General features: G+C 72.4%; 101 protein-coding genes, 1 tRNA gene and 1 riboswitch (1 of these 103 running past the window's edge). Of the genes, 66 read left to right on the top strand and 36 right to left on the bottom strand.

All coding sequences use genetic code 11. The features are described 5' to 3' along the window. Positions 1-830 carry the 3' portion of a transcription-repair coupling factor gene (gene mfd / locus ACP4IX_RS18045; protein WP_426556085.1) on the top strand. 2,704 nt of this gene lie to the left of the window's left edge, so the window shows 830 of its 3,534 coding nt (coding positions 2,705-3,534); its start codon lies beyond the left edge, outside the window; the stop codon is at positions 828-830. A 97-nt stretch (positions 831-927) separates the two neighbouring features. Here mfd and ACP4IX_RS18040 read toward each other — a convergent pair whose 3' ends face one another. Then, positions 928-1,125 carry an antitoxin gene (locus ACP4IX_RS18040; RefSeq protein WP_426521257.1) on the bottom strand — a complete coding sequence of 66 codons (198 nt, stop codon included), beginning with the start codon at positions 1,123-1,125 and terminating at the stop codon, positions 928-930. Positions 1,126-1,258: 133 nt separating this feature from the next. On the opposite strand from ACP4IX_RS18040, the gene ACP4IX_RS18035 reads away from it, so the two are divergent. Both ACP4IX_RS18035 and ACP4IX_RS18030 read left to right on the top strand, forming a co-directional pair. Continuing rightward, positions 1,259-2,038, top strand: coding sequence for an HNH endonuclease family protein (locus ACP4IX_RS18035; protein WP_426521259.1), 780 nt, complete (start codon positions 1,259-1,261; stop codon positions 2,036-2,038). A gap of 152 nt (positions 2,039-2,190) precedes the next feature. Then, complete coding sequence (locus ACP4IX_RS18030) at positions 2,191-2,934, top strand: N-acetyltransferase (protein ID WP_426521261.1); 744 nt, start codon at positions 2,191-2,193, stop codon at positions 2,932-2,934. 222 nt (positions 2,935-3,156) lie between these two features. On the opposite strand, the gene ACP4IX_RS18025 is transcribed toward ACP4IX_RS18030, so the two are convergent. Then, the gene (locus ACP4IX_RS18025) at positions 3,157-3,657 is read right to left on the bottom strand and encodes a hypothetical protein (RefSeq protein WP_426521263.1); all 501 of its coding nucleotides are present in this window, start codon (positions 3,655-3,657) and stop codon (positions 3,157-3,159) included. Positions 3,658-3,846: 189 nt separating this feature from the next. On the opposite strand from ACP4IX_RS18025, the gene ACP4IX_RS18020 reads away from it, so the two are divergent. The 12 genes from ACP4IX_RS18020 (at position 3,847) to ACP4IX_RS17965 (ending at position 18,164) form a co-directional block, all read left to right on the top strand. Next, positions 3,847-6,204 (top strand): N-6 DNA methylase, encoded by a 2,358-nt coding sequence (locus ACP4IX_RS18020; protein WP_426556120.1) that lies wholly within the window; start codon positions 3,847-3,849, stop codon positions 6,202-6,204. Between the two features lie 135 nt (positions 6,205-6,339). Further along, on the top strand, positions 6,340-7,056 hold the full coding sequence (locus tag ACP4IX_RS18015) for a hypothetical protein (RefSeq protein WP_426556084.1): 717 nt from the start codon (positions 6,340-6,342) through the stop codon (positions 7,054-7,056). Further along, entirely contained in the window at positions 7,053-8,585 is a 1,533-nt protein-coding gene (pkaE, locus tag ACP4IX_RS18010) for a serine/threonine protein kinase PkaE (RefSeq protein ID WP_426521267.1), read from the top strand. The genes ACP4IX_RS18015 and pkaE overlap by 4 nt, the downstream gene beginning before the upstream one ends. Before the next feature lie 199 nt (positions 8,586-8,784). Then, positions 8,785-9,432: a SurA N-terminal domain-containing protein gene (locus ACP4IX_RS18005; RefSeq protein ID WP_426521269.1), complete on the top strand. Its 648-nt coding sequence runs from the start codon at positions 8,785-8,787 to the stop codon at positions 9,430-9,432. A 228-nt stretch (positions 9,433-9,660) separates the two neighbouring features. Beyond that, positions 9,661-10,656 (top strand): nucleoside triphosphate pyrophosphohydrolase, encoded by a 996-nt coding sequence (locus ACP4IX_RS18000; RefSeq protein ID WP_426521271.1) that lies wholly within the window; start codon positions 9,661-9,663, stop codon positions 10,654-10,656. 83 nt (positions 10,657-10,739) lie between these two features. After that, positions 10,740-12,140, top strand: coding sequence for a cytochrome P450 family protein (locus ACP4IX_RS17995; protein ID WP_426556083.1), 1,401 nt, complete (start codon positions 10,740-10,742; stop codon positions 12,138-12,140). A gap of 145 nt (positions 12,141-12,285) precedes the next feature. Further along, entirely contained in the window at positions 12,286-13,359 is a 1,074-nt protein-coding gene (locus ACP4IX_RS17990) for a transglycosylase family protein (RefSeq protein WP_426556082.1), read from the top strand. Between the two features lie 183 nt (positions 13,360-13,542). Next, a riboswitch (cyclic di-AMP (ydaO/yuaA leader) is annotated at positions 13,543-13,709 on the top strand. 3 nt (positions 13,710-13,712) lie between these two features. Further along, on the top strand, positions 13,713-14,456 hold the full coding sequence (locus ACP4IX_RS17985) for a transglycosylase family protein (RefSeq protein ID WP_426556081.1): 744 nt from the start codon (positions 13,713-13,715) through the stop codon (positions 14,454-14,456). A gap of 305 nt (positions 14,457-14,761) precedes the next feature. Continuing rightward, complete coding sequence (gene eno, locus ACP4IX_RS17980) at positions 14,762-16,042, top strand: phosphopyruvate hydratase (RefSeq protein WP_426521279.1); 1,281 nt, start codon at positions 14,762-14,764, stop codon at positions 16,040-16,042. A gap of 97 nt (positions 16,043-16,139) precedes the next feature. Beyond that, positions 16,140-16,622 carry an FtsB family cell division protein gene (locus ACP4IX_RS17975; RefSeq protein ID WP_426521281.1) on the top strand — a complete coding sequence of 161 codons (483 nt, stop codon included), beginning with the start codon at positions 16,140-16,142 and terminating at the stop codon, positions 16,620-16,622. Between the two features lie 49 nt (positions 16,623-16,671). Beyond that, a complete protein-coding gene (locus ACP4IX_RS17970; protein ID WP_426521283.1) occupies positions 16,672-17,214 on the top strand; it encodes a DUF501 domain-containing protein in 543 nt (180 codons plus the stop codon). Then, on the top strand, positions 17,211-18,164 hold the full coding sequence (locus tag ACP4IX_RS17965) for an exopolyphosphatase (protein ID WP_426556080.1): 954 nt from the start codon (positions 17,211-17,213) through the stop codon (positions 18,162-18,164). Before ACP4IX_RS17970 ends, ACP4IX_RS17965 begins: the two co-directional genes overlap by 4 nt. A gap of 37 nt (positions 18,165-18,201) precedes the next feature. Here ACP4IX_RS17965 and ACP4IX_RS17960 read toward each other — a convergent pair whose 3' ends face one another. Then, positions 18,202-18,471 carry a type II toxin-antitoxin system RelE family toxin gene (locus ACP4IX_RS17960; protein ID WP_426521287.1) on the bottom strand — a complete coding sequence of 90 codons (270 nt, stop codon included), beginning with the start codon at positions 18,469-18,471 and terminating at the stop codon, positions 18,202-18,204. Further along, a complete protein-coding gene (locus ACP4IX_RS17955) occupies positions 18,468-18,740 on the bottom strand; it encodes a type II toxin-antitoxin system Phd/YefM family antitoxin (RefSeq protein WP_426521289.1) in 273 nt (90 codons plus the stop codon). Before ACP4IX_RS17955 ends, ACP4IX_RS17960 begins: the two co-directional genes overlap by 4 nt. Positions 18,741-19,253: 513 nt before the next feature. Here ACP4IX_RS17955 and ACP4IX_RS17950 point away from each other — a divergent pair. Both ACP4IX_RS17950 and ACP4IX_RS17945 read left to right on the top strand, forming a co-directional pair. After that, positions 19,254-20,672, top strand: coding sequence for an NAD(P)/FAD-dependent oxidoreductase (locus ACP4IX_RS17950; RefSeq protein WP_426521291.1), 1,419 nt, complete (start codon positions 19,254-19,256; stop codon positions 20,670-20,672). Positions 20,673-20,986: 314 nt separating this feature from the next. Continuing rightward, positions 20,987-22,288, top strand: coding sequence for a class I SAM-dependent methyltransferase (locus ACP4IX_RS17945; protein WP_426556079.1), 1,302 nt, complete (start codon positions 20,987-20,989; stop codon positions 22,286-22,288). Between the two features lie 69 nt (positions 22,289-22,357). On the opposite strand, the gene ACP4IX_RS17940 is transcribed toward ACP4IX_RS17945, so the two are convergent. Together ACP4IX_RS17940 and ACP4IX_RS17935 are read right to left on the bottom strand one after the other, a co-directional pair. Beyond that, the gene (locus tag ACP4IX_RS17940; protein WP_426556078.1) at positions 22,358-24,886 is read right to left on the bottom strand and encodes an ABC transporter permease; all 2,529 of its coding nucleotides are present in this window, start codon (positions 24,884-24,886) and stop codon (positions 22,358-22,360) included. Positions 24,887-25,086: 200 nt separating this feature from the next. Further along, positions 25,087-25,857 (bottom strand): ABC transporter ATP-binding protein, encoded by a 771-nt coding sequence (locus ACP4IX_RS17935; RefSeq protein WP_426521297.1) that lies wholly within the window; start codon positions 25,855-25,857, stop codon positions 25,087-25,089. A 455-nt stretch (positions 25,858-26,312) separates the two neighbouring features. On the opposite strand from ACP4IX_RS17935, the gene ACP4IX_RS17930 reads away from it, so the two are divergent. Further along, positions 26,313-26,396: transfer RNA gene (locus ACP4IX_RS17930), tRNA-Leu, on the top strand. Positions 26,397-26,589: 193 nt separating this feature from the next. On the opposite strand, the gene ACP4IX_RS17925 is transcribed toward ACP4IX_RS17930, so the two are convergent. The 3 genes from ACP4IX_RS17925 to crcB form a co-directional block, all read right to left on the bottom strand. Continuing rightward, on the bottom strand, positions 26,590-28,686 hold the full coding sequence (locus ACP4IX_RS17925; protein WP_426556077.1) for an FUSC family protein: 2,097 nt from the start codon (positions 28,684-28,686) through the stop codon (positions 26,590-26,592). Positions 28,687-28,763: 77 nt separating this feature from the next. Then, positions 28,764-29,138, bottom strand: a complete 375-nt coding sequence (locus tag ACP4IX_RS17920; protein WP_426521301.1) for a fluoride efflux transporter FluC — start codon at positions 29,136-29,138, stop codon at positions 28,764-28,766. Next, positions 29,138-29,629 carry a fluoride efflux transporter CrcB gene (crcB, locus tag ACP4IX_RS17915; RefSeq protein ID WP_426521303.1) on the bottom strand — a complete coding sequence of 164 codons (492 nt, stop codon included), beginning with the start codon at positions 29,627-29,629 and terminating at the stop codon, positions 29,138-29,140. The genes ACP4IX_RS17920 and crcB overlap by 1 nt, the downstream gene beginning before the upstream one ends. A 122-nt stretch (positions 29,630-29,751) precedes the next feature. Here crcB and ACP4IX_RS17910 point away from each other — a divergent pair, with 122 nt between their 5' ends. The 11 genes from ACP4IX_RS17910 (at position 29,752) to ACP4IX_RS17860 (ending at position 40,784) form a co-directional block, all read left to right on the top strand. Then, on the top strand, positions 29,752-30,726 hold the full coding sequence (locus ACP4IX_RS17910) for an urea transporter (RefSeq protein ID WP_426521304.1): 975 nt from the start codon (positions 29,752-29,754) through the stop codon (positions 30,724-30,726). Positions 30,727-30,785: 59 nt separating this feature from the next. Continuing rightward, complete coding sequence (locus tag ACP4IX_RS17905; protein WP_426521306.1) at positions 30,786-31,091, top strand: urease subunit gamma; 306 nt, start codon at positions 30,786-30,788, stop codon at positions 31,089-31,091. Positions 31,092-31,094: 3 nt separating this feature from the next. Next, entirely contained in the window at positions 31,095-32,036 is a 942-nt protein-coding gene (locus tag ACP4IX_RS17900) for a sirohydrochlorin chelatase (RefSeq protein ID WP_426556076.1), read from the top strand. Further along, complete coding sequence (locus ACP4IX_RS17895; protein ID WP_426556075.1) at positions 32,033-32,482, top strand: urease subunit beta; 450 nt, start codon at positions 32,033-32,035, stop codon at positions 32,480-32,482. Before ACP4IX_RS17900 ends, ACP4IX_RS17895 begins: the two co-directional genes overlap by 4 nt. A gap of 1 nt (position 32,483) precedes the next feature. After that, entirely contained in the window at positions 32,484-34,208 is a 1,725-nt protein-coding gene (ureC, locus tag ACP4IX_RS17890) for an urease subunit alpha (RefSeq protein WP_426521312.1), read from the top strand. Between the two features lie 7 nt (positions 34,209-34,215). Then, a complete protein-coding gene (locus tag ACP4IX_RS17885; protein WP_426556074.1) occupies positions 34,216-35,007 on the top strand; it encodes an urease accessory protein UreF in 792 nt (263 codons plus the stop codon). Between the two features lie 52 nt (positions 35,008-35,059). Beyond that, a complete protein-coding gene (ureG, locus tag ACP4IX_RS17880) occupies positions 35,060-35,680 on the top strand; it encodes an urease accessory protein UreG (protein ID WP_426521316.1) in 621 nt (206 codons plus the stop codon). A 1-nt stretch (position 35,681) separates the two neighbouring features. Next, positions 35,682-36,623, top strand: coding sequence for an urease accessory protein UreD (locus tag ACP4IX_RS17875; RefSeq protein WP_426556073.1), 942 nt, complete (start codon positions 35,682-35,684; stop codon positions 36,621-36,623). A gap of 116 nt (positions 36,624-36,739) precedes the next feature. Continuing rightward, on the top strand, positions 36,740-38,086 hold the full coding sequence (locus ACP4IX_RS17870; protein WP_426521428.1) for an ammonium transporter: 1,347 nt from the start codon (positions 36,740-36,742) through the stop codon (positions 38,084-38,086). A 442-nt stretch (positions 38,087-38,528) separates the two neighbouring features. Continuing rightward, the gene (locus ACP4IX_RS17865; protein ID WP_426556072.1) at positions 38,529-39,704 is read left to right on the top strand and encodes a 4-hydroxybenzoate 3-monooxygenase; all 1,176 of its coding nucleotides are present in this window, start codon (positions 38,529-38,531) and stop codon (positions 39,702-39,704) included. A gap of 168 nt (positions 39,705-39,872) precedes the next feature. Beyond that, a complete protein-coding gene (locus ACP4IX_RS17860) occupies positions 39,873-40,784 on the top strand; it encodes a Bax inhibitor-1/YccA family protein (RefSeq protein ID WP_426521322.1) in 912 nt (303 codons plus the stop codon). Between the two features lie 112 nt (positions 40,785-40,896). Here the strand turns inward: ACP4IX_RS17860 and ACP4IX_RS17855 are convergent, their stop codons facing one another. After that, positions 40,897-41,127, bottom strand: a complete 231-nt coding sequence (locus ACP4IX_RS17855) for a DUF4287 domain-containing protein (protein WP_426521324.1) — start codon at positions 41,125-41,127, stop codon at positions 40,897-40,899. Positions 41,128-41,230: 103 nt separating this feature from the next. Here ACP4IX_RS17855 and ACP4IX_RS17850 point away from each other — a divergent pair, with 103 nt between their 5' ends. Further along, positions 41,231-41,542 (top strand): hypothetical protein, encoded by a 312-nt coding sequence (locus ACP4IX_RS17850; RefSeq protein ID WP_426521326.1) that lies wholly within the window; start codon positions 41,231-41,233, stop codon positions 41,540-41,542. 126 nt (positions 41,543-41,668) lie between these two features. Here the strand turns inward: ACP4IX_RS17850 and ACP4IX_RS17845 are convergent, their stop codons facing one another. From ACP4IX_RS17845 to ACP4IX_RS17835, 3 genes are all read right to left on the bottom strand, one after another. Further along, complete coding sequence (locus ACP4IX_RS17845) at positions 41,669-42,469, bottom strand: hypothetical protein (protein ID WP_426556071.1); 801 nt, start codon at positions 42,467-42,469, stop codon at positions 41,669-41,671. A 301-nt stretch (positions 42,470-42,770) separates the two neighbouring features. After that, positions 42,771-43,991, bottom strand: coding sequence for an acetyl-CoA C-acetyltransferase (locus ACP4IX_RS17840; RefSeq protein WP_426521330.1), 1,221 nt, complete (start codon positions 43,989-43,991; stop codon positions 42,771-42,773). A gap of 349 nt (positions 43,992-44,340) precedes the next feature. Continuing rightward, the gene (locus ACP4IX_RS17835; RefSeq protein WP_426521332.1) at positions 44,341-45,363 is read right to left on the bottom strand and encodes an SGNH/GDSL hydrolase family protein; all 1,023 of its coding nucleotides are present in this window, start codon (positions 45,361-45,363) and stop codon (positions 44,341-44,343) included. Positions 45,364-45,531: 168 nt separating this feature from the next. Between ACP4IX_RS17835 and ACP4IX_RS17830 the strand changes: the two genes are divergently transcribed. Then, positions 45,532-46,911 (top strand): cystathionine beta-synthase, encoded by a 1,380-nt coding sequence (locus tag ACP4IX_RS17830; protein ID WP_426521334.1) that lies wholly within the window; start codon positions 45,532-45,534, stop codon positions 46,909-46,911. A 560-nt stretch (positions 46,912-47,471) separates the two neighbouring features. On the opposite strand, the gene ACP4IX_RS17825 is transcribed toward ACP4IX_RS17830, so the two are convergent. Then, positions 47,472-47,903 (bottom strand): hypothetical protein, encoded by a 432-nt coding sequence (locus tag ACP4IX_RS17825; RefSeq protein WP_426521336.1) that lies wholly within the window; start codon positions 47,901-47,903, stop codon positions 47,472-47,474. Positions 47,904-48,066: 163 nt separating this feature from the next. Here ACP4IX_RS17825 and ACP4IX_RS17820 point away from each other — a divergent pair, with 163 nt between their 5' ends. Together ACP4IX_RS17820 and ACP4IX_RS17815 are read left to right on the top strand one after the other, a co-directional pair. Next, complete coding sequence (locus ACP4IX_RS17820; protein ID WP_426556070.1) at positions 48,067-48,918, top strand: MurR/RpiR family transcriptional regulator; 852 nt, start codon at positions 48,067-48,069, stop codon at positions 48,916-48,918. Positions 48,919-49,038: 120 nt separating this feature from the next. Then, complete coding sequence (locus ACP4IX_RS17815) at positions 49,039-49,623, top strand: hypothetical protein (RefSeq protein ID WP_426521340.1); 585 nt, start codon at positions 49,039-49,041, stop codon at positions 49,621-49,623. Positions 49,624-49,866: 243 nt separating this feature from the next. Here ACP4IX_RS17815 and ACP4IX_RS17810 read toward each other — a convergent pair whose 3' ends face one another. Then, a complete protein-coding gene (locus tag ACP4IX_RS17810) occupies positions 49,867-51,291 on the bottom strand; it encodes a diaminopimelate decarboxylase (RefSeq protein WP_426556069.1) in 1,425 nt (474 codons plus the stop codon). Between the two features lie 181 nt (positions 51,292-51,472). On the opposite strand from ACP4IX_RS17810, the gene hutU reads away from it, so the two are divergent. From hutU to hutI, 4 genes are read left to right on the top strand one after another with little or no spacing between them, the layout of a single operon-like run. Further along, positions 51,473-53,191 (top strand): urocanate hydratase, encoded by a 1,719-nt coding sequence (hutU, locus tag ACP4IX_RS17805; RefSeq protein WP_426556068.1) that lies wholly within the window; start codon positions 51,473-51,475, stop codon positions 53,189-53,191. Next, positions 53,188-54,405, top strand: coding sequence for an allantoate amidohydrolase (locus tag ACP4IX_RS17800; RefSeq protein ID WP_426556067.1), 1,218 nt, complete (start codon positions 53,188-53,190; stop codon positions 54,403-54,405). Before hutU ends, ACP4IX_RS17800 begins: the two co-directional genes overlap by 4 nt. Then, positions 54,402-55,751, top strand: coding sequence for a formimidoylglutamate deiminase (locus ACP4IX_RS17795; RefSeq protein WP_426556066.1), 1,350 nt, complete (start codon positions 54,402-54,404; stop codon positions 55,749-55,751). The genes ACP4IX_RS17800 and ACP4IX_RS17795 overlap by 4 nt, the downstream gene beginning before the upstream one ends. Positions 55,752-55,789: 38 nt before the next feature. Continuing rightward, positions 55,790-56,965 carry an imidazolonepropionase gene (gene hutI, locus ACP4IX_RS17790; RefSeq protein WP_426556065.1) on the top strand — a complete coding sequence of 392 codons (1,176 nt, stop codon included), beginning with the start codon at positions 55,790-55,792 and terminating at the stop codon, positions 56,963-56,965. Between the two features lie 156 nt (positions 56,966-57,121). Here hutI and ACP4IX_RS17785 read toward each other — a convergent pair whose 3' ends face one another. Continuing rightward, on the bottom strand, positions 57,122-58,048 hold the full coding sequence (locus ACP4IX_RS17785) for an RNA polymerase sigma factor SigF (protein ID WP_426556064.1): 927 nt from the start codon (positions 58,046-58,048) through the stop codon (positions 57,122-57,124). Positions 58,049-58,287: 239 nt separating this feature from the next. Between ACP4IX_RS17785 and ACP4IX_RS17780 the strand changes: the two genes are divergently transcribed. Beyond that, positions 58,288-58,665 (top strand): STAS domain-containing protein, encoded by a 378-nt coding sequence (locus tag ACP4IX_RS17780; RefSeq protein WP_426521354.1) that lies wholly within the window; start codon positions 58,288-58,290, stop codon positions 58,663-58,665. Between the two features lie 189 nt (positions 58,666-58,854). Further along, positions 58,855-59,463 (top strand): ATP-binding protein, encoded by a 609-nt coding sequence (locus tag ACP4IX_RS17775; protein ID WP_426521356.1) that lies wholly within the window; start codon positions 58,855-58,857, stop codon positions 59,461-59,463. A 117-nt stretch (positions 59,464-59,580) separates the two neighbouring features. On the opposite strand, the gene ACP4IX_RS17770 is transcribed toward ACP4IX_RS17775, so the two are convergent. Next, positions 59,581-59,889, bottom strand: coding sequence for an ATP-binding protein (locus ACP4IX_RS17770; protein ID WP_426556063.1), 309 nt, complete (start codon positions 59,887-59,889; stop codon positions 59,581-59,583). 24 nt (positions 59,890-59,913) lie between these two features. Here ACP4IX_RS17770 and ACP4IX_RS17765 point away from each other — a divergent pair, with 24 nt between their 5' ends. Both ACP4IX_RS17765 and ACP4IX_RS17760 read left to right on the top strand, forming a co-directional pair. Beyond that, positions 59,914-60,162, top strand: coding sequence for a Scr1 family TA system antitoxin-like transcriptional regulator (locus ACP4IX_RS17765; protein WP_426556062.1), 249 nt, complete (start codon positions 59,914-59,916; stop codon positions 60,160-60,162). An 11-nt stretch (positions 60,163-60,173) separates the two neighbouring features. Next, positions 60,174-60,368, top strand: a complete 195-nt coding sequence (locus ACP4IX_RS17760; RefSeq protein ID WP_426521362.1) for a DUF397 domain-containing protein — start codon at positions 60,174-60,176, stop codon at positions 60,366-60,368. Positions 60,369-60,506: 138 nt separating this feature from the next. Here ACP4IX_RS17760 and ACP4IX_RS17755 read toward each other — a convergent pair whose 3' ends face one another. Beyond that, complete coding sequence (locus ACP4IX_RS17755; protein ID WP_426521364.1) at positions 60,507-62,003, bottom strand: MFS transporter; 1,497 nt, start codon at positions 62,001-62,003, stop codon at positions 60,507-60,509. A 540-nt stretch (positions 62,004-62,543) separates the two neighbouring features. Here ACP4IX_RS17755 and ACP4IX_RS17750 point away from each other — a divergent pair. Both ACP4IX_RS17750 and ACP4IX_RS17745 read left to right on the top strand, forming a co-directional pair. Next, positions 62,544-63,221, top strand: coding sequence for a response regulator transcription factor (locus ACP4IX_RS17750; protein ID WP_345596614.1), 678 nt, complete (start codon positions 62,544-62,546; stop codon positions 63,219-63,221). Between the two features lie 103 nt (positions 63,222-63,324). After that, positions 63,325-64,599, top strand: coding sequence for an ATP-binding protein (locus ACP4IX_RS17745; protein WP_426521366.1), 1,275 nt, complete (start codon positions 63,325-63,327; stop codon positions 64,597-64,599). An 18-nt stretch (positions 64,600-64,617) separates the two neighbouring features. Here the strand turns inward: ACP4IX_RS17745 and ACP4IX_RS17740 are convergent, their stop codons facing one another. Further along, positions 64,618-65,190 (bottom strand): GtrA family protein, encoded by a 573-nt coding sequence (locus ACP4IX_RS17740; RefSeq protein WP_426521368.1) that lies wholly within the window; start codon positions 65,188-65,190, stop codon positions 64,618-64,620. Positions 65,191-65,355: 165 nt separating this feature from the next. On the opposite strand from ACP4IX_RS17740, the gene ACP4IX_RS17735 reads away from it, so the two are divergent. From ACP4IX_RS17735 to ACP4IX_RS17720, 4 genes are all read left to right on the top strand, one after another. After that, positions 65,356-66,495 carry a 5-(carboxyamino)imidazole ribonucleotide synthase gene (locus ACP4IX_RS17735; RefSeq protein ID WP_426521370.1) on the top strand — a complete coding sequence of 380 codons (1,140 nt, stop codon included), beginning with the start codon at positions 65,356-65,358 and terminating at the stop codon, positions 66,493-66,495. Beyond that, the gene (purE, locus tag ACP4IX_RS17730; protein WP_426521372.1) at positions 66,492-67,031 is read left to right on the top strand and encodes a 5-(carboxyamino)imidazole ribonucleotide mutase; all 540 of its coding nucleotides are present in this window, start codon (positions 66,492-66,494) and stop codon (positions 67,029-67,031) included. The genes ACP4IX_RS17735 and purE overlap by 4 nt, the downstream gene beginning before the upstream one ends. Positions 67,032-67,037: 6 nt before the next feature. Next, positions 67,038-68,261 (top strand): dipeptidase, encoded by a 1,224-nt coding sequence (locus ACP4IX_RS17725; protein WP_426556061.1) that lies wholly within the window; start codon positions 67,038-67,040, stop codon positions 68,259-68,261. 299 nt (positions 68,262-68,560) lie between these two features. Continuing rightward, positions 68,561-69,691 carry a dipeptidase gene (locus ACP4IX_RS17720; RefSeq protein ID WP_426556060.1) on the top strand — a complete coding sequence of 377 codons (1,131 nt, stop codon included), beginning with the start codon at positions 68,561-68,563 and terminating at the stop codon, positions 69,689-69,691. Between the two features lie 45 nt (positions 69,692-69,736). On the opposite strand, the gene ACP4IX_RS17715 is transcribed toward ACP4IX_RS17720, so the two are convergent. Together ACP4IX_RS17715 and ACP4IX_RS17710 are read right to left on the bottom strand one after the other, a co-directional pair. Then, entirely contained in the window at positions 69,737-70,129 is a 393-nt protein-coding gene (locus tag ACP4IX_RS17715) for a VOC family protein (protein WP_426556119.1), read from the bottom strand. 44 nt (positions 70,130-70,173) lie between these two features. Continuing rightward, complete coding sequence (locus ACP4IX_RS17710; protein ID WP_426521380.1) at positions 70,174-70,545, bottom strand: VOC family protein; 372 nt, start codon at positions 70,543-70,545, stop codon at positions 70,174-70,176. Between the two features lie 97 nt (positions 70,546-70,642). Here ACP4IX_RS17710 and ACP4IX_RS17705 point away from each other — a divergent pair, with 97 nt between their 5' ends. Then, positions 70,643-71,149, top strand: a complete 507-nt coding sequence (locus ACP4IX_RS17705) for a CGNR zinc finger domain-containing protein (protein WP_426556059.1) — start codon at positions 70,643-70,645, stop codon at positions 71,147-71,149. A 112-nt stretch (positions 71,150-71,261) separates the two neighbouring features. Here ACP4IX_RS17705 and ACP4IX_RS17700 read toward each other — a convergent pair whose 3' ends face one another. Next, positions 71,262-72,605 carry a UDP-glucose dehydrogenase family protein gene (locus ACP4IX_RS17700; RefSeq protein WP_426521384.1) on the bottom strand — a complete coding sequence of 448 codons (1,344 nt, stop codon included), beginning with the start codon at positions 72,603-72,605 and terminating at the stop codon, positions 71,262-71,264. Between the two features lie 188 nt (positions 72,606-72,793). On the opposite strand from ACP4IX_RS17700, the gene ACP4IX_RS17695 reads away from it, so the two are divergent. Further along, positions 72,794-73,951, top strand: a complete 1,158-nt coding sequence (locus ACP4IX_RS17695) for an acyl-CoA dehydrogenase (RefSeq protein WP_426521386.1) — start codon at positions 72,794-72,796, stop codon at positions 73,949-73,951. Between the two features lie 176 nt (positions 73,952-74,127). Here ACP4IX_RS17695 and ACP4IX_RS17690 read toward each other — a convergent pair whose 3' ends face one another. Continuing rightward, positions 74,128-74,694 carry an acyl-CoA thioesterase gene (locus ACP4IX_RS17690; protein WP_426521388.1) on the bottom strand — a complete coding sequence of 189 codons (567 nt, stop codon included), beginning with the start codon at positions 74,692-74,694 and terminating at the stop codon, positions 74,128-74,130. A gap of 117 nt (positions 74,695-74,811) precedes the next feature. On the opposite strand from ACP4IX_RS17690, the gene ACP4IX_RS17685 reads away from it, so the two are divergent. After that, on the top strand, positions 74,812-76,104 hold the full coding sequence (locus ACP4IX_RS17685; protein ID WP_426521390.1) for an LCP family protein: 1,293 nt from the start codon (positions 74,812-74,814) through the stop codon (positions 76,102-76,104). Positions 76,105-76,116: 12 nt separating this feature from the next. Here the strand turns inward: ACP4IX_RS17685 and ACP4IX_RS17680 are convergent, their stop codons facing one another. Then, positions 76,117-77,493, bottom strand: coding sequence for an LCP family protein (locus tag ACP4IX_RS17680; protein ID WP_426521429.1), 1,377 nt, complete (start codon positions 77,491-77,493; stop codon positions 76,117-76,119). A gap of 273 nt (positions 77,494-77,766) precedes the next feature. Here ACP4IX_RS17680 and ACP4IX_RS17675 point away from each other — a divergent pair, with 273 nt between their 5' ends. Then, positions 77,767-78,813 carry a glycosyltransferase family 2 protein gene (locus ACP4IX_RS17675; protein WP_426521392.1) on the top strand — a complete coding sequence of 349 codons (1,047 nt, stop codon included), beginning with the start codon at positions 77,767-77,769 and terminating at the stop codon, positions 78,811-78,813. Positions 78,814-78,887: 74 nt separating this feature from the next. Here the strand turns inward: ACP4IX_RS17675 and ACP4IX_RS17670 are convergent, their stop codons facing one another. The 6 genes from ACP4IX_RS17670 to ACP4IX_RS17645 form a co-directional block, all read right to left on the bottom strand. Next, positions 78,888-80,510 (bottom strand): LCP family protein, encoded by a 1,623-nt coding sequence (locus ACP4IX_RS17670; RefSeq protein ID WP_426521394.1) that lies wholly within the window; start codon positions 80,508-80,510, stop codon positions 78,888-78,890. A 77-nt stretch (positions 80,511-80,587) separates the two neighbouring features. After that, positions 80,588-82,339, bottom strand: coding sequence for an LCP family protein (locus ACP4IX_RS17665; protein WP_426521396.1), 1,752 nt, complete (start codon positions 82,337-82,339; stop codon positions 80,588-80,590). A 204-nt stretch (positions 82,340-82,543) separates the two neighbouring features. Then, a complete protein-coding gene (locus ACP4IX_RS17660) occupies positions 82,544-84,265 on the bottom strand; it encodes an LCP family protein (RefSeq protein WP_426556058.1) in 1,722 nt (573 codons plus the stop codon). A 258-nt stretch (positions 84,266-84,523) separates the two neighbouring features. Then, positions 84,524-86,332: an LCP family protein gene (locus ACP4IX_RS17655; RefSeq protein WP_426521400.1), complete on the bottom strand. Its 1,809-nt coding sequence runs from the start codon at positions 86,330-86,332 to the stop codon at positions 84,524-84,526. Positions 86,333-86,600: 268 nt separating this feature from the next. Continuing rightward, positions 86,601-87,836: an LCP family protein gene (locus ACP4IX_RS17650; RefSeq protein ID WP_426521402.1), complete on the bottom strand. Its 1,236-nt coding sequence runs from the start codon at positions 87,834-87,836 to the stop codon at positions 86,601-86,603. A 185-nt stretch (positions 87,837-88,021) separates the two neighbouring features. Then, positions 88,022-88,786 (bottom strand): TIGR03089 family protein, encoded by a 765-nt coding sequence (locus ACP4IX_RS17645; RefSeq protein WP_426521404.1) that lies wholly within the window; start codon positions 88,784-88,786, stop codon positions 88,022-88,024. A 139-nt stretch (positions 88,787-88,925) separates the two neighbouring features. Here ACP4IX_RS17645 and ACP4IX_RS17640 point away from each other — a divergent pair, with 139 nt between their 5' ends. Continuing rightward, positions 88,926-90,392, top strand: coding sequence for a peptidoglycan recognition protein family protein (locus ACP4IX_RS17640; RefSeq protein ID WP_426521406.1), 1,467 nt, complete (start codon positions 88,926-88,928; stop codon positions 90,390-90,392). Between the two features lie 103 nt (positions 90,393-90,495). Next, positions 90,496-91,578: a sugar phosphate nucleotidyltransferase gene (locus ACP4IX_RS17635; RefSeq protein ID WP_426521408.1), complete on the top strand. Its 1,083-nt coding sequence runs from the start codon at positions 90,496-90,498 to the stop codon at positions 91,576-91,578. A gap of 238 nt (positions 91,579-91,816) precedes the next feature. Here ACP4IX_RS17635 and ACP4IX_RS17630 read toward each other — a convergent pair whose 3' ends face one another. From ACP4IX_RS17630 to ACP4IX_RS17615, 4 genes are all read right to left on the bottom strand, one after another. After that, positions 91,817-92,821: a DNA-3-methyladenine glycosylase family protein gene (locus ACP4IX_RS17630; RefSeq protein WP_426521410.1), complete on the bottom strand. Its 1,005-nt coding sequence runs from the start codon at positions 92,819-92,821 to the stop codon at positions 91,817-91,819. 64 nt (positions 92,822-92,885) lie between these two features. Then, a complete protein-coding gene (locus ACP4IX_RS17625; RefSeq protein ID WP_426521430.1) occupies positions 92,886-94,205 on the bottom strand; it encodes a coenzyme F420-0:L-glutamate ligase in 1,320 nt (439 codons plus the stop codon). An 8-nt stretch (positions 94,206-94,213) separates the two neighbouring features. Beyond that, on the bottom strand, positions 94,214-95,197 hold the full coding sequence (gene cofD / locus ACP4IX_RS17620; protein WP_426556057.1) for a 2-phospho-L-lactate transferase: 984 nt from the start codon (positions 95,195-95,197) through the stop codon (positions 94,214-94,216). Between the two features lie 33 nt (positions 95,198-95,230). Beyond that, complete coding sequence (locus ACP4IX_RS17615) at positions 95,231-95,800, bottom strand: cysteine dioxygenase (protein ID WP_426556056.1); 570 nt, start codon at positions 95,798-95,800, stop codon at positions 95,231-95,233. Positions 95,801-96,482: 682 nt separating this feature from the next. Between ACP4IX_RS17615 and ACP4IX_RS17610 the strand changes: the two genes are divergently transcribed. The 3 genes from ACP4IX_RS17610 (at position 96,483) to ACP4IX_RS17600 (ending at position 102,147) form a co-directional block, all read left to right on the top strand. After that, complete coding sequence (locus tag ACP4IX_RS17610) at positions 96,483-96,746, top strand: WhiB family transcriptional regulator (protein ID WP_006134669.1); 264 nt, start codon at positions 96,483-96,485, stop codon at positions 96,744-96,746. A gap of 179 nt (positions 96,747-96,925) precedes the next feature. Then, complete coding sequence (locus tag ACP4IX_RS17605) at positions 96,926-100,681, top strand: glycosyltransferase (RefSeq protein ID WP_426556055.1); 3,756 nt, start codon at positions 96,926-96,928, stop codon at positions 100,679-100,681. Further along, positions 100,678-102,147 (top strand): DUF5719 family protein, encoded by a 1,470-nt coding sequence (locus ACP4IX_RS17600; protein ID WP_426556054.1) that lies wholly within the window; start codon positions 100,678-100,680, stop codon positions 102,145-102,147. Before ACP4IX_RS17605 ends, ACP4IX_RS17600 begins: the two co-directional genes overlap by 4 nt. Positions 102,148-102,451: 304 nt before the next feature. Here ACP4IX_RS17600 and ACP4IX_RS17595 read toward each other — a convergent pair whose 3' ends face one another. Then, positions 102,452-102,913 carry a metallopeptidase family protein gene (locus ACP4IX_RS17595; protein ID WP_426521431.1) on the bottom strand — a complete coding sequence of 154 codons (462 nt, stop codon included), beginning with the start codon at positions 102,911-102,913 and terminating at the stop codon, positions 102,452-102,454. Between the two features lie 293 nt (positions 102,914-103,206). Between ACP4IX_RS17595 and ACP4IX_RS17590 the strand changes: the two genes are divergently transcribed. The 9 genes from ACP4IX_RS17590 (at position 103,207) to ACP4IX_RS17550 (ending at position 112,057) form a co-directional block, all read left to right on the top strand. Next, positions 103,207-103,629, top strand: coding sequence for a DUF3499 domain-containing protein (locus ACP4IX_RS17590; RefSeq protein ID WP_426521416.1), 423 nt, complete (start codon positions 103,207-103,209; stop codon positions 103,627-103,629). Between the two features lie 50 nt (positions 103,630-103,679). Further along, positions 103,680-103,850: a hypothetical protein gene (locus ACP4IX_RS17585; RefSeq protein WP_426556123.1), complete on the top strand. Its 171-nt coding sequence runs from the start codon at positions 103,680-103,682 to the stop codon at positions 103,848-103,850. A gap of 182 nt (positions 103,851-104,032) precedes the next feature. Next, positions 104,033-105,397: a phosphomannomutase/phosphoglucomutase gene (locus tag ACP4IX_RS17580; RefSeq protein WP_426556053.1), complete on the top strand. Its 1,365-nt coding sequence runs from the start codon at positions 104,033-104,035 to the stop codon at positions 105,395-105,397. Positions 105,398-105,639: 242 nt separating this feature from the next. Next, positions 105,640-105,810, top strand: coding sequence for a Trm112 family protein (locus ACP4IX_RS17575; RefSeq protein ID WP_007450268.1), 171 nt, complete (start codon positions 105,640-105,642; stop codon positions 105,808-105,810). Positions 105,811-105,933: 123 nt separating this feature from the next. Further along, a complete protein-coding gene (locus ACP4IX_RS17570; RefSeq protein WP_426521418.1) occupies positions 105,934-107,061 on the top strand; it encodes an SIS domain-containing protein in 1,128 nt (375 codons plus the stop codon). A 111-nt stretch (positions 107,062-107,172) separates the two neighbouring features. Then, positions 107,173-108,324 carry a mannose-6-phosphate isomerase, class I gene (gene manA / locus ACP4IX_RS17565; RefSeq protein WP_426556052.1) on the top strand — a complete coding sequence of 384 codons (1,152 nt, stop codon included), beginning with the start codon at positions 107,173-107,175 and terminating at the stop codon, positions 108,322-108,324. Between the two features lie 180 nt (positions 108,325-108,504). Then, complete coding sequence (locus ACP4IX_RS17560; protein ID WP_426521420.1) at positions 108,505-109,485, top strand: cation diffusion facilitator family transporter; 981 nt, start codon at positions 108,505-108,507, stop codon at positions 109,483-109,485. A 339-nt stretch (positions 109,486-109,824) separates the two neighbouring features. Beyond that, entirely contained in the window at positions 109,825-111,282 is a 1,458-nt protein-coding gene (gene ahcY / locus ACP4IX_RS17555; RefSeq protein WP_426521421.1) for an adenosylhomocysteinase, read from the top strand. Between the two features lie 160 nt (positions 111,283-111,442). Then, positions 111,443-112,057, top strand: coding sequence for a hypothetical protein (locus ACP4IX_RS17550; protein ID WP_426556051.1), 615 nt, complete (start codon positions 111,443-111,445; stop codon positions 112,055-112,057). Between the two features lie 22 nt (positions 112,058-112,079). Here ACP4IX_RS17550 and ACP4IX_RS17545 read toward each other — a convergent pair whose 3' ends face one another. Then, positions 112,080-113,027 (bottom strand): RDD family protein, encoded by a 948-nt coding sequence (locus ACP4IX_RS17545; protein ID WP_426556050.1) that lies wholly within the window; start codon positions 113,025-113,027, stop codon positions 112,080-112,082. 126 nt (positions 113,028-113,153) lie between these two features. On the opposite strand from ACP4IX_RS17545, the gene ACP4IX_RS17540 reads away from it, so the two are divergent. Then, positions 113,154-114,161, top strand: a complete 1,008-nt coding sequence (locus ACP4IX_RS17540) for a stage II sporulation protein M (RefSeq protein WP_426556049.1) — start codon at positions 113,154-113,156, stop codon at positions 114,159-114,161. The last annotated feature ends 402 nt before the right edge of the window (positions 114,162-114,563 follow it).

Raw genomic sequence — 114,563 nt, 5'->3', positions numbered from 1 at the left:
TCGACATCTCCAACGCCAACACCCTCATCGTCGAGCGGGGCGACAACTTCGGCCTCAGCCAGCTCCACCAGCTGCGCGGCCGCGTCGGCCGGGGCCGGGAGCGCGGCTACGCGTACTTCCTCTACCCGCCGGAGAAGCCGCTGACGGAGACGGCGCACGAGCGGCTCGCCACCATCGCCCAGCACACCGAGATGGGCGCGGGCATGTACGTGGCGATGAAGGACCTGGAGATCCGCGGCGCGGGCAACCTGCTCGGCGGCGAGCAGTCCGGCCACATCGCGGGCGTCGGCTTCGACCTGTACGTGCGGATGGTCGGCGAGGCGGTCGCCGACTACCGGGCCTCCCTGGAGGGCGGCGTCGAGGAGGAGCCGCCGCTCGAGGTCAAGATCGAGCTGCCCGTCGACGCGCACGTCCCGCACGACTACGCGCCGGGCGAGCGGCTGCGGCTCCAGGCGTACCGGTCCATCGCCTCCGCCAACAGCGAGGAGGACGTCAAGGCCGTACGCGAGGAACTCGTCGACCGCTACGGCAAGTTGCCGGAACCGGTGGAGAACCTGCTGCTGGTTGCGGGCCTGCGGATGCTCGCGCGGGCGTGCGCCGTCGGCGAGATCGTGCTCCAAGGCAACAACATCCGCTTCGCGCCCGTGGAGTTGCGCGAGTCCCAGGAACTGAGGCTCAAGCGGCTCTACCCCGGAAGCGTCATCAAGGCGGGCGCCCACCAGATCCTCGTGCCGCGCCCGAAGACCGCGAAGGTGGGCGGCAAGCCGCTGGTCGGGCGGGAACTGCTCGGCTGGGTGGGGGAGTTCCTGACCTCGATCCTGGGGTCGTAGCCGCACACGTACGCCGAGAGCATGGAAGCCGTCCACGGGGCCAAGCCCGTGGACGGCTTCCGATGTGTTCGAGGTGTGGGCGCGCTGTCGCGCCCTACTACCGTTCCGGCCGGTGGCCGCCCCGCCCGCGCCCGAAGCCGAGCTTGCCCTCGGCCCGCTGCTGTGCGGCGTCGACCTGCTTCTGGTACTTGCCGCCGGTCCTCTGGTTGACCTGGCGTTCGGCGGCGTCGGACACCTTTCTTGACCTGTCCTTGTCCTTGCCGGCCATGTGCTTCATCTTGTCGAGGATGCCCATGCAGAGCTCCTTCCGAGGCGTGACTCACTTCCGACGGTACGGCACGTATGTCCTGCATGCCCAATAAAGCCCACTATGGTCTGGACCTCTCCGTCGCTACGGTGGTACGGCGAACAGCAAGGGGAGGACACGCATGAGGCGGCGCAGCAGGATCCGTACCGGGTGGGCCGCGGGTGCGGCCCTCGCTCTGGCCCTGGTCACCGGATGCGAGGGACAGCACGACGGGACCTCGTCCTCGGCCGACGGAGCCGAGGGACAGGCCGAGGGGCAGGCGGCGGGACGGGCCGTCAGCCCGATGAACAACCCGGACGGCACCGAACCCGGCCTCGCCCCGGTCGAGGGCGATACCGACGAGTCGAAGGCCCGGGATCTCATCGACGGACTGAAGACCAAGGGGCGCGGCCCCAGGACCGGGTACGACCGTGACGAGTTCGGCTACGCCTGGATGGACTCGGCCGACGGCGTGCCGCTCGCCCGGAACGGCTGTGACACGCGGAACGACCTGCTGAGACGCGACGGCCAGAAGCTGCGCTTCCGCTCCGGATCCGACTGTGTGGTCGTCGCCATGACGCTGGACGATCCGTACACCGGCACGACCATCGAGTGGCGCAAGCAGCAGGCGAGCGAGGTCCAGATCGACCACGTCGTGCCGCTGTCGTACAGCTGGCAGATGGGCTCCTCGCGGTGGCCGCAGAGCAAGCGCGAACAACTGGCGAACGACCCGCTCAACCTGCTCCCCGTCCAGGGCCGCGCCAACTCCGCCAAAAGCGACTCCGGACCGGCCTCCTGGCTGCCGCCGGACAAGCAGATCCGGTGCGCGTACGCCGTCCGCTTCGCCCAGGTCGCCGTCAAGTACGAACTGGCGGTCACCGCACCGGACCGGCAGGCGATGCTGCGGCAGTGCGGCGGCTGAGGAGCGCCCCGCCCGGCACGCCGCACCACCGCCGGAGAGGAGCAGGAGCAGCCCCGCGCACGGCCGGTCCGGCGACCTGCTGTTCGGCGGGGCGGGGCGGGGCGGTCGCAAAACCGCTGTCCGGCCGTCGGCTTCCTGCCTACCGTGGCCCCATGGAATGCAAGATATCGAGCCTCGCCGAGCGCCCGGAGATGGCGGACCGGATCCGGGAGATGGCCGACAGCTGGCCCGCGTTCGCGGTCGAGGACCTCTCGGGCAACGCCCACTATCCGCGCATCGCCGCCGAACTGCCGGAGTACGTGCAGTTCGCCGAGGACGAGGACGGTGAGGTCGTCGCGCACGGCCACAGCGTGCCGTTCGCCCTCCACAGGGAGGGGCGCGGCACGCTGCCCGCGCGGGGTTGGGGCGAGGTGCTCGTCTGGGCCTTCGGAGACCTGCGACGCGGTGTGCGTCCCGACACCGTCAGCGCCATCTCCGTCACCGTCGCACCCCGGGCCCAGGGGCTCGGCCTGTCCGGCCGGATGCTCGCCGCGATGCGCGACAACGCCCGCGCCCGCGGTTTCCGCGAGGTCGTCGCCCCCGTCCGCCCCAGCGCCAAGCACCTCGAACCGCACGCCCCCATCGAGGAGTACGCCCGCCGGCTGCGCCCCGACGGCCTGCCTCACGACCCCTGGCTGCGGGTGCACGCCCGTGCCGGCGCCACCCTCGACTCGGTGGCCCCGGCCTCCATGACCGTCTCCGGCTCGCTGGACGAGTGGCGGCAGTGGACGGGACTGCCCTTCGACACCGCCGGGGACATCGAGGTCCCCGGCGCCCTGGTGCCGGTGCGCTGCGAACCGGAGCGCGGGTACGCGGTGTACGTCGAGCCCAACGTGTGGATGCGGCACGCGCTCTGAGGCCGGCAGCGTGCCGATGTACGTGGCGCACCAGGCCAGGCTTTCCAGCGGTGGTGCGGTGGTGCGGTGACCCTGGCCGAGCTGAGCTCGGCCGTGAGCGGTGCGTGGTGCACCGTGCGCCGCGAGCGGTGGCGTGTGCGTGCCCGCCGGGAGGCGTGAGCCGTGACGTGCGAGTGCGGTGACGTGCGAGTGCCGTGAGCGCTCGCGGACGGGGCGGCGGCGTCAGAAGTTGCCGTTGCCGAGCAGCTCGCCGTCGGCATCGTAGATCGTGACGAGGCCGTTCTCGCTCTGCTTCCAGTCGGCGAATGCGGAGGCGATAAGTTTGGCGGGACCGGTGGCCTCGCCCATGATGCCGCCGGTGAAGTCGGTGTAGACGTCTGCGGCGTCGAGGATATCGTTCTGCTCGTCGGCGCCCTGCACCTTGGTGACGTGGGAGACGGCGTCCTTCTCCGCCGCCGTCCCGTTCTTCTGCACGAACGCCTTGAACTGCTCGGCCTGGGACGCCTTCTCGACGGCCTTGTCCTCGGCGGGCTTCGCGTCGGACGCGCCGTCCGTGCCCCCCGTGCCGTCCGACGCGGAGCCACCGGACTTCTCGCCCGAGCTCGCGGAGGTCCGGTTGTCACTCGTGCCGCCGCCGCTCCCGTCACCGGAGTTCGCCGACACCGCGCCGATGACGACGAGGCCCACGACAGCACCCAGCGCGACCTTGGTCTTCATGCCCATGACTCTGTTCCCTCCCCATGCGGCAACCGCCACCTCTCGGCGGTTGCTCGTTCGCGGTGTCAATGAGACCAGAGCTTGTGAACTGAGTCAACCAGGTTCACAGTGCCATGTGTGTACACGTGCGTGTATCGATGTGAACGCCTGTGTCGGTATGCTCGGCGTCACACCATCGACGAGGGGGCCGTGCGGGTGCAGGACAACGCGACAGAAGTGACCGCCGCCGGAATCGCGCGGCTCGCCGGCGTCGGCCGCGCGGCCGTCAGCAACTGGCGCCGTCGGCACGCCGACTTCCCCAAGCCGGTCGGGGGCACCGAGACCAGCCCCTCCTTCGCCCTCGCCGAGGTGGAGGGCTGGCTGCGCGAGCACGGCAAACTCGCCGAGGTCCCTTTGCGGGAACGGGTCTGGCAGCAGCTCGTCGGCCATCCCGAAGGCCCGGGCACCGCGCTCACGCACGCCGGCTGCGTCCTGCTGCTGATCCACGACCGCCCCACGCTCTGGCTGGAGCTGAGCGCCGGCTCCGACGAACGGCTCGCCGCGATGCTGCCCGAGGCGCTGGACGGGGTACTGGCGCCGCGCTTCGGGGTGGCGCGCGGGGGGCGCGGCGGTCGCGGTGGGAGCGCGCCGAGCGCTGCCGCCGGTTCCCCCGCGGGGGCGGGGGCGCCGGTGGTGGCGCCGGTGGTGGCGTCGCCGTCGGCGTCGGGTGCCGTGAATACGTCCACCGGGGGCCACACGGTCACCCCGGTTCACACGGAACGCTCCGTGAAGGCACCGGACTCTGTGAACACCTCATCGACGATTCACACCCCCGTCCCCGCTCCCGCTCCCGCCCCCGCCCCGGTTCCCGCTCCCGCCCCGACCCCGCCCCCCGCCCCCGTCCTCCGGACCCCCACAGGCCCCGCCGTCCTCGTCTCCGCCCCTCTCCTCCGAGGCGCCGCCGAACTGGCCGCCGAGCTCGGAGCCCGGCAGGCCTTCGAGTTCCTGCTCGGCCGGCACCTCGACGCCAACCCCCGCCAGTACACGCTCACCCCCGCCGACCTCGCCCGCCTCATGGCGGACCTCGCCGGCCCCGCCCGCACCGTCCTCGACCCCGCCTGCGGCACCGGCGCCCTCCTGCGCGCCGCCGCGCCCCACGGCCCCGCCCCCCGCCCCGAGCAGACCGATCAGCGGCTGTACGCCCAGGACAGCGCCCCCGACCTCGCCGCGCTCACCGCACTCCGGCTCGCCCTGAACACGCGGGCCACCGTGCGCGGCGCCGCCGGCGACACCCTGCGCGCGGACGGCTTCCCCGGGCTGCGCGCCGACGCCGTCCTCTGCCACCCGCCGTTCAACGAACGCAACTGGGGCCACGACGAACTCGCCTACGACGCCCGCTGGGAGTACGGCTTCCCGGCCCGCACCGAGTCCGAGCTGGCCTGGGTACAGCACGCGCTCGCCCGCCTGAGGGACGGCGGCACGGCCGTCCTCCTCATGCCGCCCGCCGCCGCCTCCCGCCGCTCCGGCCGACGCGTCCGCGCCGGTCTGCTGCGCCGGGGCGCGCTGCGAGCCGTGGTCGCGCTGCCCGTCGGCGCGGCCCCGCCGTACAACATCCCGCTCCACCTGTGGGTGCTGCGCAGGCCGGAGAAGGCGTCCGCGCAGCCCGAGGTGCTCCTCGCCGACGTGGGACGGTTCACCGGAGAGGGGCGCGGCGGACCGGACTGGCGGGCGGTGCGGGGTGCCGTGCTCGACGCCTGGCGGGACTTCGACCGGGACGGCGGCATCGGCGACCGGCCCGGCCTGGCCCGCTCCCTGCCCGTCATCGAGCTCCTCGACGACGAGGTCGACCTGGCCCCCGCCCGCCACCTGCCGCCCCCCACGGCCACCGACGGTGCCGGACGGCTCGCGGACGTACGAGAGCGCCTCGGCGAGACCCTGCGCCTGACCACCGATCTCACCCCCGCGGCCGCAGGCCTCCGGCCGGGGGCCGCCGACACCGCGCAGCCCGTGCCCCGCTGGCCGCTCACCACCGTCGGTGAACTCGCCCGCGGCGGCGCTCTGCTCCTGCGCACCGGCGGAAACGGCGGCCACGCGCGCGTGCCGGTGCTCACCGACCACGACGTGCTCGCCGGCACCGGCCCCTCCGGCACGCTCCCCGAGAGCGAGGAGGAGGCCGTACTGACCGAACCCGGCGACGTCGTCGTCCCGGTCCTCGGCGGCGGCTCCGTCGCGCGTGTGATCGACGACGACACCGCCGGTGCCGCCCTGGGCCGCAACCTCGTCCTCCTGCGTCCCGACCCCGCCGCGCTCGATCCCTGGTTCCTCGCCGGGTTCCTGCGCGGCACCGCCAACAACCGGCAGGCCAGCAGCTACGCCTCCACCGCCACCCGCCTCGACGTCCGCCGCCTCCAGCTCCCCCGGCTCCCGCTGGACGCCCAGCACCGCTACGGTGCCCGCTTCCGTGCCCTCGACGAGTTCGAACGGGCGCTCCGGCTCGCGGGCCGCCTCGGCGAGCAGCTCGTACGCGGGCTGTACGACGGGCTCACGGACGGCACGGTGGCACCCGGCCGGTGACCTCGCGGTGATCGGTACGGCAACGGTTCGGCACAACGAGGGACCACTGTCGGCCCCGGCCTATACGCTCGGACTTCCACACTGAACGGCCCGTCCGTCCGTTCGGCACGTCGGCACCATCGTCCAGGAGCAGTCATGTACGGCAACAGCGCCGCCGGGCCGCCGCCCCCACGCGGCGCGGCCACCGTCATCACCCTGCGCGTGCTGTTCGCCGCCGCCGGTTTCCTGACGTGCGGTCTGCTCGCCTGCGTCCCGCTGTTCCGGATCGCCGTACTGCGCGGCCGCGGGCTCGACTGGGCCGTGGCCTGGCTGAGCATGCCGGTGTCCATCGGCTGCCTCGCCGTGGTCGGTGAGCTGCCGGAGAGCGACCCCCGCACGGACGCCGCCATGGCCGCCCTGCTGCTGATCGGAGCGGCGGCCAGCGCGTACTTCCTCGTCGTCGACATACGCCTGCACGCCGCACCGCGGCAGTTCAGCGGCTACGCGCCACCGCGTCACCCCTCCGCCGCGCCCTACGGCCAGACGCACCCCGCGGGACCGTACGCGCCCACGCTCGTACCGCAGCCCCCGGCCAACCGCCCCGCGCACCCCGGGTTCCAGGCACCCCATACGCCGGTGCCCCACGCGCCGGCACCCCACGCGCCGATGCCCCATACGCCGATGCCTCAGGCGCCGATGCCCGAGGCTCAGGTGTTCCAGACGTCCGTGCCCCAGCACCCCGCCCCCACCCCGCCGCCCCCGCACCCCGCCCCCGCCCCGGCCCGCATCGACCAGGTCCGCGCCGAGCTCGACGAGCTCAGCGACTACCTGCGCAAGCACGACGGCAACGGCGACAGCCAGGGCGGACGGTGACCATGGCGGCCGGACGTGTCGTCGGCGACCGGTACGAGCTGTCCACGCTCATCGGGCAGGGCGGCATGGGCCAGGTCTGGACGGCGTACGACCGGCGGCTCGACCGGCGCGTGGCGGTGAAGCTGCTGCGCCCCGACAAGGTGGCCGGCCAGGAGGCCGACGAACTGCGCCGCCGGTTCGTGCGCGAGTGCCGGGTGACCGCACAGGTCGACCACCCCGGCCTGGTCACGGTGCACGACGCGGGCAGCGAGGGCGAGGAGCTGTTCCTCGTCATGCAGTTCGTCGACGGCGCGGACCTCTCCGACCACCTCGCCGAGCACGACCCGTACCCCTGGCAGTGGGCGGTCGCCGTCGCGGCCCAGTTGTGCGCCGTCCTCAGCGCGGTGCACGCCGTGCCGATCGTCCACCGCGACCTCAAGCCACGCAACGTGATGGTGAAGCAGGACGGCACCATCACCGTCCTCGACCTCGGCGTCGCCTCCGTCATGGACGCCGACACCACCCGCCTCACCCACACCGGCACCCCCATCGGCTCGCCCGCCTACATGGCGCCCGAGCAGGCCATGGGCGGCGCGGTCGGCCCGTACACCGACCTCTACGCCGTCGGCGTACTCATGCACGAACTGCTCAGCGGCGATGTCCCGTTCGCCGGCTCGACGGCCCTCGGTGTCCTCCACCGGCACCTGTACGAACCGCCGCTGCCCGTGCGCCGCATCCGCCCCGAGGTCCCCGAGGCACTCGAAGCCCTGGTCCTGCGCCTGCTCGCCAAGGACCCGCAGCACCGGCCCGCCTCCGCCCAGGAGGTCTACGAACACCTGGCGCTGCTGCTGCCCGCGCGCGGCATGCCCACCGGCGGCCCCCTCGACCCCACCCGCCCCTTCGTACGCCCGCACGCCCCCTGGCCGGACCGTGCCCGCACCCCCGCGTCCCGGCCGGCCCCCGTGCCGCCCGCCGGTGAAGCCGCGACATCGGACGTCGCCCGCGCCGTCGACGACGTCAAACGCCTCCTCGGCGAGGGCCGCATCACCCAGGCCGTCGACATCCTCGGCGCGATCCTGCCCGCCGCCGCCGAACAACACGGCGAGCGCTCCCCGGTCGTGCGGACCCTGCGCAAGCAGTACGCGGCCACCCTCATGGACGACGGCCAGTACCGGCGCGCCCTGCCCGAACTGCGCCGCCTCGCCGACGAACGCGCCGCCGAGGCCGGCCAGTCCGACCCGCAGTCCCTGCGCCACCGCCACGACGCCGCCCAGTGCCTGGAGCAGCTCGGCGAACCGGCGGCGGCCCTCGCCGAGTACCGGGCGCTGCTGCCGTACTACGAGAACCAGTACGTGGCCGGTGACCCCGACCTCGCCCACGACGTCCGCCGCCGCATCGGCCACCTGCTCCTCGCCCTCGGCGACCGCGCCGCCGCCCACGAGACGCTGGCCCGGCTGCTGCACGACGTGGAGCGCGTCCAGGGACCCGGCCACCCGCTCGCGGCCGACATCCGGCGCACGCTCCAGTGGCTCGGCCAGGTACGCGGCTGACGACCGCCCCCCCCCGGGGGACGGCGCGGCGGTGCCCGAAGTCCTCGTGAATCGTTGGTCGAATGGGTTGGCCGGAGCCCGGCCACTGCCTACCATCGATCACCGCAAGACTTTGTGCGCCCGCCCGTCGCCCGACCACCGCCCTGGTGGAGGCGCCGCGCGCCGTACCTGTTGTTGCAATCTCCAACGGGAGGTTTCCTTGCACCGCCGCCGTCGCACCGCGCTCCTCCTCACCACGGCGATCGCCGCCGCAGCGCCCCTGCTCACCGCCTGCGGCAACGACGCGCATCAGGGCGCGGCGGCCGTCGTCGGCGACCAGCGGATCACCGTCGCCCAGCTGGAGAACCGCGTCGACGAGGTGCGCGAGGCCCAGCGGGCCGCCGTCCCGGACGACGCCCAGTACCAGCAGGTCCTCGCCCGCACCGGCGGCCTCGCCCGCGACACCCTGCACAGCATGGTCCTCGACCAGGTCCTGCACCGCGCCGCCCAGGACGCGGGCGTGACCGTCACACGCAAGGACGTCCAGCAGATGCGCGGCGGCCTCGAGGCGCAGGCCGGCGGCGCCAAGCAGCTGGAGACCGCCTGGCTGCAGCAGTACGGCGTCGCCCCCGGGCGCCTCGACGACAACCTGCGCCTCCAGCTGGAGGCGCAGAAGCTCGCCGAGAGCCTCGGAACCGACACCAGCCGGCCCGAGTTCTGGCAGGCCCTGTCCGAGGCGTCCAAGAAGCTCGACGTCGACCTCAACCCGCGCTACGGCGCCTGGGACGTCCAGAAGAGCAGCCGCGTCGACACCGAGGTGCCGTGGGTGCGGGAGATCACGGCGGCGCAGCCGCGGCAGACGGCGTAACGGCCCCGCGGCCCCGCGGCCCCGCGGCCCCGCGGCCCTGCCGGACGGCACGGGCCTCGCGGGGCCGGGCCTGCCCGACGGCGCGGGTCCTGCGGGCGCCCGACCGGGCAAGCTGTGGAAACTGTGGACTCCGGTCCGTGGACTCCGGTGCTGTGCTCTCCGGTGCTGTGGACGACGGTGCTGTGGACAACTCATGGGGCCGTCGGTCGCGTGCGTTACGTTCTGAGGGTGAACGCAACCGCCGCCGACGCCGCCCCCGGCGCCTCCCCCGACCCGGGCCGCGTCGTCCTCCTCACCACCAGCCATCGCGTCGCCCCCGGCCTGCTCTCCTGGCCCGCCTGGCAGGCCCTGCGGACCGCCGACCGCGTGCTGTGCGCCGATGCGACGCACCCGCAGCTGCCGTACCTGCGCGAGGCGGGCATACGGGTCGACGAGGCGGCCCCGACCGCCGAGGAACTGGTCGCCGCCTGCGCCGGCGGTCGCACGGTGGTGGTCGTGGCGACCGGTGAGGGCGACCCCGCCCTCACCGACGGACTGGCCCGCCTCGCCGGATCGGGCCGCGTCCGCATGCCGGACCTCGAACTGCTCCCCGCCTCCTACGACCTCCCGGGTGCGCGCCTGCTCGACCTCGTCCAGGTCATGGACCGCATCCGCCTCGCATGCCCCTGGTCGTCCGAACGCACCCACAAGGGTCTGGCCAAGTACGCCATCGAGGAGGCGTACGAACTCGTCGAGGCGATCGAGGACGGTGACCGCGAGGAACTCCGCGAGGAACTGGGCGACGTACTCCTCCAGGTCGTCTTCCACGCCCGCATCGCCGAGGACGACCCCGACGCCCCGTTCTCCATCGACGACGTGGCCGGCACCATCGTCGCCAAACTGATCCACCGCCACCCGCACGTCTTCGGTGACGAGACGGCCTCCACCCCCGAGGAGGTCAGGGAGCACTGGCTGCGCACCAAGGCGGCCGAGAAGCAGCGCACCTCGGTCACCGAGGGCGTCCCGCTCGGCCAGCCCGGCCTCGCCCTCGCGGCCAAGCTCGCCTCCCGCGTCCGCACCGCGGGCCTCCCGGTCCCCCTCCCCTCCGGCGAGGGCATCGGCTACGAACTCCTCGCCCTGGCCGCACGCGCCGAGGCCGGCGGCACGGACCCCGAGGCGGCACTGAGAGCCGCGGCACGGGTGTACCGGGACGCGATCCGGGCGGCGGAGGCCGCCGGGGACTGAGACCGAGGCCGGGTCCCCAGGGCCCGCGGCCGAAGGCACACCGGCGCCCGGAGGACCTCCGGCCCCCCGGATACGGTCAAGGGGTGACCGACCACCCCACGCCCGACCACCCCACGCCCGACCACCCCACGCCCGACCACCCCACGCCCGACCGCCCCACGTCGGGCCACTCCACGCCGGGCCGTCCCACGCCCGACGGCCCCACCCCCGAGCTCTTCACCTGGGAGTTCGCCGGCAACCCCTACCCCGCCTACGCCTGGCTGCGCGAGCACGCCCCCGTGCACCGCACCCGGCTGCCCAGCGGAGTGGAGGCCTGGCTGGTCACCCGGTACGCCGACGCCAAGCAGGCCCTCGCCGACCCGCGGCTGTCCAAGAACCCGGCGCACCACGACGAGCCCGCGCACGCCAAGGGCAAGACCGGCATTCCGGGGGAGCGGAAAGCCGAGCTCATGACCCATCTGCTGAACATCGACCCGCCGGACCACACCCGGCTGCGGCGGCTGGTCAGCAAGGCGTTCACGCCCCGCAGGGTCGCCGAGTTCGCGCCCCGGGTGCAGGAGCTCGCCGACGGCCTCATCGACCGGTTCGCCGGCACGGGGTCCGCCGACCTGATCCACGAGTTCGCCTTCCCGCTGCCCATCTACGCCATCTGCGACCTGCTCGGCGTACCCCGCGAGGACCAGGACGACTTCCGGGAGTGGGCGGGCATGATGATCCGCCACGGTGGTGGGCCACGGGGCGGGGTCGCCCGGTCGGTGAAGAAGATGCGGGGCTATCTCGCCGACCTCATCCACCGCAAGCGCGCGGCGCTGCCGGCCGAGCCCGGCCCCGGCGAGGACCTCATCTCCGGGCTCATCCGCGCCTCCGACCACGGCGAGCACCTCACCGAGAACGAGGCCGCGGCGATGGCCTTCATCCTGCTCTTCGCCGGTTTCGAGACCACCGTCAACCTGGTGGGCAACGGAGTGCACGCCCTGCTCACCCACCCCGAACAGCGGGCCCGCCTGCAGACGTCCCTCGCCGCGGGCGAGCGCGCCCTGCTGGAGACGGGTGTCGAGGAACTCCTGCGGTACGACGGCCCCGTGGAGCTGGCCACCTGGCGCTTCGCCACCCGGGCGCTGACCATCGGCGGGCAGGAGATCGCGGCCGGCGACCCCGTCCTCGTGGTCCTCGCCGCCGCCGACCGGGACCCGGAGCGGTTCACGGACCCGGACACCCTGGACCTCTCCCGCCGGGACAGCCAGCACCTCGGGTACGGCCACGGCATCCACTACTGCCTCGGCGCCCCGCTCGCCCGGCTGGAGGGGCAGACCGCGATCGGCACGCTCCTCACCCGCCTCCCGGACCTGCGCCTCGCCGCCGACCCGGCCGAACTGCGCTGGCGCGGCGGACTCATCATGCGGGGTTTGCGTACCTTGCCCGTCTCGTTCACGCCGGTCGCGTCGTCGTCGGCCGACGACGGTCCGCCGTCGACGCAAAGGTGACACGCGCTCAAATCTGTGATCTTCACGTGATCTGCGCGGCATGAACTTGTGACAAGCGATCATCTGCCTATACGTTCACGAATCAGCGTGGCGCCCCGAGCATCACCCGTCGCGCGGTCCCCGTCGTCTCGTGAAAGGTCGTCGCATGCTCTCCGGGAACGGTCGTCACCGCCGCCCCCGCCAGGCTCCCGCCCTGGTCGTCGCCGCCGGAGTGACCGGCTCCGCCATCGCGATCCCGCTCCTCGGCGCCACCGGCGCCCACGCGGCCGACGGGGCGAGCTGGGACCGGGTCGCCGAGTGCGAGACCGGCGGCGCCTGGAGCCAGAACAGCGGCAACGGGTACTACGGCGGCCTGCAGCTGTCCCAGGACGCCTGGGAGCAGTACGGCGGCCTGGAGTACGCGCCGAGCGCCGACCAGGCCAGTCGCTCCCAGCAGGTGAGAGTCGCCGAGAAGATACACGCGGACCAGGGCATCGCCGCCTGGCCGACGTGCGGTCTGCTCGCGGGCCTGGGCGACGACTCGGCGTCCGCCGGCGGTGGTTCGGGCGCGGCGGGTGACGGCTCGTCGGAGGGATCGGTCGCCTCGGAAGAGCCGTCGGGCCTCCCCGGTCTCTCCGGGGCGTCCGGCTCGACCGGATCGTCGGGCACGTCCGGCTCGACGGAGCCGGCGGAGCCCACGTCCGAGGCGTCCCCTTCGTCTCCTTCCTCTCCCTCCTCCCCTTCCTCGTCCTCCTCGCCCTCCGCTGACCCCTCGTCGGACAGCGGGGACGATTCGACCAAGTCCGACACGTCCTCCGGATCCGAGTCCACGGAGAGCGGTGAACCGCAGAACACCGGCGTTTCCCCCACGACCTCCCCGGAGGGTGGCGAAGCGGACAGGCCGGGGCAGAGTGAAGGCTCTTCGGCCCTCACCGACACGGAGGAGTCCGGCGCGGGCCGGCACCGGGGCGGCAGCGCCGACGAGGGGGCGGTGGACGGCCGTACGGCCGAGTCGTCGGGGCGTCACGCCTCGCGCGGTGAGGGCGAGGCGCGCCAGGCCGTGGACGGCTCGTACACCGTGCGTTCCGGCGACAGCCTCTGGGGCATCGCCGACTCCCTCGACCTGGACGGCGGCTGGCATTCGCTCTACGCCGGCAACAAGGAGGTCGTCGGTGCCGACCCCGACCACATCCTGCCCGGTCAGACGCTCACGGTCACGGGCGAATCGGGCGAAAAGTAGGGGGAGTTCGCGTCACGGTTAGAGGCTGTATGCCCGTTTTGGATCTCGTGAGAGATAGGTCTCAGAAGCCGTGATCGTCTTTGTAAATCCGCGGAGCGCGTGACTACGGTCATGACCGCCCGTCATCGCGGGCCCCGGCTGCCGCAACGCCGAATCCTGCCAGCGGCCGTCCGGGAACAGTCGTCGCGTCGAGCGCCGAAGGCAGGAGCGGGGGACCCAAGGTAAGTGCCGCACCGGGCAGTTGAGCCGGAGCGGCTAGGGGTGGAGCCGAGTTCCGCGAGGAACCCGGCCGGGCAACTCAACCGGCCCGAACCCGACAGCTCACCTCGCAGGCGTCGGTGAGGGGATCAACCATGCTGTTTTCCGGCAAGGGCAAGCACCGTCGCCCGTCCAAGGCCACCCGTGTCATCGCCGTCGCCGGCGTCACCGGTGCCGCCGTCGCCGCCCCGCTGATGGCGGCCGGCAACGCCTCCGCCGCCACCGCGTCCGAGTGGGACGCCGTCGCCCAGTGCGAGTCCGGCGGCAACTGGTCCATCAACACCGGCAACGGCTACTACGGCGGTCTGCAGTTCTCCGCCTCCACCTGGGCCGGCTACGGCGGTACGCAGTACGCCGCGACCGCGGACCAGGCCAGCAAGGCGCAGCAGATCGAGATCGCCGAGAAGGTGCTCGCGGGCCAGGGCAAGGGCGCCTGGCCGGTCTGCGGCACCGGCCTGTCGAGCGCCGCGTACACCGGCGGCGGCTCCGGTGAGAGCCAGGACAGCGGCTCCTCCCAGAACTCCGGCTCCTCCGAGAGCTCCGGCAGCTCCGGGAGCGCGCAGAGCCAGGGCAGCGGCTCCGGTGCCGACCGCTCCTCCGAGCAGAAGGCCTCCCGCTCCGCCGAGCGTCCGGCCGCCGAGAAGACCGTCACCACCCCGACCGGCAAGAAGGTCGAGAAGGGCGACGGCGAGTACAAGGTGGTCAAGGGCGACACCCTCAGCTCGATCGCCGAGGAGCACGACGTCGAGGGCGGCTGGGCGAAGCTGTTCGAGCGGAACGACGACATCGTCGACGACGCCGACCTGATCTACCCGGGCCAGCAGCTGCACCTGAAGTAGGCAGCGGCCCCCTTGCTCCCGCTCCGGCGCGTGTTCCCCCGTACGCGCCGGGGCGGGATTTTCACGCCCTCACCCCGTACCCCGTTCCTGCCCTGGTCCCGGCTCCGTTCCCGCCCCCGAATCGGGCCGGGTTTCCGGAAACGTCTTTGTTCCGTTCGGAAACAATTTACTCTCGGTTCTGTCCAGCGGGTGGGCGATCGGCTGGCCGATCGCCCGGAGCCGGTTAGGCTCGGTCCCGCAGAGCCGCTGCGGTCCTGTGGACCCGCGCGTCACACCGAAGCGTCACATTGAAGAAGGAGATGCTCGTGCCGTCCATCGACGTCGTCGTAGCCCGGGAAATCCTGGACTCCCGAGGCAACCCCACGGTCGAGGTCGAGGTCGGCCTCGACGACGGCAGCACGGGTCGTGCCGCCGTTCCGTCCGGCGCCTCCACCGGCGCCTTCGAGGCCATCGAACTCCGTGACGGCGACTCCAACCGTTACCTGGGCAAGGGCGTCGAGAAGGCCGTCCTGGCCGTCATCGAGCAGATCGGCCCGGAGCTCGTCGGCTACGACGCCACCGAGCAGCGCCTGATCGACCAGGCGATGTTCGACCTGGACGCCACCGACAACAAGGGCTCGCTCGGCGCCAACGCCATCCTCGGCGTCTCGCTCGCCGTCGCCCACGCCGCCTCCGAGGCCAGCGACCTGCCGCTCTTCCGCTACCTGGGCGGCCCCAACGCGCACCTGCTGCCGGTGCCGATGATGAACATCCTGAACGGCGGCTCGCACGCCGACTCCAACGTGGACATCCAGGAGTTCATGATCGCCCCGATCGGCGCGGAGTCCTTCTCCGAGGCCCTGCGCTGGGGCGCCGAGGTCTACCACACCCTGAAGAAGGTCCTGAAGAGCAAGGGCCTGGCCACCGGCCTCGGCGACGAGGGCGGCTTCGCCCCCAACCTCGGCTCCAACCGCGAGGCCCTCGACCTCATCCTCGAGGCCATCAAGGAAGCCGGCTACACCCCCGGCGAGCAGATCGCCCTCGCCCTCGACGTCGCCGCGTCCGAGTTCTACAAGGACGGCTCCTACACCTTCGAGGGCAAGGAGCGCACGGCCGCCGAGATGACCGAGTACTACGCCGAGCTGGTCGAGGCGTACCCGCTGGTCTCCATCGAGGACCCGCTGTTCGAGGACGACTGGGACGGCTGGAAGATCCTCACCGGCAAGCTCGGCGACAAGGTCCAGATCGTCGGCGACGACCTGTTCGTCACCAACCCGGAGCGCCTCGCCCGCGGCATCGAGGAGAGCGCCGCCAACGCCCTGCTGGTCAAGGTCAACCAGATCGGTTCGCTGACCGAGACCCTGGACGCCGTCGAGCTGGCCCAGCGCAACGGCTTCAAGTGCATGATGTCCCACCGCTCCGGCGAGACCGAGGACGTCACCATCGCCGACCTGGCCGTCGCCACCAACTGCGGCCAGATCAAGACCGGCGCCCCGGCCCGCTCCGAGCGCGTCGCCAAGTACAACCAGCTGCTGCGCATCGAGGAGATCCTCGACGACGCCGCGGTGTACGCCGGCCGCAGCGCGTTCCCGCGCTTCAAGGGCTGACCGCGGCCCCGAGAGGCAGCGTCGTACGTACGTCCCCGTACCCGGTCCCGTACCGTGTGCGGGGACGTACGCGTGTGCACGGGAGGCGGAGACCAGGATGGCCGTGAAGGACCGGGACCGTTTCTCCACCGCGACCAGGATCCGGATCATCGGGGAACAGACCGCGGCCCGGGTCTACCGCTCGCAGACCAAGCGCCAGGCCCGTCGCTCCCGGCTGACCGGCCGGGCCGCGCTGCTCGCGATGGTGCTCTGCTCGCTCGTCGTGGCGCTCGCCTACCCGATACGGCAGTACGTCGCCCAGCGCGCCGAGATCGCCGATCTGCGGCGGGAGCAGCAGGAGACCCGGGACCGGGTCGAGGACCTGCGCGACCTCAAGGCACGCTGGGAGGACGACGCCTACGCCGAGCAGCAGATCCGGCTTCGGCTGCACTACGTGATGCCGGGGGAGACCGGATTCGTCGTCATCGACCCGGACGCGGCCAGGAAGGCCCGCGCCGAGGCCGGTGCCGCCGACCGCCCCTGGTACCGGAACGTATGGGACGGGGTCGACAAGGCCGACACCGCCGCCCGCCGGCAGTGAACCGACAGCGCCGGCAGTGACTCAACAGGAAGACCAGCAGAAGACAGCCATGCAGACTCCCCCGCCGACCACCCCGCGCACCGAGCCCACCGACGCGGACGTCGAGGCCTTCGAGCAGCAGCTCGGACGCCCCCCGCGCGGCCTGCGCGCCATCGCGCACCGCTGCCCCTGCGGACAGCCGGACGTCGTGGAGACGGCGCCGCGGCTGCCCGACGGCACTCCCTTCCCCACGCTGTACTACCTGACGTGCCCCAAGGCGGCCTCCGCCATCGGCACGCTGGAGGCGAACGGCGTGATGAAGGAGATGACCGAGCGCCTCGCCGCCGACCCGGAGCTGGCCGGCGCCTACCGGGCCGCGCACGAGGACTACATCCGGCGCCGCGACGAGATCGAGGAGCTGACCGGCTTCCCGAGCGCGGGCGGCATGCCGGACCGGGTCAAGTGCCTGCACGTGCTGGTCGCCCACTCGCTGGCGGCCGGCCCCGGCGTCAACCCGCTGGGCGACGAGGCGATCGCGATGCTGCCCGAGTGGTGGCGCAAGGGGCCGTGCGTGTCCCTTCCGGCTCTCACGGACGAGGAGGACGGCAAGTGACCCGTGTCGCCGCCATCGACTGCGGTACGAACTCCATCCGGCTGCTGGTCGCCGACGCCGACCCCGGGACCGGTGAGCTGACCGACCTGGACCGCCGCATGACCATCGTGCGGCTCGGCCAGGGCGTCGACCGCACCGGGCGGCTGGCCCCCGAGGCGCTGGAGCGGACCTTCGCCGCCTGCCGCGAGTACGCCGGGATCATCGAGGCGCACGCCGTGGAGCGGTTGCGCTTCGTGGCCACCTCGGCCTCCCGGGACGCGGAGAACCGGGACGACTTCGTGCACGGGGTGCTGGACATCCTCGGCGTGGAGCCCGAGGTCATCTCGGGCGACCAGGAGGCCGAGTTCTCCTTCACCGGCGCCACCAAGGAGCTGGCGGGCCGCGACCACCTCGAAAAGCCCTACCTGGTCGTCGACATCGGCGGCGGCTCGACCGAGTTCGTGGTCGGCGACGACCACGTGCGCGCGGCCCGCTCCGTGGACGTCGGCTGCGTGCGGATGACCGAGCGGCACCTGGTGCGCGACGGGGCCGTGACCGACCCGCCCACCGCCGAGCAGGTCGCGGCGATGCGGGCCGACATCGAAGCCGCCCTGGACCTCGCCGAGGAGACGGTGCCGCTGCGCGAGGCGCGCACGCTGGTGGGGCTGGCCGGTTCGGTGACGACCGTCTCCGCGATCGCCCAGGAGCTGCCCGCGTACGACTCGGCCGCCATCCACCACTCCCGGATCTCCCGCGCGCGCGTCCGGGAGATCACCGACTGGCTGCTGCGCTCCACGCACGCCGAGCGCGCGGCCGTCCCCTCCATGCACCCCGGCCGCGTGGACGTGATCGGAGCGGGCGCTCTCGTACTGCTGTCGATCATGGAGCGGACGGGCGCGGAGGAGGTCGTCGTGAGCGAGCACGACATTCTCGACGGCATCGCTCATTACGCGGCGAGCGAGGCCTGTTGAGGGGCGGTGCCCGGCGACATGGGTGCCGGGCGGGGCATCACAGGTTGCGGTAGACGTCCCGCCGGTCGCCCACCTTGACGACCAGGACCACGAGTTCGCCGTCGTTGATCTGATAAGCGATCCGGTAGCTTCCGACCCGCAGCCGGTAGAGCCCGGACGGGCCGGTGAGCTTCTTGACGTCGGCGTCCTGGCGGTACGGGTCGTCACCGAGTGCGGTCAGCGCGGTCAGGATGCGCATGGCGTCGGGTCGGCTGAGGGCCCGGAGCTGCCGCTGCGCCGCCGTGGTGAACCGGAAGGCGTACTTCACGCCGCCTCGCCGTCCCGCTCGGTGAACAGGTCCGCCAGCAGTTCCGCCATGGTCACGGTGGTGCCGCCCTCGGCCAGCACCGCTTCGGCCTCGCGCGCCAGCATCACATCGGCCGCTTCCTCCAGCGCTTCGAAGTCCGAGATCGGAACCACGGCCGCCACCGGGGCTCCCTTGCGCGTGATGACGGTCGGGACGCCTTCCTCGGCCCGGTTGATGTGGTCGGCCAGGTGGGCTCGGGCTTCCCGTACGGTCACGGTGTTCTCGGTCATGAGCCCAGTGTACGCGTGTGCGTGTACACACGGAGATCTGTCGGGAGTCGCGTTCCTGAGCGATCCTCGACGGCATCGCGTGGTCGGTGGCGTAGGTGTCCCCGGTCGCGGTCCGAGCGGGACGGGCTGCGGATGAGCGTGCTGCGAGGGCCCTCCGGGGCCCTTCGGCGACATCCCGTCGGGAAACTTCGTGAAGTTCTTCACAAGGAATTTGGTCCTGCCGGACGACAGGAGCGCGCCGGTTGACCCTTTTGGGGGTTCAGCCGCCCTTTGAACGCGTTCAGGGCGGTGTTCCGCAAGGGGTCCGGAAAGAGGTCGCGGGATGGTGGTTCACTGCCCTCGGAGGTGCGGAGGAGCAGCTCACGCGGCATTGACAACGGAGCGCACTACACGCTGGTTCCTTCCCCCGCCATGATCTCCGTCACGTGGGCGGCGGATAGTAGCACAGCCTTCACCGAAGCTTGTGAAGGGGCGCACGAACCACCCCCCTCAGGCGGGTGGATACTCGATGGCATGAGCACCACGGAGCGTCCCAGGATCCTCGTAGTAGGCGGTGGGTACGTAGGCCTGTACGCAGCTCGACGCATCCAGAAGAAGATGCGTTACGGCGAGGCGACCGTCACCGTCGTCGACCCGCGGTCGTACATGACCTACCAGCCCTTCCTCCCCGAAGCCGCCGCCGGCAACATCTCCCCGCGGCACGTCGTCGTCCCCTTGCGGCGCGTGCTTCCGAAGGCGGAGGTTCTCACCGGCCGGGTCACCACCATCGATCAGGACCGCAAGGTCGCGCGCATCGCCCCCCTGGTGGGCGAGGCGTACGAGCTGCCGTTCGACTACCTGGTCATCGCCATGGGCGCGGTCTCCCGCACCTTCCCGATCCCCGGCCTCGCCGAACAAGGCATCGGCATGAAGGGCATCGAGGAGTCCATCGGCCTGCGCAACCACGTTCTGGAGCAGCTCGACAAGGCCGACTCCACCACCGACGAGGAGATCCGCCGCAAGGCGCTCACCTTCGTCTTCATCGGCGGCGGTTTCGCCGGCGCGGAGACCATCGGTGAGGTCGAGGACATGGCCCGCGACGCGGCCAAGTACTACCGGAACGTCTCCCGCGAGGACATGCGTTTCGTCCTCGTGGACGCCGCCGACAAGATCCTTCCCGAGGTCGGCCCCAAGCTCGGCCAGTACGGCAAGGAGCACCTCGAGGGCCGCGGCGTCGAGGTCTACCTGTCCACGTCCATGGACTCCTGCGTCGACGGCCACGTGGTGCTGAAGAACGGCCTGGAGGTCGACTCCAACACCATCGTGTGGACGGCCGGCGTCAAGCCGAACCCGGCGCTCTCCCGCTTCGGTCTCCCGCTCGGCCCCCGCGGTCACGTCGACTGCCAGCCGACCCTCCAGGTCACCGGCACCGACTACATCTGGGCCGCGGGCGACAACGCCCAGGTGCCCGACCTCGTCGGCCGCAAGGCGGGCAACGAGAACGCCTGGTGCCCGCCGAACGCCCAGCACGCGCTGCGCCAGGCCAAGGTCCTCGGCGACAACGTCGTCTCCGGCATGCGGGGCTTCCCGCAGAAGGAGTACAGCCACGCCAACAAGGGCGCGGTGGCGGGCCTCGGCCTGCACAAGGGCGTGGCGATGATCGTCATGGGCAAGATGAAGATCAAGCTCAAGGGACGTCTCGCCTGGTACATGCACCGCGGCTACCACGGTCTCGCCATGCCGACCTGGAACCGCAAGATCCGCGTCTTCGCGGACTGGACGCTCGGCATGTTCCTCAAGCGCGAGGTCGTCTCCCTCGGCGCGATGGAGACCCCGCGCGAGGAGTTCTACGAGGCCGCCAAGCCGGCGCCGGCCGCCGCGCCGAAGGCCGCCGACAAGGGCGAGCAGGCCGCGAAGGCGGAGAAGACCGAGGAGAAGGCCAAGGCCTCCTGACCTTCTGACCTCCGGCCGTCCGTACCGCTGCGGTACCGGCGGGACGTGCAGTACCGGCAGGACCTTGCAGTACCGGCAGAACCTTGCAGTACCCGCAGCACACGCAGTACCAGCAGTACCCGTAGTGCCCTCGAAGGGGCCGCCCGCCATCCGTGGTGCGGGCGGCCCCTTCGCGCTGTGCCGACCGGGCGAAAGACCTCTTGGTGTGTACAGGTGTTTTGCTCGGCCGTCACGCGCGCCGGGACTGTACGGCGGGCTCCCAGGTGTTTACGTGGTGTGGGACATTCCGGGATCGCTCGTCACGGAGGTATGCCATGGCTGACGCCGCGCTGCGGCTGCAGAACCTCTTCGAACAGTTGCTGGGAACACCGCTCCCGGTGCGCATCCGTGCCTGGGACGGTTCGCAGGCGGGTCCGCCGGGCACGCCGACCCTCGTCGTCCGCAACCGCAGGGCCCTGCGCCGCCTGCTGTTCAAGCCGGGTGAACTGGGCCTGGTCCGCGCCTGGGTGGCGGGCGACCTCGACATCGACGGTGACCTCTACACCGCCCTCGGGCTGCTCGCGGGTCTCGTCTGGGAGCGCGGTGACGACGCCCGCGGTGTCGTCGAGGCGCTCCGCGACCCGGAGGTCCGGGCCGCCGTACGCGGTCTGGCCAGGCTCGCCGGGCCGCCGCTGCCGCCGGCCCCGCCACCGGAGGAGGTCCGCCGGGCCCGCCGCCACCTGCACACCAAGCGCAGCGACAGGCGGGCTGTCAGCCACCACTACGACGTCGGCAACGACTTCTACGAGCTCGTCCTCGGCCCCTCCATGGTCTACTCCTGCGCCTACTGGCAGGCCCCCGAGGCTGAGGGCGGCACCCTGGAGGACGCCCAGCGCGACAAGCTCGAACTGGTCAGCCGCAAGCTCGGCCTGAGCCCCGGTCAGCGCCTGCTCGACGTGGGCTGCGGCTGGGGTTCCATGGCGATCCACGCGGCCCGCGAGCACGGCGTGAGCGTCGTCGGCGTCACCCTCTCCCAGGAGCAGGCCGCCTACGCCCGCAAGCGCGTCGCCGGTGAGGGCCTCACCGACCGGGTGGAGATCCGCGTCCAGGACTACCGGGACGTCGCCGACGGGCCGTACGACGCCATCTCCTCCATCGGTATGGCCGAGCACGTCGGCGCCGAGCGCTACCTGGAGTACGCCGTCGACCTGTTCGGGCTGCTGGTGCCCGGCGGACGGCTGCTCAACCACCAGATCGCCCGCCGTCCCCAGCGGGACGAGTCCGCCTACACCGTGGACGCGTTCATCGACGCGTACGTCTTCCCCGACGGCGAACTGGCCCCGGTCGGCAGCACCGTCGCCCAGCTGGAACGCGCCGGGTTCGAGGTGCGCGACGTGGAGTCGCTCCGTGAGCACTACGCGCTCACCCTGCGCCGCTGGGTGGCCAACCTGGAGTCCGGCTGGGCGGCGGCCACCCGGCTCGTCAGCCCCGGCCGGGCCCGCGTCTGGCAGCTGTACATGGCCGCCTCCGCGCTCGCCTTCGAGCGCAACCGCATCGGCGTCAACCAGGTCCTCGCCGTGAAGACCCCCGAGCCGGGCGGCTCCGGGATGCCGCTGCGCGCCCGCACCTGGAACTGATCCCGCGCCCGTCGCACGCGAGAGGGCCCCGCTCCCACCCGGGAACGGGGCCCTCCTCGTGCGTACCGGTTACTCCGCCTTGATGGCCTGGAGCATGTTCAGGCGCGCCGCCCTGCGGGCCGGCCACAGCGCCGCCAGGACGCCCACGGCGGCGGCCAGCAGAAGGAAGACACCCATCCGGGCCCAGGGCAGGACCAGTTCGTACGTCGGGATCGTCGTGCCCATCAGCTGTCCGGCCGCCCAGCCGAAGAACACGCCGAGACCGATGCCGAGCACACCGCCGAAGAGGGAGATCACCAGGGACTCCAGGCGGACCATCCGCTTGATGCCCTTGCGGTCCAGGCCGATCGCCCGCAGCATGCCGATCTCCTGGGAGCGTTCGAAGACCGACATGGCCAGGGTGTTGATGACACCGAGGACGGCCACGATCACCGCCATGGCCAGCAGGCCGTAGAGCATGTTCAGCATCAGCGTGAACATCTTCGCGACCTCGTTGGAGATGTCCTGCTTGTCCTGGACCTGGATCGCCGGGTTGGTGTCGAGCGCCTTCACCAGGCTGTCCTTCGAGGCCGCGGAGGCCCCGTCGGACATCTTCACCATCACCTGCATGTCGACCGGGTCCGACTGGTGCGGGGCGACGTTGGCGAGGTCGACCATGATGCCGCGGATCATGTCGTTGCCCTCGTAGACCCCGGCGACCTTCAGCTGCTGCTTCTCGCCGTCCTCGTAGGCGACGGTGAACGCGGAGCCGGCCTTCCAGCCGTGGTCCTCGGCGGTGCCGGTGTCCACGACGACGTCGGTGCCGCCGATCCGGAAGGCGCCCTGCTCGACCTTCACGTCGGCCAGCTCGCCGATCGTGGAGCCGTCGACGCCGGTGAGGTACTCGGTCTGTCCGCCGATGCGGGACTCCGCGTTGCGCAGGGGGCTGATGGCGGTGACCCCGTCGGCCTCGCGCAGCTTCTCGGCGACGTCGGGGCTGAGGTAGTTGCCGTTGGCCATGGAGACCACGTAGTCGGCCTCGATCGCCGCCGCCGCCATCTTGTCGATCGACTTCTGCAGGCTGCCCGCCATCACCGTCATGCCGGTGATCAGGGTGAGGCCGATCATCAGCGCGGAGGCGGTGGCGGCGGTGCGGCGCGGGTTGCGCACCGAGTTCTGCCGGGCGAGCTTGCCCGAGACGCCGAACACGCGCAGCACCGGCGCCGCGGCGGCGATCAGCGGACGGGACAGCAGCGGCGTCAGGATGAACACGCCGATGATCAGCAGCACCGCGCCCATGCCCATCGGGGCCTGCCCGTCGGAGCCCTCCATCGTCGTCGCCGCGAGGACGACCGCGACACCGGCGGCCGAGACCAGCGCGCCCAGCGTGTTGCGCAGCACCAGCGACTTCGTCGTGGCCGTGGCGTGGACGCTGCTCATCGCCGCGACCGGCGGGATCTTCGCCGCCCGGCGACCCGGCAGCCACGCCGCCAGCATGGTGACCAGGACACCGACCGCGAGCGCCGCGACGACCGTGCCCGGGGAGACGACCAGCGGTCCGTCGGGCACGACCGCGCCCAGCGAACCCATCAGGGAGCGCATTCCGGCCCCGATGCCGATGCCCGCGAGCAGGCCGGTCACCGCGGCGACGACACCGACCACGAACGCCTCGATCAGCACCGACCGCGTGACCTGCCGGCGGGAGGCGCCGACCGCCCGCATCAGCGCCAGCTCCTTGGTGCGCTGGGCGACCAGCATCGTGAAGGTGTTGGCGATGATGAACGTGCCGACGAACAGCGCGATGCCGGCGAAGACCAGCAGACCCTGCTTCATGCCGCTCATCGACGAGGCGATCATCTCCGCCTGGTCGTCGGCCAGCTTCTCACCGGTGGTGGTCTCGACGAGGTCCTTCGGCAGCGCCTGGTCGAGCTGCGCCTTCAGCGCGGCCTGCGTGACACCGGCCTTCGCCTTGACGGCGATCTCGTCGTACGTGCCCGTCTTGCCGAAGACCTTCTGCGCGGTCGCGGTGTCGAACAGGGTGAGGGTGCCGCCGGCCGCGACGTTGCCGTCGTCGGTGGTGAAGACGCCGGTGACCTTCGGGGTCAGCACCGGACCGTCGATGGACATCCGCACGGTGTCGCCGACGCCGTAGCCGGTGCGCTCGGCGGTCTTGGAGTCGATGAGGATCTCGCCCGTGCCCTTCGGGGCGCGCCCGTCGACCAGCGGGTACCGGGGGTCCTTCTCCCCCCAGTAGTTGCCGCCCTGCGTGCTCCAGCCGTCACCGATCAGGTCGCCGTCCTTGTCGGCGACGGCGGTGAAGCCGGTCACCACGCCGATGGCGGAGGCCGCCCCGGGCACCTTCGCACTGTCGTCGAGGAGGGCCTCGGTCAGCTCGGGGACTTCGCCGACCTTGTCGCCCTCGGCGTCCTGGTACTCGGTCGTCACGGCGACGTCGACCTGGTCGAAGCCCTTGGCGGAGCTGTTCTGCAGGGCGTCGGTGATGGTGTTGGTGAAGACCAGGGTGCCCGACACGAACGCCACGCCGAGCATCACGGCGAGTACGGTCATCAAGAGCCTGGCCTTGTGCGCGAGAACGTTGCGCAAGGCGGTACGGAACATGGGTCTTCTCTGTCGGAGGTACGGAGTCACGGACGTACTGACGTACTGACGTACGGAGTCACGGACGTACTGACGTACTGACGTACTGACGTACGGAGTCACGGACGTACGGAGGCACGTACGTACGGGGTACGGACGTACGGAGGCACGTACGCGTCAGGGGCGGGGACGGGCCGGTGGACGGGCCGGTGGACGACGGGTCAGCTGGTGCGGCCCTTGGCGTCGAACTGCTTCATGCGGTCCAGCACCGAGTCGGCCGTCGGCCCGTACACCTCGTCGACGATGCGTCCGTCCGCGAGGAAGACCACCCGGTCCGCGTAGGCGGCGGCCACCGGATCGTGGGTCACCATCACCACGGTCTGCCCCAGCTCCCGCACCGAGTTGCGCAGGAAGCCCAGCACCTCGGCGCCCGAGCGGGAGTCCAGGTTCCCGGTCGGCTCGTCACCGAAGATGATCTCCGGGCGGGAGGCCAGCGCCCGGGCCACGGCCACCCGCTGCTGCTGGCCGCCGGAGAGCTGGGAGGGACGGTGGCCGAGCCGGTCGGACAGCCCGATCATCCCGATCACGGAGTCCAGCCACTGCTTGTCCGGCTTGCGGCCCGCGATGTCCATCGGAAGGGTGATGTTCTCCAGCGCGCTCAGCGTCGGCAGCAGGTTGAACGCCTGGAAGATGAAACCGATCTTGTCCCGGCGCAGCTTGGTCAGCTGCTTGTCCTTCAGCGAGCCCAGTTCGGTGTCGCCGATGCGCACCGAGCCGGAGGAGAAGGTGTCCAGCCCGGCGACGCAGTGCATCAGTGTGGACTTGCCGGAGCCGGAGGGGCCCATGATCGCGGTGAACTGGGCCTGTCGGAAGTCGACGGAGACCCGGTCCAGGGCGACCACCTGGGTCTCGCCCTGGCCGTAGATCTTGGAAACCTCCGTGGCACGTGCGGCCACGGTGGTGGACCGGTCGGCGATGGGTGCGGTGGTCACGGGAAGGGCGCTCCTGTCGGTACGGCGTGTGCTCGGGGACGTTCTCCATCCTCCCGGCCGTGAGGTGCCGTGTCGTCAACCGCTGTTCCGGTTCCGAGGGGGGACTTCGGTCGCATCCGGGACGCCGGCGTCATACCTGGGGATGAGGGACGCCCCTGACGCGCCCGCCCGTGACGCCCCTGACGTGTCCGCCCGCGATGTGCCCCCGACGGCGCCCCCGTGGCAGCCCTGGAGCGAGAACGGGGCGGGCGCCCTTGTAGAGACGGTGAAATTCCGTCATTCCGCATGCGTGGCCGACCGCCGCACGCAAGGGTGTTGGCACGTGTGGATGGCCCGCACCCGGAGCTGATGACCCCTCAGGCGCCAATAAAATAAGACAACATCGCTCCGCCCGCCCGCTGTGCGGGGGTCGCGCCCCGATAGGCTCGGGACACTCGAAGCGGAGCCCATGGCCTGCCCGGATGGTGGAATGCAGACACGGCGAGCTTAAACCTCGCTGCCCCTTCGCGGGCGTGCCGGTTCAAGTCCGGCTCCGGGCACTCTTCTCGCGACCGGTGCCGCCCGGCCCGGGCGACCGGTCGGCACCGTGCCCTTTCACGACGGGGGACACGGAGGCGGCATCGCGGGGGAGCACATCGCCCCGCGTCCCGTCGCCCCGTCCATGGCATGCGCCCCGGCCCTTGCGAGGAGACCGGCCACCTGTCCGACGGCGGGCGGCCAGGCGTGGTTCGTTCATCTCCCCCCGGTGCCGTCGTCGGCCGGGGCCGCGGGAGCGGGACGTAGCAGCGCGTCTCCCAAGGCGGTCAGCCTCCGGTGCAGTTCCGGATCCGGCACGTGGGTCGCTCCGGCGAGCGCCGCCCGGAGGCCGGGCGAGCCGGGCAGGCCCGTGCGTGCCGCCCGGGCCAGGGCGTCCGCGTAGCTCCCGGCCCGGGCGCCGTCGTCGGGGGCGGGGGGCACGGGGCCGCCGAGCACGGTCCAGGACAGCAGGCGGCGTACCGCCAGGACGGCCGGCCACAGCCGGTCCGCCGTGCCGGTCGTGCGGATCTCCTCGGCGGGCACCGCGGCATGCATGTCCCACAGTTCCGCCATCCGCTGCCAGGAGGCCCCCGCGGCGGCGGCCCGGACCGTCCCCGTGCGCAGGCGGTCCTGTACGGCGGCCCCCGCCGCCGACACGGCGTTCGCCACCGCCGCGCACACCCTGCGCCGTGGCACACCGCGCACCAGCAGGGCGACGGCCACCCCGAGCGCGAGGCCGAGGGTCAGGTCGAGGAACCGGAAGGCGGCGAGCGTGCCCAGGCCGGTCGAGGAAGCGGCGGCGACCAGCAGCAACGCGACCGGTGTGTTCAGCAGGGTGCGTACGAAGAGGGCGCCCGGGGGCACGCCGCGCGAGACCGCGTGCGCGACGGTGGCCACGGCGACGGTCACCCACGTGCCCGGCTGGTAGGAGTGGAAGACGAGAGCCGTGACCGCCACCCCGGCCACGGTCCCGACGAGCCGCGCCTGCGCGCGCTGCGCGGGCTGTCGACCCGGCCCGCCCTGGAGGGCGGCGGCCGCGCCCACGGCCACCCACGCCGGGTGCAGGAGCGGAAGTACGGAGCCCAGTACGGTGCCCACCGCGACGGCGAGCCCGACCCGGAGGGCGATCGGGAGGGCGGGGGAGGAGCGGGACAGCAGACGGCGCAGCTCCGCGCCCACGCTCTTGCGTGGGGGGAGCGGTACGGGCCAGCGTTCCCGCGCGGTCTCCAGGAGCCCCGGGGGCGTCTCCCGGCCGCGGGGGCCGGACGGGGCCGCACCGGTGCCCGCACCGAGAGGGCCATCGGATCCGTCGGGTCCAGCGGGACCGTCGGGTCGAGCGGGACCGTCGGGACCGCCGGGTCCAGCGGGACCGTCGGGTCCGTCGGGTCGAGCGGGACCGTCGGGTCCGTCGGGTCGAGCGGGACCGTCGGGTCCGTCGGGTCGAGCGGGACCGTCGGGTCCAGCAGGTCCAGAGGGTCCGTCGGGCCCAGCGGGGCCGGCGGGGCCGTCGGCTCCGTCGGGACAGGGCCCCGGCACCCGGCCCGCCGTGATCTCCGCGGCCGTGGCGCGGAGCCACGCGACCCGGTCGGCGGGTACCGGAGCACCGCCCCGCTCCGCCCTGTTCTGCACCGTGTCGAGCAGGGGTTCCAGCGTGGTCATGAGGGCGTAGAGCAGCATCCGCCGTGGGGCGGGCGCTGCCCGTCCGCCTCCCCGGGCGTCGTCGAGCGCCGCCCACGCTCCGTGCACGGCCACGTAGGCGCTCCGCCCGGCGGCGGCGACGTCGTCCGGCGGGCTCCCCGCCCCGGACCTGGCCCGGGCCCCGGCCTGCGCGTCCGCGAACGCCGCGACCGACCGGAAGGCGGCCGACACCGCCCGCTCCTCGGGTCCGTACGGCCGGGACAGCCGGCCCGACATGCCGAAGACCCAGGACAGGGCGGCCCCCAGGGCGAGGTAGCCGGCCCGGACCGCCGTGTCCGCGAGGTCCGCCGGCGGCAGGAAGGCCGCCAGGGCGGCGACCAGGATGACGAAGTAACTGCCCGGCCCGCTCAGATGCAGGGTGCGGACGAACAGGGTGGCGACGACGGCGACGACGGAGAGCACCGCCGCCATCGCCCACACGTCGCCCGCGGCCGCGGACCCCGCGGCGAAGGCCACGACGAAGGCCGCCGAAAGACTGGCGAGCAGCGGGCCCCGCCGGGGGTAGGGGTCGCGGGTGCCGTAGGCGTCGACGTAGCAGCCCATCGCGGCGAAGATCCCGCTGTGGACCCCGGCGACCGCCGTGACCGCGCCGAAGGAGAGTCCGAAGGCCGCCATCGACCGTGCCGTGCGCCCCCGGTCGAGGCGGGGCGGTCCGGTGCGCCACCCGTGCGCCGTCCGGGTGACGGCCGTGATCACCACAGGGCCTGGGCGACCGCCATACCCGCGAACGACAACCCGAGACCGAGGGCGACCGTCACGAACACGTAGCCGGCGGCGCCGACGACGTGCCGGGCGGTGGCCATGGAGTGGACCTCGTTGGAGAACGTCGACCAGGTGGACAGGGCACCGCAGAAGCCCGTGGACAGCAGGGCCTGCCCGGAATCGCCGAGCGCTCCCTCGGTGCCGGCCTCGACGAGGAAGCCCAGGAGCAGCGCCGCGGCCATGTTGGCGAGGAACGTGCCCCAGTGGAAGGCGGACCGCAGGTGCTCCCGGGCCGCCGCGCCGATCAGATGGCGGACCGGCGCGCCGACCGCTCCGCCGGCCAGGACCAGCAGCCACTCACCCATCAGGCCCCACCGCCCCGTCCGGCCCGCGCGCCTCGGGGGCGTGTCAGCAGCAGGCGCGCCAGGAGCACTCCCAGGACCACCGCGGTCAGGGCTCCCGCCGCCGTCAGCAGGAGGTTGCCGACGGCGGCGCCCGGCTGGTCGTTCTCGAACAGCCGCCGGGTGTCGTCGGTGTAGGAGGAGAACGTGGTGAAGCCGCCGAGGACGCCGGTGCCGAGCAGGGGGTTCAGCAGGCGGGGCGCACGGGTGAACCGTTCCTTGAGCGCGACGGTGAGCACTCCCATCAGGAAGCACCCGACCACGTTGATCAGCAGGGTCGTCCAGGGGAAGGCGGCCTCGCCGGTCCGCCACAGCAGCGCGGCGTCGCTGCCGTTGGGCCACAGGCGGGAAGCCGCGTAGCGCAGGAGGGCGCCCACCGCTCCACCGACCGCCACCGCGGCGACCACGGGCCCCTGTGAACCGCCCGTGTGATCCGGGTGACGATGAAGGTGCATATCGCCAATAAGGTGCATATCGTCACCTTAGCTGGCGATCGATCAAACAGCTCCACGCCGAACGACGACAGCCCCGCACCCAGCCGACGGCCCGTCAGAGGCCTCGCCCTGTAGGAGGCAGCGTGGCCACTCAGCCACCCGGGCGCCGCGCCGATGCGCCGTCGCACCCGTGGAAGGGAACGGCGCTCGGCGCGCTGCGCGGTGTGGGCCAGGTGGACTTCCAGGCGAGCGTGTGGACGTCGCTGGTGATCCTCGTCGCCCTCTGGGTGGCGGGCTGGGAGATCGGCCTCTTCGCCACCATCGGAGCGGTGGTCTCCACGCTGACCGCACGGCTTCTCGCCGTACCGCGCGACTCCGTGGTCCAGGGGCTGATGACCTACTGCGGCGTGCTGGGCGGCATCGCCATGCTGGTGTACCTGGGCCACCACCCCTCGACCTACGTCATGGCCGTGAGCGCGGCCGTGATGTGCACGCTGGTGACCGCCGCCCTCGGCAACCTGCTGCGTCCCTTCGGACTGAAGGCGTTCACCGGGCCGTTCTGCCTGGTCTCCCTGGTGATGGTCCTGGGCGCCCCCTCCTTCGAGCGCGTCTGGCACGGAACCCCCGAGTCCGCGGTCACCCCGGCCACCTCCAGGAGCCCCGACGTCAGTTGGACCGACCTGTGGCAGGGCTTCTTCTCGAACATCTCCCAGATCTTCTTCGTCGAGACCTGGTACGTCGGCCTGATCATGCTGGCCGGCCTCTTCCTGGCCGGATGGCGGGTGGGGCTGTTCGCCGTGCTGGGCAGTGTCGTCGGGATCCTCACCGCGTGGGCGCTCGGCGCCCCGGCCGTACTGATCGGCGAGGGGATCTACGGCTACAACGCGGTCCTGACCAGCCTCGCGTTCGGCGTCGTCCTGCTGCGTCCGTCCCCGTGGAACTACGCCTACACGGTGCTGGCCGCCGCCGCCAGCACCGGTCTGACGGCCTCGCTGTCGGTGCTCTTCGACGACTTCGGCAGCCACACCTTCACCTGGCCGTTCAACATCACCACCTGGGCACTGCTGGCGGCCGTGCCCGTCCTGTCACGCATCACCGTGCGCGCCGACGACTCCTGAGACCCCCGGCCCGCCCGCGACCGCGTCACGCGTACGCGTGACCGAGGAAGGCAGTCCCCATGAACCTGGCCCCCCGAGAGATCGACAAGCTGCTCGTGTACGTGGTGGCGGACCTGGCCCGCAAACGCCGGGAGCGCGGCCTGAAGCTCAACTACAGCGAGTCGGTGGCGCTCATCACCGAGGCCATCCTCGAAGCCGCCAGGGACGGCAAGAGCGTCGCCGACTGCATGGAACTGGGCCGGCAGGTCGTCGGCGAGGAGCAGACCATGGAGGGCGTGCGGGAGATGCTGCCGCTGCTCCAGGTGGAGGCGACCTTCGACGACGGCAACAAGCTCGTCTCCTGCCACGACCCGGTCGGCGGCTGACCCGTGCGCCGGGGCGAGGTGGTCGCCGTCTGCGGTCACGAGAGCGACGGCGGGCGTGCCGTACGCGGTCTGCTGGACCCCCGGGTGTCCTGCGTGACCGGCGGCCGTGAACTGTTCCGGTGCGTCCGCGCGCTGCGCGCCCGCGGCGAACCGGTCTGCGTGGTGCCGATGACCCTGGGCCGCGATCCGGAACTGGTCGCCGACGCCGCCCGCACCCTGCTCGGCCTGTCCGCGGAGGAACGCTCCGGGACCGTGCTGGCCGAGCCCTTCGGCACCGCGGAGCACCTGACCGGCTGGCTCCGGGCGGCGGCCACGCGGGTGCCGGAGACCAGCGCACTGCTGGTCACCGCTCCGTCCGGGGACCCCTTCGTCGACGCGGACCTGTTCCGGATCGCCCGTCTGGTGCGGCAGTACGGGCGGCACCGCACGGTCGAGGTGGCCCTCACCGGGGGCGACCCGGACCCGGCCGAAGGCGTACGGCGCTGCCGTGCCCTCGGCGCGGAGCGCGTCGTCCTGCTCCCGGCCGCCTGGGCGGCCCCGCCGGTGCCGGACCCGGAACACTGCGAGCCGGGCGGGCCCCTCCTCGCGGCGTCCGCGGTGGCGGGCGTACTGGGCGCGCGTGTCGCCGAGGCCTGGCACCTGCGCGACCGGCACGGCGACGACGGCCTGTCCCGGGGCCTCACCGCGGCCGACGCCCACGGGCACTCCCACAGCCACGGTCCGGGTGGTCACAGCCACGGTCCGGGTGGTCACAGCCACGGCCCGGGCGGGCCCGCCCCCGTCCGGGCCCAGGACGGGCAGGGCGCCCACGGCTCTCCCCGCACCCTTCGGGCCGTCAGCCCGGGGCCGGCCGACGCCGCTCCCCGGGGATCCCGCCGCACCGACTCCGTCCCGCGCCGCGGCGCGGACCCGCATGTCCTCCCATCCAGCAGGAGCCTTCGATGACACTTCCCCCTCGCTACCAGTACGGCGACGACCCGATCGAGATCAACGCCGGCCGGCGGACCGTCAAGGTGACGGTCCGCAACACCGGCGACCGGGCGATCCAGGTCGGTTCCGACTACCACTTCTTCGAGGCGAACTCCGCCCTCGAGTTCGACCGGAACGCCACGCTCGGCATGCATCTCAACATCGCCGCCGGCACGGCCGTCCGCTTCGAGCCCGGCGGCACCCGCGAGGTCGAGCTGTGCGCGTACGCGGGCACCGGGCGCCTCACCGGCTTCAGCGGTCTCCTCAACGGCAGCGTCAAGTCGCACCCGGCCCGGGTGGAGGCCGTCAGCCGGGCGCTGCAACGGGGGTTCCGGGGGGCGGGCGGCGATGCCGACGCGGAGCAGGAGGGCGGCCCGGGCAAGGGCGGCGCCGAGAAGTCCAAGAAGAAGGGATCCCACTGACATGCCGACCCTCTCCCGCAAGCAGTACGCCGACCTGTTCGGTCCCACGGTGGGCGACCGGTTCCGGCTGGCCGACACCAACCTCGTAGTGGAGGTCGAGAAGGACGTACGCGAGGGCTCCTACGGGGACGAGGTGGTCTACGGCGGCGGCAAGACCATGCGCGACGGCATGGCCTCGGACCCGCAGGCCACCGCCGCGCAGGGCGCCCTCGACCTCGTCATCACCAACGTCGTGGTCATGGATCCGGTGATCGGTGTGGTCAAGTGCGACATCGGCGTCAAGGACGGATTCATCGCGGGCATCGGCAAGTCCGGCAACCCGCAGACGCAGGACGCCGTCGACCCCCGGCTCGTCGTCGGCACCGGCACGGAGGTCATCGCCGGCGAGCACCTGATCGCCACCGCCGGGGCACTGGACTCGCACGTGCACTTCATCTCGCCCCAGCAGTGCCAGCAGGCGCTCAGCAACGGCATCACCACCCTCTTCGGCGGCGGCACCGGGCCGACGGACGGGACCAACGGCACGACCTGCACGCCCGGCCCCTACAACATGGCCCGCATGCTGGAGGCGGCCGAGGACCTGCCGGTCAACATCGGCATCATGGCCAAGGGCAACGGCAGCCTCCCCGCCGCGCTGGACGAGCAGATCGAGGCGGGCGCCGCCGCGCTCAAGGTCCACGAGGACTGGGGCGCCACCCCCGCCGTCATCGACAACGCGCTCGCCGTCGCCGACCGCCACGACGTCCAGGTCGCCATCCACACCGACACCCTCAACGAGGGCGGTTTCTTCGAGGACACCCGGTCCGCGATCGACGGCCGCACGATCCACACCTTCCACAGCGAGGGCGCGGGCGGCGGACACGCCCCCGACATCCTGCGGGTCACCGGCGAGCCGAACGTCCTGCCGTCCTCCACCAACCCGACGCTGCCGTACACCAAGAACTCCGTGGACGAACTGCTGGACATGGTGATGGTGTGCCACCACCTCAGCCACGACATCCCCGAGGACGTGTCCTTCGCCGACAGCCGGGTGCGGGCGGAGACCATCGCCGCCGAGACGGTCCTGCACGACCGGGGCATCATCAGCATGATCTCGTCCGACTCCCAGGCCATGGGCCGGATCGGCGAGTCCGTCACCCGCGCCTTCCAGATCGCGCACGTGTGCAAGGAGGCCTTCGGCCCGCTGCCGGAGGACTCCGACCGCAACGACAACCAGCGCGTCCTGCGCTACCTGGCCAAAGCCACCATCAACCCGGCCATCGCCAGCGGCGTATCGGACTACGTGGGATCGCTGGAGGCCGGCAAGCTGGCGGACATCGTCCTGTGGCCGATGCACTCCTTCGGGGCCAAGCCCAAGATGGTCATCAAGGGCGGCATCGTCTCCTGGGCGCAGATGGGCGATCCGAACGCCTCGCTGCCCACCCCGCAGCCCGTCTACTACCGGCCGTCCTTCGGCCAGTACGGACGGGCCATGCAGTCGACGCACGTCACCTTCATGTCCCAGGCCGGCATCGCGGCCGGGGTGCCGGAGAAGCTCGGTCTGGAGCGGCGGGTGCTCCCGGTGCTCAAGACCCGCACGATCGGCAAGCACAACATGGTCCGCAACGACGTCCTCCCCGAGATCGAGGTGGATCCGGAGACGTACCGGGTCACGGTGGACGGCGAGGTCGTCACCATCGAACCGGCCCAGAAGCTGCCCCTCAACCAGCTGTTCTTCCTGACCTGACCCGCCCATGTACCGCGACGAGACGACGGAACCGGACGGGGCCGCGCCGGCCGTCCCCGGGGCGACGGCCTCGGGAACGCCGGCCTCCGGTGCCCCGGGGCCGGACCCGGCGCACGACCTGGGGCACCTGCTCGTCAGCCTCCAGCTGACCGACTCGGCGTTCCCCAGCGGGTTCTACACCCTGTCCCACGGCCTGGAGGGCTTCGTCCAGGAGAGGGCGGTCGGCCACGACTCCCTCGCCGCGCTGCTCCACGACGTCCTCCGGCACGGGGTCGGCCCCTCCGACGCGACCGCGCTCGCCCTGGCCCACCGGGCCGCCGCGGCGGACGACTGGGACACGGTGGCCGCGACGGACCGCCGGCTGCACGCGACGAAGCTGGGCCGCGAGATGCGGCAGGCGGCGACCCGTACCGGGCGCCAGCTGCTGGACCTCGCCGCCGAGGTCTTCGGCGCGGCCGGCATCGCCCGGTACCACCGCACGGTCGCGGACCGTCAGGCTCCGGGGACCCAGGCCGTCGCCGCGGGGGTCGTGTACGCGGCGACCGGCGTGCCCGTGCGGCAGGCCGTCGCCGCCGACCTGTTCGCGTTCTGCGCCAGTTTCGCCGGAGCGGCGCTGAGGCTGAGGCTGACCGATCACCGGCTGGCCCAGGGCCTGCTGCGGCGGACGGCCCCGGTGATCGAGGAGACCACCCGCGAGGCGCTGGCCCGCAGCCTCGACGACCTCGGGGCGACCACCTTCGCCGTGGACGTCATGTCGGGCCGTCACGAGCGGGCGGAGGCCCGGCTGTTCGCCAGCTGACCACCCGTCGGCCGCGAACGGCCGGCGACCGAAGAGGAAGAGAGAAGGACAGGTGCGAGACAACGTACTGCGCGTGGGGATCGGCGGACCCGTCGGATCGGGGAAGACCGCTCTCGTCGAGGCCCTCGTCCCGATGCTGATCAAGCAGGGCCACCGGCCCGCCGTGATCACCAACGACATCTACACCCAGGAGGACGCCCAGCACATCCGCCGCACGCTCGACGGAGTGCTGGACGGCGACCGCGTGGTGGGCGTCGAGACGGGCGCCTGCCCGCACACCGCCGTACGCGACGACCCGACGATGAACATGGCGGCGGGCGCGGAGATGCTGGAACGCTGCCCCGACGTCGACGTCCTCCTCTACGAGAGCGGCGGCGACAACCTGACGCTCACCTTCAGCCCGGCCCTGGTCGACGTGTTCGTCTTCGTCCTGGACACCGCCGAGGGGGAGAAGATGCCGCGCAAGCGGGGGCCGGGCATCACCGACTCCGACCTGCTGGTCATCAACAAGATCGACATCGCCCAGTACGTGCGGACCGACATCGACGTCATGGAGTCCGACGCCCACCGGGTGCGCGGTGACGGACCCGTGGTGCTCACCGACTGCCTGACCGGCAAGGGCGTCGACGGGGTCCTCGCCTTCCTCGAGTCCCGGCGCAAGGTCCTGACCTGACATGCCGGCCGTCCGCGACCGGCTCGCGCCGGACCACTACGAGCCCGTCCGGCTCCCACCGGAGCTGTCGGCGTTCTCGGGCACGCCCGAGACGCTCGGCCCGGGCTCGCCGGCCAAGGTCGGCATCCTCGACCTCGGGTTCGCCCGCCGGGGGGAGCGCACCGAGCTGGTCGAGCGGTACCAGAAGTCGCCCCTGGAGATCATGCGCCCGCTCCACGTCGACCCGGCGCTGCCCGGCATGGCGTGCGTCTACGTGATGGCCACGGGCGGCGGCATCGCCCAGGCCGACCGCTACCGCCAGGACCTGCGCTGCGGTCCGGGCACCCAGGTGCTCCTCACCACGCAGGCGGCCACCAAGGTCTACCGGATGGAGCAGGACTACGCGACGCAGCTGGTCCGCCTGACCGCCGCCGAGGGCGCCTACGTCGAGTACCTGCCCGACCCGCTCATCCCCTTCCGGGGCGCGCGGTTCCACCAGAGCGTCCGTCTCACCGTCGACGAGGACGCCACGGCCGTCTACGGCGAGACGGTCACCGCGGGCCGGCTCGCCCGCGGCGAGCGCCACGCCTACACCGTCCTCACCGGCGACCTGGAGATCCGCCGGCCCGACGGCACCCTGCTGGCGGTGGACACGCTGCGGCTCGCCCCCGGGCGCCACGGCGGGGTGGACGGCCCGGGTGTCTTCGCCGGGCACGACCACGTCGCGTCCCTGTTCGTGGTGAGCGGCCGGTGCCCCGCCGCGGAGATCGCCGACGCCCTGCACGAGTCCCTGACGGGCCATGAGGTGCTGCACGGGGCGAGCGTCCTCCCGGACGACTGCGGGGCCTGGGTGCGCGTCCTCGGCCACGAGGAGCCCCGGGTCACCGGCGCCGTCCGGGCCGCCTGGGACGCCGTACGCCGACTGCTCACCGGCCACCCCGCACCTGACCTGCGTAAAGCGTAGTCCGACCACCCTGTCCCCGCCCCGTCCCCGCCCCGCCCCGCCCCGCCCCGCTCCGCACCGCTCCGTCCCGTCCGTCCCCGCCCCCGTCCTGTCCCCGCGTCCAGGAGGCCATGCCCGTGATCACCGCGCCCGCCCCCATGCCGCCCGCCTACGACTCCGGTGACACCGCCTGGATGCTGGCGGCGGCGGCCATGGTGCTGCTGATGACCCCCGCCCTCGCCTTCTTCTACGGCGGCATGGTCCGCACCAAGCACGTCCTGGTGATGCTCAAGATGAGCTTCGCCTCGCTGTGCTTCGTGAGCATCCTCTGGTACCTCGTCGGATACTCGCTCGTCTTCGGCCCGGACGTCGGCGGCGCCGGACTCATCGGAAACCTGGACCACGCCTTCCTGCGCGGCATCGAGCCGAACACGCTGACCGACTCGATCCCGACCTACGTGTACGCCACCTTCCAGATGGGTTTCGCCATCGTCACGGTGGCGTTGATCAGCGGGTCCATCGCCGGCCGGGTCAGGATGCGGGGATGGCTGGTCTTCTCGGCGCTGTGGCTGCTGATCGTGTACGTGCCGATCGCGCACTGGGTCTTCGACACGGAGAACGGCTGGATCACCAAGCACCTGGGCGCGCTGGACTTCGCCGGAGGCCTGCCGGTGGAGCTCAACTCCGGCATCGCCGGGCTGGCCGCGGCCCTGGTCATCAGAGGCCCGGCGGACTTCCGGCGCAAGGAGCCGCGGCCCAACAACATCCCCCTGGTCATGATCGGCGTGGCCCTGCTCTGGTTCGGCTGGCTCGCCTTCAACGCCGGGTCGGCCGTCCGGGACACCGGCACCGCCGCCACGGCCTTCATCAACACGCAGCTCGGTGCGGCCGGCGCGATGGTCACCTGGCCGCTGGTGGAGTACTGGCGTACGCGACGGGTCACCATGATGGGCGTGGGCTCGGCGGCGGTGGCCGGCATGGTGGCCATCACCCCGGCGTGCGGCGAGATCGACCCCACCGGCGCGCTGGTGACCGGACTCGTCGCCGGGGCCGTCTGCGCGTTCGCCATCACCCTGAAGTACCGGCTGAACGTCGACGACACCCTCGACGTGGTCGGTGTGCACGGCGCGGGCGGCCTCGTCGGCCTGATCATGGTCGGCCTGTTCGCCACGGCCGACGTCAGCGGCAAGGAGGGCCTCTTCTACGGGGGCGGCGGCTCCCTGCTCTGGAAGCAGATCGTCGCGATCCTCGCCGTGGCCGCGTTCTCCTTCGTCCTGACCTGGATCCTCGCCAAGGTCGTGGACGTCGTCGTCGGCTTCGCCGACAAGGAGACGTACGACGCCGTACCGGGAGAGGAAGAGGAACGCGCGTACGACTTCCGCACCGCCGAACGTCTGGACGCCCTCGCGAGCGGCGGCCGGGGCACCGACCGGGAGAGGCTGGCCGAGATCCAGCGGCTCCTGCGGGACCACCGGGAGGGCTGAGCCGCCTGCGGCGGGCCCACCCCGGAGGCCGCCCCCCGGGCGCCCGCCCCGCAGACCGCCGCGGGCCCACCCCGGGGCCTGCCCCGTCACCCGGGCCGGGAGCCGCCGCGAGTCGATCCCGGGGCCTGCCCCGTCACCTGGGCCGGGAGCCGCCGCGAGCGGGTCCGGGCCTGCCCCGTCACCTGCGCCGGGACGATCCGCCGTCGGCCCACTCCGAAGCCCGCCCCGGATGCCGCCGCGGGCCCGCCCGCGGAGCCGCCGGGCCGTCACGCGATCCCGAGGGCACCCTGCGCACCCGTTGACAGCGGCGCGCGGGAGGCCGAGACTCTGGCGAGCATGAGTGAAGGAAATTTCACCATGCGAACAGGGCAGTGCGGTGGGCGCGGTGGGAGGTGCTCACCCCCACCGTGACGGCAACGACGCCAATCGAAGGGAACGACCGATGCGCACCACCGTCGGCATCATCGGGGCCGGCCCCGCCGGACTCCTCCTCGCCCGGCTGCTCCACAACGCCGGGATCGACTCGGTCGTCCTGGAGAGCCGCGACCGCGCCTACGTCGAGCGGCGGCAGCGCGCCGGAATCCTCGAGCAGGGCACCGTGGACGTCCTGCGCGCGGCCGGGGCCGGAGCGCGGATGGACCGTGAGGGGCTGCGCCACGACGGGATCGAGCTGCGGTTCGCGAAGCGGCGCCACCGCGTCGACTTCCCCGCGCTCACCGGCGGCAGGTCCGTCATGGTCTACGCCCAGACCGAGGTCTGCAAGGACCTCATCGCCCTCCAGCTCGAGGACGGCGGCCCGCTGCTGTTCGAGGCCGAGGGGCTGGCGGTGGAGGGGGCCGGGACCGGCCACCCGAGGGTCCGCTTCCGGCACGAGGGCGTCGAGGACGTCCTGGAGTGCGACTACGTCGCCGGCTGCGACGGCTTCTGGGGAGTGGCCCGGGCCGCGGTCCCGGCCGGACCGGTCCGCACCTTCGAACGGACGTACCCCTTCGGCTGGCTCGGCATCCTCGCCGACGTCGCCCCCTCGCACGACGAGCTGGTCTACGCCCGCCACGACCGCGGTTTCGCGCTGCTCTCCATGCGCTCCCCCTCCGTCTCCCGCCTCTACCTCCAGGTGCCCGCGGACACGGATGCCGAGAGCTGGAGCGACGAGAGGATCTGGACCGAGCTGGAACACCGTTTCGAGACCGACGACGACTGGGTCCTGCGCCGGGGCCCGATCACCCAGAAGTCGGTCACGCCCATGCGCTCCTACGTCCACGAGCCCATGCGGTACGGCCGCCTCTTCCTGGCCGGCGACGCCGCGCACATCGTGCCGCCCACCGGCGCCAAGGGCCTCAACCTCGCCGTCGGGGACGTCGTCACCCTCGCCCGGGCGCTGGCCCACCGCACGCGGACCGGCTCCGACGAACTCCTCGACGCCTACTCCGACACCTGTCTGCGCCGCGTCTGGCAGGCCGAGCGCTTCTCGTACGACATGACGACCCTCCTGCACCGCGCGCCGGACGCCACCCCCTTCGAGGAACGGCTCCAGCTGGCCCGCCTGGAGCGGATCGCCTCCTCCCGCGCCGCGGAGACCGACCTCGCCGAGGCCTACACGGGGTTCCCGATCGGGTGAGCGGCACACACCCGGGTGTCCGACCCCGCCCGTGAGGGGAATCACCGTTCCGCATAGCGTGTTGTCCGGCAGGGTGAGGGAAAGATCCTCCCCAAGCAGTAGGGTCATTCCTTTGCCGTTCTATTACTCTTGAGCCAAGGCTGCGTCGTGTGGCCATGGAGGAGTGAAATGAGGAGCAGAAACCCGGTCTTCTCGCGACGGGGGTTCAGCCGCGACAACGGCTACGCGGGCTTCAACGCCGCGCCGCAGGCCGGGGGCCCCGCCGTCGCCACCCAGGGCAACCCGTACGCGCAGGGCGCCCCGTACGCCCAGCCCGCCGGCAACCCCTACGCGCAGAACCCGTACGCCCAGCAGGACCTGCAGCACGGCGCGCCGCCGCAGGCGCCGGCCACCACCGGCCGGATGACGATGGACGACGTCGTCATCCGCACGGCGAGCACGCTCGGTGTGCTCGTGGTGACCGCCGCGCTCGCGTGGGCGCTGCTGCCCGTGGACGACGCCAACATCGGCCGCTCCTACGGCATCGGTATCGGTGCCGCACTGATCGGCATGGTCCTGGCGCTCGTCCAGTCCTTCAAGCGCAAGGCCTCGCCGGCGCTGATCCTTCTCTACGCGGCGTTCGAGGGTGTCTTCCTCGGCGTCGTCTCCAGCGTCGTCGACAACCGCATCGCCGACGGCGCGGCCATGCAGGCCGTGATCGGCACGATGGCGGTCTTCGCCGGTGTGCTGATCGCCTACAAGGCCGGCTGGATCCGCGTCAACCGGCGCTTCTACGGCTTCGTGATGGCGGCCGCGCTCGGCTTCGTCTTCCTGATGATGGTGAACCTGCTGTTCGCCGTCTTCGGCGGCGGTGACGGCCTCGGCTTCCGCAGCGGTGCGCTCGGTGTCGTCTTCGGCATCGTCGGCATCATCCTCGGCGCCTGCTTCCTGGCCATGGACTTCAAGCAGGTCGAGGACGGCCTGGCCTACGGTGCCCCGCGCGAGGAGGCCTGGCTCGCCGCCTTCGGCCTCACGCTGACGCTGGTGTGGCTGTACCTGGAGTTCCTGCGGCTGATCGCCATCCTGAACAGCAACGACTAGCAACGACCAGCAACAGCCGGCAACGGCCAGTAACGACTGGCAGAGGCTGATCACGAAGGGCCCCGGGCCGCAAGCCCGGGGCCCTTCGTCGTTTCGTCGTGGCGGCGCGCCCTCAGAGCAGCTTGCGCGCGGCCCTTCTCAGGTCGTACTCGTGGATGATCGCCTTCGCGTGGCCGTACGCGAGGTCGTGTTCGTGACGGAGCCAGCTGACCTTCTCCTCGAAACGGAAGAGGGAGGGGCCGTCCTCGACGGCGCGCAGCCAGTCGGAGATCTCACGACCGGTGCACTGCGGGATGCGGGCGAGCATGTTGCGGTGGGTCTCCTCGGAGAAGACGTGGGACATCGGCGCCTCCGGGCGAAAGGGGATGTGAGCCGGTCCTTCAGGTCACCGTGCCTGAGCGTTCGCCCGTTGGCAACAGTCCCGTGGGGGCGCGTACGCTCACGCCGTGGTTGATACGACGCCTTTGACCCGTGCCGTGGACGACTTCGCCGACCGGTTGCGGGCCGCCCCGCAGAGCAGACTGCAACGCGGGGCCGCCGCCGAGGCGCTGGAGCTGGCCAGGGAGTTGGCCCGGCGCGCCCAGCGCGCGGAGGAACCGGACACGGAGCCCCGTCTGATGCCGGACGCGGGGATGTTCGCCGCCGCCGACCAGATCGCCGTCGCCGCGCACGATCTCGCCCTCGTCCTGCGGGACGAGGGCCAGGTGGAAGAAGCGGTGGGACTGGTGGAGGAGGCCCGCAAGCGGGCCGGTGTCTGAGGCCCGGCTGCCCGCGCGCGGCGCCGGCGGAGGACCGAGCCGCGGAGGACCGAGCCCGCGGAGCACTGAGCCGAAGAGGACCGAGCCGAAGCGGACCGAGCCGAAGAGGGCCGAGCCCGCGGAGGACTACAGGGACGCGATGACGCGGTCCGCCAGGATGTACACGTTCTCCTCGCCGCAGGCGAAGGTCAGCGTGTAGGCGCCGGAGATCCCCGAGCCGCCGAGCAGGTACGGCGTCCTGCCCGCGCCCAGCGCGGAGGCCAGGCGCTCCGCGGTCTCGCGGTGGCCCGGGGTCATGCACAGGGTGGTGCCGTCGGCGAAGACGTACACGTCGAGCGTGCCCAGCGGGCCCGGACGTACGTCCGCCAGTGCCACGCTCGACTCGGCCAGCTCCTCGAGGGTGGCGACGGTGCGCTCGTGGTCGCCCACGGCCGGCGAGGGGTTCGGCACGAAGTCCGGGTGCGAGGGGTGCCGGCGGCGGGCGGCGGCCAGCTCGGCGGACTCCCGCGGGCCCGCTTCCTGCGTGGCGGCCTCGTCGCTGTCCGCACCCGGCTCGGCCAAGGGCTCCATACCCACGAAGTCGGTCTGCCGGGGCAGGAACAGCTCGCTGTCGGCCAGGCCGAGCAGCAGAGGTGCGTCGGAGACGTCCCGGGAGTCCTGGGCGGCCCAGAACGCCCGCGCCTCGGCGAGCTCCCGCTCGCGCTCCTCGGCGAGCGCCTCGGCGACGGCGGCGCGTATCTCGTCGGCGTCGGCGGTGGCGCGGGCGGCGGGCACGCGGCCCCGCGTGGTGGCGGCGCGGCTCTCGGCCAGCTCGGTGCGCAACGCCGCGACCTGGCGGCGCAGGACAAGCACGGCGCGCAGGACGGCGACGCCCACGGCGCCGGTGGCGGCCGTGGTGAGCAGCAGGGCGATCGGCATGGCGCTCACTGACGTACTCCCGGTTCAAAGTCGACCCCCGACTTCCTACATCAGCTTGAAGGGAGGACTAACCGTCTGTCAGTGCGTAACGTCACGAAGCGGACAGGGCTTTGGGTCCGAGGGGTGCGGGTGTGGCTGGTCTGACCTGCGTAAATCAAGAGGCTGGAGAGGTAGGTCACATCCTGGGGGAGATTGGGTCACAAAACGACCCAGAACCCTGGGTGTACCGGGTTCCGGGTCGCGGTGTCACGGTGGGTCCCCCGGGCGCTACCGACAGTCCCTCGGGCGGTCGTCCGGAGGCGTGGGGTGGTCAGCTCAGGCGTTCGATGACCATGGCCATGCCCTGGCCGCCGCCGACGCACATGGTCTCCAGGCCGAACTGCTTGTCGTGCCACTGGAGGGAGTTGATCAGCGTGCCGGTGATGCGGGCGCCGGTCATGCCGAAGGGGTGGCCGACGGCGATGGCACCGCCGTTGACGTTCAGCTTCTCCAGCGGGATGCCGAGGTCGCGGTAGGAGGGGATGACCTGCGCGGCGAACGCCTCGTTGATCTCGACCAGGTCGATGTCGTCGATGGTCAGCCCGGCGCGGGACAGGGCCTGCTTGCTCGCCTCGACCGGGCCCAGGCCCATGATCTCGGGGGAGAGGCCGGAGACGCCGGTGGAGACGATGCGGGCGAGCGGCGTCAGGCCCAGCTCGCGGGCCTTGGTGTCGCTCATGATCACGAGGGCGGCGGCGCCGTCGTTGAGCGGGCAGCAGTTGCCGGCGGTGACCAGGCCGTCGGGGCGGAAGACCGGCTTGAGGCCCGCCACGCCCTCCAGGGTGACCCCGGCGCGCGGGCCGTCGTCCTTGGCGACGACCGTGCCGTCGGGCAGCGTGACCGGGGTGATCTCGCGCTCCCAGAAGCCGTTCTTGATGGCCTCCTCGGCGAGGTTCTGCGAGCGGACGCCGAACTCGTCCATGTCCTGCCGGGTGATGCCCTTGGCGCGGGCCAGGTTCTCGGCGGTCTGGCCCATGGCGATGTACGGGTCCGGGACCAGGCCGTCCTCGCGCGGGTCGTGCCAGGTGGTTCCCTCCTGCTGGGCGACCTCGGCGGTACGGGCCTCCGCCTCGGCGAACAGCGGGTTGCGCGTGTCCGGCAGGCTGTCGGAGTTGCCCTTGGCGAACCGGGAGACCATCTCGACGCCGGCCGAGACGAAGACGTCGCCCTCGCCGGCCTTGATCGCGTGCAGGGCCATGCGGGAGGTCTGCAGGGACGAGGAGCAGTACCGGGTGACGGTGCAGCCGGGCAGGTGGTCCATGCCCATCTCGACGGCGACGATCCGGCCGAGGTTGTTGCCCTGCTCGCCGCCGGGCAGGCCGCAGCCGAGCATCAGGTCGTCGATGTCCCTGGGGTCCAGCTCCGGGACCTTGGCGAGGGCGGCCTGGATGATCGTGGCGGCCAGGTCGTCGGGGCGCAGGTCCTTCAGGGAGCCCTTGAAGGCGCGGCCGATGGGGGAGCGGGTGGCTGAGACGATCACGGCTTCGGGCATCACGGCTCCAGTGGCGAGTCGGTACGAGGGGCGGGCGGGCGGGGCTGGTTGGGAAGTTACCCGGCCGTATGGGCTGGGTCACGGGTGCGGGGGTGTGACATGGGCCGCAACTTTCTAAGCGCTTGCTTGGCCTGCGGGCCCGGCCGGCCGGGCGGCCCGCCACACCGAATTCCCGGCAGACACGGCAGCAGACACAGCAGCAGGCACGGCAGACACAGCAGACGCAACCGTCACAGCCGCCACGTCTCAGCCGCCACGTCACGGCCGTCACCGTCACGGCGGTCACGTCACGGCGGGCGTACCCGGGGGTTGCGCCCCCGGACACCCGTCGGACGGAACGGCCCCGTCCTCATACGCCGGACGGACTGGCGGGTTCCGCCTCCGCCACCCTCCGTCGCCGCCGGCGCTTGAGCAGTGCCCAGGGTCCCCGCGGCCCCGCCGGCATCGCCGCCGCGACCTCCGTGCCCGCCTCCGACGCGGCCTCGGCCGCCGCCCGGGCCACCGGAAGGTAGCCCTCGCGGCGCAGCGCGTCGGGACGCTCCTCGTCGGCCGGCCACAGGCCGAGCGCGGCGCACACCGACGGCAGTACCGCCATCGCGGCCGTGGCGTACCCCTCGGCGGAGGGGTGGTAGTTGTCGGGGCCGAACAGCTCCCGCGGGTTCTGCGCGAACTCCGGGCCCAGCAGATCACCCAGCGACACGGTGCGCCCGCCCTGCTCCACGGCGCCGATCGTCTGCGCCGCCGCCAACTGCCGCGACGCCCGTCGGGCCACCCAGCGCAGCGGCTGCCGCACCCGCTCGATGGTCCCCAGGTCCGGGCAGGTGCCCACGACCACCTCCGCGCCGGCCGTGCGCAGCCGCCGTACCGCCCCCGACAGGTGCCGGACCGAGCGGGTCGGCGGCATCCGGTGGGTGACGTCGTTCGCGCCGATCATGATCACGCAGATGTCGGGCGCCGGGCCGGGGTCCGCGAGCACCAGCGCCACCTGCCGGTCCAGGTCGTCCGAACACGCACCCGGTGCCGCGACCGACCTCAGCCGCACCGGCCGCTCCGCCACGGCCGCGAGCCCCGACGCCAGCAGCGCTCCCGGCGTCTGCCCGGCCCGGTGCACGCCCTGCCCGGCGGCCGTGGAGTCGCCCAGCATCATCAGCCGCAACGGTGTCTCACCGGCCGTCGGCAGGGTGTCGCCGTACAGCCCCTCCGCGTTCGGTACCCGGTCGGGTGTGCCGACACCCACCCGGCGCCTGGCCAGCTGCACCTCCGCCAGCAGCACCCCGACCGCGGCCGCACCGGCCAGCCCGATGCCGCCGCCGCCGTACGCCGCGCCGGCCGCGATCCGCCGGGCCACCCTCGCCCTCGACATACTCGTCATACGTCGCCGCCACCTCCTCCAACCCGTACACCCACTGCTTGCCCCGTACGGACGGTCGCCCAATCTCAACGGGGAGTGAACGACCGTCACGGGGCACGGGCGGGCCGGCAGGCCATAGGCTGGCCGGACCGATAACGACCACACCTTTTGCAGCATCCGGAGACCACGGTGCATTTCCACGACTCGATGATCAGCCTCGTCGGCAACACCCCGCTGGTGCGGCTCAACAGCGTGACCAAGGGCATCAGGGCGACCGTCCTGGCCAAGGTGGAGTACTTCAACCCGGGCGGCTCGGTGAAGGACCGCATCGCCCTGCGCATGATCGAGGCCGCCGAGCAGAGCGGAGCGCTGCAGCCGGGCGGCACCATCGTCGAGCCGACCAGCGGCAACACGGGCGTGGGCCTGGCGATCGTGGCCCAGCAGAAGGGTTACAAGTGCATCTTCGTCTGCCCTGACAAGGTCTCCACCGACAAGATCAACGTCCTGCGCGCGTACGGCGCCGAGGTGGTCGTGTGCCCGACGGCGGTCGACCCCGAGCACCCGGACTCCTACTACAACGTCTCCGACCGGCTGGTCCGCGAGACGCCGGGCGCCTGGAAGCCGGACCAGTACTCCAACCCGCACAACCCGCTCTCCCACTACCACTCGACCGGCCCCGAGCTGTGGGAGCAGACGGAGGGGAAGATCACCCACTTCGTCGCCGGCGTGGGCACCGGAGGGACCATCTCCGGTACCGGCCGGTACCTGAAGGAGGTCAGCGACGGCGCGGTCGCGGTGGTCGGCGCCGACCCCGAGGGATCGGTGTACTCCGGCGGCTCCGGGCGCCCCTACCTCGTCGAGGGCGTCGGTGAGGACTTCTGGCCGACGGCGTACGACCGGGACGTCGCCGACGAGATCGTCGCCGTCTCCGACAAGGACTCCTTCCAGATGACCCGCCGCCTCGCCAAGGAGGAGGGGCTGCTGGTGGGCGGCTCCTGCGGCATGGCCGTCGTCGCGGCGCTGCGCGTCGCCGAACGGCTCGGCGAGGACGACGTGGTCGTCGTGCTCCTCCCGGACAGCGGTCGCGGGTACCTCAGCAAGATCTTCAACGACGAGTGGATGGCCGATTACGGCTTCCTGGAGGACGCCGGTTCCAGCGCGCGCGTCGCCGACGTCCTGAACCACAAGGAGGGCGGCTCCATCCCCTCCCTCGTCCACATGCACCCGGACGAGACGGTCGGCCAGGCCATCGAGGTGCTGCGCGAGTACGGCGTCTCGCAGATGCCGATCGTGAAGCCCGGCGCCGGCCACCCGGACGTGATGGCCGCCGAGGTCGTCGGCTCGGTCGTGGAACGCGAGCTGCTGGACGCGCTGTTCGCCCAGCGCGCCCTGCTGGAGGACCCGCTGGAGAAGCACATGTCGGCCCCGCTGCCGCAGGTCGGCTCGGGCGAACCGGTCGCCGACCTGATGTCGGTGCTCGGCACCGCGGACGCGGCGATCGTCCTCGTCGAGGGCAAGCCGACCGGTGTGGTGAGCCGTCAGGACCTGCTGTCCTTCCTCGCCAAGTAGCGGGAGGCCGGGGGAGCCGCGGAGCCGGGGAGCCGAGCGGGCCGGGGGAGCCGGGCGGGCCGGGGGAGCCGGGGCGCCGGCCGGGCCCGAGGGGCGCCGAGCGGGCGGAGGGAGGACGGCGGGGGCGCGGCAGGTCGCGGGAAGCCGCGGGAAGCCGCGGGAAGTCGGGGGAAGCCGAGGTGAACGCCGGGTGGACCCGCGGTCGTCCGGCCCGGATCGAGGCGCCCGGTGATCTTCGCGGACTTCGCGGAAGTGGTACGCGCGCGACACGTCCGCGCAGCACACGCTTAACACGGGCCCGGCAGAGTAGCGGTTGTCGGCAGGGCGGGAGCGGCTCCCCGTCCTGGCCGGCACCGAACGGCGTCGAGGACCTTCCGGAGCGGCTCCCGGACCTCCAAGGACGCCACGGACGCGCCGGCCCGGCCGTGAGGCCCGGCACCGCGCGCGTCCCCCGCGGGGACCGCCGTCGTCCCGCCCCCCAGTGATGGGGGTGCGGCGGTCCCCGCGCAGTCTTCTCCCGGCCGGCGCGACGTACTCCGCCTCTCCGTGCCGCCCCGGCCTCAGTCCTCCCAGGCGTCCTCGCCGGTGCGGCGGCGCCGTCCGAAGAGAGCGGGGCTGGTCCGGGCGGCCTGGACGACGTTCACCCCGACGATGCCGGCCCAGGCCACCAGCAGCCCGGGGAGGTGGGCGACGCCGCCGCCGATCGCGGACAGCGGCACCGCGAGGACCAACGAGACGATGCCGAAGCCGAAGCGCTCGCCGAAGGAGTCCGTGGGCTTCGGCGACCGGCTGTCCCGCGCCGCGGCCATCTGCTGCTCGGCGAGCAGCCGGCGCACCCGGCGCTCGACCGTACCGTCGATGCGCTGGTCGACCTTCTCCAGGAACGAGTCGATCAGCGCGGACTCGTACTCCGTGCCGAGCTCCCTGCGGGTCTGCAGCGTGGCATCGAGTTCCTTCTTGAGGTCGGTGTCCTGACCGTTCGTCTCCGTCATGCCGTCCACGGTAGGCAGCCGGGGCGTCGGCGGCGCTGGGGTTAGCCCCCGTTTCCGGGCGGCGGCGCACACGACCGGCGGCGTCGTGCGCGCCGTCGCCCCGCTGTATAACGGTATGCATAAACCGGGGACGGTGAATAGCGAGCGAGGGGGAGCACACATCATGAGCGGGAGCACCGGGACCGACAGCCCGGCCGGGCGGCTGCAGGCGCTCTTCGAGGGGCACCGGCTGACGCCGACCCAGCGGCGCATCGCGCACAGCATGGTGCGGCGCGCCGCCGACGTGCCCTTCCTGTCCAGCGTGGAGCTGGCCGAGCTGGCCGGGGTCAGCCAGCCGTCCGTGACCCGTTTCGCCGTCGCCCTCGGCTTCGACGGCTACCCGGCGCTGCGCCGGCACCTGCGCGAGGTCGCCCCCGCGGAACCGGCGGCGGACACCGGCTCCTGCAACGAGTACCAGCAGGCCGTGGCGGCCGAGATCGAGAACCTGCGCCATCTGGCGGAGGCGCTGGCCGACCCGGGGCCGGTGCGGGAGGCGGGCCGGACCCTCGCGGCCAGCCGGCCCCTGCCGGTCCTCGGGCTGCGGGCGGCGGCGGCCCAGGCGCACGGCTTCGCCTACTTCGCCGCCAAGGTCCACCCGGACGTCCGGCTCCTGGGCGAGGGCGGCACGATGCTCCACGACCGCATCGACGCGGCCGTCCGGGCCGGGGCGACGGCCCTGCTCTGCTTCGCCCTGCCCCGGCACCCGCGCGAGGTCGTCGACACCCTCGCCCACGCCAAGGAGGCGGGACTCACGGTGGTGACCGTCGCCGACTCCGCCTTCGCGCCGGTCGCCAAGGTGTCCGACCTGCTGCTGCCCGCCGCCGTCGGCACCGGCCTCGCCTTCGACACGGCCTGCGCGCCGATGCTGCTGGGCCGGGTGCTGCTGGAGGCCATGTGCGACGACCTGCCGGACGCCCAGGCCCGGCTTGAGGAGTTCGACACGAAGGCGGCGGCGCGGGGGCTCTTCGTGGACTGACGGGGCGCGCCGGCCCCGGCGGGCTCGTTCTCAGACTCGTCTCACCTTCTCCCGTTATCCTGCCTCGCCGCACACCCATCGGACGCACTGCGGGAAGCAGAACGGAACAGGAGGCCGGACGTGGCGCGCGGAGGACAGGGGCTGGCTCGGGTCGCCGTCGTCGTACGGGCGGGGGCGGCGCCACTGTGGTGGCTGGGCGTACTCGCGGCGGGCATCGGGGCGCTGGTGCCGGGACTGACCGGACGCCGCATCGGCGTCCTGGCCGGTGCCGCGCTGTTCATCGTCGCGACGGCCGTCGTCGCGTCCGTGCGCCGGAGGCGGTACACCGCGCTGGCCGGCCCGGCCGCCCGCGCGGGCAAGCACGACGTGCTCCAGGACCGCGCGGTGACCGTACGCAACTGGCGCCGGGGCCACCGCTGGTGGCTGCTCCTCGCCTTCCTCGCCGCCCTGGGCAGCGCCTTCGCCGTCCCCGCGGCCGCCGGACTGCTCATGGCGGGATGCGGCGCCGGCCTGTGGCTCAAGTCCGCCTGGATCGGCCGGCTCGAACAGGCCGGGGACGCCCTCCTGTGGGTCCGCGTCGACTGGCTCGCCCGCGGCGCCGGCCGTCCGGCGGGCAAGGCCGTCCGCGCCTACCGGAGCACCGGCATCGCGGCGGGCGACGCGGCCCCGGGCGGTGCACGGCGCAAGACGGCGGTGCCGGCCTGATCCGTCGACCGGGGCCGCCGGGGCGGCGCGCCGTCAGGGGCGCGGCGCCACGACATCGTGCGGCCCCGCCCGGTGGCCGCGACCGGCCGTGAGGGACCGGCCGTGAGGGACCGGCCGCGTACGACCGGCCGCGAACGACCGGCCATGAGGGACCCCATGACATGAGGGTCCCCATGAGGGGGACTGGAGGCCAGGAGCCTCCGGCGGATCCGGGACTGCCGGGCCTCCAGGGCGGATCCGGGGCTACCGGGCCCCCCACGGCGCCGGCGTCAGCGCGTCGGCGTGCGCTCCTCCCGCCTCGGCCACGATCTCCTCGATCGTCTGGGGCTCCCGCACGGTCGCGAAGGAAACCCCCTCGGGACCGTCCACCGCGAACCCGTAGACGCCGGGCCGCGCGAGCGAGTTGTACGCGTAGTGGTGCGCGAAGTAGTACGCCCCCGTGTCCAGTGCCGCCGCATGGTCCCCCTGCTCCAGCAGCGGCAGTGCGCGCCCCACGGCCAGCAGGTCCCCCGCGAAGCAGGCCGGCCCCGCCACGTCCTGCACCACGTCCGGCCCCTCCTTCGGCAGTCCCTTCCCGTCGTACGCGGCGATCCGCAGCGGCCACGCCCCCGGCGCGTACACCGTCCGCGTCGCGACCTGCACGCCCGCGTGCGTCACCGCGACCGGCCGCCCCCCGGCGCTCTTGGCGTACTCCACGCGCGCCACCACGGTGCCGTGCTTGGCCAGCAGCGACCGCCCGAACTCGGTGACCAGCCCGTACCGCCCGTCGAACAGTCCCGGCACCGCCTCGCGCAGCACGCGCGCGTACTCCGCGTACGTCGGTGTCGTCTCGTCCGACGTGAAGTTCACCGGCAGCCCGCCGCCGATGTCGAGGGTGTCGACCTGCCGGCGCCCGGCCCGCTCGTTGATCTCCTCGGCGAGCCCGTACGTCGCGGCCACGCCCTCGGCCATCAGGGGCAGCGGGATGCCCTGTGACCCGGTGTGCGCGTGCAGCCGCGTCAGCCACGGCCGGTCCAGGTACGCCCGCACCACCCACTCGCGCGCCCCCTCGTCGCGCAGCGCCACCCCGAACTTCGAGGTCGCCGTCGCCGTCGACAGCGCCTCGATGGAGCCTCCGCCGACCTGGGGGTTGACCCGGATGCCGAGCGGGGAGCGGCTCGCCCCCTCGGCTGTCAGGCCGTCGAGGCGGGCCAGCTCCTGCGGGTTGTCCGCGTTGACGGCGATGCCCAGCGCCAGTGCCTCCCGCAGCTCGCCCGGCGTCTTGGCGGGCGAGTCCAGCACCGTCCGCTCCGGCGGCACCCCCGCCGCCCGTGCCAGGGCCAGCTCACCCGGGCTCGCAACCTCAGCGCCGATGCCCTCCTCGTGCAGCAGCCGCAGGACCGGGACCAGCGGGGTCGCCTTGACCGCGAAGGCGTGCAGCACGGGTGTCCCGGGCGCCGTCACCGCCTCGAACGCCGCCCGCAGGGCCGCCGCCGACTCCCGTATCCCGGCGACGTCCAGCAGCCCGACGATCGGAGCGTCGGGTCCGAGCAGCCCCTGCTCCACGGCCGCCCGTACCGCCCGGTCCCGCCGCGCGGCCCGCGTCGCGTCGATGCCGCCCGGGTCACCGTTCGTGCCCGTTCCCGTGCCCGTTCCCGTTCCCGTGCCCGTCCCCGTGTCGTCGTTCACGCGATCCTCCGTGTCCTCGTCGCCTGCCGGCCCGTCTCGTTGCCCGCCCCGCACATCCAGCCAAACACCCGCGGCGCGTCCGCGCCGCGACACGGACGTATTGACTAGTTCTATTCACGAGGTGAGGATATGAATATCCGCAGTAACAATCCGCCGGGAGCAAGCCACCAGGAGGCAGACCATGTCCGGACCCCGTCCTGTCCGAGCGCCACGCGGTACGCGGCCGAGCGCCCTGGGCTGGCAGCAGGAGGCCGCCCTGCGGATGCTGCAGAACAACCTCGACCCCGAGGTCGCCGAACACCCCGACAAGCTCGTGGTCTACGGCGGCACCGGCAAGGCGGCCCGTGACTGGCGGTCCTTCGACGCGATGGTGCGGACGCTGCGGACCCTCAAGCAGGACGAGACGATGCTCGTCCAGTCGGGCCGCCCGGTCGGCGTCATGCAGACCCACGAGTGGGCCCCCCGCGTCCTCATCGCCAACTCCAACCTCGTCGGCGACTGGGCGAACTGGGAGGAGTTCCGCCGCCTGGAGGCCCTCGGCCTGACCATGTACGGGCAGATGACGGCCGGCTCCTGGATCTACATCGGCACCCAGGGCATCCTCCAGGGCACCTACGAGACCTTCGCCGCCGTCGCCGCCAAGAAGTTCGGCGGCACGCTGGCCGGGACCATCACCCTCACCGCCGGCCTCGGCGGCATGGGCGGCGCGCAGCCCCTCGCCGTGACGATGAACGACGGCGTCGCCCTCTGCATCGACTGCGACCCGCGCGCGATCGACCGCCGCATCGAGCACCGCTACCTCGACGTGCGGGCCGACTCCCTCGACCACGCCCTCCGGCTCGCCACCGAGGCCCGCGACCGGCGCGAGCCGCTGTCCATCGGCGTCCTCGGCAACGCCGCCGAGCTGGTCCCGCAGCTGCTCGCCATGGGTGCCCCCATCGACATCGTCACCGACCAGACCTCGGCCCACGACCCCCTGGCCTACCTGCCCGCCGGCATCGCCTTCGAGGACATGGCCGACGCCGCCGCCAAGGACCCGGCCGGCTTCACCACCCGCGCCCGCGCGTCCATGGCCCGGCACGTCGAGGCCATGGTCGGCTTCCAGGACGCGGGCGCCGAGGTCTTCGACTACGGCAACTCCATCCGCGGTGAGGCCCGGCTCGCCGGATACGACCGGGCCTTCGCCTTCCCGGGCTTCGTACCGGCGTACATCCGCCCGCTGTTCTGCGAGGGCAAGGGCCCCTTCCGCTGGGCCGCCCTCTCCGGCGACCCCGCCGACATCGCCAAGACCGACAAGGCGATCCTCGACCTCTTCCCCGAGAACGAGTCCCTCGCCCGCTGGATCAAGATGGCCGGTGAGCGCGTCCACTTCCAGGGCCTGCCCGCCCGGATCTGCTGGCTCGGCTACGGCGAGCGCGACAAGGCCGGCGAGCGGTTCAACGACATGGTCGCGAGCGGCGAGCTGGCCGCGCCGGTCGTCATCGGCCGCGACCACCTCGACTGCGGTTCCGTCGCCTCCCCGTACCGCGAGACCGAGGCCATGCGCGACGGCTCCGACGCCATCGCCGACTGGCCGCTGCTCAACGCCATGGTCAACGTGGCGTCCGGCGCCTCCTGGGTCTCCCTGCACCACGGCGGCGGCGTCGGCATGGGCCGCTCCCTCCACGCCGGACAGGTCACCGTCGCCGACGGCACCGCGCTCGCCGGCGAGAAGATCCGCCGCGTCCTCACCAACGACCCCGGCATGGGCGTCATCCGGCACGTCGACGCCGGGTACGGCATCGCGGAGTCGGTCGCCGGGGAGCGGGGCGTGCGGGTGCCGATGCGCGAGAGCGACGAGGCAGCCGCCGGGGACACGGCCCGCGAGGGCGGCGCGACCCGCGAGGGCGGCGACGCGTGAGCTTCCACAGCATGTGGGCGGAGCTGCTGCCGGTCGGCCGCAGCTCCGCCACCGGCGGCTACCGCCGGCACGCCTGGACCGGTGCCGACGCCGACTGCCGGGCCTGGTTCCGGGAGCAGGCCGAAGCACGCGGGCTGGCCCACGAGACCGACCGCAACGGCAACCAGTGGGCCTGGCTCGGCGACCCCGCCGCCGGCGACGCCGTCGTCACCGGTTCCCACCTGGACTCCGTGCCCGACGGCGGCGCCTTCGACGGGCCCCTCGGCGTCGTCTCCGCCTTCGCCGCCCTCGACGAACTGCGCGGGAGGGGAGCGCACCCCACCAGACCCGTCGGCATCGTCAACTTCGGCGACGAGGAGGGCGCCCGCTTCGGCCTCGCCTGCGTCGGCTCCCGGCTCACCGCGGGCACCCTCACCACCGAGCAGGCCCACCGCCTCACCGACGGCGACGGCATCACGCTCCCGCAGGCCATGGAGGCCGCCGGGTACGACCCGGACGGCATCGGCCCCGACCCCGAACGGCTCGCCCGCATCGGCGCGTTCGTCGAACTCCACGTCGAACAGGGCCGGGCCCTCGACCTGTCCGGCGACCGCGTCGGCATCGCGTCCGCCATCTGGCCGCACGGGCGCTGGCGCTTCGACTTCCGGGGCGAGGCGAACCACGCCGGCACCACCCGCCTCGCCGACCGCCGCGACCCCATGCTCTCCTACGCCGAGACCGTCCTCGCCGCCCGCCGCGAGGCCGAACTCGCCGGTGCCGTCGCCACCTTCGGCAAGATCGGCGTCGAACCCAACGGCGTCAACGCCGTCCCCTCCCTGGTGCGCGGCTGGCTCGACTCCCGCGCCGCCGACCAGGCGAGCCTGGACACCGTGGTCACCGGCATCGAGAAGGCCGCCCGCGAGTACGCCGCCGCCCACGGCGTCGACCTCACCGTCGAGCGCGAGTCCTTCACCCCCGTCGTCGAGTTCGACCACGCCCTGCGCGACGAACTCGCCCGCATCCTGGGCAGCGACACGGAGCTGAAGGTCCCCGTCCTCGGCACCGGCGCCGGACACGACGCCGGGACCCTCTCCGGCCGCATCCCGACCGCCATGCTGTTCGTGCGCAACCCCACCGGCGTCTCGCACTCCCCGGCCGAGTACGCCGCCGAGGACGACTGCGTGGCCGGGGTGAGCGCACTCGCCGACGTACTGGAAGGGCTGGCCTGCACGTGACCCCCACCGAGCGGACCCGCACGTACTGGCTGGAGCACGCCTGGCTCGGCACCCACGTCGAGCCGGGCGTCGCCGTCGACGTGGGGGACGGCCGCATCACCGCCGTCCGTCAGGACACCCCCGCCCCGCCCGCGGGCGCCGAGATCCTGCGCGGACTGACCCTCCCCGGCCTCGCCAACGCGCACAGCCACGCCTTCCACCGCGCCCTGCGCGGCACCGTCCAGGTCGGCGCCGGCACCTTCTGGACCTGGCGTGAGGTCATGTACTCCGTCGCCGACCGGCTGACCCCCGAGACCTACCACGACCTCGCCCGCGCGGTGTACGCCGAGATGGCCCTCGCCGGCATCACCACCGTCGGCGAGTTCCACTACGTCCACCACGCCCCCGGCGGCACCCCCTACGCCGAGCCGAACGCCATGGGCGAGGCCCTGATCGAGGCCGCCGCCGACGCCGGCATCCGCATCACCCTCCTCGACACCTGCTACCTGTCCTCCGGCTTCGGCGCGCCCCCGGACACCCACCAGCGCCGCTTCTCCGACGGGACGGCGGACGCCTGGGCACAGCGCTGTTCCCTTCTCGAGGAACGGGATCACGCACGGATCGGCGCCGCGATCCACTCCGTACGGGCCGTGCCCGCCGACCAGTTGGCGACCGTGGCACGCTGGGCCGGGGAACGGCGCGCCCCGCTGCACGTGCACCTGTCCGAGCAGACCGCCGAGAACGACGCCTGCCGCGACGCCCACGGCCGCACCCCCACCCGGCTCCTCGCCGACCACGGGGTGCTCGGCCCCCGCACCACCGGCGTCCACAGCACCCACCTCACCGACGAGGACATCGCCCTGCTCGGCGGCAGCCGCACCGGCACCTGCATGTGCCCCACCACCGAACGCGACCTCGCCGACGGCATCGGCCCCGCGGCCGCCCTCCAGCGGGCGGGCTCCCCGCTCTGTCTCGGCTCCGACAGCCACGCCGTCGTCGACCTGCTGGAAGAGGCGCGCGCCATGGAGCTGAACGAGCGCCTGCGCACCCGCACCCGCGGCCACTGGACCGCCGCCGCCCTGCTGCGCGCCGCCGGCGCCGACGGCCACGCCGCCCTCGGCTGGGACGACGCCGGAACCATCGAGGCCGGCGCCCGCGCCGACCTCACCACGGTCGCCCTCGACTCGGTCAGAACCGCGGGGCCGCTGCCCGGGCTCGGCGCCGAGACGGCCGTATTCGCCGCGACGGCAGCGGACGTACGGCACACGATCGTGGGCGGACGGCACGTCGTACGCGACGGGGCGCACGCCCTCGTACCCGATGTGCCCGAGGCCCTCGCGCGGGCCGTCGAAGCCCTCCGCGCATGACCAACCGCCCCCGCCCCCACGAGGACGTCACGGACCCCATGAGCAGCAGCACCGTCATCACCCACATCGCCGCACTCGTCACCAACGACCCCTCCCTCGGCGACAACTCCCCCCTCGGACTGGTCCGGGACGCGGCCGTCGTCATCGACGGCGACCGCATCGCGTGGACCGGTGAATCAAGCAAAGCACCCGCCACTGACAACCGGGTCGACGCCGGCGGCCGGGCGGTCCTCCCCGGCTTCGTCGACTCCCACTCCCACCTCCTCTTCGCGGGCGACCGCACCGAGGAGTTCAACGCCCGCATGTCCGGCCGCCCCTACAGTGCCGGCGGCATCCGCACCACCGTCGCCGCCACCCGCGCCGCGAGCGACGCGGAACTGGAGGCGGGCCTCACCCGTTACCTCGCGGAGGCCCTGCGCCAGGGCACCACCACCTTCGAGACGAAGTCCGGCTACGGCCTGACCACCGCCGACGAGTCCCGCGCCCTGCGCGTCGCCGCCCGCCACACCGACGAGGTCACCTTCCTCGGCGCCCACATCGTCGCCCCCGAACTCGCCGACGACCCCGCCGCCTACGTCGCCCTGGTCACCGGCGAGATGCTCGACGCCTGCGCCCCGCACGCCCGCTGGATCGACGTGTTCTGCGAGCAGGGTGCCTTCGACGGCGACCAGGCCCGCGCGATCCTCACCGCCGGCCGGGCCAAGGGCCTGCACCCCCGCATCCACGCCAACCAGCTCTCCTACGGGCCCGGCGTCCGGCTGGCCGTGGAACTCGACGCCGCCAGCGCCGACCACTGCACCCACCTCACCGACGCCGACGTCGACGCCCTCGCGAACAGCCGCACGGTCGCCACCCTGCTCCCCGGCGCCGAGTTCTCCACCCGCGCCGAGTGGCCGGACGCCCGGCGCCTGATCGACGCCGGCGCCACGGTCGCCCTGTCCACCGACTGCAACCCCGGCTCGTCCTTCACGTCCTCCGTGCCCTTCTGTATCGCGCTCGCCGTACGGGACATGGGGATGACGCCCGACGAGGCGGTCTGGGCGGCCACCGCGGGCGGCGCGGCGGCCCTGCGCCGCGACGACGTCGGCCGCCTGACCCCGGGCGCGTACGCCGACCTGACCCTCCTCGACGCCCCGAGCCACGTCCACCTGGCCTACCGGCCCGGGGTACCGCTGGTCGCGGGCGTGTGGCGGCGGGGCGTGCGTAGGGTGTGACCAGCGTGTGGACCGGGGAGCGGGGGACGGATGGCCACGTACTCCCTGTGAAGGGCCGCGGCGGCCCGAAGGGGGGCGGGAGGGCAGCCCGAAGGGGGCGGCCCGGTTTCGGACCGCCCCCTGGAGGACAGGCGTCACGCGGTGAGCACTTGAGGACTACTCCTCGACCGTGAGCCCCTTGCGCAGCCGTACGAGGGTGCGCGACAGCAGGCGCGAGACGTGCATCTGGGAGATGCCCAGTTCCTCGCCGATCTCCGACTGGGTCATCCCCGCGACGAAGCGCAGCGAGAGGATCTTCCGGTCCCGGGAGGGGAGTTCGGCGATCAGCGGCTTCAGCGACTCGACGTACTCGATGCCCTCGAGCCCGTGGTCCTCGTAGCCGATGCGGTCCGCCAGCGCGCCCTCCGCGTCGTCCTCCTCCGGCTGGGCGTCCAGCGAGGAGGCGGTGTAGGCGTTGGACGCCGCCATGCCCTCGACGACCTCGTCCTTGGACAGGCCGAGGTGCTCGGCCAGTTCGCCCACCGTCGGGGCGCGGTCCAGCCGCTGCGCCAGCTCGTCGCCGGCCTTGGCCAGGTCGAGCCGCAGCTCCTGGAGGCGGCGCGGGACGCGCACGGACCACGAGGTGTCGCGGAAGAAGCGCTTGATCTCGCCGATGATCGTCGGCATCGCGAACGTGGGGAACTCCACGCCGCGGGACGTCTCGAAGCGGTCGATCGCCTTGATCAGGCCGATCGTGCCGACCTGGATGATGTCCTCCATCGGCTCACTGCGGGAGCGGAAACGGGAGGCGGCGAACTTGACCAGGGCGAGGTTGAGCTCGACGAGCGTGTTGCGTACGTACGCGTACTCGTGGGTGCCTTCCTCCAGCGACTCCAGCCGCTCGAAGAGGGTCTTGGACAGGACCCGGGCGTCCGCCGGAGCGACCTCGTCGTAAGCGGGGATGTCCGGAAGCCCGGCGAGTGTGCCGTCGTGGTCGACGGCCGCGTCATGGTGCTCGATGGGATCCAGATGTTCCGGAGGGAGTGTCGACGTCGCTTCTTGGGTACGCGATCCGTCGAGCCGGGGTGACATGATGTCCTCCATCGTTCTCGGCATACGGCTGCCGAAGCCAATTGCGTGCACTGCGGTGTGCGGCGCCTCCAAAGCCGGCCGTGTCGGTTTACGTGTCCTACTAGCCCTACCGGGTTTACCGAGCCCACCGCAAGTGTGTTCTGTGCGGGTATGTCCGTTTGTGTGCGGTTGTCGGGTGTCGGAGTGCGGCGGGAAGGCGTAGTGTTCGAGGGCGTCAGCAAGCAGTCACGACCTCGGGAGAGAGAAACGGCATGGACCGCGGGACGGTCGGGAGTGCCCAGTCGGGCCGGCTACTGGTGGAGGTGCGGGAAGAGGGCCTCAGTGCTGTCGTGACACCGGCGGGTGAGTTGGATCACCACACCGCCGATCTGTTGCGGGAGCCGCTGGAGGACTGTCTCGCCAAGGGATTCAACCGGCTTGTCGTCGACTGTTCGCGTCTGGAGTTCTGCGACTCCACAGGGCTCAACGTCCTGCTCGGCGCGCGGTTGAAGGCGGAGGCCGCGGGGGGCGGTGTGCATCTGGTGGCCATGCGGCCCGTGGTGGCTCGCGTGTTCGAGATCACGGGGGCCGAAGCGGTCTTCACCCTCCACGACACGCTTGAGGCCGCCCTGTCCGGCGCGTCCGACTGAGCCGGCCCTTGACCGGCCGGCGACGGGTCCCCTGCGCTCCCTGGGACAGGTGTTCCCGCCCCGTCCTGTGTTTCGTGCCGAATACAGGGGTGTCCGGGCGGCCCGGTCGGGCAGGAGACCCCCTGAAGCGACTGTGTACGACGTACGACTTTGAAACGTGAACTGGTGAATCGGTGAGGTGAAGCGCTGATGAGCACCACCCGGCCCTACTCGCCGGGCGACCGCGGTCCGGAGCCCAGCGGCGCTTCCGGGGCGTCCGAGGGGGGCGTGCCCGGGACCGGGGAGTCCGAGGAGGGCGTGCCCGCGGGGCAGGCTGCCGTGATCGGGCAGTCCGCGCCCCCGGACCCGTCCGCGCCCCCGGACCCGTCCGCGTCCGCCGGAGGCGGAGGGCGGCAGGTCCGCAAGCTCAGCTTCGACGGCCAGAGCGGGGTGGTCCCGCTCGCTCGTGACTTCACCCGCCAGGCGCTGTACGCCTGGGGCTGGCTGCCCTCCGCCACCGCGGACCAGCGGGCCGCCGCCGAGGACGTACTGCTCGTGGTGTCCGAACTGGTCACCAACGCCTGTCTGCACGCCGAGGGGCCCGACGAGCTGTGGATCACCTGTGAGAAGAAGGTGATCCGGCTGGAGGTCTCCGACCGGGGCACGGGGCAGCCGGCGCCGCGCACCCCGCACCGCGCCGGACGCCCCGGCGGACACGGCATGTTCATCGTGCAGCGGCTGTGCCTGGACTGGGGCGTGGTGCGTACGCCGGGCGTCGCGGGCAAGCGGGTGTGGGCGGAGTTGGGGGCGCCGGCGTAGGCGTGCGCCCGCGGCGCTCGTACCGGGTTCACCCGCGCACCCACCCGCCCCGGCCGGCCGAGGAGTCCCCGTCCCGGGCTCCGCGCCGGACCCCGGCGGGGCCCGCGCTGCCCAGCGCTACCCCCTCACCTCGAACCAGAGCAGCTTCCCCGCGCCCCTCGCGAGCGGGTCGTCACCCAGCGACCATCCACCCCACGAGTCCGCGCACGCCCGTACGAGGTGCAGCCCGCGCCCGCCCTCCGCGTCCCCCGGCGGGGCGGGCGTCGTACGGCGCTCTCCCGGCGGTTCCGCGAACGGCGAGGGTACGTGCGGATGGCTGTCCCACACCCCGACGCGCAGCCGCCCGTCACTCAGTGCGGTGAGACGCAGCGAGCACGGTCCGCGGGTGTGCCGGTAGGCGTTGGTGACCAGCTCCGACGCCAACACCTCGAACTGAGCGAACAGGGCAACGTGACCGTCCGGGTCATCCCTTACGCCTCGCCTCACTTCCCGGGTAACGGTCAGCCCTTCGACTACGCGGCCGGCCCGGTCCCTCAGCTCGACACCGTCCAGTTGGACACCCACCACGGTGGATGCGAGTTCTTGGACGCAGAGGCCCAGCTCGCGAAGTACCGGACACTCCTGGACCGCATGGAGACCTGCGCGCTCGATGCCGCTGCGTCCCGCACGTTCATCGAACACCTCGCCCGGAGCCTCTGAAAGGGAACAATGTGCAGCCCCTCACCTGGCGCAAGTCCACCTACAGCCCCGACGGTTCCAACTGCGTCGAGATAGCCCCCACCGCGACCGTCACCCTGGTCCGCGACTCCAAGAACCGCGCGGGAGCGCACCTCGCCTTCCCCCGCGCCGCATGGGCGGACTTCCTCTCCGGCATGGCGAGAGCAGACGCGGAGAGCCGCCCGTGACGTCCGGTCGTCCCTGCCCTGCTGTCGAGTGACCAGGGCACGGGAGACCCGTCTCAACGCCCCTCAAAACGCCCGGGGGGGCCCCCCCACCCGCCCCGGTGGGGGGGCCCCCCCGCGAGAGGCGGCCGTCCGCAGGCCTCAGCGCACGTCGCCCATGAGTTCCTTGACGCGCTTGCGGTACATCCACACCGCGACACCGGCGACTACGGCGAGCGTGGCTTCCGCGGCCACGATGCCCGTCTTGTTCAGGTTGACGCCGGCGAGGGAGAGCAGGCCGGTCGTGGCGTCACCGGCGGTGACGGCCAGGAACCAGACGCCCATCATCTGCGAGGCGTACTTCACGGGCGCCATCTTCGTGGTGACCGACAGGCCGACCGGGGAGAGCATCAGCTCACCGCAGGTCTGGACGAAGTAGATCGCCACCAGCCACAGCGCGGCCGCCTTGTGGCCGCCGTCCGCGATGGCCAGCGGGGCCAGGAAGAGGAAGAAGGACGCGCCGACCAGCACCAGGCCGAACGAGAACTTCACGATCGTGCTCGGCTCCTTGCCGCGGCGGGCGAGCGCCAGCCACACCGTGGCGAAGACCGGGGCCAGGGCCATGATGATGACCGGGTTGACCGACTGGAACCAGGAGACCGGGAACTCCCAGCCGAGGACGCTGGTGTCGGTCGAGGAGTCGGCGAAGATCGCCAGGGTCGAACCGCCCTGGTCGTAGATCATCCAGAAGACGGCCGCGGCGACGAAGAACCAGATGTACGCGGACATCTTCGACTGCTCGGCGCGGTCCAGCTCCTTGTCCCGCTTGATGCGGGTCAGCACGAGCACCGGAATGATCACGCCGAGCAGGGTCAGCGGGACCAGGATCCAGTTCAGGGTGTAGACGCCGGAGAAGCCGACGATCGCGTAGAAGACGACGGCGAGCCCGGCCCAGAACGCGGCCTTGCGCAGGGTGGAGGTCTTCTCCTCGGCCGACAGGGGCTTCGGGGTCACGCTGGAGTGCGGCGCCAGGTGGCGGCTGCCGAGCAGGAACTGGATCACGCCCAGGCCCATGCCGACCGCGGCGAGCGCGAAGCCCAGGTGCCAGTTGACGTTCTCACCGATGGTGCCGATGATCAGCGGCGCGGCGAAGGCACCGAGGTTGATGCCCATGTAGAAGACGGTGAAGCCACCGTCACGGCGCGGATCGTCGGGGCCGCTGTAGAGCTGTCCGACCATCGTGGAGATGTTGGCCTTCAGCAGACCCGAGCCGATGGCGACCAGGCCGAGGCCCGCGAAGAAGGTGCCGGAGCTCGGCAGCGCCAGCGTGAGGTGGCCGAGCATGATCACGCCACCGGCGACGGCGACGGTCTTGCGGGGACCCCAGACACGGTCGCCGAACCAGCCGCCCGGCATCGTGAGCAGGTACACCAGCGAGAGGTACACCGAGTAGATCGCGGTCGCGGTGCCGGCGTTCATGCCGAGACCGCCGGGGGCCACCAGGTACAGCGGGAGCAGAGCCCTCATGCCGTAGTAGGAGAAACGCTCCCACATCTCGGTCATGAAGAGAGTGGCCAGTCCGCGGGGGTGGCCGAAGAAGGTCTTCTCGGATCCGGGGGTGCCCGGAGAGACCGAGTCCTTCGTCAGGCTGGACGCCATGGTCGATCCTTGCTTTTCGGGACGCGCTCATGAGGCGATGCGCGCCCGGTGGGGGGCGGCCGGCACCGGCGGCCTTCACCCGTCCACCCCACGCCTGAGGGATTCCGCTCCGGGTCACGGAGCAGTGGACGGCGGCCACCGGGATCCACGCCTGCGCGCACGTCGTTGCGCGCGTTGAGGCCCGGCCACAGGTCATTCCTTTCAAGGCCGGCCGTGGGGGCCGGCCCGCACGCGAAAGAGACCTTCAGCGTCGAACTGTCGCCAAAGGTCCTCTGCGTGCTACAGGCGCTGATTCACCATACGGCAGGACACCGCCCGGTATGGAAGGACTTGAGACGCGGATCACAGGTGACACCGGAACCGCGAACGATCTTTCGAAGGTCTGTTACAGGATGGCACCCCACAGCCGCAGGTTCGCACCGGGGTCGACCGGGCAGGTCCCGCACCGGGTGCCCGGCTTGTCCGTGGGCGGGAGACGGGCGGGAGACCCTCGGGCCGATCGCACCCCGGGCGCTGCTCCGAGCGGACTACCATCAGGTCATGACCCGTGTACTGCTCGCCGAGGACGACGCGTCCATCTCGGAGCCGCTGGCCCGCGCACTGCGCAGGGAAGGGTACGAGGTCGAGGTGCGTGAGGACGGCCCCACCGCACTCGACGCCGGCCTGCAGGGCGGCATCGACCTGGTCGTGCTGGACCTGGGCCTGCCGGGCATGGACGGGCTGGAGGTCGCCCGTCGGCTGCGGTCCGAGGGCCACGCCGTGCCGATCCTGATCCTGACCGCGCGCGCCGACGAGGTGGACACCGTGGTCGGTCTGGACGCGGGCGCCGACGACTACGTCACCAAGCCCTTCCGCCTCGCCGAGCTGCTCGCCCGGGTCCGCGCCCTGCTGCGGCGGGGCTCCGTGGAGCCCCCGCAGCCGCCCGCGACGCACGGCGTGCGCATCGACGTCGAGTCCCACCGGGCCTGGATGGGCGAGGAGGAGCTCCAGCTCACCGCCAAGGAGTTCGACCTGCTGCGGGTGCTGGTGCGCGACGCCGGCCGGGTCGTCACCCGCGACCAGCTGATGCGCGAGGTCTGGGACACCACCTGGTGGTCGTCGACCAAGACCCTCGACATGCACATCTCCTGGCTCCGCAAGAAGCTGGGGGACGACGCGGCGAACCCACGCTACATCGCCACCGTGCGCGGCGTGGGCTTCCGTTTCGAGAAGAACTGAGCCGGCGCCCGCACACGAGGGAACCGCACCGCCGCGTACGGCCGAGCCGCCGCGAAGGACCGAACCGCCGACAAGATCTCAGGGCCCGCCCGGGTAAGAGGACATGCGCCGCCGACTGATCCAGTCCACGCTCGCCGTGGTGCTCGTCGTGATCGCCGTCTTCGGCGTCTCCCTGGTACTCGTCGAGGCCCGGACGATCAGCAGCTCCGCCCAGGAACGGGTCGACCTGGAGGCGGTCCGGCTGGCCAGCATCGTGGACAGCCGGCTGCTCGGCACCGGATCGGTCGACGCCAAGTTCCTGCGGGAGCAGGTCCGGGACGCCCGGTACGCGGAGATCCGGATCCCCGGCAAACCGGTCATCGAGGTCGGCAGTCGGCCGGCCGGCGAGGTCATCCGCGGCAAGGCCACCGGCGAGGAGGGCGAGACGGTCCTCGTCGAGGAGCCGAGTTCCTCGGTGACCCGTGAGGTCGGCCGGACCCTGCTGATCATCGGACTGGTGTCGCTGCTCGCGGTGGTCGCCGCGGTGCTGCTGGCGATCCGGCAGGCCAACCGCCTCGCCTCCCCGCTCACCGACCTCGCCGAGACCGCCGAACGGCTCGGCTCCGGCGACCCGCGCCCCCGCCACAAGCGCTACGGCGTCCCCGAGCTGGACCGCGTCGCGGATGTGCTGGACTCCTCCGCCGAGCGCATCGCCCGGATGCTCACCGCCGAGCGCCGCCTGGCCGCCGACGCCTCCCACCAGCTGCGCACGCCGCTGACCGCGCTGTCGATGCGGCTGGAGGAGATCACCCTCACCGACGACCCGGAGACGGTGAAGGAGGAGGCGACGATCGCGTTGTCGCAGGTGGAGCGGTTGACGGACGTCGTCGACCGGCTGCTGACGAACTCCCGCGACCCGCGCAGCGGCTCCGCCGTCACCTTCGAGCTGGACGACGTCATCCAGCAGCAGATCGACGAGTGGCGCCCCGCCTACCGCAGCGAGGGGCGGGCGATCGTCAGCTCCGGCAAGCGGCATCTGACGGCCGTGGGCACCCCGGGCGCCGTGGCGCAGGTCCTGGCCGCGCTGATCGAGAACTCCCTGATGCACGGCGGCGGCACGGTGGCCCTGAGGACCCGGGTGACCGGCAACCAGGCGGTCGTCGAGGTCACCGACGAGGGGGTCGGCGTCCCGGGCGACCTGGGGGCGCGGATCTTCGAACGCGCGATCAGCGGGCGGAACTCCACGGGCATCGGCCTGGCCGTCGCCCGCGACCTCGCCGAGGCCGACGGCGGCCGGCTGGAGCTCCTCCAGGGCCGCCCCCCGGTGTTCGGCCTGTTCCTGTCGCGCACGCAGCCGCCGAAGAAGTCGTCCGGTGACTCCGGGGAGACGGTGCGCTAGGAGGCCGGCGGGTCGCGGTCAGCGGTGTGCCGCGGGGGTGCCGTCCGAGGTGCGCACCGCCGTGGGCTGCTCGTGCTCCAGGAAGGTCTCGGCCCGCGTCACCGGCTCGTGGTCCGGCAGCGCGCGGAAGACCCAGCTGCGGTACGACCAGAAGCGGAACAGCGTGCCGATGCCGATGCCGAGGAACTTGAAGATGTTGCTCTGCAGCGGGCTGTCCCAGCCGAAGCCGTACGTCGCCGTGTAGAGCACACCGTTCTCGATCACCAGCCCGACCGCGCTGAACAGCAGGAACAGCGACATCTCGCGGGTCCGGCGGCTCTTGTCGCGGTCCCGGTACGTGAAGTAGCGGAAACCCAGGTAGTTGAAGACGATCGCGACGACGGTCGCGAGGATGCTGGCGCGCACCACGTGGAGGTCGGTCACGTGCCGTATCAGGTTGAAGGCGAGGAGGTTGACGAGAACCCCCGCGCCGCCCACCGCGCCGAACTTCACGACCTCACGGAGCAGCCCTTCGATCCGCTCCCGCACCGCGCCGCGGGTCGCCGGAGGCGTCGGGGGAGCCGTATGAGCACCCGAGGAACCATGTCCCATGGTTGTGCAGGCCCCCGTCCATCGGTTGGCGTCAATCCGTTCATGCTAACCACCGGGACGCGCGATCTTCCTGCGGACGGATGCCGGGCGACGGGAAAGGGGGCCCCGGCCCCGGGGAAACGGCCGGTAAACAGGTGGGCCCCGCGCGGCCGATACGCTAGGGGTGTGACGTTCCCGGTAGTCGGCATGGTCGGCGGTGGCCAGCTCGCTCGTATGACACACGAGTCGGGCATCCCGCTGGGCATCAGGTTCAAGCTTCTCAGTGACACTCCTCAGGACTCTGCGGCGCAGGTCGTGAACGAAGTCGTCGTCGGCGACTATCGCGACCTGGACACGTTGCGCGAGTTCGCGCGCGGCTGTGACGTGATCACCTTCGATCACGAGCACGTGCCGACCGAGCACCTCAGGGCCCTGGAGGCGGACGGCATCCCCGTGCGCCCCGGGCCCGACGCGCTCGTGCACGCCCAGGACAAGGGCGTGATGCGCGCGAAGCTCGACGCGATCGGCGTGCCCTGCCCGCGGCACCGGATCGTGCGCGATCCGGCCGACGTGGCCGCCTTCGCCGCCGAGGGCGACGGATTCCCCGTCGTCCTCAAGACGGTCCGCGGCGGGTACGACGGCAAGGGCGTGTGGGTCGTGGACTGCGCGGAGGAGGCCGCCGAGCCCTTCCGGGCCGGGGTCCCCGTGCTGGCGGAGGAGAAGGTGGACTTCGTCCGCGAGCTCGCCGCCAACGTGGTCCGCTCCCCGCACGGCCAGGCGGTGGCCTACCCCGTCGTCGAGTCGCGGCAGGTCGACGGCGTCTGCGACACGGTGATCGCGCCCGCCCCCGACCTCGACGAGAACCTGGCCCTGCGCGCCGAGGAGATGGCGCTCAGCATCGCCAAGGAACTGGGCGTCGTCGGGCACCTCGCCGTCGAACTGTTCCAGACCCGCGACGGCCGCATCCTCGTCAACGAACTGGCGATGCGCCCGCACAACTCCGGCCACTGGACGATGGACGGCGCGATCACCTCGCAGTTCGCCAACCACGTCCGCGCCGTCCTCGACCTCCCCCTCGGCGACCCGCGCCCGCGCGCCCCGTGGACGGTCATGGTCAACGTCCTCGGCGGCGACTACCCGGACATGTACTCCGCGTACCTGCACTGCATGGCCCGCGACCCCCAGCTCAAGATCCACATGTACGGCAAGGACGTGAAGCCCGGCCGCAAGGTCGGCCACGTCAACACCTACGGCGACGACCTGGACGACGTGCTGGAGCGCGCCCGTCACGCTGCCGGCTACCTGAGAGGGACGATCACCGAATGAGCCAGGCCAGCCCGGTCAGTCCGGTCGTGGGCATCGTCATGGGGTCGGACTCCGACTGGCCCGTCATGGAGGCCGCCGCCAAGGCACTCGACGAGTTCGAGATCGCCTACGAGGTCGACGTCGTCTCCGCCCACCGCATGCCGCACGAGATGATCGCGTACGGCGAGCAGGCCGCCGGCCGCGGACTGAAGGCGATCATCGCCGGTGCCGGGGGCGCCGCCCACCTGCCCGGCATGCTCGCCTCCGTCACCCCGCTGCCCGTCATCGGCGTGCCGGTGCCGCTGAAGTACCTCGACGGCATGGACAGCCTCCTGTCCATCGTGCAGATGCCGGCCGGTGTGCCCGTCGCCACCGTCTCCGTCGGCGGCGCCCGCAACGCCGGACTGCTGGCCGCGCGGATGCTCGCCGCCCACGACGAGGAGCTGCTGGCCCGCATGCGCGAGTTCCAGCAGGACCTCAACGACCAGGCCACGGAGAAGGGCAAGCGGCTGCGCACCAAGGTCGAGGGGTCGGCGGCCTTCGGATTCGGGAAGTAGACGCCCATGACCTCATCGGACTCATCGGACTCATCGGCTTCACCGGATTCGTCAGCCGCACTGGACCGCGCCCGTGAGCTGCTGCGCGAGTTCCCCGTCGTCGACGGCCACAACGACCTGCCCTGGGCGCTGCGCGAGCAGGTCCGCTACGACCTCGACGCCCGTGACATCGCCGCCGACCAGTCGGCCCACCTGCACACCGACCTCGCCCGGCTGCGGGCCGGCGGCGTCGGCGCGCAGTACTGGTCGGTGTACGTCCGCTCGGACCTGCCCGGCGCGGTCACGGCGACGCTGGAGCAGATCGACTGCGTACGGCGGCTGATCGACCGCCACCCCGGGGACCTGCGGGCCGCGCTCACCGCCGCCGACATGGAGGCCGCGCGCGCCGAGGGCCGCATCGCCTCGCTGATGGGCGCCGAGGGCGGCCACTCCATCGACAACTCGCTCGCCACGCTCCGCGCGCTGTACGCGCTCGGCGTGCGCTACCTGACCCTCACCCACAACGACAACGTCGCGTGGGCGGACTCGGCGACCGACGAGCCCGGCGTGGGCGGCCTGTCGGCCTTCGGCCGGGAGGTCGTGCGGGAGATGAACCGCGAGGGCGTGCTGGTCGACCTCTCGCACGTCGCCGCGACGACGATGCGGGACGCGCTGGACACCTCCACCGCGCCGGTGATCTTCTCGCACTCCTCCGCGCGGGCCGTCTGCGACCATCCGCGCAACATCCCGGACGACGTGCTGGAGCGCCTGCCCGCCAACGGCGGCATGGCGATGGTGACGTTCGTGCCGAAGTTCGTGCTCCAGGCGGCCGTGGACTGGACGGCCGAGGCCGACGACAACATGCGCGCGCACGGCTTCCACCACCTCGACACCAGCCCCGAGGCGATGAAGGTCCACCGCGCGTTCGAGGAGCGCACCCCGCGGCCGGTCGCCACGGTGTCCACGGTCGCCGACCACCTCGACCACATGCGCGAGGCCGCGGGCGTCGACCACCTCGGCATCGGCGGCGACTACGACGGGACGCCCTTCACCCCGGACGGTCTCGGCGACGTCGCCGGCTACCCGAACCTGATCGCCGAACTGCTCGACCGCGGCTGGTCCCGGGCCGACCTGGCCAAGCTCACCTGGAAGAACGCGGTCCGGGTGCTGGGCGCCGCCGAGGACGTGGCCCGGGGACTCCGGGCGACGCGGGGGCCGTCCAACGCGACGCTGGAGGAGCTGGACGGCTGAGCCGTCTCAAGCCGTCTCCGTTCCGGAGGGTCCGAGGGCGGGGCAGCCGGTGTACCCGGTCGCCCCGCCCTCGTACATCAGGTACCGGTCCCGCACCGGGTTCAGCGGCGCGCCCAGCCGCAGCGCGCGCCCGCATCGACCGGACCATCGCCGGCCTGCTCCGTTCCCGGGACATCCTGGACGAGGTGATCGACGCGGCCCGGGGCCGACCGGCTACCCCGAACGCCCCACCCACCAGGAAGCCCTTTCCGCTCCGTGCGACGGTGACGACAACGCACGACGACCGTACGGAGCCCGCCATGGCAGACCTCCAGGACGACCTGCACACCCGCACCGATGCCGGCGGACTCGACGAGCTTTCCACGGCGCCTGCCGCGGCGGCGTTCCCGCCGGAGCCCTGCGCGCCCGTGTCCGACCCCGACGACGAGCCGCTGGCCCGGGCCCACGCCGTACTGGCCGCCCATCCCGTCGCCGACGGCTACAGCGGACTGTCCCGCAGGCTCAAGCACCTGCCCTGGTACGACCTGGAGCTCGGCGAGAGCGTCGTCGACACCGACCTGCCGCGGCTGCGCGAGGGCCGGGTGGGCGCGCTGTTCTGGTCGCTGCACCTGCCCGAGGCCGTCGACGGCGACCGGGCGGTGGGCGCGACCCTGGAGCAGCTGGACCTGGTCGAGACGGTCGTGCGGGCCCACCCGGACGGGCTGCGGCTGGCGTACGACGCCGGGCAGGCCATAGACGCCCGCAACTGCGGCCGGGTCGCCGTGCTGCCCGGCCCCGCCGGCGCCGCCGCGATCGGCGACTGCCTCGGCATCCTGCGTTCGCTGTACGCCCTCGGTCTGCGCGTGCTGACGCTGACCGGGGCGACCTGGGCGAGCGAGGCGGGCCTGACCCGGTTCGGCGAGGAGGTCGTCCGCGAGATGAACCGGCTCGGCGTCGTCGCCGACCTCTCCGGCGCCTGCGCCGAGACCGTCCGCCGTACCTTCGCCGTCTCCAAGGCGCCGGTGCTGTGCACCCGCTCCGCCGCCCGCGCCCTGCGCCCGCACCCCGCCAACCTCCCCGACGACCTGCTCGTCGAGCTGGGCGCGGCAGGAGGCCTGTGCATGGTGCCGTTGACCGCCGAGCAGACCGGCCCGACGGTCCGGGACGTCGCCGACCACCTCGACCACGTCCGCACGGTGGCCGGCCCGCAGAGCGTCGGCCTGTCCGGCACCTACGACACCGGCATCGCCCACCCGCTGGAACTGGGCGACGCCTCCTGCTATCCGAGGCTCATCGCCGAACTCCTGCGACGCGGCTGGGACGAGTCCGACGTGGCCCTGCTGACCTGGGGCAACGTCCAGCGCGTCCTGCGCGGAGCGGCCTTCACCGCGCGGGCGGCGGCGCTGCGCCGGGAGCCGTCGACGGCGACGATCGCCGAGCTCGACGGCTAGCCGTCACGAGCCGGCCGTCACGAGCCGGCCGTCACGAGCCGGCCGTCACGCGTGTTCGATCCGGCACAGGCAGAACGGGTGCCCCGCCGGGTCGGCGTACACCATGAAGTCCTTCTTCTCCCGGTCCTCCAGGTCCAGCGGCCGGGCACCCAGCGCGAGCACCTTCTCGTGCGCCGCGTCCATCTCCTCCCACGTCGCCCCGCCGTCGAAGTCGAGGTGGAACTGCTGCGCGTTCCGATCGGCGCGCGGCCACTCCGGAGGGGTCAGACCGGGTGCGCGCTGGAAGGCCAGCCGCGGCCCGCCGGGCACCTGGAGCACCACCCAGTCGGGGTCCTGCTCCTCGGGGGTGCCGCCGCCGACCCGCGCGTAGAAGCGGGCCAGCTCGCGGGGCTCCGGACAGTCGACGACGACGGAACGGAAACGTGCCACGGGTGCCACGGGTGCCATGGGGGAACCTCCGGTGTTGGCGGTCCGGTCCTTGCTCAGCAGGCGCAGAGGCAGAACGGGTGCCCGGCCGGGTCCGCGTAAACCCGGAAGGACCGGGCCCGGTCCTCCGCGTCCAGCGGCCGCGCGCCCAGCTCCAGCACGGCCTTCTCCGCCGCGTCCAGGTCCTTCACGTCGAGGTCGAGGTGGAACTGCTGCGCGCCGTCCGGCCCGGGCCACTTCGGCGGTACGTGGCCGGGGGAGCCCTGGAAGGCCAGCGTCCGCCCGCCGGGCAGGTTCAGGTCGACCCACTCGTACCGGTCGTCGCTCTTGTCCTCGACGGTGCCGCCGAGCACGTCGGCGTAGAAGCGGGCCAGTGCGCGGGGATCGGGACAGTCCAGGACGACGACGCCCAGTTCGGCGACAGCCATGACTTCCTCCTTGAGTGCATGGTCTCGGTTACCCGCAAGGTGCGGGTAACCGGTAACGGTTACTGCATGCTGCCCCATGGGCGGTAACGTCGCAAGCATGAGTGAGAGATCGCCCGCGCCGGGAGGGCTGGAGCTGGTCCGGTCCCTGGTGAACACGCTGGACATCGAAACGGGCGCCGACACGCTGGACACGCCGGAGGGGCGGGCGCCCTTCGGCCTGACGGAGGACGAGGTACCCGGGGCGCGCGACCTGCGCGAGTCTCTGCGCGCCACCCTGCTCGCCCACGCCGGCCACTCACCGCACCGCGCGGTGACCCCGCTGGGCGAGCTGCTGGCCGGGGCCCCGCTGGTGGTGGCGGTCGACACGGCCGACGGCTCCGCCGCCCTCGTCCCGGCCCGGGACGGCTCCCTGCCCGCCCGTGTCGCCGCCGCCGTCGCCGAGGCACTGGTCGCGGGCACCTGGACCCGGATGAAGGCGTGCGAGGCCGCCGACTGCCACTGGGCCTACTACGACCGCAGCCCGGCCGGACGCGGCCGCTGGTGCTCCATGCAGGTGTGCGGCGCCCGCGCCAAGATGCGGCGGTACCGCGCCAAAGGAGCGTGACCCGCACGGGGCGCGCCGCCTCGTACGCCGCCGCGTGGGGCAGAATGCGACGGGCGCCGGTCCGGCCGACTGAGCCTCGGCCGAACCGGCGTCACCGTCCATCCGGTACGGGCTACGCGGTCGGCCGGCCCATCGCCCGGTACGTCCAGCCGGCCTTCCGCCAGACCTGGGGATCCAGGGCGTTGCGCCCGTCGAGGATCACCCGGGCGGCCACGGCCTCGCCCAGCGTCGCCGGGTCCAGCTCGCGGAACTCCCGCCACTCCGTCAGGTGCAGGACGACGTCGGCACCCCGCACCGCCTCCAGGGCGGTGTCGGCGTACCCGAGCGTCGGGAACAGCCGCCGGGCGTTCTCCATGCCCTTGGGGTCGTACACCGTCACCTGGGCGCCCTGGAGGTGGACCTGCCCGGCGACGTTCAGCGCGGGCGAGTCCCGTACGTCGTCCGAGTCGGGCTTGAAGCTGGCCCCGAGCACCGCGACCCGCTTGCCCAGGAACGGGCCGCCGCCCAGCGCCTGCCGGGTCAGCTCCACCATCTGGCCGCGCTGGCGCATGTTGATCGAGTCGATCTCGCGCAGGAAGGTCAGCGCCTGGTCGGCGCCGAGCTCACCGGCGCGCGCCATGAACGCCCGGATGTCCTTCGGCAGACAGCCGCCGCCGAACCCGATCCCGGCCCGCAGGAACTTCTTCCCGATCCGGTCGTCGTACCCGATCGCCTCGGCCAGCTTGGCGACGTCGCCGTCCGCGGCCTCGCACACCTCCGCCATCGCGTTGATGAAGGAGATCTTGGTGGCGAGGAAGGAGTTCGCGGAGGTCTTCACCAGCTCCGCCGTCGGGAAGTCGGTGACGACGAACGGCGTCCCCTCCTCCACCGGCGTCGCGTACACCTCGCGCAGCAGCTTCTCGGCCCGCTCGCTGCGCACGCCGACCACGATCCGGTCGGGGTGCAGCGTGTCCTCGACGGCGAAGCCCTCGCGCAGGAACTCCGGGTTCCAGGCCAGCTCGGCATCGGCACCGGCCGGCGCGTGCTCGGCGAGGTAGCGGGCCAGCCGGTCGGCGGAGCCCACGGGCACGGTCGACTTGCCGACCACGAGCGCGGGGCCGGACAGGTGCGGCGCCAGTGAGGCCAGCGCGGAGTCGACGTACGACATGTCGCAGGCGTACTCGCCGTGCTTCTGCGGCGTGTTCACGCAGAGGAAGTGCACGTCGCCGAAGGCCGCGGCCTCCGCGAAGTCGGTGGTGAAGCGCAGTCGCCCGCTGGCCCCCTCGATCCCGGCGACGTGCTTGCGGAGCAGTTCCTCCAGCCCCGGCTCGTACATCGGGACCTGGCCCCGCTGGAGCATCTCGATCTTCTCGGGCACCACGTCCAGGCCCAGTACCTCGAAACCGAGCTCGGCCATGGCCGCCGCATGGGTCGCGCCGAGATAGCCGGTACCGATCACGGTGATCTTGAGGGCCATGGGTGCTCCAGAGGTGTACGGCAGGCGTGCGCGCCCGAGCATATCCGGGGCATGGGAAAGCACCTCGACGGGCAGGTTTCCCGCTGTCGTCAAGCTCACCTATCCACCACCGTGGATGGAGCATAAAATCCGGAGTTACTTAACGGTAGTTAGCGTCAGCACCACAGTGTTTGGGAGCGTGAGAGACCTTGGCCGGATCGGCTGACTTCGACCTGTACCGCCCGCTGGAGGAGCACGACATGCTCCGGGACGCCGTCCGCTCCCTGGCCGAGGCGAAGATCGCGCCGCACGCCGCCGCGGTGGACGAGGAGGCCCGCTTCCCGCGGGAGGCCCTCGACGCGCTGACCGCGAACGACCTGCACGCGGTGCACGTCCCCGAGGAGTACGGCGGCGCGGGCGCCGACGCCCTCGCCACGGTGATCGTCATCGAGGAGGTCGCCCGCGTCTGCGCCAGCTCCTCCCTCATCCCGGCCGTGAACAAGCTCGGCTCCCTGCCGGTGATCCTCTCCGGCTCCGAGGCGCTGAAGAAGAAGTACATGACCCCGCTCGCCAAGGGCGACGGCATGTTCTCCTACTGCCTCTCCGAGCCCGACGCGGGCTCCGACGCGGCCGGCATGAAGACCAGGGCGGTCCGCGACGGCGACCACTGGATCCTGAACGGCGTCAAGCGCTGGATCACCAACGCGGGCGAGTCGGAGTTCTACACGGTGATGGCCGTCACCGACCCCACCAAGCGCTCCAAGGGCATCTCCGCCTTCGTCGTCGAGAAGTCCGACGAGGGCGTCTCCTTCGGCGCCCCGGAGAAGAAGCTCGGCATCAAGGGCTCCCCGACCCGCGAGGTCTACCTCGACAACGTCCGCATCCCCGCCGACCGCATGATCGGCGAGGAGGGCACCGGCTTCGCCACGGCGATGAAGACGCTGGACCACACCCGCATCACCATCGCCGCCCAGGCCCTCGGCATCGCCCAGGGCGCCCTCGACTACGCCAAGGGCTACGTCCAGGAGCGCAAGCAGTTCGGCAAGCCCATCGCCGACTTCCAGGGCATCCAGTTCATGCTCGCCGACATGGCCATGAAGATCGAGGCCGCCCGCCAGCTGACGTACGCCGCCGCGGCCAAGTCCGAGCGCGGCGACAGCGACCTCACCTTCCAGGGCGCGGCGGCGAAGTGCTTCGCCTCGGACGTGGCGATGGAGGTCACCACGGACGCGGTCCAGCTCCTCGGCGGCTACGGCTACACCCGCGACTACCCGGTGGAGCGCATGATGCGCGACGCGAAGATCACACAGATCTACGAGGGCACCAACCAGGTCCAGCGCATCGTGATGGCGCGCAACCTGCCGTAGGGCCCCTGGGGCACGGGCGCCGGCCCTGTCCCTCCGGGGACACCGCCGGCGCCGGCCGCGGGGGTGGTGAAGGCGGCGGCCACGTCGCCCTCGGCCGTACGCGGGTCGAGGGCCGTACGGCGCGGTACCCGCTCAACCGCGCCTCCGCGCCGGCCCCGGAAGCCGCCCCCGGACGGTCAGTCCTCGTACCCCTCCGCCGCCCGGCGCTCCCGCAGCTCCATGATCGCGCGGCGGCGGGCCAGGCGGTGGGTGCGGCGGATCTGGGCCTCCTGGTAGCGGCGCTTGTCCTTCCCGGTCTCCGGGAGGACCGGCGGGACCGCGCGCGGCCTGCCGTCCGCGTCGACCGCCGCGAAGACCAGGTACGCCGAGCCGACCTGGGTGGCCGGGGCGGACTCGTTCCAGCGTTCGGCCAGGACCCGGACGCCGACCTCCATGGAGCTGCGGCCGGTCCAGTTGACCTGGGCCTTCACATGGACGAGGTCGCCGACGCGGACCGGTTCGAGGAACGCCATCTCGTCCATGGACGCGGTGACGGCGGGGCCGCCGGAATGCCGCCCGGCCACGGCGCCCGCCGCGTCGTCGACGAGTTTCATGATCACTCCGCCGTGCACCGTGCCCAGGAGGTTGGTGTCGCTGTGGGTCATGATGTGGCTGAGGGTGGTGCGGGAGGCCGAGGTCGGCTTGCCCGGGATCTCCGGAGTCGCCGACTGCGAGGTCGAGGCCTGTTCTGCCTGGTCTGTCATGGCCTCCACCTTATGCCGGGGCGACATGCCAGTAATTTGTGTCAGCTTCGCAACAGCGCTGACCTTATTTTCCGACGGCCCTTATGGGCCGTGGTGCGGACCTGCACACTGGTGCGCATGACTGATTGGCCCGAGGGACGGACCGGCGACAACCGAGGCGGCGGCTACGGACGCGGCAGCGCGAGCGCGCGGCCCGAGAGCGCCCGCGTGATGCGACAGGTCCGCCGCGGCCAGGCGCCGCCGCCCGGACCGGGCCCGGCGGCACCGCCGTACGGCACCGGAGTCCCGCGGCAGCCGGCGTACGCCGACGGTCAGGGCCACGCGGGGCAGGACGGGTACGACAGCGGCTACAACACCGGCCAGGTCTACGGCAGCCCCGGCGGCCGGGGCCCCGGCTCCGGACCCGGCGGTCCCGGCGCGGGCCGGCCCGCGCCGGACTGGCGCCGCCGGATCAAGTGGACCGCGATCACGGTGGTGACCGCGCTGGTCGTGACCACCGTCGGCACGTACTTCTGGGCCGACTCCAAGCTCAACCGCGAGGTCGACCTGTCCAAGGTCATCGAGCGGCCGGAGGCCGGCGAGGGCACGAACTACCTGATCGTCGGCTCCGACAGCCGCGAGGGCATGACCGACGAGCAGAAGAAGGACCTGCACACCGGCTCCGCCGAGGGCAAGCGCACCGACTCGATGATGATCCTGCACACCGGGGACAACGGGTCGACGCTGATCTCGCTGCCCCGCGACTCGGACGTGGAGATCCCGAGCTTCGTCGGCTCCGAGTCCGGCAAGAAGTACGAGGGCACCGGCCGGCACGTGAAGCTGAACGCCGCGTACGCGGAGGACGGCCCCGAACTGCTGGTGCGCACCATCGAGCACAACACCGGTCTGCGCCTGGACCACTACGTGGAGATCGGCTTCGCCGGCTTCGCGAACATCGTGGACGCGGTCGGCGGCGTCGAGATGGACATCCCGCAGGACATCAAGGACACGAAGTCCGGCGCCGACCTCAAGAAGGGCAAGCAGACCCTGAACGGCGAGGACGCCCTCGCCTTCGTCCGCACCCGGTACGCGCTGGCCGGCTCCGACCTGGACCGGACGAAGAACCAGCAGAAGTTCCTGTCGGCGCTGGCGAGCCAGGTGGCCACCCCGTCGACCGTCCTCAACCCGTTCAAGCTGTACCCGACCATGGGCGCGGGCCTGGACTCCCTCATCGTCGACAAGGACATGGGCCTGTTCGACCTGGCCGGCATGTTCTGGGCGATGAAGAGCGTCAGCGGCGGCGACGGCACGTCGATGAACATGCCGGTCTCGGGCAGCGTCGGCTCCAACCTCAAGTGGGACGACGCCAAGGTGAAGAAGCTGGTGGAGCAGCTGAAGAACGACGAGAAGGTCACCGTCTCCGGCGACTGAGACCCCGACGGGTCACTTCTTCCCGCAGGCCACCTCGTCGCCGCGCACCACCGTGCCCGTCTCCCGCGGCGGGTCGGCCGGCTTCACCTCCACGACCCCCTCGAAGCCGGCGCCCGCGATCACCTTCAGGGTCGGGCCCTGCCCCTCGGCCGGCCGCAGCTCGCTGCCGGGCAGGGCGGCGGCCAGGGATTTCGCCGAGAGGTGCCAGCGGGGGTCGAAGACGACGACGGTCCGCTCGACCGCGTGGTCGGTGGCGTTCCTGGGGGCCCGGGTGGTGCGGAACCCGGCCGCGGCCAGCGCGTCGTCCACCCGCTTGCCGAGCCCCGGCGTACGCGTGCCGTTCTCCACCTGGACCCGGACCTGCCCCGGGTCCACCGGGACACGCACCGGCGCCGGACCCTCGGGCCTCCGCTCCGGCGCGGCCAGGCGCCTGTCCTCGCGCAGGGCGTCGAAGAGCCGCTCGGACTCCACGGGGTCCCACTTCAGGGTCGAGCCGATGCCCTTGACGTCGTGGCCCGTCTCGGCGACGGGCACGGTGGTGAACTCGGACGAGGACGGCGAGAAGTTCCGCATCGCCCGCCCGAGCGTCAGCAGCTCGTCGGTGCCGAACCCCCTGTCCGCCCGTACCGAGCCGAGCACCGCCTGGATGACGTCGCGGAACCTGAGCGGGTTCAGCAGCAGCCCCGAGGAGGTCGCCCGGTCGATCAGGGCGGCCAGGAAGCGCTGTTGGCGCTGCATCCGGCTCAGGTCCGAGGTCCCGTCGAGGTGGCGGGCGCGGACGTACTGAAGCGCCTGCCCGCCCATCAGCCGGTGGGTGCCGGCCGGCAGGTCGAGCCCGGTGTGGCTGTCCCTGAGCGGCTGGGCGGTGCAGATCCGCACACCGCCGAGGACGTCCACCGTCTTCATGAAGCTGGTGAAGTCGACCTCCAGATAGTGGTCGATCTTCACGCGGGTCATTTTCTCGACGGTGCGGACGGTCAGCTGCGGACCCCCCTCGGCGTAGGCCGCGTTCAGCTTGAGGGGGTGCCCTTCGTGGTGCTCGCCGGTGGTGCGGTCGGTGTGGTCGGGCGTCTCGGCGTACGAGTCGCGCGGCAGGCTGACCACGCTGGCGCGTTCCCGGTCCTCCGAGATGTGCACGATCATGATCGTGTCGGTGCAGTGGCAGGGGGCGCCGCCGAGACGGTACTCCTGCCGCTCCGCCTCGCTGATCCGGTCGCGGCCGTCGGTGCCGACCAGCAGGATGTTCATGCCGTCACCGTCCCGGGGCCGGTTCTTCATGTCCTTGAAGGCGTCGACCCGTGAGATGTCCGCGTCCAGGCCGGCGAGCACCGCGTGCCCGATCCCCGCGGAGGCGAGCACCACCACCGACAGTGCCGTCACCGCCCGCATGGCCCAGCGCGGCCTTCTCCGCCGTACGGGGGGACCGGGTGGGCGCCGGGACGATCCGGAGCCGCCGTGCTGCGGCGGCGGGCCGCCCCGGGGGGGCGAGGCCGGGACCCGGGGGGAGCGGGGCGGCATGGGCAAGGGACACCTCCGCGAGGACGGGGCCGTGCGGCCGGACGTGCGATCCGTGAGCACCGTAGGCCCATACGATCTGCTGCCCGGGGCCGTGACCCCCGCGGCGCGCGCCCGTGTCCCCCGTTCGCGGTAACGTGAGCACCGATGAACGCCAAGTCCGACGTGCGGCTGCCCGCCGTTTCCGTGATCATGCCCGTCCTCAACGAGGAACGGCATCTGCGCGGCTCCGTCCGCGCCATCCTCGCCCAGGAGTACGCCGGCGAGATGGAGGTCGTGATCGCCCTCGGTCCCTCCGCGGACCGTACGGACGAGATCGCCGCCGAGCTCGTCGCCGAGGATCCGCGCGTGCACACCGTGCCGAACCCCACCGGCCGTACGCCCGCCGCGCTGAACGCCGCGATCAAGGCCTCCCGCCATCCGGTCGTCGTCCGTGTCGACGGCCACGGCATGCTCTCGCCGAACTACATCGCCACCGCCGTACGGCTGCTGGAGGAGACCGGCGCGCAGAACGTCGGCGGCATCATGCACGCCGAGGGCGAGAACGCGTGGGAGGACGCCGTCGCCGCCGCGATGACGTCGAAGATCGGCGTGGGCAACGCCGCCTTCCACACGGGCGGCGAGGCCGGTCCCGCCGAGACGGTGTTCCTGGGCGTGTTCCGGCGCGAGGCGCTGGAGCGGCAGGGCGGGTACAACGAGGAGTTCATCCGTGCCCAGGACTGGGAGCTGAACTTCCGCATCCGCGAGGCCGGCGGTCTGATCTGGTTCTCGCCCGAGCTGCGGGTCTCCTACCGGCCCCGGCCGTCCGTGCGGGCGCTGGCCAAGCAGTACAAGGACTACGGCCGCTGGCGGCACGTCGTCGCCCGCTACCACTCCGGCTCCATCAACCTGCGCTACCTCGCCCCGCCGACGGCCGTGTGCGCCATCGCGGCCGGTGTCGTGGTCGGCGCGGCGCTCACCCCGTGGGGCTTCGTGATCCCCGGCGGCTACCTGGCCGCGATCGCCGCCGGCTCGGTCCCGGCCGGCAAGGGGCTGGGGCTGAAGGCGCGGGCGCAGATCCCGGTGGCGCTGGCGACCATGCACATGTCGTGGGGCTGGGGCTTCCTGACCAGCCCGCGGTCGCTGGCCAAGCGGGTCATCGCCTCGCGGCGCCCGGCCGTGCAGCCGGACGCGGACACCGCCGGGACCCGGTGACGGACGCTGCCGGAACCCGGTGACGACGCCTCCGGAACCTGGTGACGGACGCCTCCGGAACCCGGTGACGCCGCTCAGGACCAGGTGAACGCCGGGTTCACGTGCATGCAGGCGCCCTCGTCCGCGCCGTTGAGGGCCTCGGCCGACTCCGGGGCCTTGTCGTCTGCCGCGGGCGCCTGGTACGCCGTGCCCTCGCGCCAGTCGGCGCCGACGATCAGCGTGACCCCCGAGACGTCGGTCGACCGCCGCACCGAACTCGCCGGGATCCCCAGGGACTCGGCCACACGCCGCGCGTCGCCCTCCAGGTCGGCACTCGGGTAGCGGACGACCGTGAGGTCCTCGCTGGGCAGCACCGAGGGGTCGGTGACCGCCTTGGTGAAGCCCTGTTCCACCAGCAGTCCGGCGACCGTGTCCGCGCGTCCGCGCGCCGCGCCGAGCCGGTCGGTGCGGGTGCCGTTGCGGACCTGGACCGCTATCTCGCCGTCGGCGGCGGCCGGGTCGCCCGGGACCTCCGGCTTCTTGCCGGCCGTCTTCTTCTCGTCCTTGCCGTCCAGCGCGATGTCCTCCCGCACCAGCCGGAACAACCGCTCCGCGTCCTCGGTCGGTTCCACGCGGGCGCCCACGTACCGGTTGGGCATCGTGGTCATGGTGATGCGCTCCGGCTTCACCTTGCGCAGCTCGTTGCTGAGGTCGTACAGCTTCTTGACGGTGTCGAGGCCCGGGTCGACCGTGAGCGCCCCGGTGGCCTCCTCGGCCAGCCTGCGCAGCTTGTTCGGGCTGCTCAGGGTCGCGTTCTCGCGCAGCGTCCGGACCATCGAGTTCAGGTACATGTGCTGGGCCTCGGCCCGCGCCAGGTCGCTGCCGTCGTCGAAGCCGTAGCGGGTGCGCAGCCACTGCAGGGCCTGCTCGCCCTTGACCGGGTGCGTCCCCTTCTCCAGCTTCAGGCCGGAGCCGTGGCCCTGGCCGTCGCGCGAGTGGATGTTGGCGTCCACACAGACCGGGACGCCGCCGACGGCGTCCGCCATCGACACCACGCCCGCGAAGTCGACCATCACGAAGTGGTCGATGTGGATGCCGGTGAGCTCCTGCCAGGTGGCGACCGTGCAGCCGGGGCCGCCGTGCCCGAGGCTCTGGTTGGTCATCGTCCGGCCCTCGCTCGCCGGGTAGACCTTCCCGTCGTCCGGGTCGGTGCACTTGGGGATCTCCACGAGGGTGTCGCGCGGCATGCTGACGACCGACATGTTGCTGCGGTCGGCGGACAGGTGCACCAGCATCTGCACGTCCGCCAGCGGTGTGGCGCCGAACGTGTCGCGGGCGCCGCCCAGTTGCTGGTTCTCCTCGCTGTCCCGGGCGTCCGAGCCGATCACGAGGATGTTCAGCGGGGTCTGCCCGGCCGCGTTCGGCGTCGGCGCGGCGACCTTGTTGTCGCCCAGGTTCAGGGCGTCCTTCTTGATGTTGTCGTTGAGGCGCTCGTAGTAGAGGTATCCGGCACCGGCCGTGCCCGCCAGGAGCACGGCGAGTGTCACCGCGGTCCAGCGCAGCACCCGGCGTCCCCTGCGGGGCCGGCGTCTGCCGGCTTCGGCACCGCCGTCGCCGTCACCGGTGCCCTCCGCGCCGCCGACGGCGGTCTCCGCACGCTCGGGGGCGTCCGGTGCGCCCTGCCGCGTGTCCTCCCCCTGCACACTGCTCCGCGTCACGTCCGCGTCCCTCCCCACCCCCGCGCCACGGCGCGGGCCCGTCGCCTGCCTGTGAGACGTACGACAGGCCCGTCAGGTCAACTGGCGCACTGCACCTGGTCCGCCGTGGACTTGTCCAGCTCCGGCGTCTTGATCGATTTGGCGTTGAGTTTGACTCCGGCGCCCTTGAAGTCCTTGCCGAGGGTGAGGGTCATGGTGGGCAGGCCCTGGGCGTTGGTGACGCTCTCGCCGGGTTTCATGGCGGCGCCGGACAGTCCGAGGATCTCGGCGAGGGCGCGGGCCTGGTCGGCCTGGTCGGGGGCGTACTCGAGGGTGGTCCTGGCGATGTCCGCGGGGGCGTTCCCGGCGTTCTCGGACTTGGTGACGCCGGCCTCGGTCTGGAGGTAGGTCAGCTCCTTGCCCGCGCTGCCGCTGGGGGCGCCGCCGTTGAGGACGCGGACGCGTACCTCGGAGGGGTCGGACTTCTCGCCCTGGAGGCGGGCGGCGACGGCCGCGGCCTCCTTCTTCTCCTGCTCCTTGACCTCGGTGAAGGAGATGTCGTTCTTGATCATGTCGAAGACCTGGGGCGCCTCCGTCTCCAGGGGGACGACCGTCGCCTTGATCTTCTCGGCGGGATTGTCCTTCACCGGCACCGTGAGGAACGTGATGTTCTTCGTCGGCACCTTCTTCAGCTCCAGGGCGATGTCCTTGAGCGTGCCCACGTTGCCGATGGGCTTGTCCACGGTCAGGGCCTTGGTCGCGGCCTCGGCCAGCTTCACCAGCTTGGTGGGGCTGGTCAGGGTGTCGCTGGAGGACATCTTCCGCATGAGCGAGCCCAGGAACTGCTGCTGCACCTTGATGCGGTCCAGGTCGCCCTCGTTGCCGAAGGCGTGCCGGGTGCGGACGAAGGCGAGTGCGTCCTCGCCCTCGACCACGGACTTGCCCGCGGGCAGCTTGAGTTTGGACTTCTTGTCGTCGACGGCCTTCTCCACGCAGACCTCGACCCCGTCGACCGCGGTGGTCAGCGTCTTGACCGCGTTGAAGTCGGCCATCATGAAGTGGTCCGGCTGGATACCGGTCGCTTCCTTCACCGTGCGCATGGTGCAGCCCGCGTTCCGGCCGCCCTCGCCGAGGCTCTTGTTGAAGCGGACGTCCTGCTGCCCGGGGACGACCGTCTTCGTTCCGTCCTCCTGCGTGGTCTCGCAGTCGGGGATGTCGACGATCAGGTCGCGGGGGATGCTGAGCGCGGTGGCGTTGGAGCGGTCCTTGGCCACGTGCAGGAGGATCGTGGTGTCGGCGTGCCCGACGCTGCCCGCGTCGCCGTAGCCCTCGTTGCCGGCGCCGGTGCGCTTGTCGGTGCCGATGACGAGGATGTTGAAGGCCTCGTCCTTCTTGAAGCTGCTGCTGCCGGCGTTGCCGACGTCCGTCGTCGAGACGTTCCCCTCGAGGTGCTTGAGGTAGGCGTAGCCGCCGGCAGCGGCCGCCAGGACGATGAACGCCGTGCTGCCGCCGGCCCACAGCAGGACCTTCTTGCCCTTCGACTTCTTCTTCTCCGGCCGCCGCCCGCGCCGGCCGGGCACCGGCTCCTCGGGTGTGGGACGGCGCCGCCGCTGGGGCGGGACCTCGCGGCCGGGCGCGGCCGTACGACGTGCCCGGCCGGCGGTGCCGCCGTCGGCCGCGGAGGCGTCCGTGGCGCCGGCGCCACGGGGGGCGGCCCGGCGGGGGCCCGGGACAGCCGACTGCGGTGCGGAAGGGGACAGTCGCAGTTCGTATTCACCGGTGCGCGGATTCAATACCCACTGGTCTGCGGGATCGACGTTGTCTGCCCGCCCACGTCCTTGCGCGTCCACGGTCTCCCAATCCTCCGGCGGGGGCCACGCGGCACCTTCTCCGGAAGGCGCACGGTAAGGGTCATCAAGTGCACGACGCCAGGGCGGACCTCGCAGCGGGGGCACTGGAGCGCTCACACTATCGGCCCAGTTCAGCGTCGAACGACACTGGTGACAAATTCGACGCCCCTACAACAGGGCAATCCCTCCTATTTTCATAAGCTCCTACCATCGGTAGGGCTTGTACACATCCATGCACTTACCGGTGTCCGAGCCGTTGAGAGCGTCGCTGTTGTCCGGCAGGTCTCCGGCCTCGGGCGTCTTCTGCTTCGGGTAGGACGTGCCCGAGCGCCAGTCCGCTCCCACGACGAGCGTGATCCCGGACACGTCCGTCGACTCCCGCACCGCACGCGCCGGAATTCCCAGCACCTCGGCGACGCGCCGGGCGTCGCCCGCCAGCTCGGCGTTCGGGTAGCGGACCACGGTCCTTTCCTCGGAGAGCGCGGCCGAGGCGTCCTTCGTCGCCTTGCCGAAACCCTTCTCCACCAGCGCCTGGGCGAGCGCGCCCGCACGGCCACCGACCGGGCCGAGGGTGGCGGAGCGGGTGGCGTTCCGGACGAGGACGCCGATCTCGGAGTCGGCGGCGGGGGAGTCGCCGGAAGGCGTCCGGCCGGTGTCCTTTCCGGTGTCCTTTCCGGTCTCCTCCCCCGTCCCCTTTCCGGCGTCGTTTCCGGTGTCCTCGGTGCCCTTGTCGTCGAAGGACACGTCGTCGCGGAGCATCGCCCACATCTTCTCCGCGTCGGCGCCCGCCTGGAGCAGGTGGTTCTCGTTCCGGTGGTCCTGGACGGTGGGTATCGTCGTCATGGTGATGCGGTCCGTCGGCACCGTCTTGAGCTGCATGCCCAGGTCGTAGAGCTTCTTGACCGTGCCGATCTCCTCGGAGACCGTCAGGGACCGCGTGGCCGCCTCGGCCAGGTCCATCAGCCTGCCGGTGTCGGTGAAGACGTTCTGCTCCTTCAGGGTGCGGATCATCGAGTTCATGTACATGTGCTGCGCCTGGGCCCGCAGCACGTCACTGCCCCAGGCGTGCCGGGTGCGCAGCCACTGGAGGGCCTGTTCGCCCTGCACCTTGTGCGGGCCGACCGTCAGCTTCAGGCCCGAGCCGCCGGGCACGCGGGGCAGCGGACGGTCCCACACGTTCTGGTTCACGCAGACCTCGACCCCGCCGACGGCGTCCGCCATCGACACCACGCCCGCGAAGTCGATCGTCATCCAGTGGTCGATGTAGACCCCGGTGAGGTTCTCCCAGGTGGCCAGGGTGCAGCCGGCGCCGCCGCGGCCCAGCGACTCGTTGATGATCGTGTTGGTCGCCGGGTACTTCTCGCCGCTGTCCGGGTCGGTGCACTCGGGGATGTCGACCCGGGTGTCGCGCGGGATGCTGACCACCGCGGCGCTCTTGCGGTCCGCGGCCAGGTGGATGAGCATCTGCACGTCGCCCAGCGGCGGGTTGTCGCGCGTGTCCTTGCCGCCGCCCAGCGCCACGTTCGCGTCGGAGGCGCGGCTGTCGGAGCCGATCAGCAGGATGTTCAGGGGAGTCTGTCCGGCCGCGTTCGGCTCGGTCCGGTGCGCCTTGGAGTCGCCGCTGCTGCGCTCGCCCTTCTCGATGTTGCCGTTCAGGTGCTCGTAGTAGAGGTATCCGGCGCCGGCCGTGCCGAGTATCAGAACCGCGAGGACCGTCGCGGACCACCGGAGTGCGCGGTGCCGGCGTCCGGCGCGCCGCCGTCCGGACCGGCTGCCGTTCCCGCCCCCCGGGCCGTCCTGTCCGCCCGTGCCCGTGCCGCCGCCGTCCGGAGAGCCCCTTCCGGCTTCCCTGCCGCCCCTGCCACCGCGGGCGTGCCGGACGGCGCCCGGTCGTGTTCCCTCCCCGTGCACCCTGCTCTGCGTCATGTCCCTCTCCCACCCTCGGGCCCGCCAACGTGCCCCTGTGCGCGACCTGTTCGCACAGTTGGACGTACGGGGCCCCTCGTTGGCTGTACGGCCGTCCCCACGGGTTGCTCCGGTCCCGGCAGTGACCGGCCGTACCGGTGACCGGCCGTACCGGTGGACGGCCGTACCGGTGGACGGCCGTACTGGTGGGCGGTCGTACCGATGGTCGGCCGTACCGGTGGGCGGTCGTACGGGGAGATGCGCGCGGGGCCCGTCAGGTCACTTCGCGCACTCGACCTTGTCGGCCGTGGACTTCTGAACCTCCTTGGGCGCCTGCCCGGAGGTGGCGTTGAGTTTGACTCCGGCGCCCTTGAAGTCCTTGCCGAGGGTGAGGGTCATGGTGGGCAGGCCCTGGGCGTTGGTGACGCTCTCGCCGGGTTTCATGGCGGCGCCGGACAGGCCGAGGATCTCGGCGAGGGCGCGGGCCTGGTCGGCCTGGTCGGGGGCGTATTCGAGGGTGGTCCTGGCGATGTCCGCGGGGGCGTTGCCACCGTTCTCGGACTTGGGGACGCCGGCCTCGGTCTGGAGGTACCGGAGCTCCCGCTGGGCGCTGCCGTCGGCGGCGCCGCCGTTGAGGACGCGGACGCGAACCTCGGAGGGGTCGGACTTCTCGCCCTGCAGGCGGGCGGCGACGGCGGCGGCCTCCTTCTTCTCCTGCGCCTTCTCCTTCTGCTTGACCTCGGTGAAGGAGACGTCGTTCCTGATCATGTCGAAGACCTGCTGGGCGGGCCCGTCCTGGAGGACGACGGTGACCGGGACCTTCTCGGCCGGGTTGTCCTTCACCGGCACCGTGGCGAAGGTCAGGTTCTTGGTGTTGAGCTTGCCCAGCTCCAGCCCGAGGTCCTTCAGCTTGCTGATGTCGTCCAGCTTGGAGTCGACGGTGAGTGCCTCGGTCGCGGCCTCCGCCAGGTTCAGCATCTTCGACGGGCTGGTGAGCGTGTCGTTGGACTTGAGCTTGCGCATCAGCGCGCTGAGGAACTGCTGCTGGATCTCGATGCGGCTCAGGTCGCCGCCGAAGCCCACGGAGTGCCGGGTGCGTACGAAGGCCAGCGCCTGCTCGCCCTCGATCGTGTGCGGGCCCTTGGGCAGGTTCAGGTGCGAGTCCGGGTCGTTGATGTCCTTGGCCAGGCACACCTCGACGCCGTCGACCGCCGTCGTGAGCGTCTTGACCGCGTTGAAGTCGGCCACCATGAAGTTGTCGGGCGTGATGCCGGTCAGCTCGGTGACGGTCCGCATGGTGCAGCTGGGCGTACGGCCGCTCTGGCCGAGGCTGTTGTTGAAGCGGACGCCGGTGGAGCCCGCAATGACCTTCGTCGTCCCGTCCTCCTGCGTGGTCGGGCAGTCGGGGATGTCGACTATCAGGTCGCGGGGGATGCTGAGGGCGGTGGCGTTGGAGCGGTCCTTGGCCACGTGCAGGAGGATCGTGGTGTCGGCGTGGCCGGCGCTGCCCGTGTCGCCGTAGCCCTCGTTGCCGGCGCCGGTGCGCTTGTCGGTGCCGATCAGCAGGATGTTGATCGCCTTGTCCTTCTGGAAGCCACCGGTGCTCGCGCCGTCGTCGGGGACGGACTCGATGTTGCCGTTGAGGTGCTGCAGGTAGAGGTACCCGGCCGTGCCGGCGGCGAGGACGACGAACGCCATGGTGCCGCCGGTCCACAGCAGGATCTTCTTGCCCTTCGACTTCTTCTGCGCCGGCCGCCGTCGCCCGCGCCGCCCGGGTGGCGGCTCCTCGGGTGCCGCACGGCGTCTGCGGGGTGGGGGAACCTCATGGCCGGCGGTCGCCGAAGCCTGTGCGCCGCGGTCGTGCGCGCCGCCGGGCGGGCCGGATCCGTGGGGTTCACGCGCATCGCCGGAACCGCGGGAATCGCGGGAATCGCGGATTCCGCCGGATGCGGCGCCCCGGGGCCGCGGGACCGGCGACTGCGGTGCGGAAGGGGTCAGTCGCAATTCGTATTCGCCGGTCTGCGGATTGAGTACCCATTGGTCTGCGGGGTCGATACCGTCCGCCCGCCCACGGCCTTGCGCGTCCACGGTTGTCCGAGTCCTCCGTCGGTGCCACGCGGCGCCTTCCCCTCCGGCGCCCGGTCCAGCTCATTCGGCACCCGGCCTCGGGCAGAGCCTCGTGGCCGGGCACACCGGATCGCTCACACTAACCGCCCTGTTCGGTACAGGGCGACGAAAGTGACGCATTTAATCGAACTTACAACTGGGCAATACGGCGCATTCATTGGAGAAGTGCCTCCTCCGACGTGTCCGCTCCGCACATGACTTGTACGCCCGGCGCCGTCCGGAATGCGTTTTACCCGCAGATGTCCTTCGCGGCGGTGTTCCCGCTGAACGTCGGCGCCGGAGAATCACCGGGGCCGGGATCGCGGGGGTTTCCGGAACCGGTCGCCGTGTCCCGCCCGGCGGTCGCGGCGACCGCCACGGGTTCGTCCGTCCGCAGGCGGGTGAAGAGCTTCTCGGCGTCGGGCTCCACGAGTTGGTCGCGGTTGGGGTCACCCGCGTACGACTCCCTGGGGACGGTCAGGAACTGCACGCGCTCGGCGGGAATGCCGCGCAGCCTGCGCACGAGGTCGTACAGACCACGCAGACTCGCCAGGTCCGGATCGGTCGTGAGGGACGACGTGGCCGCGTCCAGAACGGGGTACAGCTTCACCGGATTCAGCAGTACGTCATCGCTCTGCACCTTGTTGACGAGCGCCCCCAGGAACCGCTGCTGCCGGTCCATCCGGTCGGTGTCGCTGCCGTCCCCGAGCGACGTGCGGGCGCGGACGTAGCCGAGCGCCTGCTCCCCGTCGAGCGTCACCCGGCCCGCGGGCAGCCTCAGTTCGGCGTCCTCGTCGTCGACCGGTTCGCGCAGGCACACCTCGACGCCGTCGAGCGCGTCGACCATCTCCGTGAAGCCCTGGAAGTCGACGACGACATGGTGGTCGATCCGGATGCCGGTCAGCCTCTCCAGCGTGCGGATCGTGCATGCCGAACCACCCGCCTCGAAGGCGTGGTTGAACTGCGTGAACACCGGCGCGGTGCGGGACCCGTCGGGCCGGCGGCAGCCGGGCACGTCCACCATCAGGTCGCGGGGGAGGGAGACGGCGGTGGCGCTGTCCCGGTCCGCGGCCAGATGCAGCAGGATCGTGGTGTCCGACCGCTCCGTCCCGGAGTCCCGCCCGTAGCGCGCGTTGCCGTCACCGGACCGCGAGTCGGACCCGATCACCAGTACGTTCCGCGCGCCGCGGACCAGTGCGGCGGGCCGCTCCTCCGCGTACCGGGCGAGCTCGGCCGCCGCCGCATCGTCCGACGTGATGTTGCCGTCCAGCCTGGTGTACACCGTCCACCCGACGCCCAGGGCGGCCACGGCCAGCACGGCGACGGCGATTCCCGAACACCCCAGCCGCCGCCTCCGACGCCGCCGCCTCAGCCCGCCCCCGGTCGCGGAAGCCCCCGCGCCGGGTCCGGGCCCACCGAGGGGCGTACCCGCGTCGTCACCGCTCACGTCTCCCTCCGTCCCGCACGCGTGCGTTCCTACGACCATGCCCCGAGCGGGCGCCGGGGGCGGAGCGGGACTGACCCGAACGGGGGTGCGCCGGTCCGGCCGAGGCGAGCGGCCGGCTCCGGGGGACGAGCGGTCGACTCAGGGGTGCAGTGGTCGGTTTTCCGGGCTTCAGGGACGCAACGGTCGGCCTCAGGGACGGAATGGTCGACTTCAGGGGCGGACGGTCAACGAGCCGTGGCCGACACCCTCTCCGCCTCGATCCGCCGGTCCACGGCCCCCGCCTCCGCCTGATCCAGATGCCGGCACAACACCACCGACCCTCCACTGGCCAACGGCGCGTACAGCCCCGCGCTCAGCCCCTCCCACGTGTCGTACGGCAGCCCCGACAGGATCCGCGCACCCGGTCCCGTGAGGCCCAGCCCCGACGCCTCCGCCCGGGCCCGCTCCACGACCTCCGCCCCGCTGAACTCCCGCCCGGCCACGATCAGCGCGGGTGCCTCCGGGTCCACCGGCACGTACGGCACGAACCGGTCGCCCTGCCCCGGCGCCTCCACCGCGTAGTCGGCGAAGCCCTCCGGCGGACGCGGCACGAACCGCCCCCCGAGCGGCCGCAGCGCCAGCGCGACCCGCGCGCCCGAGCACGTCCGCGCCGCCTCCAGCGTCTCCGGCTCCGGCCCGCTCACCACCACGTCGGCCGCCGCCGGATCACCCGCCACGTCGGCGACGACACCCACCGACGCGCACGCCAGCAGCCACACCGCCGTCTGCCAGTGCGCGGGCAGCAGCAGGGCGACCCGGTCGCCGGGTTCGACGGACAGTTCGTCCTGGAGCAGATTCGCGGTCTTGGCCACCCAATTGGCGAAGGTGGCCACGGACAGTTCGACGCGTTCGCCGGTGGCGTCGTCGTAGAAGGTCACCAGGGGGCGTCCCGGGTCCGCGGCGAGCGCGGAACTCAGCAGGTCGGCAGGGGTGCGGTCGGTCGCGTTCACCCGCGCAAGCGTACGCGGGCCCACGGGCGCGCACCGAGCGTACGGCGTACCGCGCGGCCACCGGATCGGACGAAAACCCCCTACAGCCCGTCAGGTCACGGATAGACAGATTTGTACGGTGATGTCCACGATCGGTGGCATGCGTGGATTCCTTGCTTCCTCGATCGGTGTCACGTGCGCGGCCGCCCTGGCCCTCCCTCTCGCCCCGCCCGCGGCGGCGGCCACTTCCGCGGCCGAGCCCACGACCGGCAGGACGGTGCGACCCGAGGCGTACGTCCCCGGCAGCACCCAGTCGCTGCCCCTCGCCCCCCTCACCCACAACCGCACCCCCGGCGCCGTCGAACAGGGCGTGCCCCGCCGCGACGTACGCCACTTCTCGCTGGTCGGTGTCGTCTGGGACAACCCGGACACCGAACTGCACGGCCACGTCCAGGTCCGGACCCGCGCCACCGCCACCGGCGCCTGGTCCGGCTGGCAGGAACTGGAGACCCACAACGCGGACCACGCCGCCGACCCCGGCACCCCCGAAAGCGCGTCGGGCCGCGTCCGCGGCGCCACCGCTCCGCTGTGGGTGGGCGAGTCCGACGGCGTGGAAGTACGGGTAACGGCGTCGAGCACCTCCCAGGCGTCCCGGGCCACCCAGACCTCCCGGGCCACCCAGACCTCCCCTGACACGGAGGCCAGCGGGGCGGTCCGGGCCACCGCGTCCCCCCTCCCCACGGGGATGCGCCTCGAACTCGTCGACCCCGGCGAGGGCGCCCCGCCCGCGGCGGCCCCCGGGCCGGAAGAGGGCCCCCGCACCACCGCCATGACGTCCACGTCCGCCATGACGTCCATGACCGACGAGTCCCCGGAAGCCGTCGCCGCGTCCGCCGTCAACACGGACCTCGCCCCGCTCGGCGCCACCGAGATCCCGGCCCTGGACCGTGCCCGGACCGAGGCCGCACTCGTCGCCCTGGGCGGCACCGGCGCGCAGACGGCGCAGCAGAAGGCCAAGCCGTACGTCGGTCCCCGCCCGAGCATCACCACGCGCCGCGGCTGGGGCGCCGACGAGAAGCTGCGCGAGAGGAAGTTCGTGTACACGAAGAAGGTCAAGACGGCCTTCGTGCACCACTCGGCCACGGGCAACAACTACACCTGCAAGCAGGCACCGTCAGTCATCCGCAGTATCTACCGCTACCACGTCACGAGCATGGGCTGGCGCGACGTCGGCTACAACTTCCTCATCGACAAGTGCGGAAAGATCTACGAGGGACGGGCCGGAGGCGTGTCCAAGGCGGTACTGGGCGCCCACACCCTGGGGTTCAACTCCAACAGCATGGGAATCGCCGTCCTCGGCACCTACACCTCCAAGAAGCCGTCCTCCGCCGCCGTGAAGGCGGTCGCCCGGCTCACCGCGTGGAAGCTCGGTCTGCACGGCATGAATCCGCGCGGAAAGACATACCTGAAGTCCGGTGGTGGCAATCTCTACGGAAAGGGCAAGAACGTACGACTCAACGTCATCTCCGGTCATCGCGACGGCTTCGCCACGAGCTGCCCCGGCAAGAAGCTCTACGACAAGCTCGGCACGATCCGCTCGACGGCGGCCACGTACCAGGGCCGCTGAGGGCGGGACACCGCACGGCCATCGAAGGCGCCATGGAACGGTCTGCATACACTGGCCGGCCGAAAGAAGCTCGGCCGGTCCCGGCAGGAAGCAGAGACGACAGGTGACAGAAGCGATCCTCCTGGTCGGCGGTAAGGGCACGCGGCTGCGTCCGCTCACGGTGCACACCCCGAAACCCATGGTCAGGGCGGCGGGGGTGCCGTTCCTCACGCATCAGTTGGCGCGGGCGAAAGCGGCGGGCGTCGAGCACATCGTGCTCGCGACGAGTTATCTGGCGGAAGTCTTCGAACCGTACTTCGGCGACGGCTCGGCCCTGGGCCTCCACCTGGAGTACGTCACGGAGGAGGAGCCGCTCGGCACGGGCGGCGCGATACGCAACGTGGCGTCCCGGCTGCACTCGGGCCCCGACGACCCGGTCCTCGTCTTCAACGGCGACATCCTGACGGGCCTGGACATCGGCGCCCTGGTCCGCACGCACGGGACGACGGGCGCGGACGTCTCCCTGCACCTGACGAAGGTGACCGACCCGAGGGCGTACGGCCTGGTCCCCACGGACGGCACGGGCCGGGTGCTCGCCTTCCTGGAGAAGCCCCAGACACCCGAGGAGATCGTCACCGACCAGATCAACGCGGGGGCCTACGTCTTCCGCCGCTCGGTCATCGACACGATCCCGGCGGGCCGCCCGGTCTCGGTCGAACGCGAGACCTTCCCGGACCTGCTGGCCACCGGAGCGCACCTCCAGGGCATGGTCGACTCCACGTACTGGCTGGACCTGGGCACACCGGCGGCCTTCGTACGCGGCTCGGCGGACCTGGTCATGGGCCGCGCCCCGTCCCCGGCGGTACCGGGCCGCTGCGGCGACCGCCTGGTCCTGCCCACGGCACGGGTCGCGCCCGACGCCAAGCTGGCCGGCGGCACGGTGGTCGGCGAGGGCGCCTTCGTGGCGGAGGGCGCGCGCGTCTTCGGCAGCACGATCCTGCCCGGCGCCGTCATAGAACCGGGCGCGGTCATCACCGACAGCCTCATCGGCACCCGCGCCCGTGTGGGCACCCGCTCGGTACTGAGCGACACGGTCATCGGCGACGGCGCCGTCATCGGCGCCGACAACGAACTCCGCTCCGGGGCCCGCATCTGGTGCGACGCCCACATCCCCCCGGCGTCCCTGCGCTTCTCGTCCGACGCGTAGCCGCCGTCCGTCCAGCCGCGGGCGGCACCCCGCCGCCCGGCTGCGGGCAGTCGTGCCTCCTCCGGTGCCCGAACGGCCGGGAGGCACCAGCGGCGGCACGACGCAGGGCCGCGCGCCCCGCCTCCCACCGTCCTGCCGCACGCACCGGGCAGCAGACACGCGCCGGGCAGTCGGCCGCACGCGCCGGGCAGCCGACAGGCACCGGGCAGCCGGCCCGCACCGGGCCGACCGGCCGGCGTCAGAGCCTTTCGATCCCCCGCGGAGCCATCCGCGGCGCCCGCCGCTCCGGAACCCGCCCACTCAGCAACACCAACCGGGCCGCCCGGTGCCGCTGCCCGGCATACGGCTCCAGCAGGCGCAGCATCACGGAGTCGTCCGCGTTCCGGTCCCCGGCCAGCGCGAACCCCACGATCCCCGGCAGGTGCAGATCCCCCACCGTCACCGCGTCCGGCGCCCCATGACTGCGCTGCACGGTCTCCGTGGACGTCCACGGCCCGATCCCGGACACGGCCTCCAGCCGTTGCCGCGCCGCCGCCGGTTCCATCCCGGCCGCCTCCTCCATCCGCGCGGCGACCCGCACGGCCCGCAGGATCGTCGACGCCCGCTTGTCGTCCACCCCGGCCCTGTGCCACTCCCAGGACGGGATCAGCGCCCACGTCCGCGCCGACGGCATGACACACATCCGCCCGGGCGCGGGCCCCGGCGCCGGTTCCCCGTACTTCCGTACGAGCAGCCGCCACGCCTGGTACGCCTCCAGCGTCGTGACCTTCTGCTCCAGGATCGACGGAATCAGCGACTCCAGCACCAGCCCGGTCCGCGTCAGCCGCAGCCCCGGCCGCCGGTGCCGCGCCAGCGCCAGCAGCCGGTGCCGCGGCACGAACGCGGACGGGTCGTCGTCGGCGCCCAGCATCCGCGGCAGCTGCTCCAGCAGCCATTCCGCACCCGGCCCCCAGGCCTCGCCCCGCACCTCACCGCCGCGCGCGGTGACCCGCAGCGTGCCCGGTCCGGCGGGCGTCCGGCTGGCCCGCCACACCGACCCGTCCGGCATCGTCCGGAACGTCGGATCGCCGGGCCCGCGCCGCAGCGGACCCAGCACCAGCCCCAGCTCGTGCGGCCCGTCCGGAGCCCACACCCGTACCTTCGCCGGCGCGAGTGCCTGCCGGGGCACACCGCCCGCGGGCACGACGGCCTCCCCGCCGCGCGCCGAAGCACGCGCGGGCCGGGGGGCGAAACGTCCTGCCACGAGTGAGGTCCTTGGGACGAGGGAGAACACAGTCCCTACGAGGGTAGGCGCTCGGCCCGGCAGGTCACCGCACCTCGATGAAGGCTCCCGCGTCCCGCTCCGGCCGCGCCCGCGGCTCCTCGGCGGGATGGCCGACCGCGACCGCCCCCATCGGGTCCCAGTCGGCCGGCAGCCCCAGCACCTCCCGTACGACGTCCCGGCAGAACATCGTCGAGGACACCCACGCCGAACCCAGCCGCTCCCCGGCGAGCGCGACGAGCAGGTTCTGCACGCCCGCGCCGGTGGCGACCACGAACATCTCCCGCTCGGCCCCGTCGCGCCGCGCGTCCCCGTAGGTGTGCGAGCCGTCCATGACCAGGCAGGGGACGACGAGGTACGGCGCGTTGCGCAGCACGTCACCGCGCCGGATCCGCTTGGCGATCGATTCCTCGCTCTTGCCGTCCCGCCGCAGGTCCTCGATCCAGGCGTCCCGCATCGCGTCCAGCAGCCGGGTGCGGGAGCCTGCCGACTCCAGCAGCACGAACCGCCACGGCGTCGTGTGGTGCGGCGCGGGCGCCGTCACCGCCGCGGCCACCGCGCGGCGCACGGCACCCGGGTCGACCGGCTCGTCCGTGAAGGCCCGTACCGTACGGCGCTGGGTGACCGCCAGCCGCACCGCCTCGGACGTGCCCAGCCGGAACATGTCGTCGCGCGCGCCGCGCACCATCACCCGCGCGCCCTCGCCGCCGTCCTCGGCGACCACCTGCGGGAGCCCGCGTACGACGGCGACGGGCAGTCCCGCGGCCTTGCCCTTGACCAGGTCGCCGGCGGCGGCGAGCTCGTCGGCGGTGGCGACGACGGTGGCGCCGAGCGGATTGCCGTGGGCGTCCGTGCCCCCGCGCAGGTCGTCGAGGACCCGCACACCGGCGGCACCGATCGCCACGTCCGTGAGCCCGGCACGCCAGGGGCGCCCGAACGTGTCGGTGACGACCACGCCGACGTCGACGCCGAGCGCGTCGCGCAGACCGTCGCGGATGCGGCGGGCGGAGGCGTCCGGGTCCTCGGGGAGCAGCAGCACCGTCCCGGACGGTGTGTTGGAGGCGTCGACCCCGGCCGCCGCCATGACCAGGCCCTGGCGGTTCTCGACGATGCGCAGCGCGCCGCGCCGGGCCACCACCCGTACGGTCTCCGCGTCGATCGCGGCCTCCCGGTCGGCGGCCCGTACGACGCGCCCCTCGGCCTTGGACACGATCTTGGACGTGACGAGCAGCACGTCCCCGTCGGCCAGCCCGGGCTCGGCCGCCGCGATCAGCTTGGCCAGGTCGTCGCCCGGCTGGGTCTCCGGCAGGCCCGGGACGGCCCACACCCGGTAGCCTCCCCGGTGACCGGGAGCCCCGTCACGCATCCCGTCGCTCACGCCTGCGCCACCTCCTCCGCCAGCGCCAGCGCCTCCCGGGCCATCCGGGCCGCCGCGTCGAGGTCGGTCATCATCAGCGGGACGGCGCGGCAGAGGATGCCGGCCGCCTTCACGCGCGTGACGCACTCCGCGTCGACCGTGTCGACCAGCCAGCCGTCGAGCAGCCCCGAGCCGTAGTGCTCGGCGACCGCGGCCGCCGTGGACTTCACGCCGACCGCCGCGAGCACCTTGTCGGCCATGCCGCGCACGGGCGCGTCCCCGACGATGGGGGACAGGCCCACCACGGGCACCCCGGCGTCGGCGATCGCTTCCCGGATGCCGGGCACGGCGAGGATCGTGCCGACCGAGACGACCGGGTTGGAGGGCGGGAAGAGGATCACGTCCGCCTCCGCGATGGCCTCCAGGACTCCGGGCGCCGGCTTCGCCTGCTCGGCGCCGACCGCCACGACCGCCTCGGCGGGGACCGAGGCCCGCAGCCGTACCCAGTACTCCTGGAAGTGGACCGCCTTGCGCTCCCCGGACCCGTCGGCGGAGCCGCTGGCGGGCAGTGTGACGGCGACGTGCGTCTCCACGCGGTCGTCGCTCATCGGAATGAGGCGTACGCCGGGCTTCCAGCGGTCGCACAGCGCCTGCGTCACCGCGCTGAGCGGATATCCGGCGGCCATCATCTGCGTCCGTACGATGTGCGTGGCGAAGTCCCGGTCGCCGAGGCCGAACCACTCGGGCCCGGCCCCGTACGCCGCGAGCTCCTCCTTGAGATGGAAGGTCTCGTCGGCCCGTCCCCAGCCCTGCTCCTCGTTGATGCCGCCGCCGAGCGTGTACATCACCGTGTCGAGGTCCGGGCAGACCTTCAGCCCGAAGAGGTGGATGTCGTCCCCGGTGTTGCCGATGACCGTGATGTCCGCGTCGGGCGCGGCCTGCTTCAGACCACGCAGGAACCGGGCACCACCGATGCCGCCTGCCAGAACCACAATGCGCATGGCCCCAGTCTTGCAGGCGGGGACGACAGTGCGTCAGGCAGTCGTCACGGCACCGGTACCGGTACCGGCCCCCGCGCCGGTACCGGCCCCCGCGCCGGTACCGGCACTCGCGGTGGTCTCGGCACCCGCGGCCGAGCACCGGGCGGAGCGCATCGGCATGTCCGTGAGGCCCGGGTAGTAGATGTGCAGGCTGACCGCCGGCTCCAGCGCGTCGTTGACCACCTCGTGGACGTAGCCCGGCGCGAACACCCGCTGGGCCCCCGCCCGCAACTCGCGCGTGGCGCGCTCCGTGCGCTCGGTCAGGGAGCCGTCCAGGACGGTCAGCACCCCGGAGGAGGGGCCGTGGTCATGGCGTCCGCTGCCCTGGCCGGGCACCCAGGACAGCAGCCACACCTCGTAGCCGGGGCCGGTGCGCAGCCGGTGGTACCAGCGTGTCGTCGCGTCGTACCGGACGAGGTGCTCCCACTCGGGCCGGTCGGCGGCGATGGAGCGGGCCAGGCCGACGAACTCGGCGACGGTGGCCGGGTGCTCGCGCGGTGCCTGCAGGAGGTGGGGGACTTCCAGGATGTCGCCGGCGATCTGGAGGTCGCTGTCGCTGTTCATGGATGCGGTGGGTCCTCGGCAGATGAGTGCGGGGGAGTGACGAGAAGCGAAGACGCCCTGGTGGGGCGGAGGGTGGAGAGTCGGGTCGCGTGGACCCGGACAGCCGGAGCGTGGCTTGCTCAACAGCTGGGGAAGCAACAACAGCTACGGCGAGCGAGGGCAGCACCGTGGGACCCGGCGGTGCGGGTCGAGGTGAGCGCCAAGTTCGCGAGCATGCCCCCAAGGACATCGGTCCACACCGGCACTGTCAACTCGTTGCCCGATATGTGGGACATGTTTCACCTCATCCGGTTCATCTCGCAGGTGAAAGGTTTGCTCAGGCGGCTTCCGGGACACATGGCGCACAAGCCGGGCGCGCAACCCCCGTTGCGATCCTGTGATCCGAATGTGATCGGCCTCGCTTCGGCGTGTGTATCGGAACGGGATCGAACGCGGGGGCGTCCTTCCTGGTGCGGGCGCAGTCCGGGACGGGTTTCCCGGTGGGCCTCGTCGGTACGTCGAGATTTAGGACGATTTGAACACTTTCCGCTTGGCCTTGGTTCCGCAGAGTGAATAAGGGGCTCAATAGCAGATCTCGGCTTGACTCGCCCGGAGCAGCACACTTGTAATTTCACTCGTGTCGTTCAGCCGGAAACGGTAACGGCTGGATCACGGGGACGCGAAAGACAGACGAGGGGCGCACATGACCGAGCTGGTGCAGCAACTGCTGGTCGACGACGCGGACGAGGAACTCGGCTGGCAGGAGCGCGCACTGTGCGCCCAGACCGACCCCGAGTCCTTCTTCCCTGAGAAGGGCGGCTCCACCCGGGAGGCCAAGAAGGTCTGCCTCGCCTGCGAGGTCCGCTCCGAGTGCCTCGAATACGCCCTTGCCCACGACGAGCGCTTCGGCATCTGGGGCGGCCTGTCCGAGCGGGAACGCCGCCGCCTGAAGAAGGCCGCCGTCTGACCGCTCCGCGCACAAAACCGGCGGGAACGGCAGGAACGGCCCCTCGCGGGCGGGTTGTCCACAGGCGGCGGGGCGTCGTCCCGGCCAGCCGATAGTGTGGGCGCTCGTCCGAGACGCCCCGCCAGCCGCAACAGGCACGGGCGTCCACCGCAGTCCACCGAACCGGGGCCCGTACCTCGATGTCCGTGCACAGCCACACGGCAGCCCAGCAAGACCTCGCTGCCACACCTGAGTTCCCGCGCCACGTGGTGACCGCGGTCCTCGTCGCCCACGACGGAGCCCGCTGGCTGCCCGACGCCCTCGCCGGGCTGCTCGGCCAGGAACGCCCCGTCCAGCACGCCGTGGCCGCCGACACCGGCAGCGCCGACGACTCCGCCCGGCTGGTCACCGAGGCCCTCGGCGACGACCGCGTGCTCCACCTCGCCCGGCGCACCGGCTTCGGCCAGGCCGTCGAGGAGGCCGCCCGCAGCGCACCCGTCCTCACCCCGGAGGACCTGCCGTACCTGAGGCGGCCCAGCGGCTGGGACCCCGTCACCCGCACCTGGCGCGACGACACCTACGACCTGCCGGAGCTTCCCCACGGAGAGCCGGTGCAGTGGCTGTGGCTGCTGCACGACGACTGCGCCCCCGAGCCCGACGCCCTGGCCCAGCTGCTGCGCGTCGTGGACAACGAGTACGAACTCGGCCGCGACGACGTCGCCGTCGTCGGGCCCAAACTCCGCGGCTGGTACGACCGCCGGCAACTGCTGGAGGTCGGCGTCTCCATCGCCAACTCCGGCCGCCGCTGGACCGGCCTGGACCGCCGCGAACAGGACCAGGGTCAGCACGACCACGTCCGGCCCGTCCTGTCGGTGTCCACCGCCGGCATGCTGATCCGGCGTGACGTCTTCGAGCGGCTCGGCGGGTTCGACCGCCGGCTGCCCCTGATGCGCGACGACGTCGACCTGTGCTGGCGTGCGCACGCCGCCGGACTCCGCGTCCTCGTCGCCCCCGAGGCGGTCGTACGCCACGCCGAGGCGGCCTCCCGCGAACGCCGCGCCGTCGACTGCGCGGGCCGCACCACCGCCTCCCCGCACAAGGTGGACAAGGCCGGCGCCGTCCACACCCTCCTCGTCAACGTCCGCACCGCCGCCCTGCCCTGGGTGCTGCTGCGCATCGTCCTCGGCACCCTGCTGCGGGCCCTCGCCTACCTCGTCGGCAAGGTCCCCGGACAGGCCGTCGACGAGATCCGCGGCCTGCTGGGCGTCCTGCTGCGACCCGAGCGCATCATCGCCGGACGGCGTGAACGCGGCCGGCCGCAGGTCGAGAAGGACGAACTGCGCGCCCTGTTCCCGCCGCCCGGCGCGACCATCCGCGTCACCGTCGAACAGGTCGCCGGCAACCTCGTCCGCAGCTCCGACGCCGAGACGGCCCCCGGCGCCGGACGGCACGGCGGCGCCATCGAGTCCGGACCCGGCGGCGACGACGCCGACTTCCTGGAGATCGAGCAGTTCGCCCGGCTCAAGCGCGTCGCCCGCAAGCCCGGCCCGGTGCTCTTCCTCGTCCTGCTGTTCGTCTCCCTGGCCGCCTGCCGCGCCCTTTTCGGCGGCGGAGCCCTGGCGGGCGGCGCGCTGCTGCCCGCCCCGGCCGGCGCCGGCGAGCTGTGGTCGCGGTACACGGACGCCTGGCACACGGTGGGCACGGGCGGCACCGCCTCCGCACCGCCCTACCTCGCGATCGTCGCCACGCTCGCCTCCCTGCTGCTGGGCTCCACCGGGCTGGCCGTCACCCTGCTGCTGGTCTGCTCGGTCCCCCTGGCCGGCGTCACTGCGTACTTCGCCTCCCGCCCGCTCGTCACCTCCCGGCTGCTGCGCGCGTGGGCGGCGGTCGCCTACGCCTTCCTGCCCGCCGCCACCGGCGCGCTCGCCGGCGGCCGCATCGGCACCGCCGTCCTCGCCGTGCTGCTCCCGCTCATCGCGCGGGCGGGCGCCTCGGCGGCCGGCCTGACGGGCTCGTCCGGCACCCGCGGCAGCTGGCGGGCCACCTGGGCGTACGCGCTGCTGCTGACGATCACCACCGCCTTCACCCCCGTCGTGTGGCCCGTCGCGCTGCTCCTCGGCGTCGGCGTCCTGGCCCTGCGCAGGGGCGACATCACGGCGTACGGGCTGCGTTTCCTCGCCCAGCTCGGCACCCCCCTGCTGCTCCTCGCGCCCTGGTCGCTGTCCCTGCTCCCGTTCGGCTTCTTCGACGAGGCGGGACTGGAGTACGGCGCTTCGGCCGCCTCCGCCCTCGACCTGCTCGGGGCGAGCCCCGGCGGCCCCGGCACGGTCGGCGGACTGGTCCTCCTCGGCATCGTGCTCGCCGCGCTGGCCGCCCTGCTGCGCTCCGAGCGGCAGTTGGGCATCCGCACGGCCTGGGCCGTCGCCCTGACCGCCCTGGTCTTCGCGGTCCTCTCCAACCGCTCCGCCTGGGCCGGCCCCGCCACCCTCGTCTACGGCATCGCCCTGCTGTCCGCCGCGGCCCTCGGCGCCGACGGGGCACGCTCGCGCGTCGCCGAGCAGAGCTTCGGCTGGCGCCAGCCCGTCGCCGCCCTGATCGCCCTCGCCTCGGCCGTCGGCCCGCTGATCGCCGCCACCGGCTGGATGATCGGGGGCGCCGACGGCCCCCTGGAGCGGCGCGACCCCGTACAGGTGCCCGCGTTCGTCGCCGAGGAGAGCCGCACCCGCGACCAGGTCCGCACCCTCGTCCTCGACAGCGACTCCGCCGCACAGGTGCGTTACATGCTGGTCCGCGGCTCCGGAGTCCGCCTCGGCGACGGCGAACTCGCCGCCACGGACGCCGGGAACGGCGGGCTCGACAAGATCGTCGCCAATCTCGTGGCCGGCTCCGGCGCCGACCAGGCCGACCAGCTCGGCGGCTTCGCCGTGCGCTACGTCCTCGTGCACGACGCGCCCCACGAGGTCAGCCGCGTCCTGGACGCGACGCCCGGCCTGAGCCGGCTGAGCCAGCAGGACGGCAGCGGACTGTGGCGGGTGGACCAGGAGGTCGCGCGCGTGACCATCGTGTCCGGCGAGGGCTCCGGTACCGGCTCCGGTGCCGGTGCCGGTGAGCCGCAGCCCGTCGCGGCCGGGCCCGTCGAGGTCCACACCGAGATCCCGTCCGGCTCCGAGGGCCGGGTGCTGCGCCTCGCCGACACCGCCGCCGAGGGCTGGACGGCCACGCTGGACGGCAAACCGCTCACCCGCACCACGGTCGACGGCTGGGCCCAGGGCTTCGAACTCCCCGCCTCCGGCGGACAGCTGGACATCACGTACGACGCCCCGTTCACCCACACCGTGTGGCTGTGGGCCCAGGGCCTCCTCGGCATCGTCCTGGTCGTCCTGGCCCTGCCCGGCAGGCGCCGCGACGTCGACGACGACCTGCCGGACGAACCGCTCGTCCCCGCCGAGGCGATGGAGGGCGACGGCCGCCGGGCCCGGCGACTGCGCGCCCAGGCGGAGGCGGAGGCCGAGGCCGCGGCCGGCTCCGAGCCGGTGACCGGGGACACGCCCGGCACGGGCGAGAGCGGCCCGCCCGCGCAGACACCCGTGACGGTTCCGCAGCAGCCGGCGTACGGCGCATGGGACTCGGCGGGGTACGCGGGCACGGAGAACGACTCCTACGGGACGTACGGCGCCGAGCAGTACCAGGACGGCAGGCCGTACGACCCCGGAGCGTACGGGCAGCAGCCGTACCAGGGCGACGCCTACCAGGGCGGCCGGGCCGATCCGTACGAGGCGGGTCAGTACGACCCGTACGGCTACGCCAACCCGCCCGGCCCGTCCGGGGCCGGCACGTACGACCCCGCCTACGACCAGACGTACGGCCAGGGCGGATACGACACGCCCTACGACCCTTCCCAGCCCCACCACCCCCACGGCACGGGCACTGAGCGTCCCGACGGGAGCCAGCAGTGAAGCGCACCACCCTGTCCCTGTTCGCCGGCGCGACCGCGCTCGCCGCGATCACCGGATTCGCGGCGGTCACCACACCGGCCGCCACCGGCCCGGACACCGCCGAGCCGGCCGCCCGGCTGCCCGTGGAGCGCACCAGCCTGCTGTGCCCGGTGCCCAGCACGTCCGACCTCGCGGAGACGTCGTACACGTCCTTCACGCCCGTCACCAAGGGCACCGACGACAAGGGCGGGGCCGTCCTCGAGGCCGGGACCGCCGAGGACGCGAAGAAGACCGGGAAGCCCGTCGTGCAGCCGAAGGCGCCCGGCACGCCGGTCACCGGCCGGATCTCCGGCGCCGACGGGTCCGCGCTCGTCGGAACCGCCGAGGGGAGTCACGCGCCCGGCTGGACCGTCCAGCAGACCACGGAGGTCGCCGCCGGGACGGGCCGTGGGCTGCAGGGCGTCACCTGCACCGCCCCGGACACCGAGTTCTGGTTCCCGGGCGCCAGCACGGCGACCGGCCGGACCGACTACGTGCACCTGACGAACCCCGACGACTCGGCGGCCGTCGTCGACATCGAGCTCTACGGCGAGGACGGAGCCGTGAAGTCCACGGTGGGCGAAGGCATCACCGTGCCGCCGCACGGCAGTGAGTCCCTGCTGCTGTCGACGCTCAGCGACGTGGAGCAGACCGACCTCACCGTGCACGTCGGCGTGCGCAGCGGGCGGGTCGGGGCCGCGGTGCAGGCCCTGGACGACAAGACCGGCGGCGACTGGCTGGCCGCGGCCGCGGACCCGGCGAGCGACCTCGTGCTGCCGGGCATCCCCAAGGACGCCACCGCCGTACGCCTGGTGCTGTTCACGCCCGGCGGCACCGACGCCGACCTGAAGGTGCGGCTCGCCTCGCCGTCCGGGTCGATCGCGCCCGCCGGGCACGAGACGGTGCGCGTCAAGGCGGGCACGACGACGGGCGTCGACCTCGGCGAGGTCACGCGCGGCGAGGCCGGATCGCTGGTGCTGACGCCGGCCGGCAGTTCCGTTCCGGTCGTGGCGGCGCTCCGGGTCGTGCGGGGCAAGGGCGGCGAGCAGGAGTCGGCGTTCATCCCGGCCTCCGACCCGGTCGGCGCGCGCGCGACGGCCGCGGACAACCGGGCCAAGAGCACGACACTGTCCCTGACCGCCCCCGAGAAGGCCGCGAAGGTCAAGGTCACGGCGTCGGCGGGCACCGAGGGCGGTACGACGGCGACCAGGACGTACACGATCAAGGGCGGCACGACCCAGGACGTCGAGGCACCGGTCCCCGCCGGCCTCAAGGGCACCTACGCGCTGACGGTCGAGACGGTCTCGGGCGGCCCGGTCCACGCGTCCCGGACCCTGACCGGGCAGGACGACGACGTGGCGTCCTTCACCGTGCAAACCCTCCCCGACGACCGGGGAACGGTCTCGGTACCGAACGCGGACGACGACGTGTCGGTACTGCAGAGGTAGCCGCTCGGTACTGCAGAGGAGCCGCGCCCGTACCGCGGCGGCAGCCGTGCCCGTACGGCCGCACGGGCAGCCGTGCCGTACGGCCATGGGCGTCCGTGCCTCCCGCCGTGCCCCCACCGGGCCCGGACAGTCCGGGAGGCGTCCCCGCAGGCGGCGCGGGTGGGCGCGGCGCGGGTGGGTGGTGGGGTATCCCTCCCGCCGGGCGGAGCCGGGAGCGGGGGCGGCGCCCCGCCACGCGGGGGCTCGCGCCCCTCCCTCAGCACCGACGCGGCGCGCGGGGCCACCGCGCGCGGCCCCGGCCCCCTCAGTCCTCCCCGTACCCGGGGTCCACGGTCTCCGGCGTCAGCCCCAGCAACTCCGCCACCTGCTCGACGACGATGTCGTGCACGAGCGCCGCCCGCTCGTCCCGCCCCTTCGTCCGGATCTCGACCGGCCGCCGGTACACGATCACCCGCCCCCGCCGCCCGTCCCGCGAGGGCACCGTCCCGCCGAGCGGAACCGCCTCGTCGTCCCACACGTCCCCGGGCCCGGCGGCCGTGTTCAGCCGCGGCACGTCGAGGACGAGGAAATCGACGTCGGCGAGTTGCGGCCACCGCCGTTCCAGGCGCTCCACGGAATCCCGCACCAGGTCCGCGAAGACCTCGCCGCGGCTCGCGGCGAGCGGAACCTGCGGGGGAGCGATCGGTCCGCGCATGCCCCGACCGTGGCGATCACGACGGCGGGGCCCTGGGCGGCCGGCATCACGGGGCGTCACGGGGTTGTCCATCACTGCTGAAGGGTAGTCCCCGCCGGGGCCGCGCGCCGGGCCGTACACGCACACCGGACCACGCCCGGGCCCCTGCGCCGGATGTCGCCGGATGACCGTTCCAGCCAAAGTTGGGCTCAATTCCATATCTCTCCGCGACCGTCGAACTCACAGTAAATGTCGCTGTTTGTGTCGGATCGTGACCACTCCCCGAACCGTCCGGTATCCTGAAATCCGGTGTCCTCGCAGGTCAACGAGGCGTGTCCGGAGGGCTCCGCGGGGCGTTCCGCAGCACGACACGGTGGTGTGACCTGGTGGATAGTCTTCGCGGCCCGCTCAAGAGTGCGGTACCGTCCAACATCGTGAGCCCTGTACGTCGCTGTTCGCGCACCGCCTGCGGCCGTCCCGCCGTCGCGACGCTGACGTACGTCTACGCCGACTCGACCGCGGTCCTCGGCCCGCTCGCCACCTACGCCGAACCCCACTGCTACGACTTGTGCGCCGAGCACTCCGAGCGCCTCACCGCCCCGCGCGGCTGGGAGGTCGTCCGCCTCCTCGACGGCTCCGCCCCGGCCCGCCCCAGCGGCGACGACCTGGAAGCGCTCGCCAACGCGGTGCGCGAGGCGGCCCGTCCCCAGGAGCGCGCGGCCGAGGCCGGCGGCGGTCCCCGGACGGCGGACCCGATGGAGGTCGCGCGCCGCGGCCACCTGCGGGTGCTGCGCTCGCCGGACAACTGAGCGCACCCACCGCGCTCCCGCTCCTCTTCCGCCTCCTCTTCCGCTTTCGCATGGCGGAACCCGGGGAGGCGCCCGTGCTCGCCCTCGCCTGCGTCGTGAACCTCTCCGGGCAGGCCGCCACCATCGGCCACTTCGTCGCGGCGTCCGGCGCCGGACTCGCTTCCTGCCGCCGGTCCTCGGCCGGACGCTGCCCTGCCCTGCCCTGCCCTGCCCTGCCCTGACCTGTCCTGCCCTGACCTCGCGCCGACGTCGCCCCACCGCGCCCCTCCCGCCCCCGTAACCGCCCCGGCCCAGCCCCGGCCTCCGCCCCGACCTCCGCCCCGGCCTCGGGGAACCGCCCGGCGCCCGGCCGGCGGTTGCGGGTAGTTTGTGGGCTCCTACAGGACTTTCAGGAAGGTTGGCCGTGGCTGCTGATCTGTCGCAGATCGTGAAGGCGTACGACGTGCGCGGTGTGGTCCCGGACCAGTGGGACGAGTCGCTGGCCGAGCTGTTCGGCGCGGCCTTCGTCGAACTGACCGGCGCGAGCGCCATCGTGGTCGGCCACGACATGCGCCCCTCGTCCCCGGGACTGTCCGGCGCCTTCGCGCGCGGGGCGGCGGCCCGCGGCGCCGACGTCACCGAGATCGGCCTGTGCTCCACCGACCAGCTGTACTACGCCTCCGGCGCGCTGGACCTGCCGGGCGCCATGTTCACGGCCTCGCACAACCCGGCCCAGTACAACGGCATCAAGCTGTGCCGGGCGGGCGCCGCCCCCGTCGGCCAGGACACCGGCCTCGCGGAGATCCGCGCCCTGGTGGAGCGCTGGAGCGCGTCCGGAGCCCCGGAGCCCTCCACCCGCCCGGGCACGGTCACCCGCCGCGACACCCTCGCCGACTACGCGGCCCACCTGCGTTCCCTCGTCGACCTCACCGCCATCAGGCCCCTGAAGGTCGTCGTCGACGCCGGCAACGGCATGGGCGGCCACACCGTCCCCTCGGTCTTCGCCGGCCTGCCCCTCGACCTCGTGCCGATGTACTTCGAACTGGACGGCACCTTCCCCCACCACGAGGCCAACCCGCTCGACCCGGCCAACCTCGTCGACCTGCAGAAGCGCGTCCGCGAGGAGGGCGCGGACCTCGGCCTCGCCTTCGACGGCGACGCCGACCGCTGCTTCGTCGTCGACCGGAACGGCGACCCGGTCTCCCCGTCCGCGGTGACCGCCCTCGTGGCCGCCCGCGAACTCGCCCGCAACGGCGGCAAGGGCACGGTCATCCACAACCTGATCACCTCCTGGTCCGTCCCGGAAGTCGTGCGGGAGAACGGCGGCACCCCGGAACGCACGCGCGTGGGCCACTCCTTCATCAAGGCCGAGATGGCCAGGACCGGCGCCATCTTCGGCGGCGAGCACTCCGCGCACTACTACTTCCGGGACTTCTGGAACGCCGACACCGGCATGCTGGCCGCCCTCCACGTCCTCGCCGCCCTCGGCGGACAGGAGGGCCCCCTGTCCGCCCTGGTCGCCCAGTACGACCGCTACGCGGGCTCCGGCGAGATCAACTCCACCGTCGCCGACCAGGCCGCCCGCCTCGCCGCGATCAGGACCGCGTACGAGGGCCGTGACGACGTCACCCTGGACGATCTGGACGGCCTCACCATCACGGCGGCCGACTGGTGGTTCAACGTCCGCCCCTCCAACACCGAGCCGTTGCTGCGCCTCAACGCCGAGGCACGCGACGAGGCCACGATGACGAAGGTGCGGGACGAGGCGCTGGCGATCATCCGGGGATGAGAGCGCCGCCGGCCGGCCGGGGGCAGGAGCGCCGCGCCGGCCCCCTTCTCCAGCCGACCGGGCCGGGCGGCCGGTGGGCACGGGCCGGGTACGGACCGGGGCACAGGCCGGGGCCGAGCGGGGGTCGGGGCACGGAGCCCGCCGACGGGGCCGCGGTGGCGGCACCCCTCCACCAGGCCCCCACCGGCGGTACCCTGACCAGCACATCCGCACAAGCCGAACCTCCCCCGAAGGGAACCCCCATGCCGCTCGAAGCCGGCCTCCTGGAGATCCTCGCCTGCCCCGCCTGCCACGCCCCCCTCAAGGAGCAGGACGCGGAGCTGATCTGCACCGGCCAGGACTGCGGCCTGGCCTACCCGGTGCGCGACGGCATCCCGGTCCTCCTCGTCGACGAGGCCCGCCGCCCCGAGTAGCCGACGGGGGCCCGCCGCCCCGAGTAGCCGACGAGGCCCCGCCCCGAGTAACCGACGGCCGGTCCACGGCCGGGGGAACCCGCGCACCCGAACGAACGCACCCGGCGATCGGAGACTGCCGCCATGCTCGACGAATCGCTCCTCGACGCCCCGGAGCGTCTCACCGAGGCCGACCGCCGCGGCCTGCTCCGCGGCGCCGCCGAGGCCGGTGCCCGCGTCCGCACCGCCGCCCGGCACGCCGCCGAGGCCGGCGTCGGCAACCTCAAGCCGGACGGCCGGCCCCGCGCCGTCCTGATCGCCGGCCCCGGCGCCGCCGCGACCCACGCCGCCGACCTCCTCGGCACCCTCGCCGGCGCCGGCAGCCCCGTCACCCGCCTCGCCCCCACCGGCGTCGCCCCCGCCGCAGGCGCCCTGCGCTGGGAACTGCCCGGCTGGGCCGGCTCCGTGGACCTCCTGCTGATCGCCACCCCCGACGGCACCGAGCCCGGCCTCGCCCTGCTCGCCGAGCAGGCCTACCGCCGGGGCTGCACCGTCGTCGCCGTCGCCCCCGCCCGGTCCCCGCTCAGCGAATCGGTGAACGGATCCCACGGGCTGTTCATCCCGATGGCGACCGCCCCCTACGACCACGACGAGCCCCTCGCCGGTGCCGCCCCCGGCGTGCTGTGGGCGCTGCTCACCCCGCTCCTCGCCCTGCTGGACCGCACCGCCCTGCTCGACGCGCCGCCCGACGCCATCGAGAAGGTCGCCGACCGCCTCGACCGCATCGCCGAGCGCTGCGGGCCGGCCATCGTGACGTACAGCAACCCCGCCAAGACCTTGGCGTCCGAGGTCGCCGACTCACTCCCCGTCATCTGGACCGAGGGCACCTCGGCCGGACCCGCGGGCCGCCGCTTCGCCGCCGCGCTCGCCGAACTCGCCGGCACCCCGGCCGTCGTCGCCGAACTGCCCGAGGCGCTCGGCGCGCACAGCGCCCTGCTCGCCGGCCGACTCGCCGCCGGCGCCGACCCCGACGACTTCTTCCGCGACCGCGTCGAGGAGGCGCCCGCCCTCCACGCGCGCGTGGTGCTCCTCCGCGACCGCCCCAGCGGCGGCCTCACCGCCGCTCCCACCGCCCGCGACCTCGCCCTCGGCCACGACACGCCGATCAGCGAACTGGAACCGGAAGCGGGCGGCGAACTGGAGACCCTCGCCGAGCTGATCGCCATCACGGATTTCGCCGCCGTTTACCTGGCGATCGCCTCGCACGCCTGATCCCGTACGCACCATCTCGTACGTACCAGCGCCACGCACCATCTCCACGTACCAGCGCCCCGCACCAGCGCCACGTACGAGGACACGCGCACGCACCGGCAGAGAGAGCCCATGGACCGCCTCGACAACACCGTCCGCCCCTACGCCTGGGGTTCCACCAAAGCGATCCCGACCCTGCTCGGGACCGAGCCGACCGGCGAACCGCAGGCGGAGATGTGGATGGGCGCCCACCCCGGCGCCCCCTCCCGCACCGACCGGGGGACCCTCGCCGACGTCGTCGACGCCGACCCCGAGCGGGAACTGGGCGCCGCCTCCGTGGCCAGGTTCGGCCCCCGGCTGCCCTTCCTCCTCAAGCTCCTCGCCGCCGGCGCCCCGCTCTCCCTCCAGGTCCACCCCGACCTGACCCAGGCCAGGGCGGGCTACGAGGACGAAGAGCGCCGCGGAGTCCCCCTGGACGCCCCGCACCGCAACTACAAGGACACCAACCACAAGCCCGAACTGATCTGCGCCCTCACCGAGTTCGACGGCCTGTGCGGCTTCCGCGCCCCCGCCGGGACGGCCGACCTGTTCGACGGCCTGGGCATCGCCTCCCTCAAGCCCTACGCCGACCTGCTGCGCGCGCACCCCGAGGACGCCGCCCTGCGCGAGGTCCTCACCGCGATCCTCACCGCCGACCCCGAGGACATGTCCCGCACGGTCACCGAGGCCGCGGCCGCCTGCGACCGCCTCGGCGGGGCCTACGCGCCCTACGCCGACATCGCCCACCACTACCCGGGCGACCCCGGCGTCCTCGCCGCGATGCTCCTCAACCACGTCCGGCTCCAGCCCGGCGAGGCCCTGTACCTCGGCGCCGGCATCCCGCACGCCTACCTCGACGGCCTCGGCGTCGAGATCATGGCCAACTCCGACAACGTCCTGCGCTGCGGTCTGACCCCCAAGCACGTCGACGTCCCCGAACTGCTGCGCGTCGTCCGCTTCGAGGCCGGCGACCCCGGCATCCTCCGCCCGGAGGCGTCCCCCGACGGCGAAGAGGTCTACGACACTCCCATCGACGAGTTCCGGCTCTCCCGGTACGTCCTCCCCGAGGGCGGCGGCAGCCACGAACTCACCCGGCCCACCCCGCAGATCCTGCTCTGCACGGCCGGCACGGTGCGGGTGGGCGAACACGAACTGGGCCCCGGCCGTTCCGTCTTCGTCCCCGCCGGGGAAAAGGCCGGAGTATCCGGGTCCGGCACGCTCTTCCGCGCCACCGTACGTGTGTGACACGGACGGACACGGACACGCCCCTGAAAGAGGCCTGACGGGCGTACGACTGGGCATCCGGCACATCGAGGCCCGCACGGGCTGCAACAATGACGCACCGCGAAGGAGGGGCGGAGCCGACGACAGGCCGAGCCCCACCGGCGTACGGACGCAGCCGAAGGCGAAGGGACAACGCGACACATGAGCGCGTCAGGCGGAACCAAGGCGATCGTGGCGGCACTGCTCGCCAACCTCTCGATCGCGGTAGCGAAATTCGTGGCGTTCGTCTTCAGCGGATCCTCATCGATGCTCGCGGAATCCGTACACTCCCTCGCCGACTCCGGCAACCAGGGACTGCTGCTCCTCGGCGGCAAGCGAGCCCAGCGCGAGGCCACCCCCCAGCACCCGTTCGGCTACGGCCGCGAGCGCTACATCTACGCCTTCCTCGTCTCCATCGTGCTCTTCTCGGTCGGCGGCATGTTCGCCCTCTACGAGGGCTACGAGAAGATCAAGCACCCGCACGACATCGAGCACTGGTACTGGCCGGTGGGCGTCCTGGTCTTCGCGATCATCGCCGAGACCTTCTCCTTCCGGACCGCCATCAAGGAGTCCAACGCGCTGCGCGGGAAGAAGTCCTGGAAGGAGTTCGTCCGCCACGCCAAGGCCCCCGAACTGCCCGTCGTCCTCCTCGAGGACCTCGGCGCCCTCGTCGGCCTGATCCTCGCCCTCGCCGGTGTCGGCATGGCCCTGCTCACCGGCGACGGAGTCTGGGACGGCGTCGGCACCCTGTGCATCGGCGTGCTGCTCATCCTGATCGCACTGGTCCTGGCCGTCGAGACCAAGTCCCTGCTGCTCGGCGAGGCCGCGGGCGTCGAGGCGGTCCAGCGGATCGAGTCCGCGATCGTCGCCGGTGACACGGTCACCGGCGTCATCCACATGCGCACGCTCCACCTGGGCCCCGAGGAGCTGCTGGTCGCCGCCAAGATCGCCGTCCGCCACGACGGCACGGCCACCGAGATCGCCTCCGCGATCGACGCCGCCGAGGCCCGTATCCGCGAGGCCGTCCCCATCGCCCGCGTCATCTACCTGGAACCGGACATCTACAGCGAGTCCGAGGCGACCAAGGGCCCGGACCGCGAGGCGAGCCCCGGCGGCCCGGCCACACCGCCCGCCGCCCACTGACGTCCGCACCACCCGCACCCCACGGGGCCCGCCGATCCACTCGGCGGGCCCCGCCGGTCCCCGGTCCCGGCGGAACCCGTCACGCCTCGTGAACGTCCGGAAGTGTTCGGAGGCGGACTGGGGGCGGCGGGCACCCGCGGTGTAGCTTGGGACGGAGCCAGACGTCGCTGCTGATGGCGGTCGGGCGGTCCAGGACGGACCGGCCGAGGGAGAGAGGGCCTCCGACGGACTGCGCTGCGCGCACGCGGGCATGCCTGTGTCCTCTTCGGGGCACCCCTGTGTCCGCCGCCGCGCAGGTCAGCCGTACCCACCTCGACCCAACCCGAGGAGCAGCCCGTAATGACGACTGTCGACAACCGGCAGGACTTCAAGGTCGCCGACCTCTCCCTGGCCGCGTTCGGCCGCAAGGAGATCACCCTCGCCGAGCACGAGATGCCCGGCCTCATGGCGATCCGCAGGGAGTACGCCGAGGCCCAGCCCCTCGCCGGCGCCCGCGTCACCGGCTCCCTGCACATGACCGTGCAGACCGCCGTGCTCATCGAGACCCTCGTCGCCCTGGGCGCCGAGGTCCGCTGGGCCTCCTGCAACATCTTCTCCACCCAGGACCACGCGGCCGCCGCCATCGCCGTCGGCCCGAACGGCACGCCCGACGACCCGCAGGGCGTCCCGGTCTTCGCCTGGAAGGGCGAGACCCTCGAGGAGTACTGGTGGTGCACGGAGCAGGCCCTGACCTGGCCGAACACCGCCACCGGCGGCCCGAACATGATCCTCGACGACGGCGGTGACGCCACCCTCCTCGTCCACAAGGGCGTCGAGTACGAGAAGGACGGCAAGGTCCCCTCGGTCGACACCGCCGAGTCCGACGAGCACCGCGTCATCCTGGAACTCCTCACCCGCACGGTGAGCGAGAGCCCGCAGAAGTGGACCCAGCTGGCGTCCGAGATCCGCGGCGTGACCGAGGAGACCACGACGGGCGTCCACCGCCTGTACGAGATGCACCGCGACGGCACCCTGCTGTTCCCGGCGATCAACGTGAACGACGCGGTGACGAAGTCGAAGTTCGACAACAAGTACGGCTGCCGCCACTCCCTGATCGACGGCATCAACCGCGCCACGGACGTCCTCATCGGAGGCAAGACCGCGGTCGTCTGCGGCTACGGCGACGTGGGCAAGGGCTGCGCGGAGTCCCTGCGCGGCCAGGGCGCCCGCGTGATCGTCACCGAGATCGACCCGATCTGCGCGCTGCAGGCGGCGATGGACGGCTACCAGGTCACGACGCTGGACGAGGTCGTCGACAAGGCCGACATCTTCGTCACCACGACCGGCAACAAGGACATCATCATGGCCTCGGACATGGCCAAGATGAAGCACCAGGCGATCATCGGCAACATCGGCCACTTCGACAACGAGATCGACATGGCCGGCCTCGCGAAGATCCCCGGCATCGTCAAGGACGAGGTCAAGCCCCAGGTCCACACCTGGACCTTCCCCGACGGCAAGGTCCTCATCGTGCTGTCCGAGGGCCGCCTGCTGAACCTGGGCAACGCGACCGGTCACCCGTCGTTCGTGATGTCCAACTCCTTCGCGGACCAGACCCTGGCCCAGATCGAGCTGTTCACCAAGCCCGACGAGTACCCGACCGACGTCTACGTGCTGCCCAAGCACCTCGACGAGAAGGTCGCCCGCCTCCACCTCGACGCCCTCGGCGTCAAGCTGACCACGCTCCGCCAGGAGCAGGCCGACTACATCGGCGTCAAGGTCGAGGGCCCGTACAAGGCGGACCACTACCGCTACTGAGCAGGCCCGCGTCCCAGCCGGCGGGGGAGCGTCCGTGCAGACGTTCTCCTCGGCCGGCTGCCGGCTCCTCCGAGACAGGCCCCCGCACCCCCGTGGCGGGGGCCTGCCCCGTTGGCGCCTCAGCGGCCGGACCAGCAGCCCGTCACCACCCAGGACCCCCATGCCCCGCGGCCGATATTCGCTCCACGATCCGCACGACCACACCCTCCTCGCAGAAGAACACTTCCAGTGCGCCCCCGGCCCCTCCGGCTGGCGCTACGTCTCCCGGCTGACCACACCCACCGGAGACCACCAGGGCTCCGTCGACCTCGCCCTCGACGAACTCGGCCGCCCCATTCGCCTCGAACTCCACGCCGCGAGCTGGCAGGTACGGGGCGCGGCCATCGACGGCGTCACCTGGGTCCGTACCGACCCCACCGGAGTCCACGCCACCGAAGGCAATGCGCGTGCCCACGCCTTCACCGGCACCTCCCCGGCCTTCCTCGTCGCCGTCACCCGTCTCCTGCGCCTCACCCCCTCCGGACCGGCCACCCGTGTACGCCTCGTCGCCCTCACCGACCCGGTCCTCGCCCCCCGCACCTTGGACCAGTCCTGGGCCCTGCTCGACAGAGAAGCACACGCCACTGACAACGGCCCCCTCACCGTGGACGAATACCAGGTCACAGCCCTGGACACGGGCGAGCGGTACTCCGTGCACATCGCCGGCGACGTCGTACTCGCGGCCCCCGGCATCGAGCTGGAGGATCTGGAGTCACCACCGTCCGTGTTCCCGTGAGCGAGGTCGCGGGAACGCCCGTCTACGCCGGCGGTACGAACCCGGTGCCGGGACGGGCTCCCGACGCGGTGTCCCGCGGCTCCTCGGGCCGGGCTCCTGGCGAAGGCGCGTTCTGCGGCACCGCGGGTGGCACCGCCCACGGCAGCGCGGGCGGTGCCACCGGAGAAGCCGAGGGCGGAGGAGCCATCGGCGCCGTCACCGCGGGCCCCCCACCCGCGAACCCGCCTCCGAACGCCCGCCGGGCCTCCCGGGCCTGCCGTTCCTGCAGCACCGCCGCCAGGTAGGCCGCCGGCGGAACCTCCTGCGGCACCGGGGCGCCCGTACGAGCCGCCACATCGGAGGCGAGCCGTTCCGCCATGGCCCAGCCGACCCGGGGATCGAGCTGCCCCATCCGGGCCAGGTACTGGCGGACGGCAAGCCACAGATCATCGGGTACGGCGGACAGATCAAGCCCCGAGAACCGTCCCGCCAGCCAGGGCGGAGGCGGCGGCAGGAAGCCCGCCGGTGAGACCGGCACCCGCTCCCGCACGACCAGGGTCCCCGCGAACACGTCACCGAGCCGCCGCCCCCGCGCCGACACGAGCGAGGCGATACAGGCGACGACACCGAACGTCATGAGGATCTCGATCACCCCGATCAGACCCCGCACCAGCGAGTGCCGGAACCGGATCGGCCCGCCGTCGTCCCGCACCACCCGCAGCCCGCACGCCATCTTCCCGAGCGACCGCCCGTGGCTGAGCGTCTCCACCGCGATCGGCCCGCCCACGAGCACCAGGACGAAAGCCGCGATCGATATCGCTGTCTGCGCCGCCATGTCCAAGGAGGCGGTGGAGGCCACCAGAACGATGGTCACCGCCACATAGACGGTCACGGCCACCACCAGGTCGAGCAGGACGGCCAACCCTCTGCTGGGCAGCCTCGCGGGGCGCAACTCCAGCGCCACCGCCTCGCCCGTCACCAGCTCACTCACGCCTGCCGCCCTTCCCCTGACTGCCCCCGTCCCCGCCAGTCTGCCAAGCTGAGGACACGCCGCGCCGCGGTACGACAAGCTGATCCACGACGAGCCGCCGACGATAGCCGAGGAGCAGGCACACCGATGGACCTCGACGTCTTCGTCTCCGCCCACCGGGCGGAGTGGGACCGCCTCGACGCCCTGCTCCGGCGCCGGCGCCGGCTGACCGGCGCCGAGACCGACGAGCTCGTCGCCCTCTACCAGCGCACGGCCACCCACCTCTCCCTGATCCAGTCCAGCGCACCCGACCCGCAGCTGACCGGACGGCTCAGCCAACTGGTGGCACGCGCGCGCAGTGCGGTCACCGGGACCCGCCGAGCTTCCTGGCGCGACGTCACCCGCTTCCTGACCCAGCAGTTCCCCGCTGCCGTCTACCGGGCACGCCACTGGTGGGTCCCCACGGCACTTCTGTCGACCGCTGTCGCAGCGCTCCTCGGCTGGTGGATCGGCACCCACCCGGAGGTGCAGTCCACCATCGCGGCGCCCAGCGAACTGCGGGAGATGACCCGCCCCGGCGGCCAGTACGAGACGTACTACTCGAGCCACCCCGCGGCCTCCTTCGCCGCACAGGTCTGGACGAACAACGCCTGGGCCGCCGCGCTCTGCCTAATCCTGGGCGTCTTCCTGGGCCTGCCCGTCATCTGGATCCTGTTCCAGAACATGCTCAACCTCGGCGTCGGCTTCGGCCTGATGTCCTCGGCCGGCCGCCTCGACACGTTCCTCGGCCTCGTCCTGCCCCACGGCCTGCTCGAACTGACCGCGGTCTTCGTGGCCGCGGGCACCGGCCTGCGTCTCGGCTGGACCCTCGTCGACCCGGGCCCGCGCACCCGGCGCGTCGCCCTGGCCGAGGAGGGCCGGGCCGCCCTCGGCATGGCGATCGGTCTCGCCCTGGTCCTGTTCCTGTCCGGCGCCATCGAAGGCTTCGTCACCCCGTCCGGCCTGCCCACCTGGGCACGCATCACCATCGGAATCGTCGCAGAGCTGGCTTTCCTCGCCTACGTCTACGTCCTGGGCGGTCGCGCGGTGCGCGCCGGTGACACGGGTGACGTCGAGGCGGCCGAGCGCAGCGCCACCGTGCCGACGGCCGCCTGATGTGCATCCATCCCCGGTGAGCTGCTAGTGTCCTCTTCGTTCCCGCAAGAGCCGTTGACACGGTGCGAGCGGGGAGGTAGATTCAAACAGTTGCCTGGAGATGGGGTCACCCCAGAGGGCGACGGTGAGTGTCTATCTGCTTCCTGCCGAATCAATGCATTCGACGAAGCACTCTCCCGATGAATCGGAAATGAACGGCCGGTCAGACCGGCCCGGAACTTCTGATAAAGTCGGAACCGCCGGAAAGGGAAACGCGAAAGCGGGAACCTGGAAAGCGCCGAGGAAATCGGATCGGAAAAGGATCTGATAGAGTCGGAAACGCAAAACCGAAGGGAAGCGCCCGGAGGAAAGCCTGAGAGAGTCTCTCGGGTGAGTACAAAGGAAGCGTCCGTTCCTTGAGAA

This window comes from Streptomyces sp. WG5, from assembly GCF_049974565.1.
Lineage (GTDB): Bacteria > Actinomycetota > Actinomycetes > Streptomycetales > Streptomycetaceae > Streptomyces.
The sequence above is the reverse complement of the archived record's forward strand: the minus strand, read 5'-3'. Positions and strand labels throughout refer to the sequence as shown.

Excerpts from the sequence above, each read along its gene's own strand:
- ACP4IX_RS18035 (WP_426521259.1), top strand. The coding sequence starts at position 1,259 with ATGAGGCGGCGCAGCAGGATCCGTACCGGGTGGGCCGCGGGTGCGGCC.
- ahcY (WP_426521421.1), top strand. The coding sequence starts at position 109,825 with ATGACGACTGTCGACAACCGGCAGGACTTCAAGGTCGCCGACCTCTCC.
- purE (WP_426521372.1), top strand. The coding sequence starts at position 66,492 with ATGAGCCAGGCCAGCCCGGTCAGTCCGGTCGTGGGCATCGTCATGGGG.
- ACP4IX_RS17840 (WP_426521330.1), bottom strand. The coding sequence starts at position 43,991 with ATGCCCGAAGCCGTGATCGTCTCAGCCACCCGCTCCCCCATCGGCCGC.
- manA (WP_426556052.1), top strand. The coding sequence starts at position 107,173 with ATGGACCGCCTCGACAACACCGTCCGCCCCTACGCCTGGGGTTCCACC.
- ACP4IX_RS17700 (WP_426521384.1), bottom strand. The coding sequence starts at position 72,605 with ATGGCCCTCAAGATCACCGTGATCGGTACCGGCTATCTCGGCGCGACC.
- ACP4IX_RS17585 (WP_426556123.1), top strand. The coding sequence starts at position 103,680 with ATGGCGGAACCCGGGGAGGCGCCCGTGCTCGCCCTCGCCTGCGTCGTG.
- hutI (WP_426556065.1), top strand. The coding sequence starts at position 55,790 with ATGAGCAGCAGCACCGTCATCACCCACATCGCCGCACTCGTCACCAAC.
- ACP4IX_RS17855 (WP_426521324.1), bottom strand. The coding sequence starts at position 41,127 with ATGTCCCACGTCTTCTCCGAGGAGACCCACCGCAACATGCTCGCCCGC.
- ACP4IX_RS17865 (WP_426556072.1), top strand. The coding sequence starts at position 38,529 with ATGCGCACCACCGTCGGCATCATCGGGGCCGGCCCCGCCGGACTCCTC.
- ACP4IX_RS17560 (WP_426521420.1), top strand. The coding sequence starts at position 108,505 with ATGAGCGCGTCAGGCGGAACCAAGGCGATCGTGGCGGCACTGCTCGCC.
- ACP4IX_RS17750 (WP_345596614.1), top strand. The coding sequence starts at position 62,544 with ATGACCCGTGTACTGCTCGCCGAGGACGACGCGTCCATCTCGGAGCCG.
- ACP4IX_RS17920 (WP_426521301.1), bottom strand. The coding sequence starts at position 29,138 with ATGGGTGAGTGGCTGCTGGTCCTGGCCGGCGGAGCGGTCGGCGCGCCG.
- ACP4IX_RS17780 (WP_426521354.1), top strand. The coding sequence starts at position 58,288 with ATGGACCGCGGGACGGTCGGGAGTGCCCAGTCGGGCCGGCTACTGGTG.
- crcB (WP_426521303.1), bottom strand. The coding sequence starts at position 29,629 with ATGCACCTTCATCGTCACCCGGATCACACGGGCGGTTCACAGGGGCCC.
- ACP4IX_RS17975 (WP_426521281.1), top strand. The coding sequence starts at position 16,140 with ATGGCCGTGAAGGACCGGGACCGTTTCTCCACCGCGACCAGGATCCGG.
- ACP4IX_RS17615 (WP_426556056.1), bottom strand. The coding sequence starts at position 95,800 with ATGAACAGCGACAGCGACCTCCAGATCGCCGGCGACATCCTGGAAGTC.
- ACP4IX_RS18015 (WP_426556084.1), top strand. The coding sequence starts at position 6,340 with ATGTACGGCAACAGCGCCGCCGGGCCGCCGCCCCCACGCGGCGCGGCC.
- ACP4IX_RS17685 (WP_426521390.1), top strand. The coding sequence starts at position 74,812 with ATGACTGATTGGCCCGAGGGACGGACCGGCGACAACCGAGGCGGCGGC.
- ACP4IX_RS17885 (WP_426556074.1), top strand. The coding sequence starts at position 34,216 with ATGTACCGCGACGAGACGACGGAACCGGACGGGGCCGCGCCGGCCGTC.
- ACP4IX_RS17550 (WP_426556051.1), top strand. The coding sequence starts at position 111,443 with ATGCCCCGCGGCCGATATTCGCTCCACGATCCGCACGACCACACCCTC.
- ACP4IX_RS17740 (WP_426521368.1), bottom strand. The coding sequence starts at position 65,190 with ATGGGACATGGTTCCTCGGGTGCTCATACGGCTCCCCCGACGCCTCCG.
- ACP4IX_RS17835 (WP_426521332.1), bottom strand. The coding sequence starts at position 45,363 with ATGACGAGTATGTCGAGGGCGAGGGTGGCCCGGCGGATCGCGGCCGGC.
- ACP4IX_RS17640 (WP_426521406.1), top strand. The coding sequence starts at position 88,926 with ATGCGTGGATTCCTTGCTTCCTCGATCGGTGTCACGTGCGCGGCCGCC.
- ACP4IX_RS17775 (WP_426521356.1), top strand. The coding sequence starts at position 58,855 with ATGAGCACCACCCGGCCCTACTCGCCGGGCGACCGCGGTCCGGAGCCC.
- ACP4IX_RS17990 (WP_426556082.1), top strand. The coding sequence starts at position 12,286 with ATGCTCTCCGGGAACGGTCGTCACCGCCGCCCCCGCCAGGCTCCCGCC.
- ACP4IX_RS17925 (WP_426556077.1), bottom strand. The coding sequence starts at position 28,686 with ATGGCGGCCTTCGGACTCTCCTTCGGCGCGGTCACGGCGGTCGCCGGG.
- ACP4IX_RS17860 (WP_426521322.1), top strand. The coding sequence starts at position 39,873 with ATGAGGAGCAGAAACCCGGTCTTCTCGCGACGGGGGTTCAGCCGCGAC.
- ACP4IX_RS17575 (WP_007450268.1), top strand. The coding sequence starts at position 105,640 with ATGCCGCTCGAAGCCGGCCTCCTGGAGATCCTCGCCTGCCCCGCCTGC.
- ACP4IX_RS17610 (WP_006134669.1), top strand. The coding sequence starts at position 96,483 with ATGACCGAGCTGGTGCAGCAACTGCTGGTCGACGACGCGGACGAGGAA.
- ACP4IX_RS17940 (WP_426556078.1), bottom strand. The coding sequence starts at position 24,886 with ATGTTCCGTACCGCCTTGCGCAACGTTCTCGCGCACAAGGCCAGGCTC.
- ureC (WP_426521312.1), top strand. The coding sequence starts at position 32,484 with ATGCCGACCCTCTCCCGCAAGCAGTACGCCGACCTGTTCGGTCCCACG.
- ACP4IX_RS17595 (WP_426521431.1), bottom strand. The coding sequence starts at position 102,913 with ATGGACAACCCCGTGACGCCCCGTGATGCCGGCCGCCCAGGGCCCCGC.
- hutU (WP_426556068.1), top strand. The coding sequence starts at position 51,473 with ATGTCCGGACCCCGTCCTGTCCGAGCGCCACGCGGTACGCGGCCGAGC.
- ACP4IX_RS17985 (WP_426556081.1), top strand. The coding sequence starts at position 13,713 with ATGCTGTTTTCCGGCAAGGGCAAGCACCGTCGCCCGTCCAAGGCCACC.
- ACP4IX_RS17705 (WP_426556059.1), top strand. The coding sequence starts at position 70,643 with ATGAGTGAGAGATCGCCCGCGCCGGGAGGGCTGGAGCTGGTCCGGTCC.
- ACP4IX_RS17970 (WP_426521283.1), top strand. The coding sequence starts at position 16,672 with ATGCAGACTCCCCCGCCGACCACCCCGCGCACCGAGCCCACCGACGCG.
- ACP4IX_RS17945 (WP_426556079.1), top strand. The coding sequence starts at position 20,987 with ATGGCTGACGCCGCGCTGCGGCTGCAGAACCTCTTCGAACAGTTGCTG.
- ACP4IX_RS17755 (WP_426521364.1), bottom strand. The coding sequence starts at position 62,003 with ATGGCGTCCAGCCTGACGAAGGACTCGGTCTCTCCGGGCACCCCCGGA.
- ACP4IX_RS17650 (WP_426521402.1), bottom strand. The coding sequence starts at position 87,836 with ATGGTCGTAGGAACGCACGCGTGCGGGACGGAGGGAGACGTGAGCGGT.
- ACP4IX_RS17955 (WP_426521289.1), bottom strand. The coding sequence starts at position 18,740 with ATGACCGAGAACACCGTGACCGTACGGGAAGCCCGAGCCCACCTGGCC.
- ACP4IX_RS17895 (WP_426556075.1), top strand. The coding sequence starts at position 32,033 with ATGACACTTCCCCCTCGCTACCAGTACGGCGACGACCCGATCGAGATC.
- ACP4IX_RS18025 (WP_426521263.1), bottom strand. The coding sequence starts at position 3,657 with ATGGGCATGAAGACCAAGGTCGCGCTGGGTGCTGTCGTGGGCCTCGTC.
- ACP4IX_RS17825 (WP_426521336.1), bottom strand. The coding sequence starts at position 47,903 with ATGACGGAGACGAACGGTCAGGACACCGACCTCAAGAAGGAACTCGAT.
- ACP4IX_RS18030 (WP_426521261.1), top strand. The coding sequence starts at position 2,191 with ATGGAATGCAAGATATCGAGCCTCGCCGAGCGCCCGGAGATGGCGGAC.
- ACP4IX_RS17690 (WP_426521388.1), bottom strand. The coding sequence starts at position 74,694 with ATGACAGACCAGGCAGAACAGGCCTCGACCTCGCAGTCGGCGACTCCG.
- ACP4IX_RS17680 (WP_426521429.1), bottom strand. The coding sequence starts at position 77,493 with ATGCGGGCGGTGACGGCACTGTCGGTGGTGGTGCTCGCCTCCGCGGGG.
- ACP4IX_RS17710 (WP_426521380.1), bottom strand. The coding sequence starts at position 70,545 with ATGGCTGTCGCCGAACTGGGCGTCGTCGTCCTGGACTGTCCCGATCCC.
- ACP4IX_RS17875 (WP_426556073.1), top strand. The coding sequence starts at position 35,682 with ATGCCGGCCGTCCGCGACCGGCTCGCGCCGGACCACTACGAGCCCGTC.
- ACP4IX_RS17625 (WP_426521430.1), bottom strand. The coding sequence starts at position 94,205 with ATGCGTGACGGGGCTCCCGGTCACCGGGGAGGCTACCGGGTGTGGGCC.
- ACP4IX_RS18040 (WP_426521257.1), bottom strand. The coding sequence starts at position 1,125 with ATGGGCATCCTCGACAAGATGAAGCACATGGCCGGCAAGGACAAGGAC.
- ACP4IX_RS17820 (WP_426556070.1), top strand. The coding sequence starts at position 48,067 with ATGAGCGGGAGCACCGGGACCGACAGCCCGGCCGGGCGGCTGCAGGCG.
- ACP4IX_RS17660 (WP_426556058.1), bottom strand. The coding sequence starts at position 84,265 with ATGACGCAGAGCAGGGTGCACGGGGAGGGAACACGACCGGGCGCCGTC.
- ACP4IX_RS17785 (WP_426556064.1), bottom strand. The coding sequence starts at position 58,048 with ATGGAGGACATCATGTCACCCCGGCTCGACGGATCGCGTACCCAAGAA.
- ACP4IX_RS17725 (WP_426556061.1), top strand. The coding sequence starts at position 67,038 with ATGACCTCATCGGACTCATCGGACTCATCGGCTTCACCGGATTCGTCA.
- cofD (WP_426556057.1), bottom strand. The coding sequence starts at position 95,197 with ATGCGCATTGTGGTTCTGGCAGGCGGCATCGGTGGTGCCCGGTTCCTG.
- ACP4IX_RS17720 (WP_426556060.1), top strand. The coding sequence starts at position 68,561 with ATGGCAGACCTCCAGGACGACCTGCACACCCGCACCGATGCCGGCGGA.
- ACP4IX_RS17950 (WP_426521291.1), top strand. The coding sequence starts at position 19,254 with ATGAGCACCACGGAGCGTCCCAGGATCCTCGTAGTAGGCGGTGGGTAC.
- ACP4IX_RS17675 (WP_426521392.1), top strand. The coding sequence starts at position 77,767 with ATGAACGCCAAGTCCGACGTGCGGCTGCCCGCCGTTTCCGTGATCATG.
- ACP4IX_RS17905 (WP_426521306.1), top strand. The coding sequence starts at position 30,786 with ATGAACCTGGCCCCCCGAGAGATCGACAAGCTGCTCGTGTACGTGGTG.
- ACP4IX_RS17605 (WP_426556055.1), top strand. The coding sequence starts at position 96,926 with ATGTCCGTGCACAGCCACACGGCAGCCCAGCAAGACCTCGCTGCCACA.
- ACP4IX_RS17745 (WP_426521366.1), top strand. The coding sequence starts at position 63,325 with ATGCGCCGCCGACTGATCCAGTCCACGCTCGCCGTGGTGCTCGTCGTG.
- ACP4IX_RS17570 (WP_426521418.1), top strand. The coding sequence starts at position 105,934 with ATGCTCGACGAATCGCTCCTCGACGCCCCGGAGCGTCTCACCGAGGCC.
- ACP4IX_RS17540 (WP_426556049.1), top strand. The coding sequence starts at position 113,154 with ATGGACCTCGACGTCTTCGTCTCCGCCCACCGGGCGGAGTGGGACCGC.